We start from the raw sequence: 114872 nt of genomic DNA, 5'->3' as shown, positions 1-114872 counted from the left end.
ACGGCGTCGATATTCCGATGGAACTGAAACATGTGAAAGACCCTGTTTTTTCGAATCTGTATATTAACGGAAAACGCTATGATTCACACGAAGTCTAAACAGAGATCCTCTGCAGACATGCAGAGGATCTTTCTTTTAACGCGGCGGCGCATCAGCGGTTTCGTTTTTGACCGAGGAAATCAGCAGTTCAATAAACACCCGGCTTGCAGCGCACATATGCTTGTTTTTACGGTAAACGATGCTGATTTCCGTCGTCAAATCCGGCATTTGAATCGGAATCGTCTGAATGGATTTATTTCCAATATCATCGAGATAGCCTTTCGGCAAAATGGTGGCGCCAATGCCTTTACCAACCATGTTCATGATCGATTCCATCGTTGTCATTTCCATGACTGGCCGAGGTTCGAATCCAAACGTGCGGCACTTTTCGTTGATCAGCTGCCGCAAAAAATACGTCTCAGGCAGCAAAATGGATGGAATCTCCCTTAACACGTCAAGCGTGACAAACTGCCGTTTTGCAACCGGATTGTCAATAGGCACTGCGAGGGCGAGCTGCTGGGTAAGGAATGGAACGGTTTCCAGATCACTGTGTTCCACCCGCTGGGCTACAATGCCCAAGTCGAGCTCATTTTGCAGCAGCCGGTCGTAAATATCTCCGGTTCTCAGCCCTAAAACAGACAATTCAATATTGGGGTAGCTGCGGTGAAAGTCGATCACGGTCCGGGGAAGCAAATAATTAACCACGGTCAACAGCGCCCCGATTTTTAGCGTTCCCCTCTTTAAACCTTGGAGCTCGCTGATTGCGTCTTGCGCCTGTGACAGTTCATGAAAGATATTGTAACAGTGCTGAAGCAGAATCTTTCCCGCTTCCGTCATTACGGTGCGTTTGCCTGAACGGTTAAACAAAGGCGTTCCGATTTCATGTTCAAGCAAACGGATTTGCTGGCTCAGCGAGGGCTGAGCGATATTCAGTTTTTCGGCGGCACGGGTAAAATGAAGCTCCCGGCACAATGCCATGAAATATTCCAATTGCTTTAGCTCCAATGCTTTTTCCCCCTCTCCATTATAAAAAACAGACGAAACTCAACGATAGGTTTAACCTATTGTTTTTATAATAACGATTGAATGGTTTTATGATAAGAGGTCGATTATACTTAAATCTCAAAAGAGATGTGCAGCGTTGCTGTTCGGCCGCTGCCGTCTGCAGGACATTTGAATGTAAGAGGTGATATGAATGGAATATGCCGATATCCTTTCGATCAATGTAGGGAAGCCAGAGGCAATTCAGTTTCAAAATAAAGCTGTGTCTACCGGAATATACAAGAAGCCGGCAAGCGGCCCTATCTTCCTGTCATCTACTAATTTTGCGGGGGACGGGCAGGGGGATCTCGTTCATCATGGTGGCGCGGAAAAAGCAGTGTGTGTCTATCCGTATGAACATTATCTCTTTTGGGAAAAGGAACTGCAAAGAAAGCTGGAATACGGAGCATTTGGCGAAAATTTAACGATCAAGGGTCTGCTGGAGGATGACGTTCATATCGGCGATATCTTTCAGCTGGGTGAAGCTGTTGTACAGGTGAGCCAGCCAAGGCAGCCTTGCTATAAACTAACCGTAAGGTACGGTATGCCCGATATGATACTGAAGGTACAGAACACCGGATTTACGGGTTTTTACTTTCGCGTGCTGAAAGAAGGGTTCGTCTGTAAGGATCGTGGTCTGAAACGAATCTCACGCCACCCTAAAGGCATCACGATTTCTTACGCAAATCGCATCAAGCATCATGAAAAGAACAATATTGAGGGCATCAAAAAACTTCTCGAGGTGGAGGAACTGTCGGCAAATTGGCGGGCATCATGTTTAAAGCGGCTTAACGGTTTTGAGCCGGATGACCGCGAAAGGCTGACGGGAGGTCTGGAGAAGAGATCTTAACCCAAAAGGAAAAAATCCTCTGCCGATCGGCAGAGGATTTCTGTTAAATGGAGCGGATAATTCCGCCTTCCACTCTTTGAGCGGAACCGTTGATGGCCGCAGCTTTTTCGGAAGCGAGATAGACGATCGTACTCGCCACTTCTTCCGGTTTTGCATAGCGCTGAATCAAAGAAGTCGGCTCATTCACTTTGAAATAGTCTTTGACAAAAGTGTCTAAATCGGTTTTCTCCTGAGCTGCGGCACCCTCCATATAATTGGCGACGCCTTCCGTCCAGGTAGGTCCCGGAAGGACGGAGTTGACCGTCACATTTGTCCCTTTCGTCATTTCGGCCAAACCTCTTGATAAACTGATCAGAGCGGTTTTCGTCATTGAATAAGGGATCATCTGCGGAAGCGGTTTGATGCCGGCTTCGCTTGCCAAATTGAGAATCCTTCCCTTATTACGCTTCAGCATGGCCGGCAGAAACGCGCGGCAAAGCCTGACTGCGCTTAAAACGTTTACTTCAAAATATTTGAGCCACTCTTCGTCTGTCACCTCTGTGAAATCCTTCACTTCAAAGAAGCCCATATTATTGACGAGGACATCAAGCTCCCCGATTTTAGCGGTTTTTTCGACCAATGCCATGCTTTCTTCAGGAGCGGATAAATCAGCGGCAATGCCGTGAACGTTTCCGTGCCGGGAAAGTTCCTCAACGACTGACTGGACTTTTTCTTCTGTCCGTCCGTTCACGATGACTTCGGCCCCTTCCGCCAAAAAGGCTTCCGCCGTTGCTTTTCCAATACCTGCAGTAGAACCTGTCACGAGGACGAGTTTGTCTTTTAGCTGTAAATCCATATGCCATCAATCCTTGTTTTAAGAGTTAAGATGAAAAAACATCTAATGAACAGTATATCGCAGCTGGACACCTCGGTCGAAAATCGTGCTTGACGTTTTATTGTTCCTTGTTTTTTAAAATCTTATGAATATCTTCCATCGGACGGAGCCAATTCTTTTTCATCACTTCAGCCGCCAATTTCGGATCGTTTTTTTCAAAAGCGGCGATGATTTCCCAATGCTCGGCGGCGGACTGCAGTTTCGGAGCAGACGGCCGATTGAAAAACACATACTTCATCCGTCTGACATGAAGCTGCAGAACGGCGGAAAACTGAAGAACATACGGGTTTTTAGCCGCTTCTGTAATCAAATGGTGGAACTGTTCGTCCAGTTCAGCTGCATCGTGGTTCCGCTCCTCTTTAAAAGCGGCTTCGTATTGAGCCGCGAGTTTTTTGAGCTCGGCGATCTCTTCTTCAGTCAAAAGCGGCGTTGCCAGTTCTGCCGCCAGAGCCTGAAGATGTGCGAGCGGGGGATAGACGGCCAGCGCATCATCGGGATGAATAAGCGTGATCTTTGTTTCTTTTCCCGGCTTCATTTCCACAAAACCTTGAGATTCGAGGAGCTGAAGCGCTTCTCTGACCGGTGTGCGGCTGACGCCGAGCGCTTCGGCCAGATCGACGTCCGTGACTTTTTCGCCGGGTTCAAGGGTTCCGTCGACAATCCAGCGCTGCAATTGATGAAACGCTTTTTCCTTTGCTGAAAGTCTGACCTGCGGCGTATAGTTTTTCGGTATCGGCATAAAACCACCCTTTCTCTATATGCAATATATCGTAAATACTTTAGCAAAAACAACGTTTTTCAGTTGAAAATCTCCTTTTCAGAATCTCATATACAGACCTGTGTCGATTATAGTATAATAATTCCGAAATTAGGACACGAATGAGTCAGAAAGGCGCTGCCCAGAAGCGGCTAATAGGGGAGCCGGCGAGAGAGCCCCCCGCGAGCAGTTCGGCGGGCCGGGAGCGATCAACCGCAAGCCGGAATAACCGCCTGGATGATGACCGCGTTATCTGCGAAGACAGATGCGGTATAAGCGATGTGCTCTTTTTTTGTACGTTCCTGGTTTACTGCATCTTTACTGAGTAGAGATGTTTTTATTTTATCCCGAGGAGGAAGCAGAATGAAGAAGTTAGGGCTTTTATTGCTGTCACTGCTGTTGGCCGCCGGCGTTCTTAGCGGCTGCGGTCAAGCGCAAAAACCGGCAGAACAGCAAAAACAGGAGAAGGCGGCTGAAGCGTTTCCGGTCACCATAAAAGATGCTTCAGGACAAGAGGTCAAAATTGAAAAAGAACCGAAGAAAATCGTCTCTCTGATGCCGAGCAATACCGAAATTACATACGCCCTTGGCCTGGGGAAGAAAGTCGTCGGCGTGACGGATTTTGATACATATCCAAAAGAAGTGAAAAACGTTGAAAAAATCGGGGGCATGGAATTCAACACAGAAAAAATCATTTCGTTAAATCCCGACTTGGTCTTGGCCCACGCATCGAGCATGCAGAGTGCCAAAGAAGGACTAAAGCAGCTGGAGGATGCAGGAATTACGGTGGTGACCGTGAATGATGCGGCCTCTTTTAAAGAGGCGTACCAGTCCATCGAAATGATCGGAAAAGCTGCCGGTGCAGAGGATCAAGCGGCAAGCCTGATCAAGGGCATGAAATCTGACCTGGCTGACATAAAAGAAAAAGCTGCCGGCATATCTAAAGACGATCAAAAGAAAGTATTTGTCGAAGTGTCTCCGGCTCCGGACATTTATACGACCGGAAAAGGCACCTTTATGGATGAAATGCTTGAAGCGATCCATGCGGAAAATGCTGCTTCCGCGCAGAAAGGCTGGACCAAAATAACGGAAGAAGCGATCGTCAAGCTGAATCCCGATGCGATCGTGACGACAAACGGTAAATCCGCAGTCAGCGAAATTAAAAAACGAAGCGGCTGGAACGGTGTAAAAGCGGTCAAAAATAACGAAGTATACGACGTGGACCCTGACCTCGTGACCCGTCCGGGGCCGCGATTGATCAAAGGGGTCGAAGAGCTTGCTGAACATATTTACCCTGACGTTTTTAAAAAATAACCGCTTCGCGGCATATGCCTTCAGCCTGATGTTTCTGTCGGCATCTGTTCTTATGGGAATCTCTATCGGATCTTTGGAGATTCCCATTCCTTCTATTATCAAGGTTTTTTTGAACGAATGGTTTGGTATTCAAGGGTTAAATCCCGATCCGACAGAGGCGAACATCATCATGAAAATCAGACTGCCGAGGGTGGTGCTGGCCGCTCTTGTCGGCGCGGGGCTTGCTGCTGCGGGAGCCGGGTTTCAGGGGCTCTTGAAAAACCCGCTCGCAGATCCGTATACGCTCGGCATTTCGTCAGGCGCGGCCGTCGGTGCAGTGGTCACGCTGTTTTTTGGGATTCAGCTGCCGGTGATCGGAAGTTTTACACTGCCGTTTTTAAGCGTTGCCGCGGCCGTTGTCGTGATTTTTTTGGTTTTGTTCTTTGCGCGGCTCGTACACCCTTCATTGACCCTGTCTGCTTTGATTTTGACAGGAATCATCTTCAGTTCTTTTTTGGGTGCGCTTATTTCTCTCATGATCGCATTGACCGGCGATGATTTAAAACCGATCGTCCACTGGCTGCTCGGCAGTGTATCGATGAGAGGCTGGGGTTATATCGCGCTGTTTCTGCCCTTTTTTGCGGTTGGTGCTGCCGCGCTTTTGATCAGCGGGAGAGAACTGAATGTGATGACTTATGGCGAGGAAAAAGCGAGGCTCCTCGGTGTGAATGTGAAGCGAAGTAAGTATGTCGTTCTGTTGGCGGGAGCTATTTTAACTGGCAGTGCGGTTGCTGTGTCTGGAACCATTGGCTTTGTCGGTCTCGTCATTCCGCATTTTATCCGGCTTTTCTCTATTACGGATCACCGTCATCTTCTGCCGCTCTCGATGCTGAACGGTGCTTCGTTCCTTGTGCTGTCAGATCTTTTGTCGAGAACCATCATTGAGCCGTCCGAGCTGCCGATCGGTATTATTACCGCACTGATAGGAGCGCCTGTTTTCGGGTTTATTTTGATTCGGCGCTACCGGGGAGGGCGAATTCATGATTGATGTCATCCGTGTGTCCGGCGGCTACGGAAAAACGGATGTCTTACAGGACATCAGCTTTGCTGTAAAGCCGGGTGAATTTTTAGGAATTCTTGGTCCGAACGGCAGCGGAAAAACTACTTTGCTGAAAATGTTGTCGGGAACAATCGCGCCTCGAAGCGGCGAGGTGCTGCTTGAATGCCGTTCAGTCGGGGCGTACCAAACGAAAGAGCTCGCTCGCAAAATGGCGGTCCTTCCTCAAAAAACGGAGCAGGCCTTTTCCTTTACGGTGGAGGAAACGGTACAGTTTGGCCGCTACGCGTATCAATCAGGCCTTTTTCGGCAGCTGACAGCGGAAGACCATGATATCGTGAAGAGGGTGATGAAGCAGACAGACACGCTTCGTTTCGCTCAAAAATCCATTCATGAGCTGAGCGGCGGAGAGCAGCAGCGGGTGTATTTAGCACAGGCACTTGCCCAGGAACCCGAATATTTGCTGCTTGATGAACCGACGAGTTTTCTCGATTTGTCATTTCAAAAGAGTCTGCTTGATTTAATGAAACAAGAAACGGCTGCATCCAAACTCGCAGTGGTCGGGGTGTTTCATGATGTGAATATTGCGAGTTTATACTGTGACCGCCTGCTGTTGTTGAAAGATGGAAAGGCGGAAGTTCTTGACCGCCCGGAAGCCGCCCTTTCTGCCGAGGGTATCGGAAGAGTGTATGATACGGGCATCACAGCGCTGGACCATCCTCAGCGTGCAAATCCGCAGTTTACGATCAAGGCGAAAACCATCCCGGAGAAAACCGAGCCCCTCTTTTTAAAAGAGCGGATTGAACAATATTTGCCGCATGGCATCGCATTTTCGGCAGACCGCCCGCTGCGTCTTCTGTCCTCTGAAACAGGCTTTGCATGGAGACGAAAGCTTGTCTTCGCAAGCGGAAACAACTCTGGATTGCCGCATGACCTGTCAGCCTATGAACAGGAAACGCTGTTTATCCAACATGATGCTGAATTGGCTGACTGTCATATTGTGTCGGAAAAGGGTGATCTTTGCATCGTCGGTATGAAAGATACGGCGGGGCGTTTGATCATATGGGTGTTAGTTGACGGCTGTTTGCAAGATGGTCAATTTGTAACGGCGATAAGTGCTGCAGCAAATGCCGCAGCCGAGCACCATATTCCGTGCAGCGATGTGCTTGTAGCGGCCACTCAATCCGGCCGGTCAGCGTATCAAACTGCCTTTTTTACAGAAATTCAAAATAAAACAGCGGCTTGTGTGAAAGTTTTAAAAGGTTAAATTTGGGCCTGTCTTTGGACAGGTTTTTTTATTGTTTTAAAACGCATCAGCTGAAGGTGAGGTTTCATTCTTTTGTCCCGAATTCGAAAAAATGTGTTGTTAAATGAATCATAACACCTTTATAATAAAATTTGTGAAAGCGTTTTACTAATTAAATGTTTAAAAATGCAACAAAGGAGGCGAGATCACTTGAAAGTAGAGGGGATTATCCCTGCCATACTGACACCGCTTACAAAAGAACAGGCTTTTCATGCGGGCGCAGCCGAAAAGCTGGTGAATGATCTTATTGATTCAGGCGTCCATGGCATTTTTGCTTTAGGGACAAATGGCGAATTTCATTTATTCTCGCAAGAGGAAAAGCTTCAAATTGCTGAAACAGTTGTAAAAGCGGTTAATAAACGAGTGCCTGTTTTCATCGGGGCAGGAGAAAACAGTACTGAGGCGACCATTTCCTTATCCAATCAAATGGCGGATATCGGAGCGGATGTTCTTTCGATTATTACGCCATACTTTGTCGCACCTTCGCAGGAGGAATTGTATCAGCACTTCCGCACGGTTTCTGAAAATGTCACGCTTCCCGTCCTGCTCTACAACATTCCGTCGAGAACAGGCGTATCACTGGAGCCCGAAACGGTTGAAAGGCTGGCGGCATTGCCGAACATTATCGGCATTAAGGACAGCAGCGGCAGCTTCGCCAATATTAAGGCGTATCTTGAGCGTACAAAAGAACAGTCCTTTTCCGTCCTGGCAGGAACTGATTCATTGATTTTAGACACATTGAAGGCGGGTGGAACAGGTGCTGTAGCTGCCACAGCCAATGTGCTTCCCAAAACCGTTGTTTCAATCTATGAATCTTTTAAACAAGGAAACATTGAAGAGAGCGAGCGCTATCAACATCAGCTGCAACCGCTTCGTGATACGTTTTCACTCGGTTCACTGCCGGCACCGCTAAAAAAAGCAGCAGAGCTTGCCGGCATTGCCGTCGGGCCGCCTAAAAGTCCGATTGCAGAGCTGTCGGGAGAGCCGCTGCTAAAAGTGAAAAAGATGCTCGAAGGCTACGGAATTGAAGTAAAAATGGCAAAGGAGCAGTGAGGTTATGAAGACGCTTTATCATTTTCAAACGGCCGCCCGAATTGAGGCTGGTGCACATTCACTCAATTTGCTTGGCGATCACTTAGATCAGACCGGCTTGAATCAGATTCGTTCGGTGTTTATTTTAACTCAGCCGTCGATCGTTTCTCTCGGCTATGCAGACCAAATGAAAGAGGTGCTGGCCGAAAAAGGCATCTCAAGTGAAATTAACACCGATATACAGCCGGAGCCGACGGAACAAAATATCGAAGAGGTTTTTCAGCTTTTTTCTGAAGGAGGCCATGACGCGATTCTAGGAATTGGCGGAGGCAGTGTGCTAGATGCGGCTAAAATCCTCTCTGTTCTGAAAACAAATGAAAAACCGATTTCTGCTTTGATTGGCACGAATCTTGTTGAAAAGCCCGGCGTTCCGCTTGTGCTGATTCCGACAACATCCGGAACAGGGTCAGAGGTGACGCCGAATGCGATTGTGACGTTCCCGGAGAAAGAATTAAAGATTGGTATGGTCAGTCCCTATCTGCTGCCGTCGGTTGTGATTTTAGATCCGGTTTTGACGACCGGTCTTCCAAAAGCGATCACAGCTGCAACCGGAATGGATGCATTTACACACGCGCTCGAATCCTATATTTCCAACAAAGCAAACCCATTCAGCGACATGTTTGCGCTTGAATCTATGAGACTGATTTCCTCCAGTATTCAGGAGGCCTACCATCATGGAGATAATCTGGAAGCGAGAGAAAAAATGCTCATTGGCGCCATGTATGGCGGAATGGCCTTGACAAGCGCAGGAACAGCGGCGGTTCATGCGATGGCTTACCCGCTCGGGGGAAAATACAAAATTTCGCACGGGGTGGCCAATTCAATGCTGCTTCCGCATGTAACGGCATTCAATGCGGATCATGTGATTGACCGTCTTTCGGATGTGGCTGGCGTGATTGGAATTGAACCAAAGGGTTCGAAGGCAAGTCAAGCAGAGCGGGTCATACGGAAAATTGAAGAGTGGACCGCTGATTTGAACATTCCGCAAAATTTAAAGACATTCGGGGTATCAAAAGAGGATGTTCCATCGCTTGCAGAGGCGGCAGCCGACGTCAAACGGCTCATGGATAACAATCCAAAGCCGATGTCCATTGCGGAGATTGAAGCCGTCTATTTGAAATTGCTGGATATGTAGGTACCGGGATCTGTACATGGTTTTCACCATGAGCCTGTAAATGGCTCACAAACAAAGGGGGAGTTTGGGTGGATGTCTTAAGCGGTTCGATCATAACGTTTATTTTGGCAGTGATTGTGGTTTACATTCTTTTTACGACGTGGCTGACGATGCGGTTTCGCAGTAAATCAAGTTCGGAATTCAACAATGCTGCCAAAACGCTGCCGGCGATTGTTGTCGGCATTCTGCTGATGAGTGAATTCATCGGCACCAAATCGACAATTGGGACCGCTGAATCAGCTTATACACATGGTTTAGCGGCTTCATGGTCGATTGTAACGGTCTCGATTGCATTTTTTATTTTTTCCTACTTCTTAGCCGGGAAATTTTATAAAACAGGCCAATATACGATCTCCGGCATTATTAGTGAAAAGTTTGGCCGTTCGACCAAGCTAGTCGTTTCTATCATTATGATTGTAGCCCTTTTACTTGTGAATCTTGGAAACTATTTAAGCGGATCGGCGGCAATTTCGTCTATTTTAGGTTTGCCGCTGATGACGTGTGCGATCATTACAGCGATTGTCAGCACCTTTTATTTTACGTTTGGCGGAATGAAGGGCGTTGCCTGGGTGACGATTTTGCATTCTCTTGTTAAATATGCTGGGGTTCTGATCACTTTAGGGGTTGCCCTCTATTTGACAAAAGGCTGGGAGCCGATGACGCAGCAGTTGCCGGAGCATTTCTTCACTTGGGACGGCAGCATCGGATGGGGGACAATCGGCGCCTGGTTTATCGGCAACATGGGGGCGATTTTCGCGACTCAGTTTATTATACAGGCTATTACATCATCGAAAAGTGAGAAAGATGCAAAGAAGTCGACGCTGTATGCAGCGCTGCTTTGTCTGCCGCTTGCGATTGCCATTGGAGTCATCGGCGTTGCTGCACGGTATTTGTACCCGGATATTGATCCAATTTACGCATTCCCGGTGTTTATGCAGCACATGAATCCTGTGCTGAGCGCGGTTGTGGCGACATCCCTTGTGGCGTCTATTTTCGTCGGCGTTTCGACGGTTGCGCTGGCGACAACGACGCTGATCATTGATGATTTTTATGTGCCGAAAGCAAACCCGACACCGGAACAGCGCATGAAAATCACGAGATATGTTTCGATTATCATCGGTTTTATTCCGCTACTCGGCGTTGCGCTGGCGCCTGAATTGTTAACGCTTTCTTTCTTTACGAGGGCGCTTCGGACATCAATTGCCGTTGTGGCGGCGATGGGCTTTTATTTGCCATATTTCAATTCAAACCGCGGAGCAACAATTGGTCTGACGCTTTCAGGTATTACGACGACGGTATGGTATTTACTGGACAATCCGTTTGGCATCGATAACATGTACATCGCCATCATTGTCCCGTTTATTGTGCTCGTATTAGACCGTCTGATCAGCTCGCCTGCGAAAAAAGAGTCAAATGTGGAGGAGGAATTGTGATGAAACAAAGTGAAACTTCCCTGCCGATAGATGGGCGCATCAGAGAAAATAAAACTGACTCGGCCAGAAAGGATGCGTTTTTGCCGACAGACTGCCCGCAAAACCATGCAGCCAACCTGCTGGAGCTGGATAATGGTGATCTGTTGTGCGTCTGGTTTGGGGGAACGCAGGAAGGCATTCCTGATATATCGATTTACATGTCAAGGCTTGAAAGAGGAAGCGATGAGTGGACACAGGCAGAAAAGCTGTCAGATGATCCTTCCCGCTCCGAACAAAATCCTGTGCTTTTTCAAGAGCCTGACGGCCGGCTTTGGCTTATGTATACGGCACAGCTTTCCGGCAATCAGGATACAGCGATTGTCAGATACCGGACTTCAGACGATAGAGGCCGGACATGGAGTAAGATTGACACATTGTTTGCCGAAGCCGGGACTTTTATCCGCCAGCCGCTCATTGTTCTGGATAACGGCGATTGGCTGCTGCCTGTCTTTTACTGCATCACCTTGCCGGGCGTGAAATGGACTGGAAACCGTGACATCAGCGCGGTGAAAATTTCGTCTGATAAAGGCAAGACGTGGGAGGAAGTGAAGGTGCCGGGCAGTACCGGCTGTGTTCATATGAATATTGAAAAACTGCGCGACGGCACATTGCTTGCGCTGTTTAGAAGCCGTTTTGCAGACTCGATTTATTCGAGCCGCTCTATTGATAACGGCCGCACCTGGTCAGAGCCTGAGCCGATGGAGTTGCCGAACAACAACTCCTCCATTCAATTTACAGCCCTTCAAGATGGGACGCTTGCTCTCGTATACAATCATATGAATGCGAATGAAACGACCGAAAGAAGAGCATCTTTATACGATGAAATTGAGGAGGAGGATGATACAAAAACAGGTGTTGACACAGAAGCGCGGCCTGCCTTTTGGGGAGCTCCGAGGGCGCCGATGACATTGGCCCTTTCACAGGACGGCGGCATCACATGGCCTGTCAAAAGAAACATCGAAGTCGGCGATGGTTATGCGATGACGAACAACTCAAAAGACAAGCTCAACCGCGAATTTTCCTATCCGTCGATCAAGCAGGGGAAAGACGGTGATCTGCATATTGCCTTTACGTACTACCGTCAGGCGATTAAATATGTACGTGTTCCGCAAACATGGGCCTTTGCCGGTCAAGAATAAAGCCGTTTGAGCGCGCAGCACTTGATGGAATGAAGGGTATATCATTTATGATTTAAGTTCGAGAGGCTGTCCCAATCGTTTGAAGGGACTCCCTCGTGATGTGAAACGGGTGTACACGACAATTCAATTGGCGTATGACACGCTCATTCGCGCAGGCATTCCGCAGCCGAAAATCTCCGTATGCGGCATGACCCCCCATGGCAGTGAGAATGGTTTGTTTGAACATGGAGAAGGAGAAGAGAAAATTGTTCCTGGCGTTGACCGCAGGCATTCGGTCCGCTGTCCGCTGGCACGCTTTTCTTCAGAGCAGTGAGAGGCGACTTTGATATAGTGGTGGCGATGTATGACGATCCAGGACACGGTCCGCTTGGCCTTAAGGCCGGTGTGAGCATTACAGTCGGCCTGCCGATGATCCGTACGAGTGTTGACCATGGAACAGCCTTTGGATAATGAGGGAACCGGCAAAGCTGATCCTGCGAGTTTAGAAGAAGCAGTGAGACAGGCGATCGTGCTGTCCGTCCGGTCCGCTTGAGCGGCATATATATAAAAGAAGAGCCTTCCAGTTAAGGAGGCTCTTCTTTTTAGTTCATGTAGGTCCCGCCGTTAATATTAATGGTTTCGCCCGTTATAAAATCAGATTGATCAGAGGCTAGGAAGGCGACAACATTTGCGACATGCTCGGGTGAGCCGATCATTTTCAGCGGAATCCGCTCAATGACAGCTGCGCGATACTCCTCGCTCCACTGCTTGCTCATATCCGTTTCAATCGGTCCCGGGCAGACGGCGTTGACATAAATGCGGTGTGCAGCGAGCTCCTTTGCCAAATGCATCGTTAAATAGTTGATGCCTGCTTTCGATGCACCGTAAGCAGGAGAGGCATTGTGATGCGGTGTTTTGCTCGTCGTTGAGCTCATGTTTACAATTTTTCCGCCGCCCTGCATGATCATCTCCGGGATGACAGCCTGACACATGAGAAAGGTGCCGGTTAAATTTAAATCTATCACTCTTTTCCACTCTTCAAGCGATGTATCAATGGTTGTTTTCCGCAAATTAATGCCCGCATTGTTGACCAAAATATCGATCCGCCCAAACTGCTGTTTTGCTTCAGCTATGAGAAGCGAGGCTGTTTCTGGCAAACTGGCATCACCTGCAACATAAGAAGCGCGCTTTCTCTCAGTATTCAATTGTGTGCACAGGGACTTGAGCAATTCTTCGTTTGTCCCGTTGATGACGACATTTGCCCCTTTATCCGCAAGCGTCTCTGCAACAGCTTTGCCGATGCCGCGGCTTGCACCGGTAATAATCGCCGTTTGCTGATTCAATTCCATCCTCATCCCACCTGTCTTTGAATAAAACCGTTTTCATGTCTATTATAAAATTGAGTGTTTCTTTATTCAACAAAACTTTATTTTGATGATTGCTATTCGTTTTTTTGTTTCATAATGGAACAATTCCTGCAGCCGTTAGAAACAGGGTATACTATAGAAACAAGTAATAAAGAAGGGAGAATGAAATGAAACTATACACAAAAACAGGCGATAAGGGAAAAACGAGTTTAATTGGCGGAAAGGCGGATAAAGATCATCTTAGAGTGGAAGCGTACGGCACATTGGATGAAGCAAACAGTTTCATCGGGCTGGCTCAGTCTTATTTAAAAGCAGAAGAAGCGTTGTTTCAAGATGTTCTGTCAGAGTTGACCGCCATCCAGCATGAGCTGTTCGACTGCGGCACTGATTTGGCGTATGTCAATGTTCAGGAAGAAGGCAAGCTCAAGACTGAATCAATCACCATGCTTGAAGAACGAATTGATGCCTATGTCGAGGAAGCGCCGCGGCTGACCAAGTTTATTCTTCCGGGCGGAACAGAAGCGGCATCATTTTTGCATGCGGCGAGAACGGTCATCAGAAGAGCTGAACGAAAGATTGTCGCTTTGGCCAAAGAAGAAGACATTCCGCCGCTTGCGCTGCCATACGTCAACCGGCTGTCCGATTATTTATTTGCGGCGGCGCGCATTGTCAATCACCGGCTCGGGGAAGTGGATGTCGAATATGAACGAAGCGCTGATGTATTCCGGACAAAGAAAAACTCATGAATGAGAAATCCGCCAATCGTTATCGAACAGAAATGGGCCGATTGATCAAATCAAGCCGTTTTCCGGCAGGGGAAAACGGCTTTTTGTCGTAAACCTTTAAGTAAGCGTTTTCAAAGAGAGGGAGTGTTCAAGTGGTTAATCGGGAGGCAGCTGCTATACGGCTGACGGTTTCGAAGGATGGAGACGGCGAATTTCAAACCGTTCAAGAGGCGATCGATGCTTTGCCTGAGTACAGTCGGGAACAGAAAGTGATATTCATTAAAAAAGGAGTTTACAAAGAAGTCGTTCATATTCCGGCTACAAAGCCGTTTGTGAAGCTGATCGGCGAAGATCGTTACGAGACTGTGATTACGTATGACAACTATGCCGGAAAAGAAAAGGAAGGAGGAGGGAAATACGGCACGACCGGAAGTTCAAGCGTGTTTATTTATGCGGATCATGTTGAAGCTGAAAATCTGACGTTTGAAAACTCGTTCGACCGCACGAAAGTCGATACGACCGATACACAAGCGGTGGCGGTTTATGCGAAAGGAAACAGGATGACGTTCAAACATGTCAGGTTTATAGGCAGACAAGATACACTGTTTGTCAATGACGGTACACAATATTTTTATCAATGCTATATAGAAGGCGATGTCGATTTCATTTTCGGAGGAGCAAGAGCAGTGTTTGAAGAGTGCCAGATCCATAGCGCTGACCGCGGGTCCGCTACCAATAACGGTTATGTAACAGCTGCGAGCACGCATATCGCAAAGCCGTTCGGTTTATTGATGACAAACTGCAGACTGACAAGCGATGCCGCAGATGGAACGGTATACCTCGGGCGCCCTTGGCATCCGGGAGGAGACCCCGACGCCATCGCCAGTGTACTATATCACCGCTGCGATTTAGGCGCACACATCAAGCCTGAAGGATGGACGGATATGTCGGGCTTTTCGGCAGCCGATGCCAGATTGTATGAATACGAGAATACGGGTCCTGGTGCGATATCACATGAGGATCGAAAGCAGCTTGCCGATCATGAGGCTGAGAAATGGACAATTGAAAACGTATTGGACGGCTGGAATCCTAAAGTTGAATCATAGCAAGGCAACGTGCAGAAAGACCGCTCTCTGGCTGAGATGAGCGGTCTTTTTATGCGAGCGGGTCCGATTTGCAGTACGACTAGGGTCGTACTGCAAAATCAATCTGTGACTCGTTTTGTCGAAGCCTGAAATTGACTATAGTAAAGACATGAACGAGAAAGGAGGAGCAAATATGAATATAAATGGAAAGTCCATCATCGGCTTTTTTCTAATCCTTTTTGGCGTCTCCCTGTTTTTCGGCGGAGGCCATTTCGGCGGATTGGTTACAGGTGCTATTGGAGCATTGCTTCTATTCTATTCCGTGAAAAAATGGAAGGAAGGGCGCCAGTTTGCCGCGGTACTGGCCGCGATCTTCGGCATCATGTTTTTGGGAGGGTCATTGCCGTTTCTGATCGGCATCGCGGTTGCTGCAGCGATGGTTTATTTCGGATGGAAAATGATGAAGCAGGATGACAAACAGAATGACATCCTTTATTCAGAGAAAACGGAGCCTTCTGCAGCTTCATATGACACAGGCTTTGATGCAGAGTGGGAAGACTTTTTGAAAAAGAATAAATAATATTTTAGGAGGACGAGATCATGGCTTTAAAAAGAATCAGAGACATGTTTGTCGCATCAGTAAATGAAGGATTGGATAAACTTGAGAACCCCCGGGTGATGCTGAATCAATACGTACGCGACATGGAAAGTGATATCGCTAAGGCGAAGCATACCATTGTCAAGCAGCAGACAATTGAACATAGTTTTAAAGGAAAAGTGGAAGAAGCCGAAAAGCTTGCTGTCAAGCGAAGAAACCAGGCTCAGCTCGCTTTTGATGCGGGTGAAGAAGAACTTGCTAAAAAGGCGCTCTCAGAAATGAAGTATTTTGAAGAAAAAGCTGCCGAATATAAGGACGCTCACCAGCACGCGAAAAAGCAGCTTGCCGAATTAAAGGAACAGCTTGAGACACTCGAAATTAAACTGCGCGATGTCAAAGACCGCAAGCATGCGCTGATCGCCAGGGCAAACGCGGTAAAAGCGAAAGAACATATGAATGCATCATTTAATAAAATCGACAGCGAAAGCGCCTACCGGGAATTTATGAGAATGGAAAACCGCATTGAAGAGATGGAAACAAAGGCGAACAGCTATGCTGAATTATCCGCTTCATCAAGCAGCCCATTCGGCCGCCTTGAATATGCAAAAGAGGTAGAAGAAGAGCTGGAAAAAATGAGGGCTAAAAAGACAGGCTTGGAAAAGCAGACGCCTGCGGGAAATGCGTAAACGAATAGGGGCTCTCATAGGCCCCTTATGCAATTTTTGATTTCTTTCATAGATCATTTTCCTTATAATAAGGAGCATACACTTACTAGCCGAAAGGGTAATCCAAATGAAAAAAACGGTTGGAAAACTGCTGATTATCGCCGGCATTCTTATCCTTGTCGGGATGATGTTGAATGGGCGCGAAGGCTTTTCATTCTTCGGCTTCGATGACGAGTCAGCCCGCACATATCATGCACAGGGAAAAGACATCGATAAAATTGACATTGATGCAAAGAGCATAACAGTCAACATTCAAGCTGAAAACCGCGATGATATAAAAGCTGAGATTTCGGGAAAAAACGTCCGGCTTGATTCGTCTGAACAGGGGCGTACACTCCGGCTTTCCGCTGATTCGAAGGGCTTTTGGCCGTTTTTCTGGAGTAAAAAAGAGCTGATTGTCAAGATTCCTTCTGAATATAAAGAAGATCTGGCGATTTCTTCGGGAAGCGGAAATGTCAAACTGTCCGGCGGCGGTCTGCATTTGCGAAATGTAGCCTTGAAGTCGGGAAGCGGCAGCCTCAAGGCCGATGATCTTCAGGCGGTAGACCTTTCTGTAAAAGGGACCTCGGGGTCGGTCAGGCTGGAAAACGTTCAAACCACAGATGGCGACATCCGCTCCACATCCGGTCATACAAAACTTGAAAATGTCACCGGCAGACTGAGCATCAAACAGACTTCAGGCAATTTGCGCGCTTCTTTTACAGAGATCAATGATCCTCTGAGCATCAAACAAACATCCGGAAACACCAAGCTTAAACTTCCCGATGATGCCGACATCAGTCTTAAAGCCGAGTCGACAAGCGGAAACATCAGTCATTCCTATTCATTTGATCAAGTTGCCAATGAGAAGCGGACACTGACTGGAAAAAAAGGAAATGGAAAAAATAAAATCGACATCTCCATCACGAGCGGGAATGTCTCAATTGAGTAATCAACAAAAAGAAAGGGGGCTCGAGTCAGCATGCGTCTTACTAAAAACCAGCTGATCGGACTGATCATCGTACTCTTCGGAATCAGCATATTTTTGCAAAACAGCGGGCTTGGAGACGCGTTATTCTGGCCGCTCGCTTTTCTTTTTGCCGGTTATTTTCTCCATAAATATTCCCGCCGCTGGCTCGGGTCTGTCATGTATATCTTTGCGGGCTTTCTGCTGCTGAAGGACATCTTCAGCATTACATTCAGCCTGTTCGGCTTCTTCTTTGCCGCTTTCTTAATTTATGCGGGGTACCGGCTGGTGACAAATCAGCCGGTATTTGATCGCCATAAGCCGAAAGGCAGGGAGAAGGAAAAGACGGATTCCAAGCCGCTTCAGGAGAAGAACAGCCCGGGACAGCGCAGCTTTTTTTTCGGTGATGTAAAATTGATGAAAACACCTTTTGACTTAAATGACTTGAATATCTCCGGGTTTATCGGTGACGTGAAAATCGATTTGTCAAAAGCGATTATTTCAGAGGGTGAAAACACCATCGTCATCACGGGGTTGATCGGAGATGTCGATATTTACATCCCGTCCGACCTTGAAGTGTCCATCAGCTCCTCTGCGTTCATTGGAGACATTGACGTTATCGGCGGCCGAAAAAGCGGCATCGGCAATCAAATCTATACCGAGACAGAGAATTACGAGCAGTCGGCACGACGGGTCAAAATTTCGATTTCGCTGTTTATCGGCGATGTGGATGTGCGGTTCATATGAGAACGAACAGGCTTGCAAACATTCAATGGCGCGCCGTCCGCTTATCCCTAGGTGTCAGCTTTACGATTTTTCTTGCTGTATTGGGCTTTATGCTGTTTTACTACCAGCTGGATCCGAGGGTGCTTATCGTTTCCAGGTGGTTCGGAATTCCGTTTATCGCGCTTCTCGCATTGATCAGCGCAGCTGTCGGATTCGGCTCAGGTTATATGTTCGGCAATCAGCTGAAAAAACGGCTTGAAAAGCTGATCGAATCCATTCTAAAGTACGAAAACGGCAACTTTGCCTACCGGATTCCGTCGCTTGGAGACGATGAGATCGGACTGGCCGCCGACCAGCTCAATGAGATGGCCAAACGGATCGAAAGACAGGTCGCCTCTTTGCAAAAGCTGTCCAACGAGAGAGCGGAATGGCAGGATCAAATGAAAAAATCGGTGATCTCTGAAGAACGGCAGCGTCTTGCGCGCGAATTGCATGATGCGGTGAGCCAGCAGCTGTTTGCGATTTCCATGATGACTTCGGCGGTATTGGAGGGGATCGATGCTGCCGCTGACGAAAAGCTCGCTCAAAGGCTGAAAATGGTCGAAAAAATGGCGGCCGACGCCCAGAATGAAATGAGGGCGCTGCTTTTGCATTTACGACCTGTTACCCTTGAAGGGAAAGGTTTAAAAGAAGGGCTTGCAGATCTTTTGAAAGAATTTAAAGCGAAACAGTCGGTCGACATCGATTGGGAGATCGAGGATGCAGGCAAACTTCCGAAAGGTGTGGAAGACCACCTGTTCAGGATCGTTCAAGAAGCGCTCTCAAACGTGTTCCGGCATTCAAAAGCGACAAAAGTCACCGTCAGACTGCTGCTCAGGAACAAGCAGCTCCAGTTGAAAGTCATTGACAACGGTGAAGGATTTATGATGGACGCCGTCAAAACATCTTCATACGGGCTGAACTCGATCAAGGAAAGGGCCAGTGAAGTCGGAGGAGTGGCCGAAATCATTTCATTTACGGGAAAAGGAACACAGGTTGATGTAAAGGTTCCGATTTTTGAACAACAAAAAGGAGAGGCTTAAAAGGTGATTCGAGTATTGTTAATTGATGATCATGAAATGGTGAGAATGGGGCTGGCCGCTTTCCTGGAATCCCAGCCTGATATTGAAGTGATTGGAGAAGCATCAGACGGGAAGCGCGGCGTTGAATTGGCGCTTGAAACCAAACCCGACGTGATTTTGATGGATCTTGTGATGGAAGGGATGGACGGAATTGAGGCCACGAAAGAAATTTGCCGGCAGCTTGCCGATCCGAAAATTATCGTTCTGACGAGCTTCGTTGATGATGACAAGGTCTATCCGGTCATCGAAGCCGGAGCGCTCAGCTATTTGCTGAAAACGTCGAAAGCGAGTGAAATCGCCGATGCGATCAGGGCTGCGAGCGTTGGAGAACCAAAGCTTGAAGCCAAAGTCGCAGGAAAAGTGTTGTCCAAGCTGAGACATTCAGCCGGCGAACAGCCCCTTCATCAATCGCTGACAGCGAGAGAATTGGAAATTCTCAAGCTTGTAGCAGAAGGCAAAACGAACAAAGATATTGCCGAAGAATTATTTATCACCATTAAAACAGTTAAAACGCATGTGACAAACATCCTTTCCAAGCTTGAAGTCGACGACCGGACACAAGCCGCAGTCTACGCCCACCGAAACAAACTTGTCGACTGACAAAACAAAAAACAGCTTTCTCAAGAAAGCCGTTTTTCAGCCGTTCCAATATTTTCGGTCCTCATCTGCAGGAAGAGTGAATGAATCTGTTTCAACCGTGCGGGCGGTAAGTTGGGCGGTCTCGTTTTCCTCGCGTGCATGTTCGCCCGCTGTGCCGTTTTGGCAAATGATGTTGAGCCGCTCGGTTACTATGGCATTGTGCTTCTCCTGCAAGTCGATCAATTTGCCGATGCCTAGCAAAATGAATCCGCCGATGAAGCAAAAAAACGGAGTGGTGAGGTATGTGCCGATCGTAAAGAAAAGCATCGACTGCGAATCCTCCATAAACGGATCATAAGCGACATCGCTGATAATGAATCCGGACAAAATGACGGCCGCTGCAATCAAAAAAATGCCTGTCATGTGCAATATCCGCTTCAAGCTCATCACCCTTTCACACACATTTTATCAGAAAAACGGGCCGCTAGCTGCTTTTTGTCGCACCTTTTGTCCCAAAGTCCTGAATTGTCGCTTTAATGTGAAAGTCGATATCGGCTTCGCTAAAGTGTTTATCCCAATTGGATCTGTCTCTTTCCCATTCCTTCGGAAAAGTGATTCGGGCATTGTCGGAAAGATCGGTGACGTCCGTTTTGATTTCGTGCTGCAGGACATGGATCAGACGTTCAACCCGCTTTTCGATGTCTCTTTGAACCGATTTCTCAATATTTTTAATGTATTGATCATTAAAAGAATCCTCCCCAAGATACCAGTCTTCTGACAGCCTTCCTTTAATATTGGCATTGATGACAAATTTGTACTTTCCGTTCTGCCTCATCGCCCGAACGCGGTGTGTCATCGAAAACACTTCATACGAGAATAAATGGCCATCATGCTTTGAGTCGATCACCCCTCCGTTTACATGGCCCGTTAATAAATTCAGCGCTTCGATCTGAGGAGGCGAAAGGTTTGCATGATATTTGTTGTTTTTGATCACGGCGCCTCCTTCAAGCTGCAGCTGCCCCTTTTCGACGACAACCTTCGGCATGATAAAAGACAAATCGGACTGCAATTTGATTGAAATGTCGCCCAATGTAACAGGATCGAGCAGCTTGATCGTTGATGCTCTGTTTTCAGAGATGTTGTGGATCACGTCAGACGCGGGATCTCCGGCATCATCAATCTTCAAAATGCTGCCGGCCGCCCCGGGCGTCATATAGACCTCACTGCTCCTTCTGATGCTGTTGTCCCGGATAAACTGATTGATCAACGCTTCCAAAGAAATATCGGATACAAGATCCTCCGAGAAAATCAGGACTTGCAGATGCTGCGAGAATACCGGGAAATTTTTCAAAGCGGTGGAACGGATGGTTTGATGAACCGTATTTCCAGAAGTGGACACCACTTTGGTCGGATCCTGAGCGCTGCCGTCTTGTCCGATCTTTTTAGGAACGAGAAACTGATACGTCAATTTCACCTTTTTATCATCCTCACCTTTATCGAGGGCAAGGCCGATGGCGATGCTGAGTTTTTCAATCTGCCTGCTGTCCCAGCAGCCTGTTAAAAGGAGAAGCAGGGACAAGACTGCTAACATTCCCTTTTTTTTCACGAAGACGTAAACCTCCTTTTGACGGACACGAGCAAAAAGATCAGAAGCGGGAGCGCACAGAAGACAACGATAAAGATATACCCGAGGAAATCGCTGAAGGCGCTGACCTGGTTGGCGTCCCGCGGAACAAGAGATGCCAGATAAACAATGGCGCCGACAAAGAGGACGTTTTTTTTCACAGGCCATCCGAATACGTTTTCAAGTCCTGAGGCGGCAAAGTACGTATAGACGACAAATGTTGTGAAAAACTGGATCGTCCAAATGACGAGCAAAAAAGATTCGAACCTTTCGATGAAAATCCCTCTTATCTCAAAAGACTGAAATAACGAGATCGTCGGCCATGTCATTGTCATAACCTCAGTCGCTGTCAGCGCCCCGACAACGACCGTGAAGGTGAGAATATATAAGAAGAGCGGGATCCCAAATCCGATCGCGGATGCTTTAAAGAGCTTTTCTTTGTTTTTAATGTATTTCGGCAGAAACATCATCAGCTCCACCCCTAAAAATGAAATGGAAACCACCGTCAAAGCTCTGCTGACCGGCTCCAATCCAAGGCCGAGAACCGGACGCAAATGGTTCAGCTGAAACATATTCATGCTCAGTCCGTAAACGATGAGAAGAACGACGATCGTAATGGACAGAAAGAACGGAAATAGCTTGGACATATCGCTGATACCGCCGATGACCAAATAAATTGCACAAACGATAAAAGCAAAAATTGTCACGCCCATTGGTGTGAACTGAAGAAGGAAAAACTTTGCCATTTCAGCCATTGCCCTTGCTTCAAAGCTGGCCACGCCCATGAAGTATAAAACGATTAAAAGGTTGAGAATATTCCCGATCATAAAGCCGCAGCCTTCTCTTGTGTAATCAAAAAAAGACAGGACGTTGTGCTTTTTAACGATTTTGGCATTGATGTAGATAATGAGAAAAAAGACGAGCCCCTCTACGATCAATACGATCCATCCATCTGGCGACAGCGTCTTTTGCGTCAGCGCCCTCGGCAGCGTTAGCAGGCCTGCCCCGAGCATTGTGCTCGTAATGATCGAAGCGGCTTCATATGTGCTAATCCGATCGTGCTGATTTCTTGGAACCATTTTCAGGGTTCACCTCCCGGTCTTTTGTTGGCAGACGTATGATGGCTTCATCGGTATGTTTTAAGCTGAAAAAATGGTTCGGGTTAAAATACGGGATGCCGAAGCTCCTTTGCCTGACCAAATGAGTGAAGATGACGAGCATGCATAATATGATCCCGTAAAGTCCGAACACGGATGCAGCTATCATGGAAATAAACCGCAGCACGCGAAACGACAGGCCCATGCCGTACTGCGGCACAGTAAATGACGCAAGGGCGATAATGCTGACGATGATTACCATCACGGAGCTGACGATATTGGCTTCGACCGCCGCCTGGCCGATGACGACTCCTCCCACGAGGCCGATTGTCTGGCCGAGCGGATTGGGAAGCCGCAGTCCTGCTTCCCTTAAGAGTTCGATCGTTACTTCCATAATCATCGCTTCAAGGAGCGGCGGAAACGGCACATTTTCGCGCGTGCTTGCAATCGTAACAGCGAGTGCTGTCGGCAGCATCCCTTGATGAAAAGACACAAGCGAAATATAAAACGCCGACAGGAACAAGGTGATGAAAATCGAGCTGAACCGGAGAAATCTAATTAAGGTCGCGGCGATCCACCTTTCATAAAAATCGTCCGGGGACTGCATCACCATTCCGAAAGAAGCGGGAACGATCAGGGCAAATGGCGAGTAATCGACAAAGATGGCGATCCGTCCATTAAACAGCGCTGAAGAAACCTTGTCAGGCCTTTCGGTGTTCTGAATCTGCGGGAACGGCGAGTACTTATTATCCTCGATTAATTCTTCAAGAACCCCGGTATCCTGAATGTCATCCAGCCGAACCTTCTTGAGGCGTTTTTTTAGATCTTTAATGACCGAATCGTCCGCTTTGCCCTGGATATAGATAATGGTCGCGTCTTTAAACTTGTTCTTGCCGATCGGTATTTTTTCCACGGTCAGTTCTTGATCCGGGACACGCTGCCTGACCAGGGCCACATTTGTATCGACATCCTCGATAAAGCCGATTTTCGGGCCTCTGACGACGTTTTCCGTATCTACGACTCCAAGACTTCTTTTCTTTTTCTCAGATGTTGGCAGCGCAAAAATAACATTCATGCCATTGATCAAGAGCAGGCACTTTCCTTTGAATATCGCGTTGATGGCGTCTTTTTCTTTTGTAACGGGTTCCGCATTCAGCTTATTTAAACGGAGACGGACATCCTCCAGTGAATAAGAGCTGTCATCCGAGACCAGCAATTTCGCCGCTTTTTGGATTTTCTTATCATCATTCAAATCTTTAAAGTACAAAAAGTAAAAAATGATTCCGTTTTTCAGCATTTTTTTGTTTTGAATCAGATCATCGTTGTGCTCAAGATGGGGAAGAAGAATTGCGAGATTCTCATGGATGTGTTCCTTGAATTCCGACTGAGTCATGATCGTCACCTGCCTGGTGTTTCTGGAATTTGATATAGGTTATCTTTTCCTGTTAAAAAAACAATATACTGTGTTACAGTAGTGTTTGGTGAAATTTTCATTGAACAGAGACGGAGTGAGAAAAGTTGGCGCAGATCAGGCTTACGGGGAAACCGGAAGAGATTGAACGCATTATCCAATCTTTTTCTAAGCATTATGAGGTTTCATATGTATCGAAAGAATACGGCAAGACAAACCCGAAATATAAATATGCAAAAGATTCCCGAGTTTATATTGAGCTAAAATTAAAATAAAGATAAAATTTAAATGGAAGGGTTTTATCGATTTTTATCGAAATATAGATTATTGCAGATTGAGAGAAGGAAGGGATTCGAAAGTGGATTACAGAATTGAAAAAGATACGATGGGTGAAGTCAAGGTTCCCGCCGATAAGTTTTGGGGAGCTCAAACCCAAAGAAGCAAGGAGAACTTTAAAATCGGTTCTGAGAAAATGCCGCAGGAAATTGTGTATGCGTTTGCAATCCTAAAAAGAAGCGCCGCGATTGCCAATGAAAAGCTTGGCAATCTTGAAGCGGAAAAAAAGGAAGCGATTGTTTCCGTATGCGATGATATTTTAGAAGGAAAGTATGACAGCCATTTTCCGCTGGTCGTCTGGCAGACCGGGAGCGGAACACAGAGCAACATGAATATGAATGAAGTCGTGGCAAACAGGGGAACGGCTTATTTGCAGGAAAAAGGCTCAAGCCTGAAGATTCATCCGAATGATGATGTCAACCGCAGCCAAAGCTCTAACGATACATTCCCGACAGCGATGCACGTGGCTGCTGTCCTCGCGATTCACGATAAACTGATCCCGGCGATTGACCGCTTGAGAGGCACGCTGCATGAAAAAGCTGAAGCGTTCAAAGACATTGTCAAAATCGGCCGCACTCATTTGCAGGACGCGACACCGCTGACATTGGGACAGGAAATCAGCGGCTGGGTATACATGCTGGACCGTTCTAAAGAGATGATCCTTGAATCGGCTGACAAAATCCGCGATCTTGCCATCGGCGGAACTGCCGTGGGAACAGGCATTAATGCTCACCCTGAATTCGGAAGCACTGTTGCCGGAGAGATCAGCGCCTTGACCGGACAGACATTCAAAAGCTCGCCTAATAAGTTTCATGCGCTGACAAGCCATGATGAACTGACACACGTTCATGGCGCACTTAAAGCGCTTGCAGCAGATCTCATGAAAATCGCCAATGATGTCAGATGGCTTGCAAGCGGACCGCGCTGCGGAATCGGCGAATTGATTATTCCGGAAAATGAGCCGGGAAGCTCGATCATGCCTGGAAAAGTAAACCCTACGCAAAGCGAAGCGCTGACAATGGTCGCATCCCAAATCATGGGGAATGACGCAACGATCGGCTTTGCCGCGAGCCAGGGGAACTTTGAGCTGAACGTCTTTAAACCGGTGATTATATACAACTTCCTGCAATCCGTTCAGCTTCTTGCCGACGGCATGAATTCATTCCATGACAAGTGTGCCGTGGGAATCGAGCCTAATCGGGAAACAATTGAAAAGAACCTGACCAATTCTCTCATGCTGGTTACGGCTTTAAACCCGCATATCGGATACGAAAATGCGGCGAAAATCGCGAAGCTGGCCCATAAAGAAGGGCTGACGCTGAAAGAAGCGGCGCTCAAACTGAACCTTTTAACAGAGGAGCAGTTCGACGAAGTTGTAAAACCTGAAGAAATGGTGAAACCGAAAGCATAATCAACAAACCGGCTGCATGTATTGCAGCCGGTTTTGTTTTGCGAATCATCCGTGCGGATGGTGCATGTCTTTTTTGATCAATTCAGCGAGTTTGTCCGTTTCTTTTCGAATCGCATCATATTCCTTCAAGTTGGATATCATGCCTTTGATGATGGCGTTTTTGCGCTTTTCTTTTCTAAGCTCTTTTTCCAGAATATCCAGGCTTTCGGCAAGGTCGGCAGGAGGAGCACCGTTGTACTGCTTGTTCGCTTTGACACGCATTTCATTGAGGAGGGCGTCCTTCAGCGGATCAAATGTGTAAAAGGGGCCGAACCACTCGTCTGCTTTTTCGAATGAAATCAGCGGCTGATCATTGCGCTTGATCATCCCCTTTGCCAAATCGTCGAGGCGGTTCAGCATGTGGTCGGCGAGAGACTGCAGGTCGAACGAATGGTGCAGCAAAATCATCAGCTCAAGATAGACATCGCTCATTCCGTTGATCATAAAGCACAGTTCGGCGCTGTACGGTTCAATGTCTTTGCCGTAAATGTTCTGGATGTTTTCGATGTGCAGCCTGAGCGTGGTTCTCCGCATTTTTTTCGCGAACGCTTCAATTTCGTCATTGATCGGCATTGACCGCTCATTAAACTGCATCGTGATAAACTCTTTGTGCTCCAAAATGTTTTCGAAAAAAACGACGAGCTGCATCCGGTACACATCGCGCGGATGGTCATGCTCCGTTTTGATTTTCTGAATTCGGGTAAAGATTCTTTCATAGTAGTAGTGAAGGACTGAAAGGAGGAGCGCTTCCTTTGATTTGAAATAAATGTAGAAAGCGCCTTTTGACATTTGGCACTCTTTTGCAATCTCCTGAACTGAAGTAGAGCTGTATCCTTTTTTTGCGAAAAGTTTGATGGCTGTTTCAATAATGACTTTCTCTTTTTGTTTCATTGCTTTCACCTTCCTGAAAGATCGAACCCGAAAGCGGCTTTCGGCGGACCGTGGTGACTGGCGGGTCACTTTTTCTGCTCCGTTATATTTTTAACTAGATTGTAACTTGTTTTTTTGTTTGATATTATTTATATTATAAAGTAAGGTGACCGAGTGGTCAAAATTTGTGGAGAAAGGGTGAAGGTTGATGAAAGAAATCGATGATATGATCAGGCGTCTGCGCAGCAGGGGAATTAAGGTGGACAAAGTCAAATATCCAAAGCATGTCTTGTGCGAAAAGAAATGGATGAAAAAGCCGAAAAACACGATGAAGCCCAGCTATCGGGATTTCAACGGCTATTCGTTTATATGAAAAAAGACTGCAGCGTCTACAGTCTAATTTCGCGGAACGGATATTGAGTAGCACACACCGGTTTGATCATTCCGAATGGTCATGTCAGCATGGTGGAGCGTCAAGATTCGTTTAACGATGCTGAGTCCAATGCCGAATTCGCCTTTCTTCCCTTTATTAAAAGGCTCATACAGGCTGGAAAGCATCTCTTCTTCAATGTGTGGTCCGTCATTTTTAATGGTGATCAACGTATGTTTTTTCGTCGACCTGACGCTGATTTCAATGCATGTCTCCGCATAGCGGATCTGGTTTTCAAGAACGTTTTCCAACAGCTTGCTCCATTGTTCTTGATCGCCCGTCAACATTGTTTCCTCTTCAAGATCAATCTTCCAGTTCAATTCTTTTTTGGACCATTTCAAGCGTTCAACAACTTCTTTAATGACCTCTTGTATATCAAAAGTTCCGTACTGTCTTTCTTGTCTCAGCAAATAATCAAGCTTTGTCAGATAAAGAAGATCCTTGATTTTCTTTTCAAGTTTTTCAGCTTCGCCTTCAATGACTTCAATCGTGTTTTCCAAATCTCCTTTAGGGTAGATGCCGTCTTTGATCGACTGGGTATACCCGCGGATGACCATGACCGGCGTTTTCAGATCGTGGGAGATGTTTTGCAGGAGCGTGCGTTCTGTCTCATCTTTCTGGATGAGCTTTTGCCGCATGTCCTCAATGGTGTGCCCGAGCTTGCCGATTTCGTCTTCCCTGTCGACAATCACGGGATCATCCCAGTCCTGTTTAGAGATTTGTTTGACGTGTTTTTCAAGCGTGACGAGCGGTCTTGATAAATATTTCGCCAGCCAGATGGAAGGAATCCAGCTCAGCAAAATGACGACAATCAAAATAAACAGCAGCTGCTTAAACAGCGTATGGGACAAATCGTCCCTGTATGAATCAAGCGCATAGGACAATAGCAGAAACGTCTGGTCCTGGGTCTGGATTTTTTTGAGCACAAAGAAAATGTGCTCTCCGTTGACATTCTCCGAATACCTTTTTGAGGACTCGTCCTGTCTTTTGCCGAGCTTCTGAACCTTCTCGATAAATGAATCAGGGAGAATCTGCGGGCTTTGGTAGACGGTTCCTCTCTCAGGCAGCAGGACGTGCTGAACGTGGCGGTTTGTGCTTCGTGAGCCGCTGCTTCCGCCGAAGCCTCTTTCCGGTGAATCGGAAAATCCGTATTCTGTGAGAACATGCTGCTCATTTTCAATGTTCGTATAAATTTCGTCAGTAAAAAAGTTCTGCAGTGTTGTCGAGAATAAAAACGTCAGCAAAATCGAGACCGTTAACAGGATGCCGCAAATGACACTCCAAATTTGAAAGGCGAGCGACCTGTTCTTCATGATTTCAACATCCTGTAGCCGAACCCGTAGATGGTTTCCACTTTCAGTTCGGGCATTTTCTTGCGCAGCCTTCTGACAAGATCGTCAACGACGCGGTCGGTTCCGAAGTAATCGTCTCCCCAGACGCTGGTGAGGATATCCTCCCTTGAAAAGGCGCGGCCTTTGTTGTTTATAAATAGAAGCAGAAGATCAAATTCCTTTGACGTCAAATTGATCATGCTGCCATTTTCATAGACTTCTCTCAAGTCTTCATAGACTTCATAGCAGGAAACCGGCGTTCCTTTCTTCATTTCTCCCGGTTCTTCTTTATATATCAGCTTGAGCAGCTTTTGTACGCGGATGATCAGTTCCCTGGGGAGAAACGGCTTAGATATATAGTCACTGCTGCCCAGCTCAAGCCCCAGCACTCTGTCAATATCGGCATCGCGTGCAGAAATAAAAATGACGGGGACTTCCGGATCATGATTTTTTATTTCTTTTATTAGCGTATACCCGTCGATATCTGGTAACATGATATCGAGAATCCATAAATGAGGTGACTGGCCTATTTTTTGCCTGGCACTTTCACCGTTTAGAAAAGAAGTGACGTGCCAGCCTTCACTCTCTAAGTATTTTGTCAGCAATTCATTTAAATTCTCTTCATCTTCAACTAGATAAATGGAGTATGACAAGGGCGGTTCACATCCTTTCTACGTCATTATACTAGTTTTAACATAAGTCTGGTCAATTTTCATAATTTCACATATTCTTTTCATTTTTATCCCACAATGTTTTCGTAACATACTCATCAGGGAAGAAAGGGAATGAAAACAGAGTGAACGACGGCCGGGTCTCTTTTTTTGTGGATGTTAAAGCTTTTATGCCATTTGCGATAGTTGAAGACAAGAAAAATAAAGGAAGTGTACGCTTATGGATTTTAGACGCGATGACGAACAAAAACATGCAAATGAAGAGCAGCTTCGCGAAGAAGCGCAGACGCCGCAAACGGCAGGTTCTGAGGAGCAGCAGTCAGAACAGCCGGCAAAGGAGCCCGAGCTGATTTTAAAGAAGGATACAGACGATCAGTCAGATCTTACGAATAAAGAAACCGCTGCAGCCCTGGAAGATGCCAAGGAAACGAGAGCGGCAAAAGAAAAGCGGCGTAAGGCTTCGTGGCTGAGCCCGATTTTGGGCGGCATCATCGGGGGCGGCTTAGTGCTTGGAATCTCTCCGTATCTTCCGGGCGATCATCCGAGCGAAACCGCCGGAACCGGACAGACAGAGCCAAAGCAGTCGCAGAATTTCAACACAAAACCTGTTACAAACGCAGATAACGTGCCTGATATGGTGGAAGATTTGGAGCCTGCGATCGTCGGCGTTTCAAATATTCAAACGAGCTTCGGCTTCTCTGAGGACGACGTGGAGGAAAGCGGCACGGGATCAGGCGTCATCTTTAAGAAAGACGGCGGCAAGGCCTACATTATTACAAACAACCATGTCGTTGAAGGCGCTTCGAAGGTAACCATCTCCTTATACAACGGTAAGACAGCGGATGCCAAGATTATCGGCAGTGACGCTTTGACTGATCTGGCTGTTTTAGAGATCAGCAGCAAAGGCGTTGATAAGGTTGCAAGTTTCGGAGATTCCGCAAAACTTCGCGCCGGTGAAAAAGTAATCGCGATCGGGAACCCTCTCGGCCTTCAATTCTCAAGAACGGTTACAGAAGGTATCATCAGCGGTGTCAACCGGACAATTGAAGTCTCCACATCTGAAGGGAATTGGGATATGAACGTCCTTCAGACAGATGCGGCGATCAACCCTGGAAACAGCGGCGGCCCTCTGATTAACAGCAGCGGGCAGGTCATCGGCATCAACAGCCTGAAGATCAGCCAAAGCGGTGTTGAATCACTTGGTTTCGCGATTCCGAGCAATGATGTTCAGCCGATCGTTGACGAGCTTTTGCAAAAAGGAAAAGTGGAGCGGCCTTTCCTGGGTGTGCAAATGATCGATATGCAGCAGGTGCCGGAACAGTATCAGCAAAATACGCTTGGCCTTTTCGGAGACCAGCTCAATAAAGGCGTGTACGTCGATAAAGTATCGCCGAAATCGCCTGCGGCTGATGCGGGCATGAAAGCCGGCGACGTCATCACCAAAATGAACGGCAAAAACGTCGAAACCACTTCAGATCTCAGAAAAATTCTTTATACTGAAGCAAAAGCAGGAGATACCGTCACATTTGAGGTGCTGAGAAACGGAAAGCAAACAACAATGAAAGCAAAGCTTGCGAAAAGCAAATCGTAAATAAAAGCCATGGCGTCTGCCATGGCTTTCAGCGTGTCGCCAAACCCTCGCATTCGTTGTCAAGCCTGCGCGTCGGTGCTCACGAATAGAGGAAGGATCGGCGGCTAACCGCCCAGGCGTCCTGCCTAAACGCCGCCGTCATCACATCCTGTGAAAGTCAGCTTCCGATGCTCGGCTTTCCTAGACTGCAAGGGTTGAGGGTCACGCTGAAAGGATGACAAAATCCCAAAACTAAAAGCCGTTTTGGGATTTTGTCAACAATCTGAAGCCATGGCGTCTGCCATGGCTTTTTTTTATATTACTTGTCCAAAAATGAACTAAGCATCCAAATTTGCTTATCAATTTCCTCTGTCAGGGCGATATAAAGGTCAGCGGTAGAATGGTCTGATTTTTCTTCCGCCAGTTCTATGGTATGCTGAATTTCATCGCGGATTTGACGGTAATCGCTGACAAGTGCGGAAACCATTTCTTCGGCCGTTTTTTCGGATCCGTTTTCCTCGATTGTGCCGTGGTCAAGGTATTCTTTCATTGTGGCAAGCGGCTGTCCGCCGATGGCCAGCAAGCGTTCCGCGACCACATCTGCTGTTTCTGCGGCATGGTTGTAAAGCTCTTCGAATTTTTCATGAAGGGTAAAGAACTGCGGCCCTTTTACATACCAGTGAAAACGGTGAAGCTTCGTGTAGAGAATGAACCAGTTGGACAAATTCGTATTCATTGAGTTTTCAAGTACAGGATTTTGTTGTTTTAATTGTTGAGAGATCATGTGATATTTCCTCCTCGTGTTTTCATTTGTTAATTATATTATAACAAATATAAGATTAAAATCAATACTAAATTATAATTATTTTAAATAACCTTATTTAAACAAATTTTTAATGACCGCGCGTTCCCAAATCCTCCATGGCAGGGCGCTGTGGAGGAGGATCATGAGGCGGACGCCCCTGCCGATCGGATAGCGCAGCCTGTTCAGCCGCTTTTTTACAGCGAGGCGGCAAATCAGTTCAGCCACATCATCAGGGTTTCCGTAATGTTGGCGGTTCGCCGCAATGTAGGCGGAGATTCGCTCAAAATATGTACTGTACCGTGATTCGGCTTCAGGTGCAGTGACCTGGGCGGCAAATGATGTCTCCCAAATCGCCGTCTGATACGATCCCGGCTGGACGACGGCCACATCGATTCCGAATGGGCGGAGTTCGAGGCGGAGGCTTTCTGAAAAGCCTTCAACCGCATGCTTTGATGAAGCATATGCCGAGAAAGCGGGGAAAGCGATCTGTCCGCTGATACTGCTCAGATTAATGATTTTGGCGCCGCTGTGTTTCTTCATATAAGGAAGGACCGCTTTCGTTACCGCCATCAGGCCGAAAACATTTGTCTCATACTGTTTTCTGTAGTCGTCAAGAGAAAGCTCTTCAGCAAATCCGCCGTATGCCGTTCCTGCATTATTGACGAGAACGTCTATCTGTCCGTACGGTTTCAGCTCTTCGGTAAATGTTGAAATCGATTGTTCGTTTGTGACATCTAGTTCAGTGACGGCAATCGATGAATCGATCGAAAGCTCCGCTATGCGGTTCCGCAAAGCTTCCGCTTTTTCGCGATGGCGCGCCGTTGCGATGACGAAATGAGTGCCGGCGAGTTTTAAAGCGGTCAATAAACCAAATCCGCTCGTCGCGCCTGTTACGATGGCGATTTTATTATTCAATGAGTTTCCTCCATTCAAAAATTTTGGCTTGTTGACAAAAAAAGGCTTGTCAGCGGCAGTTTATCATTGATAAAATTTAAAAAGTGCTAAAAGACCTATTTTTTATAAAAAAACGCAAGAGAGAAAGAAGGCAGGGTGACACGATGAATGTTAAACGATCCCTCCTGTTCATTATTGTACTATGTCTGACGCTGTTTTTTCATAGCTCGGCTCAAGCAGGAGAAAAAAACAAACCGGAAATTAAAAGTGTTTCCGCCATATTGATCGATGGGAAATCGGGGCAGGTTCTCTATGAAAAAAACAGTCGCAAAAAAATGTACCCGGCCAGCATTACAAAAATTGCCACGGCGATTTATGCAATAGAAAACGGAAATCTAGAAGATCGTGTGAAAGTCAGCAAAAATGCTGCTCAAACGGAAGGATCAAGCGTATATCTGGAAGCGGGGGAGTCGGTTCCATTAAAACGGCTGCTCCAAGGGCTGCTGATGAATTCGGGAAATGACGCCGGAACGGCGATCGCCGAACATGTCAGCGGAAGCGTGAAACAGTTTGCGGATGATTTGAACGCGTTTATTGCTGAGCATGCCGGAGTGCATGACACTCATTTTGTGAATCCTCACGGACTGTTTGACAAAAATCATTATACGACGTCCGCCGACATGGCGAGAATTACCGAGTACGCAATGAAAAACAAAACGTTTCGAGCGCTTTTTTCGGAAAAGCAAACGTCATGGCACGGGCAGACGTGGGACACGACGCTGAAAAACCATCACCGAATGCTGACAGGTGAGATTCCTTACAAAGGAATAACCGGCGGCAAAACAGGATTTGTGGATGAATCAAAGCATACCCTTGTCACAACGGCAACACGGGGCAGCCTTAATTTAATCGCCGTCATCATGAAGGCCGATAGCAAGAAAATGATGTACAGCGATACAAAAACGCTTCTGGATGAAGGATTTCACAATTACGAGACACAAGAACTCAAAAAGGGAGAGGCGTTTACCGACCAGAACGGAACAAGCCATGAACTGAAAAACCCTTTATACGTGACGAAAAAGAAAGGCGAAGCCCTGAGTGAAAATGTAGACAGCGACGGAATTCTGAACATTAAAGGGGAGGACGGCAGGCTGCTTCAGGCCCTGCAAATCGCAGAACCATTCAGCGCGGAAATATCAAGCGGCACAGATGCTGTTCAAGGCCCGCCGCAAAGTAAAGGCGGATTGTATTTATTTGTGTTCGGCCTAATCGGTTTATTGACGGCCAGCTATGCGGTCAAACGGATGAGGCAGCTGTAATATGATCAGGGAAGAGGCGTGCCGGCTTACAAGCCGGCCGTTTTTTATTTGCCCTGAAAAGCCAAATTTATCTTATAATGGAAACAAGCCAATGAAAGGGGACGGGAACAATGACATTTCATCAACTTAAAGATACGTGGGATCTCGAGGTTTTCTTTAAAGGCGGGAGCGGCTCCGTCGAGTTCCGTCAATATTTAAATGAAATTAAAGCACTGCTTTCAACTTTTAAACGCTCTGCCGAGGCTCTTACCGTCTCAAAAAGCGGTCTTGATGAATTGAAGGAAACACTCGCGCTTTTTGAAACAATTGATGTTAAAATCCGCGAAGCAGACGCTTTTGTCGGATGTCTCCAAGCGCAGGACACTGCGGATTTAAAGGCGAATGCCCTTAATTTTGAGGTCACCCAGCTCGCTGCCGATGCTCAGAAGGCGCTGGTCGTGCTTGACAGCAAATTTGCCGTTGTCTCAAATGAAGAATGGGAAGCGATCCTTCAAGAAGAAGGCATTTCCAATATCGCTTATATTTTGAATGAGAGAAGGGAGCGGGTAACGGAAAAGCTTGGTTCCGAACAGGAAACATTGATTCAAGGTTTGTCTGTTGACGGATATCATGCTTGGGGTGATATGTACGACAGCATCGTCGACCAAATTCAAATCCCGTATGAAGAAGATGGCGAGACGAAAATTCTGTCTGTCGGACAGGCGCAGAACCTGACATCTAAACCTGACAGAAAGATCCGCCGCTCCGTATCGGAAAATTTGGACCACGGCTGGGAACAGCACGCTGATTTGCTCAGCAGCACGCTGAATCACCTCGCCGGTTTCAGACTGAACGTCTATGAGGCGAGAGGCTGGGACAATGTATTAAAAGAACCCCTGGACATCAATCGCATGAAGCAGGAAACCCTTGATGTCATGTGGCAGGTCATTATTGATCATAAAAAGCCGTTTGCAGACTATCTTTCCCGGAAGGCGTCTATGCTTGGGCTGGATAAACTGAGCTGGTATGACGTCGAAGCGCCGATCGGTTCAGCGGCAAAGGAATATTCGTATCAAGAGGCAGCCGCTTTTATTACCGGGCAGTTTAAAACGTTTGGAGAAAAGCTCTCCTCCTTTGCCGAAAAAGCGCTCAGAGACAGATGGGTTGAAGCTGAGGACAGGGGAGGCAAACGCCCGGGCGGCTTTTGCGCCAATTTTCCTGACAGCGGGGAATCGAGAATATTTATGACATTTGCAGGAAGCCAGTCAAACGTTTCCACGCTGGCGCATGAGCTTGGCCATGCCTTTCATCAGGAATCCATGCTGGACGTCAGACCGCTAAACAGGGCGTACGCGATGAACGTGGCGGAAACCGCGTCTACTTTTGCAGAAATGATCGTGGCTGATGCGGCATTAAAACAAGCCGGTTCAGACGAAGAAAAACTCGTCCTTCTGGAAGATAAAGTCCAGCGAAGCGTCGCCTTTTTTATGAACATTCACGCGAGGTTTCTATTTGAAACCCGCTTTTACGATGAACGAAAAAACGGCGTCGTATCCGCCGGAAGACTGAACGAGCTGATGGAAGAAGCTCAGAAAGAAGCGTTTTGCGGCGCGCTTGGCGAGTATCATCCGTATTTTTGGGCATCAAAGCTTCATTTTTATATTACGTCTGTCCCGTTCTACAATTTTCCTTATACGTTCGGCTACTTGTTTTCGCTTGGCATTTACGCGCAAGCGCTGAAAGAGGGGGCTGCGTTTGAAGAAAAATATATCGCGCTCTTAAAAGATACAGCCTCCATGTCTGTTGAGGAACTGGCGATGAAGCATCTCGGCGCCGATCTGACGAAGCGGGATTTCTGGGAAGCGGCCATTCAGCCGGCTGTCCGTGATGCAGAAGCATTGTTAGAGATGATATAAAGGCTTCCGCTGAGAGATTGAATGAGTTTCCGCAAAGTGGACATAGCTAAGGATAATGTGCATAGAGGAGATGAACGGTATGAACCTATTTCGGATGGCCGTTATCGCTCTCGTCATGATCCTGATGACCGGCTGCCGTTCAATAGCGGAAGAACATGCCGAAGGCAAGGAGGCCGTTCCCGATAACGCTCCTGTTTCAGATGTGGAAAGCGTGCCTTACGCTGCATTTGCATTGGAAGTGAACTATGGCCGTGGAAAGCACAATTCGTTTACAGCCGTATACGACAAACAGGAGCGAGAAGAAGCATCGATTAAAGACCACCTGAACGGAGCGGACCGCGAAGGGGAAGAAGCTTTAAACGAAATGAAAATGGTTTTAAGCGAGCTTTCGATCGCCAAATCCGATTCAAAGCAGGACGTGATCAGCAATGTGCTCGAGGCTTTCAATCTTGATGAGCGATATGACCTGTTTCATCTGCGGGTGAAATGGCCGGATGGTACGTCAAAATAAACAAAAGAGCATTTCCAACGGCGGAAATGCTCTTTTTTGCTTACGATTTTAAAAAGTATTTTTCGATGTCATCAAGGAACAGATACGCTGCTTTGACACCGCCGGCCGTCGTCCAGATCGCATCGTCGACTTCGTGGGCGTTTCCGGTTTTGACAGCGTTCAATTTTTTCCAAAGCGGATCGCTTGTCCAATCGTTTTGCCATGTTTCGGCCTCTGTTTTGCTTTCGGCAGGTTTATATGTGAAATAGAACAGGACATCCCCATCCATTTCAGGGATCGATTCTTTATTTTCCGTCATAAAAACAAATTTGTCGTCTTGTTTTTCAAACAGTTTTTCCTGTTTTTCCGGATACTTAAAACCGAGCTGATCCAAGATGATTCCCGGGAAAGAATCTTTATAGTAAATCCTTGATTGGCCGGCCATAAATCTGACAACCGACACCCGTTTCTTTTTCTGGTCACCGAGCTTGTCGCTTAATTCGCTGACTTTTTTATCGAAATCTTCTAAAACTTCTTTGCCCTTTTCCTCTTTGTTTACCGCTTTCGCGTAGAGGGAGAAGTTGTCTTTCCATTCGCCGCGCAGCGTTTCAGAGAAGACAGTCGGAGCAATTTTTTCAAGCTTGTCGTAGATTTTTTCATGTCTCATTTTATTCCCGATGATTAAATCAGGCTTTAGCTCGGCTATCGCTTCGATATTCGGTTCGCCTTCGAGCCCGACTTGCTTAACGCCTTTCATATCGGCTTGAATATGCTTATACCAAGGATCGCCTGTCCAGGATTTGACTGCACCCACAGGTTTGATTCCGAGTTCCAAAAGCGCTTCGGTTCCTTCATTTGTTAGGACGACGACTCTTTTTGGGTCTGCAGGCACTCGTTCTTCCGTACCCATTGCGTGTTTAACGGTGATCGTATCTTTATTCTCTCCGCCCTTTGCAGAGTCATCCTTGCCTCCGCCGCAGGCTGCAAGAATTGAAATCGCTAACAAAGCGATAAATCCAACAATTGACCATCTCTTCATGTGTGTCCTCCTTAGGTATGTAAGTCATTCATCCTGATCATAATTTTTGATCAGAATTTTGTCAATTGTTAATTGAAAATGATTTTCAAGATCAATGTTATCTGATACAATAACCAGTAGATGTTTCAGTCAAACTAGGAGAATTTTAATTTATGCTCTTAAGAACGAATAAATATAGAACAATCGCACTACTGTCTTTTATTTTGGTGCTGGTTGCCGCCGTTTGCGCTAGTATCGTATACGGTTATACGAATACGTCATGGTCGATGGCCTACAAGGCTTTTACCGGCTTCAGCGGCTCTAATGAACATCTTGTCATCAAAAACGTGCGTTTGCCGCGCGCGCTGATTGCTGCAACTGTCGGCGCTTCCCTCGGAGTTGCCGGCGCTTTAATGCAGGCGATGACCAAAAACCCGCTTGCTTCCCCGGGAATTTTCGGCGTGAACGCGGGTGCCGGTTTCTTTGTTGTTGGAGCGCTGTTTTTCTATCACGTCAGTTCGCTTCAGACGATTGCATGGATCTCGTTTTTTGGTGCAGCGTTTGCCGCGCTTGTCGTCTATTTTGTCGGCTCTCTCGGAAGGGAAGGGCTGACGCCGGTCAAGCTGACGCTTGCAGGGGCGGCGATGTCAGCGCTGTTCTCATCATTGACGCAAGGCATGCTTTCCGTTAATGAAGCAGCTCTTGAGCAGGCGCTGTTTTGGCTTGCGGGCTCTGTCCAGGGGCGCGACCTCAGCCTCTTGGTCTCCGTCCTTCCATATATCGTGCCGGCATTCATCATCAGCTTTTTACTCGGGTCGAAAATCAATGTCTTAACGATGGGGGAGGAAGTGGCAAAAAGCCTCGGCCAGAAAACGTGGCTGATCAAAGCGTTGATGGCGGTTTCGATTATCCTGCTTGCCGGGGGATCTGTCGCCGTCGCCGGGCCGATCGGTTTTATCGGTATTGTTATCCCGCATTTTGCAAAATTTATCGTTGGCCACGACCATCGCTGGGTTCTTCCGTACTGTGCCGTGCTGGGAGCCATCCTGCTTGTAACCGCAGACATTGGCGCAAGGTACCTGATTATGCCTGAAGAAGTGCCTGTCGGCGTCATGACAGCCATCATTGGGACACCCATTTTTGTCTATATCGCGAGAAGGGGGTTCCAAAAATGAAAAATTACCGCACGCTGAGAATCGGAAAAGGCGGCATTTCATTGTTGATCGGCAAAAAAGCGCTGTTTTCGTTCGTGATCCTATTGGTGTTGACGGCTTGTGCAGTCATCCTCAGCGCCGGCATCGGTGAACGTTTTATTTCTCCGGGCGCCGTCGCGAAAACGTTTTTGGGCATGGGGGATCCGGGCGATGACCTGATCATTATGTCCTTCAGGATGCCGCGGATTTTGGTCGCTCTGTTTGCCGGAATCTGTCTGGCGGCAGCCGGATCGATCCTTCAGGGTCTGATCCGCAATCCGCTCGCTTCGCCGGATATTATCGGTGTGACCGGCGGGGCTTCAGTCGCCGTTGTCTTGTTTTTAATGCTGTTTTCCAATAAAAACAATGCGCTTACGGTCAGCATCAGCTGGCTCCCGGTTGCCGCATTTATCGGCGCGGCTCTCGCCGGAATGCTCGTTTATTTTCTTTCATATAAAAACGGCTCTTCGACTTTCAGGCTCGTTTTGATCGGAATCGGATTTTCGATGCTTGCCCAGTCGCTGACGACATTGTTTATGATAAAAGGACCGATATACAGAATGTCTCAGGCGAACGTCTGGATTACCGGATCAGTATATGGATCGAACTGGCAGGATGTGAATATTTTAATGCCGGCTGCGCTTGTCCTTTTGCTGATATCCGCAGCCGCCGCCAGAAACGTCAACATTCAGACGCTTGGTGAAGAACTGGCGACAGGAGCGGGCAGCTCGGTTCAGCGGAACCGCTTTTTGCTCCTTCTGCTGAGCACGGCTTTTGCCGGAATTGCCGTTGCCTTTGCCGGAACCGTCGGATTTGTCGGTTTGATGGCCCCGCATATCGCAAGAAGGCTTGTCGGTTCATCATTCGGCGCCCTCTTGCCGGTTGCAGCGCTGATCGGAGGATTGCTTGTGCTGATTGCCGACATCATCGGACGCACGCTTTTTTCTCCCGTTGAAGTGCCTGCCGGTGTGTTTACTGCAGCGATCGGCGCCCCTTACTTTATCTACTTGCTGTATAAAAGCAGAAACCAATAAAAGGAGAGATTTCATTTATGAGTGCCATTTCAACAGAAACGTTAAGCTTAGGTTATGGAGAAACAATCATTATTGATGAGTTAAACTTAACGATCCCAAAAGGTGAAATCACCGTATTTATCGGCAGCAACGGCTGCGGTAAGTCGACTCTCCTTCGGTCTCTCGCACGTTTGATGAAGCCAAAGGGCGGTTCAGTGCTTCTCGAAGGCAGCTCCATCGCCAAACTTCCCACGAAAGAAGTGGCAAAGGAGCTGGCCATTCTGCCTCAAGGCCCTTCGGCTCCGGAAGGCCTGACCGTTCTCCAGCTCGTTAAGCAGGGGCGGTACCCTTACCAAAACTGGCTGAAGCAATGGTCGGCGGAAGATGAAGAGGCCGTGCAAAAGGCTTTGAAAGCGACAAGAATGGAAGAACTGGCTGAGCGCACAGTCGATTCCTTGTCAGGAGGCCAGCGGCAGCGCGCCTGGATCGCGATGACGCTCGCCCAGGAAACGGATATCATATTACTGGATGAACCAACGACATACTTGGATATGACGCATCAAATTGAAATTCTGGACCTTTTGTTTGAATTAAATGAACACGAAAAGCGCACGATCGTGATGGTGCTGCACGATTTGAACCTTGCCTGCCGCTACGCTCACCACCTCGTCGCGATTAAAGATAAAAAGATATATGCCGAAGGCCGGCCTGAATCCATTATCAACTGCAAGCTTGTGCAGGACGTTTTTGAAATGGACTGCGAAGTGACGAAAGATCCGCTTTTCGGCACGCCGCACTGCATTCCGTACGGAAGAGGAAGATGCATCGTCCAGCAGGTGGTTCAGTCCCATGCTTAATTTAACAAAAGAGGAGCTTGAGTCATTGCTTCGTTTTCGCCTTGGAACGAAGCAGACCGGCTCCTTATTCTCTGTTAAAGGAAACAAGCTCCTTGATGAGGATTTTTTAGAACGTTATGTAGAAGATATTAAAGACAGGCTGAACGCTCCGAATCAAAAAGTTGCGGCTTCAATGCTCGTCAAGCGCAGCGGGATGCTGGCTGCGCTGCATTTCTATCTGTTTACGGTTTGGGGAAAGCGCTTGCCAACCGCTCCTGCTTCCGTGTCATGGGAGATAGAAGCCGATGATCGAGGGTGGATGCCGTCGTTTTATTTTCACAAAGGTGCTGAGCTTATCGAAGCGGATCGCACCGAAGAACTGAAAAGATTGACTGAGGATATCTTCAGGTGCCACCTTGGCGGCCTGATCGCGGCCTGTCGGCGGGTATTTTCGATTTCAAAGCATATTCTTTGGGAAAATATTGCCGTTTATCTGTATTGGATGTATGACACGCTTCTGGAAGATCCGAAACTCAAGGCGCGGGCGGCGCAAGATTTTCATTTTCTTCTTTATGAAGCTGAGCCCGGTCTTTTTGAAGAAGGGGCGGACGAAAACCCTCTCAAAAGGTTTTATCCCGGACAGCATGCGGAGGACCGGACACGCACGACTTGCTGTCTGTATTATGCAACAGACAAAAACGGTGTCAAATGCAGGACATGCCCGAGAAATAAACGTAAAGAAAGGGTGTCGTGAGTGGAAAAACTAAAGGAGCAGCTGGATGGACTTGTTGAGAAATATACGGAGCTGCTTTTAGGCGAAACGGACGAAGAACTGAAAGAACAGGTGAAGATGTGGATCATCTACAGCCATATCGCCAAAAGCATGCCGCCCCTCGCCAAGCATTGGAACGGAGCTTATCCGGATGCGAAGCAGGAGATAAAAGAAGTAATCCGCCAAATTAAAGAACGAAATGAAGCGCACCGAGCGGCTAATCAAAAAAAATAAGCAGGGAGACTCCTCTGCTTATTTTTTGTTTATTGGTTTTGCTGATATGGCGACTGGTCTTGCAATGTAGAATGGAACTGCTGATAAGACTGCCGGATTTTCTGGGCATCTTCTGCCTCCACCTTGTACCATCCGTTTTGAAACATCACCTGGTACAATCTGCGCTGTACGTTTTGCGCCTCGTTAAACAGCGGCTGAACGGCTTGGTAAAGCGACTCATGGCTTAATTCATTAAGCGCTGTCGAGTATGCTGCCGTCATGTATTTTTCGGTTGTCAGCAGTTCGTTGACAAAATCCCTGTCATTCATCGCGCTCGTTTTCGGGACAGGAGTTTCCTGATTGCCGATTTTCTGTTGGTTTTGCTGATTCATCATTAACCTCCTATTGCATGTATGCTGACGGGTTTTGCGTTTGATTTTGTCGAAGCTGCTCCAATATCACATTGTAATGGTGATGGTGCATTTGTCCGACCCTGTCGAGTTCTGTTTTAAGAGACTGATCCTGGCACTGGTCCGCCATAAAATGCGCTTTTTTCATTGCGAGCAAGTTCCAGTTCAGCATATCCTGCAAATACAGATGATCCTTTGTTGAAATGACCGGCGGCGGTGTTGTCATTCCTTGCTGTTGCTGCATGAGTCTGCCTCCTTTTAGCGTTTATTTTTAGATTTCCTAACACAGCGGAAATTTATACCGGATGCTTAAAGGGGGCTTAGTGATCTTCAGGAACATCCATATTATGCTTTTTATATTGCTGGTTTTGGCTTGTCCGTTTTCCGCCCGCATCCGCCTTTTTATAATCCGGACCTGCATTGCCTTTTATGCTTGCGGCGCTGACTGCGGCTGAAGATGGATTTTTTCTTTCACGTACCAAGGCCTTCACCTCCCTCTCTATTGGTTTGTCCCAAAAGCGGGGAAACATGTAACCGCGGCAAAATAATACCCGCTGAAAAAATTTCAGAAATTTTGCACCAAGTTATTGAACTCGCTTCCAAAATCTTTTAAGATGAAAGAAGACAGGAGAGTTTATTTTTTTGGAGCAAAAATGAATGAGTATTCATTCAAAGTAGGGGAGGATCTTTCATGGTCAAGCATATTCGTAAGGCCGCCGTTATCGGTTCCGGTGTAATGGGTTCCGGAATCGCGGCTCACTTAGCCAATATCGGGATTCCTGTGTTACTGCTCGATATGGTGCCGCGTGAATTAACAGATGAGGAAAGAAAAAAAGGCCGCACCCTTGAAGACCCGGATGTGCGCAACCGGCTGGCACAGTCAGCCGTACAAAAGCTGCTAAAGCAAAAACCGGCTCCGCTGACATCGAAGAAGAATATCAGCCGTATCAGCACAGGGAACATGGAAGACGATTTTGAAAAAATTAAAGATGCCGACTGGATTATTGAAGTGGTTGTCGAAAACCTGGAGATCAAGAAGCAAGTGTTTTCAAAGGTCGATCAATACAGAAAACACGGAAGCATCGTCAGCAGCAATACATCAGGCATCTCCGTCAGGCAGATGGCGGAGGGAAGGTCCGCTGATTTTAAAAAGCACTTTTTAGGAACGCACTTTTTTAACCCGGCCCGCTATTTAAAGCTGCTTGAGGTGATTCCGATTGATGAAACGGATCCCGGGGTGCTGGACTTTATGAAGAAATTCGGCGAAGACGTCCTTGGCAAAGGGGTTGTTGAAGCGAAAGACACGCCAAACTTTATCGCCAACCGCATCGGAACCTACGGCTTGCTTGTCGCGGTTCAGGAAATGCTGAAAGGCGGCTACACGATAGGCGAAGTCGATTCGATTACAGGCCCGCTGATCGGACGCCCGAAAAGCGCAACTTTCAGAACGCTCGATGTCGTCGGGCTTGATACATTTTCGCACGTTGCCAAAAATGTCTATAACCAAGTCACTGGCGAAGAAAAAAACGTTTTCCGGCTGCCTGAATTTATTGAACAAATGCTCGAAAAAGGCTGGATCGGAAGCAAAGCGAAACAAGGTTTTTACAAAAAAGAAGGAAAAGACATCCTTGAGCTCGATCCGATGACGATGACCTACAGCAAACGCCAAACATTAAAAACATCGGGACTTGAAGCGGCCAAGCAAATGAAAGGCGCAGGAGCGAGATTGAAAGCGCTTGTTTATTCAGATGACAGAGCGGGAAGCCTTCTTTGGAACATGACAGCTCCGACGCTTGTCTATTCGGCTGAGCTGACAGGGGAAATTGCTGACAGCATAACGGCGATTGATCAGGCGATGAAATGGGGGTTCGGCTGGTCGGAAGGTCCGTTTGAAATGTGGGACAGCATCGGTGTGAAAAACGCGGTGCAAAAGCTTGAAGCAGAGGGCTGGAAAGTCGCGGACTGGGTGAAGGAAATGCTCGCAAAAGGACATGAGACCTTCTACCTTAGAGAAAACGGAAAGACGTTCTGCTACTGTTTTGAAAGCGGCGAATACAGGGCGCTTCAAGAAAACAAGAGAACGATCCATTTGTCGTCACTCAAAGAAACAAAAGGCGTCATCAAGAAAAACAGCGGGGCAAGTTTGATCGATTTAGGCGATGATGTCGCACTGCTCGAATTTCATTCGAAAAGCAATGCAATCGGCCTCGACATCATCCAAATGCTCAAATTCGCTCTTGAGGAAGTAGATGCCAATTATAAAGGACTTGTGATCGGCAACCAGGGCAAAAATTTCTGCGTCGGAGCCAATCTTGCGATGATGCTGATGGAAGCCCAAGACGACAACTATATGGAAATTGACATGATCATCCGTCAGTTCCAGGAGACGATGATGAAAGTGAAATACAGTACCAAGCCGGTCGTCGCTGCTCCGTTCGGGATGACGCTTGGCGGAGGGACTGAGCTTTGTCTGCCTGCAGCCCGTGTTCAAGCTTCAAGTGAATCATACATGGGCCTCGTTGAAACAGGCGTCGGCCTGATTCCGGGCGGCGGAGGCAATAAAGAGCTTTATTTAAACTACTTGAAAGGGCTGCCTGAAGGCGTTAAACCGGATATCCAGGAGGCCGCCATCAAAACGTTTGAGACAATTGCTCTTGCAAAAACGTCGACTTCGGCTCATGAAGCGAAAGAGCTGAACATCTTAACTGCAGAGGATCAAATCAGCATCAACCAGGATCACTTGTTATACGATGCTAAAAAACTCGTCCTGACACTTTCCGAAAGTGGCTACCGTCCGCCGGTGAAAAAGAAAGTTCCGGTGACAGGCGAAACCGGCTATGCGGCGCTCCTGCTCGGTGCGGAATCGTTAAAGCTGTCCGGCGCCATCTCTGAACACGACATGAAGATAGCGAAAAAGCTGGCGTTTGTCATTGCGGGCGGGAGGGTTCCGTTCGGCGCTGAAGTAACGGAAGAATACTTGCTCAATTTGGAAAGAGAAGCTTTCCTGAGCCTTGTGAGCGAACCGAAAACGCAGGCGAGAATGCAGCATATGCTTGTAAAAGGCAAACCTTTGCGTAATTAAGGAGGGAAAATAATGAAAGAGGCAGTTATTGTATCGGGAGCGAGAACCCCGATCGGAAAAGCAAAAAAAGGCTCATTGAGGACTGTCCGTCCCGATGATTTAGGCGCATATGCAGTGAGAGAGACGTTGAAAAGAGCTGGCGGTTATGAAGGGAATATCGATGATTTAATCATCGGCTGCGCTACGCCGGAAGCCGAACAAGGGTTGAATATGGCGCGCAATATCGGCGCGCTTGCCGGGCTGCCGCACACAGTTCCGGCCGTTACGATCAACAGATATTGTTCTTCAGGACTTCAATCGATCGCTTACGGGGCCGAAAAAATCATGCTTGGAGCTGCCGACACGGTCATTGCCGGCGGCGCTGAATCGATGAGCATCGTGCCGATGATGGGACATATCGTCAGACCGAACGCGGCGCTCGCGGAAACAGCTCCTGAATATTATATGGGAATGGGCCATACGGCTGAACAGGTTGCCGTTAAATACGGCGTTTCCAGGGATGATCAGGATGCATTTGCCGTCAGCAGCCATCAAAAAGCAGCCAAAGCGATCGCGGAAGGAAAGTTCGAAGATGAAATCGTCCCGGTGGACGTCACCGTCAGAGAAGTGGATGACCATCACAAGCTGAAGGAGCGGACGTTTACTTTCTCTGCCGATGAAGGTGTGCGCCCGGAGACAACGAAAGACGTTCTGTCAACGTTAAAACCGGCGTTTTCGGCGGACGGTTCTGTTACGGCAGGGAATTCATCGCAGACGAGCGACGGGGCGGCCGCAGTGATGATCATGGACAGAGAAAAAGCGGATGCGCTTGGGTTAAAGCCCCTCGCAAGGTTCCGTTCGTTCGCAGTCGGCGGCGTTCCGCCGGAGGTGATGGGCATCGGTCCTGTTGAAGCTGTTCCAAGGGCGCTGAAGATGGCGGGACTTGAGCTCTCTGATATCGGTTTATTCGAATTAAATGAAGCATTTGCATCACAAGCGATCCAGGTGATCAGGTCGCTTGGCATCGATGAAGAAAAAGTCAATGTCAACGGTGGAGCGATTGCGCTCGGACATCCGCTCGGCTGCACGGGCACAAAGCTCACGCTGACATTGATCCACGAAATGCGGCGGAGAAGCGAGCAATTCGGCGTTGTAACAATGTGTATCGGCGGAGGCATGGGAGCAGCAGGGGTATTCGAATTAGTTTAATCACAAGGGGGATGGAACAATGGAACAAACAAAAGACCATATGAAAAAAGGCGGAGCCTTTCTGATCGAAGAGGTGACGGCTGATCAGCTGTTTACACCGGAAGATTTCACAGATGAACATAAAATGATTGCCAAAACGACTGAAGATTATATTCTCGGAGATGTTTTGCCATACATCGACGAAATTGAAGAGCACAATTTCGATCACTCTGTCAGGCTCCTGAAAAAAGCTGGAGAACTCGGGCTTCTCGGTGCTGACGTTCCTGAAGAGTATGGCGGACTCGGGCTCGATAAAATCAGCTCGGCGCTGATTACCGAAAAATTCTCAAGAGCGGGAAGCTTTTCGTTATCGTACGGGGCGCACGTCGGGATCGGCACGCTTCCGATCGTATTTTTCGGAACCGAGGAGCAAAAGAAAAAGTATCTGCCGTCCCTTGCAACAGGGGAAAAATTTGCAGCCTATGCCTTAACAGAGCCTGGCTCCGGATCTGATGCATTAGGGGCAAAAACAACGGCCGTTTTGAATGAGGCGGGAACCCACTATATATTAAACGGTGAAAAGCAATGGATTACAAACTCAGCTTTTGCCGATGTTTTCATCGTCTACGCGAAAATAGACGGCGAACATTTTTCGGCCTTCATTGTGGAAAAAGATTACGAAGGTGTTTCCACAGGGCCTGAAGAGAAAAAAATGGGCATCAAAGGCTCTTCGACCCGTACGCTCATCTTAGACCAGGTTCAAGTTCCGAAAGAAAACCTTTTAGGCGAACCGGGAAAAGGGCATGTCATCGCCTTCAATATTTTAAATATCGGCCGCTATAAGCTTGCTGTCGGGACAATCGGCGCTTCCAAACGGGTCATCGAGCTGTCCGCTTCATACGCCAATCAGCGCCAGCAATTTAAGACGCCGATTTCAAAGTTCAGCTTAATCGGGGAAAAAATCGCCACTATGTCAGCCAGACTTTATGCGATGGAAAGCTCTGTTTATCGTACGGTCGGGCTGTTTGAAGACAAAATGGGCACCTTGAGCGAAGAAGAGCAAAAAGACGGGCGCCAGGTCGCGAAATCGATCGCTGAATATGCAATCGAATGCTCCCTTAACAAAGTATTTGGATCTGAAACGCTTGATTATATCGTTGATGAAGGCGTCCAAATCCACGGCGGTTACGGATTCATGCAGGAATACGAAGTGGAGCGGGCTTACCGCGATTCACGGATCAACCGGATTTTTGAAGGCACAAATGAAATCAACCGTCTCATCGTCCCGGGCACATACTTGAAAAAAGCGATGAAAGGCGAGCTTCCTCTGTTTGAGAAAGCGAAGGCGCTTCAGGAAGAACTGATGATGCTCATGCCTGAAGAACCAGGTGACGGCGTTTTGGAACAGGAAAAGTATCTGCTGAGAAACGCCAAAAAAATCGCGCTCATGATCGCGGGACTCGCCGCGCAAAAATATGGAAAAGCGCTCGACCAGGAGCAGGAAATCCTCGTGAATATCGCCGACATTGTCAGCCAGGTCTACGCCATGGAAGCAGCTATTTTGCGTACAGAAAAAGCCATCCAGGCAACCGGGGAAGACAAAAACGCCCAGAAAATTCTTTATACGCAGATTTTTGCACAAGTTGCCTTTCAGGAAATTGAAAGCCATGCCAAGGAATCGCTCATTGCGATGGAATCAGGTGATTCGCTGCGGATGATGCTGTCCGCGCTCCGCAAATTGACGCGCTTTACGCCTGTCAATGTCATTGAGAAAAAGCGCCAGGCAGCCAAGGGAGTCTTTGAAGCTGAGAAATATATCGTTTAAACGAAAAGCCCTGCTTAGGCGGGGTTTTTAGCTGTTATAGAATGGAGCACGGTTTTAGGTTTTTCATTCGATCTGTGTTAAAATTACCTCGATTAAATGAGAGGGGTGTGTATGTATGGCTTTGGATTTTTACTGGTATCCGAAATGCGGGACATGCCGCAAAGCGAAAAAATGGCTTGAAGACCATGGCAAAGAAATCAATGGGATACATATCGCAGAAGAGCCGCCAAGCAAGGAAAAACTGAAAGAGCTCTACGAGAAAAGCGGGCTTGAATTGAAGAAGTTTTTCAACACGAGCGGACAAAAATACCGTGAACTCGGCTTAAAAGACAAGCTGCAAAACATGTCTGAAGATGAGCAGCTGGAACTGCTGGCTTCGGACGGTATGCTGATCAAACGCCCGATTGCGACAGACGGCAGTAAAGTAACGGTCGGTTTTAAAGAAGATCAGTTTAAGACATACTGGTTATAACCCATCAAAATATGATATCTTCAATGTAGGATCGATTAAAACACTTTATGGAGGGGTTAGCATGAGCACACCGAAAGAGTTGCGTTATTCAGAAGAACACGAATGGGTGAAAACAGAAGGAGATAAAGTCAGAATCGGCATTACAGACTTCGCCCAATCCGAACTTGGAGACATCGTATTTGTCGAGCTTCCTGAAGTGGGAGACGAAATCAAAGCGGACGAGCCTTTTGGCAGCGTTGAATCCGTAAAGACCGTTTCTGAGCTGTATGCCCCGATCAACGGAAAAGTGGTCGAAGTGAACGAAGATCTGGAAGACAGCCCTGAATTCGTCAACGAGTCTCCGTATGAAAAGGCTTGGATGATTATCGTCGAGCCGTCCGATGCTTCTGAAATCGAAAATCTGATGACAGCCGAGCAATATGAGGACATGATAAAAGAAGACTAAGGATTATTCAGGATAGCCATGTGTCGTTTGGATACTCTATATCAAGAGGGGGTGTCCAAATTGACGCTGAAAAAAGAACGTATTGATATTACAGAACATGTGGAAAGCCGATTAAAAAACGGCGGAATGCAGCTGTACCATGAGAATGAGCTGATCGGCCGAATGACCGGAAAGGATCAATACGAGTTGAAATCTGGATATTCATTCCAAGATGAGAGATTTTACAAAACGGCGGATACCGTAAGCGGTCCGGATGCTAAATATGTAGACTGTGATGACCACCAAGGCTGGTGTTAATCAAGTCAGGCGGTGAACATTCACTGCCTTTTTTTACAAGTAAATCTTTAAAGGTGATCCATATGCCGGAAAATGAAAAAGTCATGATCGTCGAAGGGAAATCAGATAAGCAAAAAGTGAAGCATGTCATCGAAGAGCCCGTGGATATCATTTGCACAAACGGAACGATCAGCCAGGCAAAACTCGATGAATTCGCCGAAACGCTGTTTGATAAAGACGTTTATATCCTGGTGGATGCCGATGAATCAGGGGAAAAGCTCCGCCGGCAGCTGACGAGGGAGCTCCCCCAAGCTTCGCATCTATACATCGATAGGGTATACAAAGAAGTCGCTTCCGCCCCGAGTCAGCATGTTGCAGAAATATTAATTCGTTCAAACATCCGGGTACATACAAAATATTTATTATAAAACGTATTGAGGTGCGGTTCAACAGATGCAAGAACTCCAAGAAAAAGAGCTAAAACGGCTTGAACATGAGACCTGTCTTCTATATGTATACACGCCGTTCTGCGGAACGTGTCAGCTGGCCGGAAGAATGCTGGAAGTCGTTGATGAAATGATAAAGGACATTCCTTTTTATAAAAACAATCTCAATTATTCCCCGGCATTTGCCAAGCAGCAGGAAATAGAAAGCGTTCCATGCTTTATCCTTTACAAAAACGGGCAAGTCGTCAAAAAAGAATACGCTTTTCACTCCGTTTCCTACTTATACGATACGATTAAACAAAATGTTGTGGATTAAGGGCGGTTTTGACATATTTCTCGGGAAATAACCAGCAAAAACTTGTCGAGCAATTCCTAAAGGAACTCCTGCGGCAGACAGAGAATCTGTAAGTATGACCAATTTACAGGAGGTTATACAGTTGGAGAAAATGGGATTGATAGAAAGAGAGGACAAGGCTCTTTTTTTAAAACCTCTATTATCGACAACGGCTTTGCTGATTACGTTTCAAGGCGAGAAAGAAGCTTTTACGTTAGCGATCAACGAAAAAGGGGAAATGGAAAAATCTTCTCTTGCAGAGAAAGCTCATTTGACCTTTTTTGGAGAGCAAAGCGAGATTATTGACCTTCTTCACGGCGATATTTCATTGCAGCATCTCGTACAGCGCGGCACTGTTCAAGTAAAAGGCTCATTCAGAGCTTTATTGAAGCTTGAAGCGATTTTATGGCTGACGGACGGCTTTTTTAAAAACAGCGATCTTTATTCAGAGACATTTTAAAAATTTGAAAAATCGGCACATTCCGTGTATAAGTCGGACAGAGACGAGCGTTTACGTTCGTCTCTTTTCGCCGTAGGCCGATTGTCTTACGAAAAATAGTTGACAACTATTTTTTCGCATGATATCCTACTTTAAGAATTCCGATCATAATAATCAAAAAATAAATATATGATTCTCTTATCCAGAGAGGTGGAGGGAAGTGCCCTATGAAACCCGGCAACCATCAACACGTGTTGAAATGGTGCCAATTCACACGAAGCGTTATGCTTTGAAAGATGAGAGAAAGGCCCAGACTATTCAAAAGCCTTTCTGCTCATGTGTGCAGAAAGGCTTTTTTCATTGTTTGATCAGGAATTTAGACAACTATGAGAATTGAGCAAGAAAGCAGGTGATGGCTTTTGATAAATCTTCAAAATGTTTCAAAGATTTATCGGTCAAAGCATGGAGATGTCAATGCTGTCCAGGATGTCACCCTTACGATTAAAAAAGGTGAAATCTTCGGAATTATTGGATATAGCGGAGCTGGAAAAAGCTCCTTGATCCGTCTTTTGAACGGACTTGAACAGCCGACTTCAGGCACGGTTGAAGTAGCCGGCAGAACAATCAGTGAGATCAAAGGGAAGAAGCTGAGGAATGCAAGGCAGGAAATCAGCATGATTTTCCAGCACTTCAACCTATTGTGGTCAAGAACGGTCCGCGACAATATTGCGTTTCCGCTGGAGATCGCCGGTGTCAGCAAAGCAAAACGTCTGAAAAGAGTCGCTGAACTGATAAAGCTTGTCGGACTTGAAGGCAAGGAAAATGCCTACCCTTCACAGCTTAGCGGAGGCCAAAAGCAGCGCGTCGGCATCGCTCGGGCGCTCGCAAACAATCCGAAAGTTCTCTTATGCGATGAAGCGACATCAGCGCTTGATCCGCAGACGACTGACTCGATCCTGGGTCTTCTGTCCGATATCAATGAAAGGCTCGGACTGACCATTGTCCTGATTACTCATGAAATGCATGTCATCAGGAAAATCTGCCACAGAGTGGCCGTCATGGAAAACGGAAAGGTCGTGGAAGAAGGCGATGTGCTGAACGTATTCCTCAAGCCGCAGGAAGAAATGACAAAGCGCTTTGTTCAGCAGGTAACAGAACCGGTGGAAACACAGGAAACGCTGAAGCATTTCCTCGAAGAAACGACATCCGGGCGGACGATCAAGCTCACCTTCGTCGGTGAAGCGGCCGAATCGCCGCTGATCACACAGATCATTCGGAAGTTCGATGTTGAAGTCAACATCCTTCAAGGCAAAATCTCGCAAACTCAGGACGGCGCATACGGTTCATTGTTCATTCATGTCGACGGATATGAAAACGAGGTCAATGATGTGGTCGATTTCATCAAGAGCCGTCAAGTAGAAGCAGAGGTGATCACGAATGTTTGAAAAACTGTTTCCAAACGTAGATATGGAGCAGCTGTGGGAAGCTACGTATGAAACGATATATATGACAGGAATTTCCCTATTGTTTGCTTTTATCATCGGAGTGATTCTCGGTATGCTGCTGTATCTGACTTCTAAAGGAAACATTTGGCAGAATCGGGTCGTGAACGGTGTAATCTCGGCAATCGTCAATGTGTTCAGGTCTATTCCTTTTATTATATTGATTATTTTGCTGCTCGGTTTCACAAAGTTTTTAATGAACACGATCTTGGGGCCGAACGCCGCACTTCCGGCTTTGATTATCGCATCCGCTCCGTTCTATGCCCGCCTGGTTGAAATCGCTTTGCGCGAAGTTGATAAAGGCGTGATTGAAGCGGCAAAATCGATGGGAGCCAAAACATCGACGATCATATTTAAAGTGCTCCTGCCCGAATCGATGCCGGCCTTGATCTCTGGCATTACGGTTACGGCGATTGCACTGATCGGTTCGACGGCGATGGCCGGAGCAATCGGTTCAGGCGGACTCGGGAACCTTGCCTATGTAAACGGTTTTCAGATGAACAATCCCGATATTATACTCATCGCCACTATTTTCATCTTAGCTATTGTGTTTATCATCCAGTTTATCGGGGATTTTATAACAAATAAATTAGACAAACGTTAGGGAGGACATCAACATGAAAAAAGGTTTATTAACAGCTTTATTCATCATTTTTGCAGGCGTTTTAGCCGCTTGCGGATCTTCCAGCAGCGAAGGGGATAAAGACAGCAAAGTCATCACAGTCGGAGCGACGCCGACGCCTCACGCTGAAATCCTTGAAGAAGCAAAGCCGCTTTTGAAAGAAAAAGGCTATGAGCTTAAAATCAAAAATTTCACGGACTACAAACTGATCAACAAGGCGCTTGCAACGAAAGATCTCGATGCGAACTACTTCCAGCACGTCCCGTATCTTGAACAGGAAATGAAAGAAAATAAAGACTACGATCTTGTTAACGTCGGCGCGGTACACCTTGAGCCATTCGGCATTTACTCTAAAAAGTATAAATCTTTAAAAGACCTTCCTGACGGTGCAAAAATTATTATGAGCAACAACGCCGCTGAACAGGGCCGCATGCTTGCAATGCTTGAAAATGCCGGACTGATCAAGCTGAAATCAGGCATTGAAAAAGTGGATGCGACAGTAAAAGATATTACAGAAAACAAGAAAAACCTCAAAATCAAAAATGATGTGGCGCCTGAAATGACGGCAAAAGCATACGAAGCCAATGAAGCTGACGCAGTGTTCATCAATGTGAACTACGCGATCCAAAACAAGCTCAATCCGAAAACTGATTCAATCGAGCTTGAGTCTCCAAAAGACAATCCTTACGCTAACATCATCGCCGTCCGCAAAGGCGACGAAGATTCTGACAAGGTGAAAGCTCTGATGGACGTATTGCGCTCTGAGGACATTAAAAAGTTCATCGACAAAAAATATGAAGGCTCTGTCATTTCTGTTTCTGAGTAAATGAAAGAACACCCCGGTTTTGGAGAAAACCGGGGTTTTTTCGCGTATTTTTTGAAAAGAGGCTCATAATAAAAAAAGACTACCAACTGAAAATGGAGGAACAAAACGTGAATCAGCATGAATCAGAAAGCATTATCGAATCCGCACTGCATGAATATAAAGCAGGGATCGGCATCTTTTCCGAAAAAATGCCCGGAATTGCCGCCAAATACAACGAATTTACAGAGGAATGCTTTAAAAAAGGCGCGCTCAGCGAAAAGGATAAGCAGCTGATCGCACTGGGCATCAGTGTTAATACACAGGATGAATATTGCATTATTTATCATATCAAGGGCTGCCTGGATTGCGGAGCGTCGGAGGAAGAAATTCTTGAAGCGGTCGGCGTAACTGCGGCATTTGGCGGGGGCGCGGCCATGAGCCAAGCTGTCACGCTCGTTCTGCAGGCGATGGAAGAATTCCAGCAAATGAAGCATTGATTTTTCATCCGTGAAAGCATATTGAAAGCACACACATCTTTGAAGAGTTTGTATATAACTGGTACTATGAAAGAAAATCTCTGAAAGGATGATTCATTATTTGTTCAAGCCAAGATCAGCTTGACCTTGAATTCACGGCCGAAATGGAAAAAGCGATGCACAAGTCGCATGGAATGGGGTACGAGGAGTACAGCAGAAGCCATGTGAACCGGCTTGAAGTTGAGAAAAGGCGCGAAGAGCAGCATCAAAAAAGCAAGCAGATCGTATCAAATTTACCCATGATCGGATAAAATGAGGGGGGGCGGATGTCAATCCGTCCTTCTATATGTCTTTAGAATCCGCTTGACCTAAGTGAAGGAAAAGGTAAAATTTAAATATGAATATATGATCATATATTAAAAGGAGGATTTATGATGGCTCATTCTCACGATCACACAGGTCACAGCCACCATGGCAGCCGATCAGCCAATCAAAAAGCGCTCTACATCAGCTTCGGTTTAATTTTTACTTTTATGATCATTGAAGTGATAGGCGGGATATTGACGAACAGCCTCGCTTTGCTGTCGGATGCGGGACATATGCTCAGCGACGCTGCAGCACTTGGTTTCAGCCTCTTGGCGTTTAAAATTGGGGAAAAGGCCGCAACTGTGAGCAAAACATTCGGCTACAGGCGCTTTGAAATTTTGGCTGCGTTTATCAATGGCATCACCTTGCTTTTGATTTCACTTTATATCTTTTGGGAAGCGTACAACCGCTTTTTCAGCCCGCCGGAAGTCGCCGGCAGTGGCATGCTGGTGATTGCAACGGTTGGTTTCTTCGTCAACATTGCTGCAGCCTGGATATTAATGAAAGGCGACACAAGCGGGAATTTAAACATGCGGAGCGCATTTTTGCACGTCATCGGTGATATGCTGGGATCTTTCGGCGCGATTATCGCAGGCCTCCTCATGCTTTTCTTCAATTGGAATATCGCCGATCCAATCGCAAGCGCCGCCGTCGCGGCTTTGGTTCTTGTCAGCGGGTGGCGGGTGACGAAAGACTCGGTGCATATATTAATGGAAGGAAAACCGAAAGACATTGATGCGGAAGCGCTTAAAAACGGCCTGCTTTCCATTCCGTCAGTCAGAGAGGTTCACGATCTCCACATTTGGTCGATCTCATCTGACATGCCGTCATTAAGCTGCCATATCGTGGCAGACGAAAACAGTGACAGGGATAGAATCTTAAAACAAGTATCAAAATATCTAAGGAAAGAATGCAACGTGGAGCATGTGACGGTCCAAATAGAAGGGGAGCGCTGTTCCCGTCATGAATCGTGCAGCCTGGGATCAAACCGTTCCCGCTCGTAATTCCCGCTGTTTTTCTATAGCTTGTTGATTGTAAGGTACACATCTCCGTCCGGGAAGTTTTCTTGTCCCAATCTCTTTAAGAACAAAACGTTTTTTGTTAAACTTGAGAACATGTACACGAAAAGATAGGAAGACTATTGTTGTATTCACTTTTCATTTGTTATAAAATTAGAATGAGAATAAATTGAGAATGATGATTATATATATTGGAGGTATATTTCATGGCTGCTTCGACATTAACAATCAAAGATCTTCACGTTGAGATTGAAGGAAAAGAGATTTTAAAAGGTGTAAACCTTGAAATAAAAGGCGGGGAATTCCACGCTGTAATGGGACCGAACGGAACGGGTAAATCAACTTTATCCGCGGCGATTATGGGGCACCCTAAATACGAAGTAACAAAAGGAAGCATCACGCTTGACGGCAAGGACGTTCTGGATATGGAAGTGGACGAGCGCGCTCAGGCCGGCCTGTTTTTGGCTATGCAGTATCCGAGTGAAATCAGCGGTGTTACAAATGCCGATTTTCTCCGTTCAGCGATCAACGCGCGCAGAGAAGAAGGCGACGAGATTTCTTTAATGAAATTCATCCGCAAAATGGACGAAAACATGGAATTTCTTGAAATGGATCCTGATATGGCGCAGCGCTACTTGAACGAAGGTTTCTCAGGCGGTGAGAAAAAACGCAACGAAATTCTTCAGCTGATGATGATCGAACCGAAAATCGCGATTCTTGACGAAATCGATTCAGGTTTGGATATCGACGCCCTTAAAGTCGTTTCAAAAGGAATCAACAAAATGCGCGGCGAGGACTTCGGCTGCCTGATCATCACGCACTATCAGCGCCTCTTGAACTACATTACGCCTGACCATGTGCACGTCATGATGCAGGGCCGCGTTGTGAAATCCGGCGGACCTGAGCTGGCGCAGCGCCTTGAGGCTGAAGGATATGACTGGATTAAGCATGAGCTTGGAATCGAAGACGAAACTGTCGGTCAAGAAGCGTAAGCGTTAGGGGGATAAACATGACATTGGAAACAAAACTATCTGTAGATCGGGAATATGTCAAAAGCTTCTCTGAGAAGCACCAGGAACCTGCATGGCTGCAAGATCTACGCTTAGAAGCGCTTGAAAAAGCAGAAGATCTGCCGCTGCCGAAACCTGATAAAACGAAAATTACAAATTGGAATTTTACACGGTTTGATAAGCATACTGTAGAAAATAAACCGCTTGATTCTTTGGATGATCTTTCAGATGAGGTCAAATCGCTGATCGATCTTGGAAATGAAGACAAAACGCTTTATGTCCAAAGAGACCAGACGCCGGCTTACCTTTCTCTTTCAAAAGAGCTGCAGGATAAAGGCGTCATCTTTACAGATATTCATACTGCGTTCCGCGAACACGGCGAGCTGGTCAAAAAATACTTTATGAAAGACGGCGTAAAAGCCGATGAGCATAAATTAACGGCATTGCATGCAGCCCTCCTGAACGGCGGAGCCTTCCTTTACGTTCCGAAAAACGTCGAACTGGAAGCGCCGGTGCAAGCTGTTTATGTCCATGAAAGCAATGATACAACGCTTTTTAACCATGTACTTGTCGTTGCTGATGACAACAGTGCAGTCACATATGTAGAAAACTACATCAGCACTGTGAACCCTAAGGAAGCGGTCTTTAACATCGTGTCAGAAGTGATCACAGGCGCGAATGCCCGCGTGCAATACGGTGCGGTCGACAACCTTTCCGCTGGGGTGACGGCTTATGTCAGCCGCCGCGGAACTGCACTCGGACGCGACAGCAAAATTGAATGGGCGCTCGGTTTAATGAATGACGGAGACACCGTTTCTGAAAACACGACAAATCTGCATGGAGACGGCACATTCGGCGATACGAAAACGGTTGTCGTCGGCAGAGGAGAACAGACTCAAAACTTTACAACGCAAATCATTCATCACGGAAAGCATTCAGAAGGCTATATTTTAAAACACGGCGTTATGAAAGATTCCGCATCTTCGATCTTCAACGGCATCGGAAAAATCGAGCACGGCGCGTCAAAATCAAATGCAGAGCAGGAATCACGCGTTCTTATGCTGAGTGAAAAAGCGCGCGGCGACGCCAACCCGATCCTGTTAATCGATGAAGACGATGTAACGGCAGGGCACGCTGCATCCGTAGGCCGCGTCGATCCGGTTCAGCTTTACTATTTGATGAGCCGCGGAATTCCAAAAGAAGAAGCAGAGCGCCTCGTCATTTACGGCTTCCTCGCACCGGTTGTCAATGAACTTCCGATCGAAGGCGTGAAGAAGCAGCTGGTCTCTGTGATTGAAAGGAAAGTAAAATAATGAATGCCAAAGATATTCGCGAACAGTTTCCGATTCTCAGCCAACAGGTCAACGGACACGATCTCGTTTATTTGGACAGCGCGGCAACTTCGCAGAAGCCGCGCGTTGTCATCGAGACGCTTGATGAGTATTACAACTCTTACAATTCCAATGTCCATCGCGGCGTTCATACATTAGGAACGAAAGCAACGGATGGATATGAAGGAGCTCGTGAGAAGGTCAGGAAGTTTATAAACGCGAAGTCGATGCAGGAAATTATTTTTACAAGGGGTACGACAACGGCCCTGAATATGGTTGCGCTCAGCTATGCCCGCGCAAACCTCAAGCCTGGTGATGAAATCGTCATTACACCGATGGAGCACCATGCGAATATTATTCCGTGGCAGCAGGCTGTCAAAGCAAGCGGCGCCACGCTGAAGTACATTCCGCTTCAGGAAGACGGAACCATTTCCTTGGACGATGTCAGGGAAACGGTGACGGAAAATACAAAAATCGTCTCGGCTGCGCATGTTTCAAACGTTCTCGGTACGATCAACCCGATTAAGGAAATAGCCAAAATCGCGCATGACAACGGCGCGGTCATGGTCGTAGACGGTGCGCAAAGCACGCCTCACATGAAAATTGACGTCCAGGATTTGGACTGCGATTTCTACACGTTTTCAGCCCACAAAATGTGTGGTCCGACCGGGGTCGGGGTATTGTATGGAAAAAGAGCATTGCTTGAAAACATGGAACCCGCAGAATTCGGCGGAGAAATGATCGATTTTGTCGGTCTTTACGAATCGACTTGGAAGGAGCTGCCTTGGAAATTCGAAGCCGGCACACCGATCATTGCCGGTGCGATCGGATTGGGAGCGGCGATTGACTTCCTTGAAGACATCGGACTTGACGAAATATTGGCGCATGAACACCGTTTGGCGGCCTACGCCCTGGAGCGCTTTAAAGAGCTTGAAGGCGCGACTGTCTATGGTCCGGCCGAACGTGCAGGACTCGTGACATTCAACCTTGAAGACGTTCATCCGCACGATGTGGCAACCGTGCTTGATGCAGAAGGGGTCGCCGTCAGAGCCGGTCATCACTGCGCACAGCCTTTGATGAAATGGCTGAACGTTTCCGCCACTGCAAGAGCAAGCTTTTATCTGTATAATACGGAAGAAGACATCGACAAACTGATTGAAGCTCTTCAGAAGACAAAGGAGTATTTCACAAATGTCTTTTAATGTGAACTTGGATACACTGTATCGCCAGGTGATAATGGATCACTACAAAAACCCGAGAAACAAAGGGGTTTTAAATGACAGCATCGTTGTTGATATGAACAACCCGACATGCGGTGACCGAATCAGACTGACGATGAAGATAACAGACGGTAAAGTGGAAGATGCAAAATTTGAAGGCGAAGGATGCTCAATCTCAATGGCCTCTGCGTCCATGATGACACAGGCGATCAAAGGGAAAGACGTGGAGACAGCCCTTCAGATGTCACAGATCTTTTCAGATATGATGCAGGGCAAAGACTACGACGATTCGATCGATTTAGGCGATATTGAAGCCCTGCAAGGCGTTTCAAAATTTCCGGCCCGGATTAAATGTGCAACATTGTCATGGAAAGCCCTTGAAAAAGGCGTTTCCAAAGAAAACAGCGATAACGAATAAAGATTGGAGTGAAAATGGATGGCTAAGAAAATGCCGGATATCGGCGAATATAAATACGGTTTTGCCGACAAAGACGTTTCCATTTTCCGTTCAGAGCGGGGATTGACAAAAGAAATCGTTGAGGAAATTTCACGCATGAAAGAAGAGCCGGAGTGGATGCTCGACTTTCGCCTGAAATCTCTTGAACACTTCTACAATATGCCAATGCCGCAATGGGGCGGAGATTTAAACTCATTGAACTTTGATGAAATCACGTACTATGTAAAGCCTTCTGAGCGTTCAGAAAGATCATGGGACGAAGTTCCTGAGGAAATCAAACAAACATTTGACAAGCTTGGAATTCCTGAAGCTGAGCAAAAATATTTGGCCGGTGTATCTGCGCAGTATGAGTCAGAAGTCGTTTACCATAACATGAAAGAAGATCTTGAGTCTCAAGGGATCGTCTTTAAAGACACAGACAGCGCCCTCAAAGAAAATGAAGACATTTTCCGCGAGCATTGGGCAAAAGTCATTCCGCCGACTGACAACAAGTTTGCGGCCTTGAACTCTGCGGTATGGTCCGGCGGATCATTCATCTACGTGCCAAAAGGCGTAAAAGTTGATACTCCGCTGCAAGCATACTTCCGCATCAACTCAGAAAATATGGGACAGTTCGAACGGACGCTGATCATCGTCGACGAAGGCGCTCACGTTCACTATGTAGAGGGATGTACAGCACCTGTTTATACAACAAACTCCCTTCACAGCGCGGTTGTTGAGATCATCGTTAAAAAAGGCGGCTACTGCCGTTATACAACGATTCAAAACTGGGCGAACAACGTCTTCAACCTTGTGACAAAGCGTGCGGTCTGTGAAGAAAACGCGACAATGGAATGGATCGACGGAAACATCGGCTCCAAGCTGACAATGAAATATCCTGCCGTTATCCTGAAAGGCGAAGGCGCGCGGGGCATGACGCTTTCTATCGCTCTCGCAGGAAAAGGACAGCATCAGGATGCCGGTGCGAAAATGATTCACCTTGCACCAAATACGTCATCCACAATCGTTTCAAAATCGATCTCAAAACAAGGCGGAAAAGTCACATACCGCGGAATCGTCCACTTCGGACGCAAAGCCGAAGGCGCCCGCTCAAACATCGAATGCGACACGCTGATCATGGACAACAAATCAACTTCTGATACAATCCCATACAATGAAATTTTGAACGACAACATTTCATTGGAGCACGAAGCGAAAGTATCAAAAGTATCTGAAGAGCAGCTCTTCTACTTGATGAGCCGCGGCATTTCTGAAGAAGAAGCAACAGAAATGATCGTCATGGGCTTCATCGAGCCGTTCACGAAAGAACTGCCGATGGAATACGCGGTTGAGATGAACCGTTTGATCAAGTTTGAGATGGAAGGGTCTATTGGTTAATCAGATTTCAATTTGATTGCACCCGCATAATTTTATATGTTGTGTACCGCAGATATACCTCTATTGACTTTTTGGTCATGGAGGTATGTATCTGCGGTTATTTTATATTTGAAAAGAATAAATATTATTCTTTTCCTTGTTATCATTTTTATGTTCGACCGAACACTCTTGGATAGAAAATATTTCATCACATTTCCTCAGTTCTCTTTGGGAATATGATTGATTTATAATATAAAGAAAATCCATGTTAAAAAAAGTAATTTTAATATTTGTTGTAGAGAGTAGCTGCCTAAAAAAATATTGATGTCTAAATTACACTATAATTGTATAATTTTGTCGAATTTGTACACGTATATAAGCATATGTGGTAAAATATAAAAAATAACGAGGAGGAGTATATATGAAAAAAATCACGAATATTTTAGTTTTATCTTTTGCCGTAATAGTAAGTTTTATATTTATTAATCCTGCTAATGCAGAGGCTTCAACCACTTCGTGGAAAAAAGTAAGTGATTTAGGTTCATCATGCAAAGTTAGAATATGGACTGATGCCACAACTTATACCAAAAAGGCAAAAACAGTAGATTTTACTATAGAGCAAAACGGAAAATGCGGAAAATTACATTATGAGGCGAGTCTACGACCTCTTGGATTATATACTTGGGTAGCGCCTAGTGTTTCCGGATCTTTTAATTATAAAACCCCAATTAAAAAATTATCTGTTGATATTCCACTGTACAAAAAACAGGGCCGGGATAGTGTAGTAAGTGTACAATTATGGAATAAATCAAGATATATATCTCCAGAGGTATGGTCTAATGTAATACATATTCACAAACAATAACATTTAAAAATGTCCTTTCTTTTTATAAAGGGAGGACGTTTTTTATCATTTATGGTACTTTTATCAAACATAGCTAAAATTAATCTATAAGAAAAGTAATGGAGCAATATGATAACCTTTATTGACAAGGCTCTCTAGCAGCGTTAGAACATTAATTTCAAGAGAATAATATATAAGAAACAATGATTAATCTCTCAGCCAATTTTAATTGCCCAAACCATGTCATGGTTTATTGTTTATTTTATTTAAGAGAGTATACCGAATGAAAGCTGGCTAGGGAGAGTGTCTTAATAAAGCGAGAGATCCTCATCTAAGCTTCGTGGAACTAATTAAAAAGCAGGTGTCGGGGTTATAATATTCAATCTCGAAATATGTTCAGGCTCAAGTAAAAAAGGTTGTCAATAACTGATGAAGATAAAGATATGACTGACTTTTAAATATGTTTTACTATTGAAGAAAGTTTAATAAAATTTTCAGAAGGGGCCGCATTAAAGAAGTGTCCCTTGGAATAAAAAAGATTTTTAATATAAATGATTAAATGACCTCCTGTATTCTTTCACCCACTTATACGGTATTTGTCCATTAAAAGAAGAACAGGATCTTCTTGTAAAATATCTTTATTAGATCATATTGTCATGTATAATGAAGGGTATAGCATGTGACATTCATACTGTATAAGAAAGGATATGACCAGTGAAAATGTTGAAAAAGGCTGTGTTGACAGCCGCTGTTTTCTTGCTGGCCGCATTTGCCGGGAGTACAGAAGCCTTTGCTATGCCTTCCAAAGGCGCGGTGAAATTCAGGACGGATGCCAATACATATACGAAATCAGCCACTTCGATCGTTGTCACTGGAAAAAGTCCTGTTACGGGAACGATGATCGCTGTCCGGCTGATCAATAAAAAAGGAACTGTCCTGATCTATCGAGATGTTCATTTAACACGCGGAAAATCTCATTTTCGGGTGAGCTTCCCGACGAAAAAGCTGAAACCGGGCAAGTATGACGTCTGGGTGGATGCTGTTAAAGGAAAGAAATGGCATGGGGAATTGAAGCGCTACATTGTCATCAAACATTGAGCTCCATTATGATGAACGGAGGGCTGTGTAATGACTGCCGTGGGTTTTTGTGTATTATTATGTTCTGCATTTATCCATGCATCATGGAACTACCTTTCAAAAAAAGCCGATGGAGGCGTTCCATTTATCTGGCTGTTCACAGCGATTGCAGCCGTTGTCTACACGCCGTTGGCCATAGGTGTTGTCATATATGAAAAGCCTGAGATCGGCATCTGGCAGCTTGCCATTATCATGGCGAGCATCCTTGCACACTTGGGCTTTTTTCTTGTTCTTCAAAAAGGGTACAAAAAGGGCGACCTTTCCCTCGTCTACCCTATTGCGAGAGGAACTGGCCCGCTGCTCACCTGTGTGCTGGCGGTCGCCTTTTTTGGCGAGTCATTGACGCTACCCGCAATAACAGGGATTCTTTTGATTGTGATCAGCATTCTTTTTTTCACAGGGGGAGTCAAGCGGTTAAAAGAATCAGGCTCGCTCACACCGGTTCTTTACGGGCTGGCGGTCGGCGGTATTATTGCCGCATATACCCTCCTTGATAAAGCAGCGGTCAGCCGGTTTCTCATTCCGCCGTTGCTGCTTGATTATTGCAATACGCTCGGCCGTCTGATCATATTGACTCCTTTTGCCGCGAAAAGCTGGAGCGAAGTCCGCTTTGAGTGGAAGCATCACCGGATGGAAGCTGTCGGGGTGGGGGTTTTTAACTCTTTGGCTTATATTTTGGCGCTGAGTGTCATGGTATTTGCTCCGGTCAGCTATGTGGCACCGGTTCGGGAAATCAGCATTTTAATCGGAACGGTGATGGGGGCGGTTCTTTTATCTGAAGGTTTCGGACGGCTTAGAATTGTCGCGGCTGTCTTTATGGTGCTTGGCGTGATATCGGTAGCCGTTGGTTAGGTTGTGTTCCATCGATGTGATCCGTTATATTTGTAAATAAACAGAAATGAAAAAGGTGTTAATCATGAAATCTTTTATTGTAGTCGGAGCGGGCGTCCTCGGCGCTTCTGCCGCTTATCACCTTGCAAAAAAGGGCGCGGAAGTGACCTTGATTGACCGCGGAGAGCGGGGAAGGGCTACAGATGCCGCGGCGGGAATCGTCTGCCCCTGGCTTTCGCAGCGCAGAAACCAGGCATGGTACAAGCTTGCAAAAGGCGGAGCGGCGTACTACGCCGATTTAATCAAGCAGCTTGAAACTGACGGAGAATCGGAGACGGGGTATAAACGGACAGGCGCTATCAGCTTGCATACAGACGAGCGAAAGCTGGAGAAAATGGAAGAACGGGCGCATCTCAGGCGCAAGGATGCGCCTGAAATCGGCGAGATCACCCGTTTATCCCATGAGGAAACGAAGCGTTTATTTCCGCCTTTGGCAGAGGGGTACGGCTCGGTTCATATCAGCGGCGCCGCGCGCGTAAACGGAAAATTGCTCCGCCGCTCACTTGTGAATGCCGCACAGAAATACGGAGCTTCAGTTGTTGCCGGAAACGCTTCATTGCTCTATGAAGGAAACCGGGTAACAGGGATCTCCACAGCGGACAAAAAAATATACGCTGATCAGGTGCTGGTCACAGCGGGCGCTTGGGCGGACGAGCTTTTGAAGCCGCTCGGCGTGCGTTTTTCAGTCAGCCACCAAAAAGCGCAGATTGTTCATCTTCGTCTTCCGGAGGCGGATACCGGCAGCTGGCCTGTTGTGATGCCTCCGAATGACCAATACATATTGGCATTTGAAGACGGCCGGATCGTTGCCGGCGCTACTCACGAAAATGAAGCGGAGCTTGATGATCTTCGGGTAACGGCTGGCGGCCTTCACGAAATTTTCTCAAAGGCGCTTGCTGTTGCGCCGGGTTTGGAATTGAGTGAGCTGCTTGAGACGCGTGTAGGATTCAGGCCGTTTACACCAGGCTTTCTCCCCGTGATCGGCTCATTGCCGAACATTTGCGGGCTGCTTGTTGCCAACGGCCTTGGCGCTTCAGGGCTCACGTCAGGTCCTTACCTTGGCGCGGAATTGGCAAGGCTCGCCTTGGGAGAAGAGCCTGAGCTTGATATCGCTTTATATGATCCGGCCGGCGCGCTTGAAAGTTGAATCATGTTGCAAAAAAAAGTTCACTCGAAGCTAGAGTGAACTTTTTTCTTGTTTACAGTTTTAAAATAGAAAATTTTTCAATATAAATCCATGGAGGAAAATTTTGAGAAAACCATATGACTTTCTTCGTAGTGCATGCCGGTTTTTTTGAACGGCAGGTGTTCGGTTCAATCGGCCGCCTCTGATTCCCGAACAAATTTGGAAAGTAAAAGGAGGGTCGCCATGATCCAGTTTGACTTTGAGTATTACAGGCCCCAATCTGCGCAGGAAGCGGTAAAGCTCTTTCAAAGCTTGGAGCGCAAGGGGAAAAAGCCGGCTTATTTTTCCGGCGGAACAGAACATTTAATACCAGGACGGCTGAGGGTGATTCATCCAAATGCCGTTATCGATATTAAAGACATACCTGAGTGCAGAACTCTGCAATTTGAACGGCGCCACCTCGCTTTAGGCTCAGCATTAACATTGACAGAGATCACGGAAAACGGCGGCTTTCCATTGTTGAGCAAAGCGGTAAGGGAAGTGGCCGACCATACGGCGCGCAATAAGATTACGCTTGGCGGTAATATTTGCGGGCAGATCTTTTACCGCGAAGCAGTGCTGCCTTTTTTATTAACCGACAGCAAAGTGGTGACGATCGGAGACAAGGGGGAAAAGCGCTATTTGATTCACGACGTATTCGATCAGCAGCTGAAGCTGAACAAGGGAGAAATCCTTATTTTCCTTTTGATTGAAGAACGCTATCTTCATCAGCCTTTTGCAAGCATAAAAGTGAGGCAGCAATGGGATACGGGATATCCTTTGGCGACGATTTCAGCTCTTGAAATAGACGGACGCGTCCGCTGTGCATTTAGCGGTGTCTGCCCTTTTCCGTTTCGTTCATCAGAAGTGGAATCTGCGTTGAATGACGAATCGCTCCCTGTAGATCAAAGGGTGGAAAAGGCGATCAGCCGCTTTCCCGGCCCTGTTTTGGACGATGCGCAGGGTTCCGCTGAGTATCGCAAATTTGTCATCAAACATACGCTGTTTGACATTCTCGACATGCTGAAGAAGGAGACGTTTTGACAAGCGCTTGAATCCAATATTTGCAGGCTCGCGGGATACCATGAATTTGAACTGGCCCTAAAATCGGTGTGCTGAACAAAAAAAGAGAGGTTTAAAAAAAGAGCGCCGGGCAGGCGCTTTTTTTGTTCAATTCAAAACGCCTGAGCCCCAAATATCCTCCGCCCATTCAGGGTGATCAATGAATGGATTGCGGTTATGCTGGTATTGCTGATAGATGATGTCGTTCCGCTTTCTTTCAAGGGCATCGACAGGATCTTCATGGTGCCATTTCAATAAAACCGACATTTTTCCATGGTACGGTTTAGATCCGTTGTTCGTTGTGTCGTTCATTTCAAGATCCGGCTGGCCGTCGTCCCCTTCATAGCGGACCGCCATATAGAAAATCATTCTGGCGACATCGCCTTTAATGCTTTTGTCAGGTTCCCAGGAATCGCCGTCATAGCGGTTTCCGGGAGAACCGGGATAGGGGCTGCCGCCTTCGTCGAAATCAAGGTTTCCGCGGGCGGCGTTTACTTGCACATCGCTGGGCCTGAGATGATGCAAATCTGTTCCGGGTCCTTTGCTTGTTCCGAAATCACCGTGCGATTTTGCCCATACGTGCTCGCGGTTCCAATCGCCAGTTTGCCCCCCGTTCGCCTGTTTAGAGCGCGACTCTCTGGAATATAAGAGAATCACGTTATTTCGATTGGCCGGATCTTCGTCCGTTGCTTTCAGCGCTTCCCATACCTCGCTGTAAGAAAGCTCTCTATGATCGTCGATTGTGTCGTGAAGCGCTTGTTTTAAAGCTTCGCCTGTTTTGCCTTGCGCCTGTTCATAGTAATCCGCCGGAGCCGAGGACTGATGGGGCTGGACGTGTAAGGAAAACAACTGGAAGGCTTCTGCGTTTTGGGTGGGCGTGCACATCGCTGACAGCATCAAAATAAACGGTATGAGACACTTTCGGTTCATCTTTCGATTCCCTCCTTTTCATTTCTTCCATTATCCAATCTTTTCATGAAAAGGAAATATCATTTTGGTTACGGTTTTCTTACGGTCTTGTAAATGAAGCTTTCCACCTCTCGAGGGCTTCCAGGCCGGCTTTTTCTTTCAGCTGTTTTTCCGCCGTTCGGACGCCTTCTTCAATGGCCGCGCAGTGTCCGAACAAATAATAGCGCAATGCGGTATTCATGATGACTTGTTTTCTTTCGTATTCGGTATCGGCCGATTCATCTCCGGCGAGAACGGCCGTTATTTTTTCCGCCTGTTCCTCAGCAGACAGCGGTTTGTTGAGCTTTGCTTCATCTGCGTAAAGCCCGAATTTTTCCGGCTTTAATATAAAGGAATCGATCACGCCGTTTTTTATCGTAAACACAAAGCTGCCTCTGTGGACCGGTACGTCTTCCGAGCCTTCCGCCCCCTGGACAATGAACACTTCTTTGTACGTCAAGTGCTGAAAAACGGGATGCATTTTCTGAATGGCCGTCCGGTGAAACGCGCCCATCATGAGCTTGTCGGCATCAGAGAAGTTGACCAGTTTTTCAGCTGTATTCAGCACGGTGCGGACGCCGATCTCTTCGCGAATTTTCCTCATCCGAACAAACGGTTTGCAAAATGTTTCGGCGGCTGCGAATCCGATTGAGGCCTCTTCCAGTGAGTGTGCCGTTTGCGCAGGATCAGTCTCAGAGGGGATTCCGAGTTTGTCTAGGACATTTTTTACACTCGTTCCATATTTGGGCGGCAATGCATCACTGCCGTGGAGAAACACGGGGACTCCGTTTCCTGCGAGAAGGAGCGAGACAGGAATGGTTGCTAAAAAAGAATGTCTTCCTGTGTAAGGTCCCGCAAAATCGATGACCGCATCTTTTACAGCTTTGGAAAGGTTCAGTGTTTTCGAGCTGTTCCGCAATGCTTCGGTAAACGCGAGCAATTCCTCAGGGGACTCTGTTTTCATCCGCTCCGCTATTAAGAATGCGGCGGTCTGGACGGGGCTGGCATTTCCCGTAACGATCGCTTCTGCAGCCTGTTTGGCCTCTTCATAAGTTAAATCGCGGGCGCCCCTTTTTCCTCTTGCGACTTCTTTAATCCACTGTTGCAATGTGAACTCTCTCCTTTACATGCTGATCTTTCTTATGACTTTACATGAAAATGCAGAAAAGGAACAGTCGAGATTGTCGGCTTAATACTTGATAGAAAATATGACGATTTTCTGGATTGGCCGTGTAGATTTAGGTATTTTAACTGAAAACATGCTGAAATTTAGAGGATTTTTCAATGCGATTAATGCTGTAATCATTTAATATGTTAAAAAAGTTAACATGGAAAAGGGGATGATCGAAAATGGGAATGCCGGCTTACAAAACAGAAGACGTGAACAAGAAAGAAAAAAGCAAAAAGGAATTTCCGCATATTTATGTCATTCTGGCTGTCATGATTGGTCTAATGGCGCTTATGACATATGTGATTCCGGCGGGCGAATATGAACGGGTGGAAAGTCCGGACGGCAGGGAAATGATTGATCCGGCGTCCTACAAACGGATCGAACAGACGCCGGTTGATATCTTGGGGTTGCTTACGGCTGTTCCGAAAGGGATGACAGAAGCGGCCCCGATTATCGTGTTTACATTTGTGATTGGCGGCGCTTTTGCCGTTCTGCGGAAAGCGTCTGTCATTGAGCTCGGTGTCCGTCTGCTGGCGGGTCAGTTCAGGAACAAACCGGTTTTCGTTACACCTGTCTTAATATTCGTTTTTTCCGGCATTTCCTGTTTTATCGGGACGCCTGAGCTTTCCATCGTTTACGTCCCTGTTATTCTTCCTCTGCTGCTGTCTTTCGGATATGACCGGATGACAGCAGCAGCAATTGCGTTGTGCGGGACGATCGCCGGCTTTACGAGCGCTTTGACAAACCCTTTTACCGTAGGAACCTCACAAATGATTTCCGGTCTCCCGCTTTATTCAGGGATGGGGTACAGGGCGGTCATCTTTGTTGTCATTACGGCGATTGCCGCTGTATATGTGCTCAAATATGCGGAAAAGGTCAGGGCGCATCCTGAAAAAAGCCTGACGGGGAAAGAAGCAGTCGAAGCGGTGCCTGCTTTTAAAGCAGGGAGACGGGTGAAATGGGCCGGTATCGCGGCGCTTGGGTTGTTTGCCGGCTTGATTGGCTGTGTCATTTATTTCAGGTGGGATATGCTGACAATGGCGGGCTATTTCCTCGCGCTCGGCATCATTCCTGCTTACATTGCCGGCATGAGCTCGAGAGACATTGCCGAGTCCTTTAATGAGGGCTTTAAAGAAGTGCTCGTCGGGGCGATGATTTGCGGCATTGCAAGAGCTGCTGCGGTCGTTATGGCCGACGGGCAGATCATGGATACGATTGTTTACGGCTTGTCTCATGCGGTCTCACAGCTTCCTTCTTATTTAACGGTTACGGCGATGCTTTTCACACAGATGCTGTTTAACTTTTTTGTTCCAAGCGGAAGCGGACAGGCTTTAATAATGATGCCGATTATGGCGCCTTTGGCTGATATTGTCGGAATTACGCGGCAGACGGCAATTCTGGCTTTCCAATTCGGCGACGGTTTTTCAAACATCGTCTTTCCGACATCGGGTTACTTTATGGCGACGCTTGCGATCAGCCGGATTGCCTGGAACAAGTGGCTGCGATTCATCCTTCCGCTGTTTTGCCTCTGGATGGGAGCGGCCGTGCTTTTCCTGCTGTTTGCTAACGCTGTCGGCTGGTCGTAAATGGATAAAAAGGCGGGGGAATCCTCCGCTTTTTTATTTTCCCATCATTCCTTCAGAAGAAAAAATATGCAAAAATATGAAAAAACTAGACTTTGAACCTATCTGTGGATATACTAATTTAGTAATTGATCGAATTTAAGATTGTCCGGTATTATCGGGCTTTAAGGAAGGTATCCGCGGATGAAAAAAATGGCCAGATTGTATATTCTCATGCTGAACGTGTTCATCGTTATGCTTGGTATAGGCTTGATTATTCCACTCATGCCTACGTTTATAGAAGAATTCGGCGCGTCAGGCAGCACGCTCGGGTTGCTGATTGCGGCTTCGGGTATTACCCAGCTGCTGTTTTCGCCCGTTGCCGGGGAAATGACCGATAAATACGGAAGACGGAAAATGATCATTTTAGGCATCGGTGCGTTTGCGGTTTCCCAGTTGCTTTTCGCCTTGGCGAGCCAGATGTGGCTGCTGTTTGTTTCCCGCCTTCTCGGCGGAGCGGGAGCGGCGTTTTTGGTGCCGGCCATGTTTGCCTACATCGCCGACATCACATCGGAAAAGGATCGAAGCAAAGGGATGGGGCTGATCAGCGCCGCGATGTCTCTCGGCTTTGTCATCGGTCCGGGAGCCGGCGGATATTTGGCTGCGTACGGGCTCACTTTTCCGTTTTACGTGTCAGCCGGATTAGCCGGCTTGGCGACGGTTTTATCGCTTTTTGTCCTCCCGGAAACGCTCAGTCAAGAAAAGATGCTTGAAAAGCGCCGCTCCGCTCAAAAGCGCGAACCGCTTCCTAAGCAAATGGCGCGCGCGCTGCGATCGCCGTATGCTTTTCTGTTTGTCCTCGTGTTCATCCTGAACTTCGGGATCATGAATTTTGAGGCGGTATTCAGCCTTTATGTCGATCATAAGCACGGCTTTACACCGGGAGACATTGCCTTTGTCATTACAGCGGCAAGCTTGATCGGCGTGTTCGTCCAGGCGGTGGCCCTCGGGATGCTGACGAACCGCTTCGGCGAAAAAAAGCTGATGAACATGACGCTGATCGGTTCAGCCGCAGCGCTTGCCGTCTGCTCGATTGCCGGTTCGTACTGGCTCGTTTTCGGTGCAACAATTGTTTTCTTCATGCTGACGTCCATCCTTCGTCCGGCAATTAATACGCTGATTTCAAAAATGGCCGGTGATGAACAGGGCTTTGCCGCAGGCATGAACAATGCGTTTATGAGCCTTGCCAACATTGTCGGACCGACGGTGGCTGGTCTGTTATTCGATGTGAACGTGGAAATTCCATATATTTTTGGTGCGGTCGTTCTCGTGCTCAGCTTTTTGGCGGCAGTCAGCTGGGGGCGGAAGCAGCAGACGCGCGCAATTCCCGAAAAAGTATAAGGGAGCCGGCACATATGCCGGCTTTTTTCTATGATGAATGTCTAATCATCAGCAATGCCGGTATGGCTTAACTTTCCCCGGTTGCTGCTGTTGGAGTTTCTCACAATCCAAGCAGCATTTGAATTCTGAGCGCCAGTCTCAAGCGCAGGGTTGTGTCCGCATCTTTCAGGCTTTTCCCGAGCAATTCTTCGCATTTTTCAAGCCTGTAGATGACTGTGTTTCTGTGGACATACAGGCGCTTAGCTGTTTCAGAAATCTGACAGTGCGTTTCCAGATAGACGGACAATGTTTGCAGGAGCCCCTGGTCATCCTTCGGCAGGCTGGCAAGCTGATGCAGTGCATGCGTGTAAAATGTCTTCAAATCATCAGCCGGAATCATGCGCAAAAGCTCAGAGACGTCTTTCATATGGTACGTCTGGATGAACTCGGTGCTGCCGGACAAATGGCCGGAGTGGAGCGCGTCGACGGCTTCTTTGCAAATGTGCGGAACGTCGCTCAGCTGATGGCTGAGGTTGCTGATTCCGAAAGAGATTGTCCGCTGAAAGTGCTCCGCTGCATGACGCTGAAACGTCTTTAAAAATCCGCTGACGTCTGCATTCAGTTCAGCCCAGCTGTCCGTCGCTTCGGCCAGCAGGAAGCAGACATTTCCCTTTGTGAAAAGGTGCGGAGGGAACGGAAAGTCAACCAGCTCTTCTTCCAGGCGTTCGAACACGGAATCTGATTCAAGCTGATTTTCCGTGAAGCTGAGCGATTTTTCGCGGCGGTCCAATTTGCCCGCAATGCACACATATTTTTGATCCCACTTGAGCTGAAATTCTTTGGCCCGGTTTTTAATTTCTTCAGCAGAGGAAAAGGCGCCGTCCAAAAAATTGCTGAAAAACTCGTTCCGTGCTCTTCGCAAATATTGTTTGAGCGCATTTTCCTTCAGCAGCTCAAAGGCGATGACATTGGCGGCTTGTTCGAGGGTTAACAGCAAGCCTTTGTCTGAAGGGGAAATCATTCCGCAGACAACGAGGAAGCCGCATTTTTTTTCATGAGTATAGATCGGAAATACCGAATAGGTTTGTTGGTCGGGAAGTGTTGAAAAACAGGTGAGCCCTGTTCTGTTTCCTTTTTGAAATATTCCTTCATAATGCGACAGCGTCCCGGCGGCATCCGCTTTTGAGGAGGCGATCGGCTTGAGATGCTGATTGAAAAGAAGAACGGGAAGCTTCAAAACAGCAGAGACGTTATGCAAGAGCGATTGAATGCTTTTTCCGCTCATAATATGGGTTGTGAACTTTTTTTGGGCGGTGATGGCCTGTTCGAGTTCTGCCGTCCGTTTGTCCAAAATATGGCTCAGTGTATGATTGACAATATCACCGAGGCGGACATCTTTATTTAGCTCGATGATCGGAAATGACCGCTCGTCGGCAAGCTTGATCACCTCGTCGGGTATTTTCTGCAAAAAGCGCGTTTTGATGCCGAGTCCGGCGCAGCCCCGCCTGATCATCCTTTCAATCAATTCCTTCAATAAAAAAGGCCGGTCCTTTAAATGGTATGCGGTCGTGACGAGGAGCTCGCCGTGATGCAGATAATCGGCAATATCTGGCGCATCCATCATATTGATGTGTTCGATGTTCCGGGTCCCTCCCGTTTTTCCGGCGGCAAGCGTTGCGCCTTTAAACACGGGGAGTTTCATCATGTCATAGATATTCATTGATCTGTACAGACCTCCTTTGTCATTTTAGTCATTATCAACAAAAAATGAGCGGATTTGTGACATTTATGCCGATGTTTATTTTTCATGTTACCAGTAAACTTGTATTTATATAGAGAGTTGTAAAGAAATATAACAAGAAAAAAGAAAGGAAGTTTCTTCACATGACAATTGGCGAAATGAATATTCCGAAACGGACAATTATGACTCCCGGTCCTGTCGAGGTTCATCCGAGAGTGCTGAGGGCGCTTTCCTCACCTGTACTGGGACAATTCGATCCTGCATTTACAGACATGATGAATGACGTCATGGCGCTGCTCCGGCAGATTTTCCGAACGACAAATAAATGGGCATTTCCGATAGACGGGACATCGCGGGCCGGGCTTGAAGCCGTCCTTGCCAGTCTCATCAAACCGGGGGACCGGGTGCTCATTCCCATTTTCGGACGGTTCGGCTATCTGCTGGCCGAAATTTGCGAACGGTACCGGGCGGATGTTTATACAATGGAATGCCCGTGGGGAGACGTTTTTGAATCGAAAGATATCATCTCCGAAATCAAACGGACGAAACCGGAGATCGTCGCGGTTGTGCACGGCGAGACGTCAACGGGATGCATTCAGCCGCTTGAAGAAATCGGCCGGGCCTGCCGGGAGCTTGATGTGCTTTGTGTAGTCGATGCGGTGGCTACGATCGGCGGCACGGATGTCAATACGGATGAATGGTGCCTTGACGCGGTCGTCGGAGGTACGCAAAAGTGTTTATCCGTTCCTTCCGGGATGGCGCCGATCACATTTAACAGCCGGGTTGAAAAGCGCATCAATGAAAGGAAAAAGGTAGAACGTGGCATTGCCACAAGAGAAGATATCGAGCTTGAAACAGGACGCTTGCCGATTTCCAGCAATTATTTTGACCTCGGCATGCTGATGGATTATTGGAGCCCGAGGCGCCTCAATCATCATACAGAAGCGACTTCGATGCTGTACGGTTTGCGTGAAGGAGCGCGGGTCGTTCTTGAGGAGGGGCTCCGCGAGCGGTTCTCAAGACACCGGCTGCATGAAGCAGCGCTAATCAAGGGCATCAAAGCGATGGGTCTCGAATTGTTTACGGAAGGCCGGAAAAAGCTGCCGACCGTCACTTGTGTGAAAGTGCCTGATCGGGTTGACGCGGACCTTGTCAGGAAGATGATGCTTGACGACTTCGGCGTCGAAATCGCCAGCTCTTTCGGACCGCTGGCCGGAAAGATATGGAGAATCGGGACAATGGGGTACAGCTGCCGAAAAGAAAATGTTCTTTTTACATTGGCTGCTCTCGAAGCGGTTCTCATTCGCACAGGTGCTTCAGTATCGCCGGGAAATGCGCTTCAGGCGGCTCTGGATTTCTATCATGAGTAGGCTAATCTCATGAAAACGTTTGACTTGCTTTTGAAAGGCGCTTCCGTCGTGTGCCCGGAAGGCGTAAGGAAAACTGATATCGGCTCGGCGGGCTGATTGCTGAGCCGGGCGTGCTTGACGGCAGTGCGTCAATACATTTTTAAGGCAGACGAAAGAGAAGCAAAAGCGGTTCACTGAAGCGCAAAAAGCAGCCTGTGATCAGGCTCTTTTTTGTGGGATGACCAGAAAAAAACAATTTTGCGACATCCGTGAGAATCTAAAACAAGAGAATTAATCAAAAAAAGCAGGCTGAGAGGCCTGCTTTTCCGTGGTTTTGTGTAAGTCTCTTTTGGTGCAATCCGATCGATCTGTGTCTATTCCAACGATCTTAAATAACCGGCCAATACAGAATCGATCATTTCAGCCGTCAGCCTTTCAGGGGCCATGATCAAATGAAGCGCCAGCCCGTCGACAAGGGCGTACAGGTGCTCGGTTTCCTTTAGAACATCGATCCCCGGTTTGGCACCGGTATTCACCAGCATTTCAACAGCCGATTTACAGGCTGAATAAATGCCTTCATTCATCTCCTTTCTTAACGGTTTGAGCTCCGGATCGCTGAGCGATTTGGCCGTAAATGCATACCATGCCTCCATTTCCAGTTTTCGCTCCTCATCAAGAGGCATAAGCTGAAAAAGAAGCTGTTTGACGTTCTCAGCCGGTGTACCGTTAAATGTCATGCTCTCAATCCGCGTTTTGACCCGGTTTGCCACAAGCCTCATTGAATAAATGAAAAGCTCAGACTGTTGGGGAAAATAATGGCGCATCGATCCGGCCGAAAGCCCGGCTTCCTTAGCGACATTTCTGACGGTGCAATGTTCAAGTCCATCTCTGTGAATCACATTCCACACCGCTTCGGCAATTTTTTCTTTTTGTTTTTCGTGATCAACTATTTTTGGCATACACACATTATAACACGGGTGTATTATTTAATACATATGTGTTATAATTTTTTAGTACAAATGTGTTAAAAAGAGAGGCGGATAAAAGGTGATTGGTTTATTGATTATAGCTTGTGAGGTCGGTTTTTGGATTTTTATTCTGCTTGGCCTTATGTTTCGCTATATGGCAGGCTGGAAAAAGGCTGGTTTGATCATGTTTGCATGCACACCGGTTTTGGATTTGCTGCTTTTGGCTGCAACGGCGCTTGATCTGTACAATGGGGCGCAAGCGGATGTTTTGCACGCCCTCGCCGCCGTTTATATCGGCGTCAGCATCGCGTTCGGAAGCCGCATGATCAAATGGGCGGATGAAAGGTTCGCCTATCGCTTTGCCGGCGGTCCGAAGCCTGACAAAGGCCCGCAGTACGGCAAGGAACACGCCAAAAAAGAGCGCAAAGGCTGGTTGCGGCATTTTATCGCATGGCTGATCGGGGCGGCGCTGCTGGCCGGGATGCATCTGTTCATCGGCGACCCGGAAAGAACGGAACCGTTAATCCGCATCGCTTCTTTATGGTCGATCATCCTTGCCATCGATTTTCTGTACAGTTTCAGCTTTACCCTTTTTCCGAAGAAAGCCCGTTAAAAGAAGCCGGACATCCGGCTTCTTTTTCATGTTCAAGTATTCCGCCGCTGAAAAAGGAAATGCTACAAGCAGACCTGGATCAAGTTTTCGAAAAAAACCTGTGATAAACTAAAGGAAGAGGTGAACTGCATTGATTTATATTGGATTAACAGGATGGGGGGATCATGACAGCCTGTATCCGCCCAAGACAAGCAGTCAAAACAAGCTGATCCACTATTCGGCGCATTTTCCGATCGTCGAGCTTGATGCGAGCTTTTACGCGATTCAGCCCGAGCGGAACAATGAAAAATGGGTGAAGGAGACGCCGGAAACCTTTCAGTTTATCATTAAGGCATATCAGGGAATGACGGGGCATCAGCGCGGGGAAATCCCCTTTGAAACGAAAGACGACATGTTTGCTGCTTTTAAGCTTTCGTTAACGCCATACATAAAAGCGGGCAAGCTGGCGATGGTCCTCTTTCAGTTTCCGCCATGGTTTGATTGCAAAAAAGAAAACGTCAATTACTTAAGATGGGTAAAAGAGAAAATGGGAGATATACCGTGTGCGCTTGAATTCAGGCATCGGTCATGGTTTATGCCCCAGTTTTACGACAAAACGCTCGCTTTTATGGAGGAACAGCAATGGATTCACAGCATTTGCGATGAACCCCAGGCGGGCGAAGGCAGCATACCGACGGTTCTTCATGCGACTGACAGCAGGAAAACGCTCGTCCGTTTTCACGGCCGCAACAAGGAAGGCTGGTTAAGGCCGTCTTCCGGGCAAAATTGGCGTGAGGTCAGATATTTATATTTATATAATGAACAAGAATTAAAAGACTGGAAGAAAAACCTTGAGCTGCTTGAACAGCAGTCGAAAAACGTTTACGTGCTGTTTAATAACAATTCAGGCGGTGATGCGGCTCAAAACGGGAAGCAAATGAAGGAGCTGCTCGATATTGAATACAAAGGGCTTACGCCAAGGCAGCTCGATTTATTCAGCTAGAAAAGAGGACTTATTTTATGGAATATCTTATTTTGCTCATACTCGGATTTATCGCGGGAACCATCGGCAGTCTTGTCGGGCTCGGCGGAGGGATCGTCATCGTTCCCTCGCTCCTTTTTCTGGCGGGGCTGCCGACGCTCTTTGACCATGTGACACCGCAAATGGCGGTCGGCACATCGCTGGTTGTCATCATATTTACAGGGCTTTCTTCAACGATTGCGTATATGAAGTATAAAACCGTAGATTATAAAAGCGGTCTTATTTTTTTCATCGGCTCGGGGCCGGGCAGCATCGCAGGTGCCCATGTATCGACATATTTCAGCTCAGACTCGTTTTCTCTATGGTTCGGGATTTTTATGATTCTCATTTCCCTTTCCTTAATGATAAAGAAAAGGGTGAAACCTGCCGAGAAAAAGCATACGGGCGTTATCAGAACGTTCACAGGGGATGAAGGACAGGAATATACGTATTCATATCATCCTTTAGCCGGAATCGCGATCGCCTTTGTCGTCGGCTTCCTCGGCGGGCTTTTCGGCATCGGGGGCGGCTCGCTGATGGTGCCGGCGATGATTCTTCTGTTTTTATTTCCGACAAGGGTCGCCGTTGCGACATCGATGTTTATTATTTTCCTTTCATCTGTCGCCGGCTCTGCCGGCCATGTCATCGCGGGCCATGTCAACTGGCTTTATGCGCTCGCATTGATCCCGGGCGCCTGGTTTGGCGGACAGCTCGGCGCCTACATTAATAAAAAGATGCAAACAAAGACGATCGTATTGATCATGAGGTTCGTATTGATCATCATCGGAATCAGATTAATCTATCAAGGCGTGTTTAGTTAAACGTTAGGGAGAGATTTGCATGACGGAAAAGCTCCATATTTACCATACGAACGATTTGCACAGCCATTTTGAAAACTGGCCGAAAATCGTCGATTATATTCAGACACAAAGACAAAAACATGAAGAGCAGGGGGAAGAAGTGCTTTTGTTCGACCTCGGCGATCATGTCGACAGATTCCATCCGATATCTGAGGCCACCTTCGGAAAAGCGAATGTGGAGCTGTTGAACCGTCTGCAGTATGATGCTGCAACGATCGGAAATAATGAAGGAATTACACTGCCGCATCAGGAGCTGGATACACTTTATGACAACGCACAGTTTCCTGTCGTTGTTTCCAATTTGTTTGACGAAAAAGGGAAGAGGCCCGGCTGGGCAGCACCGTATGTGCTCAAAAAGGTGAAGAGCGGCGCAACTCTTGCCATTCTCGGTGTGACAGTCCCGTATTATCCGATCTACCGGCAGCTTGGCTGGACGGTTGCAGACGCATTTGAAAGCATCGGCGAGATGCTCAGTGAAATCAAAGAAAAAGCCGATACTGTCATTCTTCTTTCACACCTCGGCATTTTGGATGATCAGCGCGTCGCGGAGGCTTTTCCCGAAATCGACCTGATTCTCGGCTCCCACACCCATCACCTGCTTGAAGAAGGGATGATGAAAGACGGCGTTATGCTGGCCTGCGCTGAAAAATACGGGAACTATGTCGGTCATGTTGAACTGACGTATAACGGAACGCTTGAGAACATCACAGCAACCGTTATGAAGACGGCAGAATGGAACGAAGAATCAGAGGAGACGATTCGTTTTCTGAAGGAAAAAGAGAAAGAAGCCGGACATCTGCTTGAAGAAGAAATTGCGACATTGGACAACACCCTTGAAACCGCCTGGTTCCGCAGAAGCGCCCTTCCGCAAATGCTGGCAGACGCCTTAAAGGAATGGTGTGAGGCGGAAATCGGAATGGTCAACTCAGGCATTGTACTGGAGTCTCTATCACAAGGCCCGGTGACGAAAGCGGATGTTCACCGCATCTGTCCGCATCCGATTAATCCGGTCAAACTGAAGCTGACGGGACGTGAGCTGAAAGAGGTCATCTTCCATGCATCATCGGAAGAAACCGAGAAACTGCGAATTAAAGGGCTCGGTTTTCGCGGCGAAGTGATGGGGAAAATGCTGTATGCCGGCCTTGACCCGGAAAAGCTCTCTGTCAACGGAGCGGACATTGAAGATGATGCGTTCTACACGATCGCCACGATTGATATGTTTACACTCGGAACGCTGTTTCCGGCGATCCGCGATGCGGAAGATATCGAGTACTTTATGCCTGAATTCCTGCGCGATCTGCTCGCCTGGAAGCTTAAAAAAGCAAACCGGTTCTAATACAGATGCTTTAAGATTCGGGGTAAACCGGAACATGTCTCCCGCTTTATCATACATTAATGGTAAAGGAGGGATCGCGATGGTAAATTTAACTCCGATTATGATAGAAGATCAGCCGTTTACGGCTGTAACGGTCAAACTGCCGAAAACGAACTTTATGGCGGTAACCAATGACCATGGATATATTATGTGCGGAGCGCTTGACGTCGCCCTGCTGAATGATAAATTAAAAGAACGGAAAATCGTCGCCGCCAGAGCCGTCGGCGTGCGGACGATCGATCAGCTTCTCGAAGCGCCGCTCGAATCTGTAACCGATGCGGCCAGAGAGCTCGGCATCCATCCCGGAATGAGCGGAAAAGAAGCCCTTTTAAAAATGGTGAAATAAAGTTGTCTGATTGAATCGTATATCCCCTCTTACAAGCATACACTTGTGATGTAAGGGGGGATTTTGCTTGCGAAGATTTCGCGGCCCTCTGTCAAAAAGAGGACCTTTGCCTTTTCGATATGTCATGCTGCTTTCGTTTGTATTTTTTATTTTTTCAACGGCCATCAGCCTGTTGATCATCAACTCATCCATCAAACCGACGCTTCTGAACATCGCTGAAATGGAAACGAACCGGATTGCGACGCACGTCATCCAGGAAGCCGTCGAGGATTATATGAGCCAAGATGAAAATGTGCAAAATCTAGTAGAAATGAAGACGAATGAAAATGGAAAAGTAACAACAATTGATTTCAACTCTCATGGTCTTCGTGGTATGCATTCGAAAATTACGAAACAACTTCACGAAAAGCTGAAGGAAACAGAAACCGAAGAATTTAATTCTTCTGCGAAAACTCCCGAAGGTAAGAATGATGGTGTAATCTATAATATTCCTCTAGGTCAGGCAACGGGAAACACGCTTCTTGGAAACCTAGGGCCGAAAATACCTGTACGGCTTAATGTTGTGGGGGATGTCTTTACAGATTTTAAACATAGTGTCGAACCATATGGAATTAATAATGCTTTAATAAATGTCGGTGTTCTTGTCGAAGTCAAGGTCCGTGTCGTCATACCGTTTGCGACAAAAACGGCGGTTGTTAAAAATACGATTCCGGCAACGATTCAAGCCGTGCACGGCGAAGTACCCGACTTCTACAGCGGCAACGGCAGCCAGACGGCGCCATCGATTCAAATCCCTTCAAAGGATGAAAAAACAGAACAAAAAAAGGAACAAAATAAGCAATGATTTCCAGGCGTTCTGCACACATCAGGCAGAATGCTTTTTTTTTTGCGTCCTGGAAACAGAATGTGTCTATTTTCTTAAAAAAATACTTTGACTTAGGCAAAAAGACTGTATATACTATTCAATAATAATAATTGTTAGAAAATTCATTGTTTTCAGATGTTTCAATAAGGTAAAGGAGGAAGCTTATGGATAGTCGTCCGCAATGGGGAACAAGAGCGGGTTTTATTTTAGCAGCTGTCGGTTCTGCGATCGGTTTGGGGAATATATGGAGGTTCCCGGCTGTAGCTTATGAAAACGGAGGAGGCGCGTTCTTTCTGCCATATTTGTTCGCGCTTTTGACAGCAGGAATCCCTCTTCTCATCATGGAATTTACAATCGGCCATAAATACAGGGGCTCAGCCCCGCTATCCTATGCCCGGATGGGGAAAGGAAAGGAGTGGATCGGCTGGTGGCAGGTCGCCATCTCATTTGTCATCTCGACGTATTATGCCGTGATCGTGGCATGGGCCATTTCTTACACTGTCTTTTCTTTCAATTTAGGCTGGGGTAAAGATACAGAAAATTTTCTAATGACTGAATATTTAAACAGAGTTGATATTGGAGGAGGAGCCATCGGGCAATTCGGAGGCTTCGTGCCGGGCGTCCTGATTCCGCTCGCGATTGTCTGGATTGTTTCCTTAGGCATTTTATTTGCCGGAGTCAAAAAAGGAATCGAAATTGCGAACCGCATTTTCATTCCGCTGCTTGTGGTCTTATTTTTAATCATCGTCATTTATTCGATTACACTTGACGGGGCTGCTCAAGGGCTGAATGCGTTTTTCACGCCTGATTGGGGCCAGATAACAAACGGAAAAGTTTGGGTGGCGGCATACGGCCAAATTTTCTTCAGTCTGTCGATCGCGTTTGCCATCATGATTACGTATTCCAGCTATTTGCCGAAAAAATCCGATGTTACAAACAATGCGTTCATCACCGGCTTCGGGAATTCGTCGTTCGAGCTGCTGGCCGGGATCGGGGTATTCAGTGCGCTGGGCTTTATGGCCGCGCAGCAGGGCGTTCCAGTTAAAGAGGTCGTCTCTTCCGGAATCGGTTTGGCGTTCGTCGTCTTTCCGCAAATCATCAATGAGTTTCCGGCGTTTAATGTGCTTTTCGGATTTTTATTCTTTGGTTCGCTAGTTTTGGCAGGTCTGACGTCTCTCATTTCGATCTCTGAAACATATGTTGCCGCGATTCAGGATAAGTTCAACGTTCCGCGGCGGAAAGCCGTCCTGTTCGGTGGAGGGGCTGCTGCAATGTGTTCGCTCGTATTTGCGACAAAAGGCGGGTTGTTCTTTCTCGATGCAGCCGATTACTTTATCAACAATTTCGGAGTGGCGCTTGCCGGATTGATCGAAGTCGTTGTGATTGCATGGTTTGCGAAAGAGCTGAAAGCTTTGCAGGCTCACGCCAATTCGGTTTCCGACATTCAGCTCGGCGCCTGGTGGAGAATCTGCCTGAGCGTCGTCACGCCGATTGTTCTGGGGTATATGATGTTTGATAATATCAAGACGAATATCACAACGGCCTACGGTGATCTGCCGGTAGAGTTTCTCCTGAAATGGGGATGGTGCGTCGCTGTTGGAGCGATCGCAGCCGGATTTATCCTTTCACTTTCAAAATGGAAGAACGAATTGAAATATACGCCATTTCAACAGGACAAGGAGGTTTCCTCATGAACGGCGCATCTATAACAATGATGGTTATCGGCATCGTCATTATTTGGGGAGGCTTGGCCGCAAGCATCATCAATGCGGTTGTGAAAAGCAAGAAAAGCCAAGCCGGTTAATCTCTGAAAAGAAGACATCCCTATTCTTCTGAAATAGGGATGTCTTTTATTTTTTCTTTCGAAGCTCTTTCCGTTCCCATGCCCTTAAATGAGGATAAGGGTCAAAAGACCATTCGGTTCTTCCGTTGTCTTTATACATGCCGTAGTGAAGATGGGGCGGGAATTTTCCCGATGTCCCCGGCGGCCCGTATCCCGTTGCTCCGACCGAGCCGATCACTTGGCCGGGTTCGACGATTTCTCCCACTTTCAAGCCTTTTGTGAATCCGTTCAAATGAGCGAAATAATGGTACGTATTGTTGATATCTCTGATTCCGATCCGCCAACCGCCGAAACGGTTCCAGCCTTTCATTTCAACAATACCGTAGCATGTCGACCGGACGGGGAGGCCATAATGGGCGAACAAATCCGTCCCTTCGTGAATCCGCCTGCCCCCGAATCCGCGGGCATCTCCCCATGTGCTTCTATAGCTGTAATCTGATCTTACGGGAAGAGGAAAGGCGTGCTTGCTCAAATCAATGTGGCCGTATTTTTGAAAAAGCCTGATAAAGCCTGATATGATGCCGACCGTCTGATCCCTTTCGTAAAACTCCCACAGGCCGATGCGGATATTTTCTATGTCTCTTCCGTATGTCAACAAGTATTGTCCAAACGTATAAAGGACGTCTTCATCCTGATCCGGTTCCGCCAGTCCGTCTCCGTTTCCGTCCATTCCAATTCCGTCAAAAACCTTGATGCTGAGCGGCGATGTATCTTTCGGGTTGGGGTTTTCAGGTCCGCTCCACACGCTTTGCGGAATATATATCCCGGTGTGCCCTTTTTGCTTCGGCAAGTCCTTGCGGTTTTTGCGGATGTTGATTTCGTATTGGTCGACAGCCGCGAAAACATACCAAGGAATATGGGTTGCAGCTTCTGTTTTATGATAAAGGGCCATTCTCTTTTGCAGATCGGGCTCTTTTTTCTCCTTTGCAAGAGCGCACGGCTGCGATATGAGCAAAAGGAGGATGAGAACGGATAATACAGCTTTCACAGTGTCCTTAGCTCCTTTCAGTTTGAATACGGTTAGTTTGTGACATCTGCGGAAATCGATAATAAGAAAATGTTAGAAATTCCATCTTGACTAATCAAGCTCTTGTTCACAAATCTGTACTATGTTAAAGTGACTAAAGATGAAGATTTAGCAATTTTAATTTAAGCGGTTCCAAAGCAGAGGGACACATCCGGCGCTATGTCACAAATTTCGTATTGAACATGACTACAATCCACAATGGAGATGATGGAATTGGCAAAGAAAGACGAGCACCTAAGAAAGCCCGAATGGCTTAAGATCAAGCTGAACACAAATGAAAACTATACGGGCTTAAAAAAATTAATGCGGGAAAACAACCTCCATACGGTCTGTGAAGAGGCGAAATGCCCGAACATCCACGAATGCTGGGCCGTCAGACGTACCGCAACCTTTATGATTCTCGGATCTGTCTGTACGAGAGCCTGCCGCTTCTGTGCGGTGAAGACGGGGCTGCCGACAGAACTTGACTTGAATGAGCCGGAAAGAGTCGCGGATTCTGTGAGCATCATGAATCTGAAACACGCGGTCATTACAGCCGTTGCCCGTGACGATTTAAAAGACGGAGGAGCAGGGGTATTCGCTGAAACCGTACGCGCCGTCCGGAGAAAAAGCCCGTTTACAACAATCGAAGTTCTCCCGTCTGACATGGGCGGAGACTATCATAATTTGAAAACGCTGATGGATACGCGTCCGGATATTTTAAACCATAATATTGAGACGGTTCGCCGCCTGACGCCGAGAGTCCGTGCGAGAGCTACATACGAAAGGTCATTGGAATTTTTGCGCCGCGCCAAAGAGATGCAGCCGGACATCCCGACGAAATCCAGCATCATGATCGGCCTCGGCGAAACAAAAGAAGAAATCATCGAAACAATGGACGACCTTCTTGCGAACAACGTCGACATCATGGCAATCGGCCAGTATCTGCAGCCGTCCAAAAAACATATTAAAGTACAGAAATATTACCATCCTGACGAGTTTGCCGAACTGAAAGAAATCGCCATGGAAAAAGGCTTCAGCCACTGTGAAGCAGGGCCGCTCGTCCGCTCTTCATACCATGCCGATGAACAGGTGAATGAAGCGTCTAAAAAACGCCAGGCACAGGCATAACATTGGATGAAAAAACGCCAGCCGTTTGCGCTGGCGTTTTTCTTATTTATTTTCAGGTCAGGATTCGGTCGCTTTTCCTTTTCCGTCAAGGTCGTTTTCATCTGTACCTGTCGTTGTTTTGCCTTGCGGTGATTTTTGCATTTCCTTAATCGTATCGGCCATCAGCTGATCAACGTTTCTTGAATTGGCTCCAAGCCGGCTGAAGTTGGCGACGGATTGCATCATATCCGGATCATCGGAAATATAGATGTGGTAATACCTCGGAATGACGGATGCCGCCGTCTTTTTAACTTGGTCAGCCGTCTGTTCGCGCTGCCCAGAGTCCGTTTTGTACACGACAAGCGCTTCTTCGTCTGTCACAAGTGCTGAGGCATCTTGAATATTGGGAAGCTGAACCGTTAAACTAGATATAATATGCGCCATTTCTTCCCGATCAATTTGAGGCGCCTGCATTTCTTCCTTGTTTGCGACTGGAGTTGCCTGATGGCGCGCATAACCGAATCTGCCTTTCCGGTTGTCATTTCTGAACTTTTCATGATATTGAGGGTTCTTGTCTGCAACGTGAACGGTATTTCCGTCTTCGTCATATATATTGTGTTCGGTATCATTTAAGGCTGTCTGGCATCCTGCTAAAGGCACCGCCAGCAGCCCTGCTAAAAGAATTTTTTTATTCATTCTGCTTTTCCTCCTCATTTATAGCTTTTCCAACGGGGAGGATTTATTCTTAGCAATTGATGGCGGCACGGGTTTGAATTATCATATAAAAGAGGTGAAAAGAATGATTGTCGTTCAGAACGCTGCATTTGAAGTCGTCAAAGATGTGAAAAACGGTTTTAACGAAGAAGCGTTTAAAGCCAGATACTCCGACATTTTAAATAAATATGACTACATCGTCGGGGATTGGGGATACAGCCAGCTGAGGCTGAAAGGCTTTTTTGACGATCAAAATCAAAAGGCCACATTTGATACGAAGATCAGCACGCTTGATGAATATATTTACGAGTACTGTAATTTCGGATGTGCCTACTTTGTTTTAAAACGTCTGCGAAAATAAGCGATCATAAAAGGGGATGCTCTGATGATGTATTTTGTCGATCGACACAAAATCGAAAACACGCTGAACTTCCTGGAAGAGGAGCTGCGGCTTTATCAAACACAGGAGGAATGGACTTCCGACGTCGAAAAAAAAGCGCTCGAACGAATCGGCCACACGCTGATCGAATGTATATTGGATATAGGGAACGATATGATTGACGGCTTTATTATGAGAGATCCTGGAAGCTATGACGACATTATGGATATACTGACCGATGAAAAGGTTGTCAGCCAAGCGGAAGGCGACAGTCTGAAACATTTGATCGCCTATCGGAAGACATTGGTTCAAGACTACTTGAATGTCAACCATGAAGAATTGGACATGCTGCTCAGCAGGCATGCGGAAACGCTTGAGAAATTTCCGCTGCGGATCCGCGATTATTTAAACCATGAGCTCGGTCCGGTATCCGCATTCAAACCGCACTAAACAAAACTGGAGTGTACAACATGAAAACATACAAAGGATACTTAATTGATCTGGATGGAACAATGTACAAAGGGACGGAAAAAATCGAAGAAGCATGCGAATTCGTAAGGAAGCTGAAAGAACGGAGCATCCCGTATCTGTTCGTCACTAACAATTCGTCGCGCACGCCGAAGCAAGTGGCGGACAAGCTTGTTTCATTTGATATTCCGGCCGAAGAGAGCCAGGTATTCACAACCAGCATGGCGACCGCCAATTTTATCGCCGAACAAAAACCGGATGCTTCCGTATATGTGATCGGTGAGGAAGGCATCCGCCAGGCCATTGAGGAAAAAGGACTGGCATTCGGCGAAGAAGACGCCGACTTCGTCGTCGTCGGTATCGACCGCGGCATTACATACGAAAAGCTAGCCGTCGGTTGCCTTGCCATCCGCAACGGCGCTACATTCATCTCGACTAACGGCGATATCGCTATTCCTACAGAAAGAGGACTATTGCCGGGCAATGGTTCTCTCACATCAGTATTAACCGTTTCTACGCAGACAGAGCCTATTTTTATCGGCAAGCCGGAGCCGATCATCATGGAGCAGGCGATGAAGGTGCTCGGCACAAATATCAGTGAAACGCTGATGGTCGGTGACAATTATGATACGGATATTATGGCGGGAATGAATTCCGGGATGGACACGCTTCTCGTTCATACGGGCGTGACCAAAAAAGAACACCTTGAAGCCTATCAGGAAAAGCCGACATATGTCATTGATTCTTTAACAGACTGGATGGATCGCATCTAACCGCAAAAAAACACTTGTCTTTTAAGGACAAGTGTTTTTTAATGGCTTATTCCGCATCTTTTGCTCGATGCGCCAGTCTGCTGGATGCGGCTGCCGCAATCGCTCCGACGATATCATCCAAAAACGTGTGGCATTCGCCTGTTGATTTATCGTTTAAACGTGCGAGCACTCCCGGTTTGATTTTATCGATATATCCATAGTTTGTATAACCGATTGATCCATACAAATTCACAATGGAGAAGGATAAGATTTCATCGACGCCGTACAGGCTTTCATCTGTCTCGATTAAGGTTTGGAGCGGTTCCATGAGCTTTCTTTGCTCACCCAGCATATCCAATTGAATCCCTGTGATCACGGCGTTTTGAACTTCGCGTTTTTTCATGACCCGGTTGACATTCTCTTCACATTCTTCTTTTGTCAAGTTTGGATGATATTTCTTCTGTAGTACGTAGACAAGATCAGCAATATCCGAAATCTTGACGCCCCGTTTCTCAAGCCATTCTTTTGCTGCTGTTTCGATTTGATGCATGCTGTTGTTTTCCGGCATCATTTTCACCCAATCTTTTTTTACTTAGTGTATACAAACAACCTTAAAAATGTAACGATTTTAGAACTCTTTTTCCGAATCGATTCATAATCGAATCCCTTCATGATTACGATGTGTAGAAGGAGAAAAATTTATCAGGAAGTGATGTCCGTGAAGGAGCTGATCAAAGAAAAATTCGGAATCCATATTCGCGATCTTACTTCATACTTGTCTTATCAGGCTTTTCATACCCCGAATTCGATGTTTTTGATCGTCCCGGTATCCCACTTGAGTCAGGATGAGCTGGCGGAATTGTTTAGTATGAGTCAGTATTTGCAAGAACAGCGCGACCCATACGTTTCATCTTTTATATTGACAAAGGACGGGGAGATGACATTTGAGGACAATGGCGCCTCATATGTGCTGCTTCAAGCTGCTCCCCGCATGACAAACAGGTCCGTTTCATTTGGGGCGGAGCTGGCGGAATTTCATCAGAAGGGAAGAGGATACCCTTATGAGGTAAAAGAAACCTCGCGGATTGGGCAGTGGAAAGAACTTTGGGGGAAACGGCTCGACCAGCTGGAACAATTCTGGACCCAAAAAACGCAGGCAAGACAGCTGCAGCCTTTTGAAAAACATTTTATCGAATCGTTTCCTTATTATCTCGGTTTAACCGAAAATGCGATTCAATATTTGGCCGATACCGAATTGGATGATCAGCCGCAGGCCGCCGACTCCGGGACGATTTGCCAGCAGCGGCTCACCTGCGAGGCTTTAAGGCGCGAGCCGCTTATTAAAATCCCGATGGAATGGGTGTTTGATCATGCGGCCAGGGATCTTGCGGAATATGCCAGAAGCTTGTTTCACGAAAGGAAAAACTTCAATGACATCGCATTGTTTTTTCAGCAATACGAACAAGCCGCGCCGCTTTCCTCATTTTCTAAACGGCTGGTGTACAGCAGGCTTCTGTTTCCGCTTCACTATTTTGAGACGGTTGAAGGGTATTATATTTCTCCTGAATCAGAGCACCATTATTTTGAAAGCAGACTCGACCATTTATTGTCTCAAGCGCCGGCTTATGAGCAATTTCTGAACGGCTTTCAAGAAATGGCGAGCATGAGAGCCGCAGGATTTATGAGCATGCCGCCTATCAATTGGCTGAAAAGGACACCATAGACGCCGCGGTGTTCTTTTCTTCATGTTAACATTTCCGGATTTTTTCGATATGCTTGGTTGGAAGCTACTCTTAGAAAGGAACGAGGCAGCATGGACAAACCGTTTGTATATGTAACGAGAAAATTACCGGAAGAACAGCTTTCTGCGTTAAAAGAAGAAGCCCGTATTGAGATGTGGGAAAAGGAAGAAGAACCGTGCCCGCGCGCCGTTCTGGCGGAAAAAGCAAAAAAGGCGCACGGACTGTTGACGATGCTTTCCGACACAGTTGATGAGGAGCTTTTAAAAGGTGCGCCGCATTTAAAAGTGGTGGCCAATTTGGCGGTGGGCTATGACAACCTCGATGTGGAGGCTGCGAAAAAGCATGGCGTCATCTGCTGCAACACGCCCGGCGTGCTGACAGAGTCAACGGCAGATTTGACGTTTGCTCTGTTGATGGCATCCGCGCGCAGAATCGTCGAGGCAAGCGACTGGATTAGACAAGGCAACTGGACGGGCTGGGGGCCGCTGCTTTTGGCCGGAGCGGATATCCATCATAAAACGATTGGCATCGTCGGGATGGGGAGCATTGGACAAGCCGTCGCCCGGCGGGCGAAAGGCTTTGGCATGGAGATTTTATATCATAACCGCACCCGCAATCCCGAGGCGGAAGCCGAACTGGGGGCAACTTATCTATCCTTTGGCGAACTGCTCGAACAGGCGGATTTTGTGGTATGCCTGACGCCTCTGACTGAGGAAACGAAGCATCTGTTTAACCGCAGCGCATTCAAAAGGATGAAGCGCTCCGCTATTTTTATCAACGTCTCAAGAGGACAGGTTGTGAATGAAGACGATTTATATGAAGCCCTGATCGAAAAAGATATTGCCGGCGCAGGACTCGACGTCTTTGCGGAAGAACCCGTGCAGCAGGATCACCCGCTCGCCAATCTGCCGCAAGTGACCGCGCTGCCTCACATCGGCAGCGCCACTGTCGAAACGAGAGAAGCCATGATGAGGCTTTGTGCGGAAAATATTGCGCTTGTCCTGGGAGGGAAGCCGGCAAAGACCGAGATTTGATGTTTCTTCCGGCCGGCCTGAGCTGGTCGGAAGATTTTCTCACGAAAATATTTCTGAATATATAGAATCTTATTATATCAATGTATAAAGCGTTTTCATGATTTGTTTTTCAGCAAATGTCATCTTGTCAAAAAAAGAATCCCCCATTATAATGTTTGTAACTTAAATGTCTGCGTTGCGTTTACAAATGTCCTCAGAGAGAGGACGATAAGAGAGAGAAAGGTGGAATTTCATTGAAGGCGATACGAGTGGGGCTGCTAGGATTAGGAACAGTCGGGAGCGGTGTGGTGAAGATTATTCAGGATCACCAGGATAAGCTGACACACCAAGTCGGATGCCCTGTTACGATTCAAAAAGTTCTTGTAAAAGATAAAGATAAGAAGAGGGATGTCGACCTTTCCAAAGATGTTCTGACGACGGAAGCTTATGATGTCATTCAAGATCCGGAAGTGGATGTCATCATTGAGGTCATCGGGGGAATCGAGGAGACAAGACGCTATTTGCTTGACGCGCTTCAGGCGAAAAAACATGTCGTGACAGCGAATAAAGATTTGATCGCCCTCTATGGATCGGAACTGACGGCTGCCGCGAAAGAAAACGGCTGCGACCTTTATTTTGAAGCGAGCGTCGCCGGCGGAATTCCGATTTTGCGAAGCCTGGAAGACGGGCTGGCTTCAGACCGGATTACGAAAATGATGGGAATCGTCAATGGAACGACCAACTTCATTTTAACGAAGATGAATAAAGAAAACGCGCCTTATGCTGATGTGCTGAAAGAAGCGCAGGAGCTCGGCTTCGCCGAAGCGGACCCGACAGCTGATGTTGAAGGTCTTGATGCGGCGAGAAAGATGGCGATTTTGGCCAGGCTCGGTTTCTCAATGAATGTCGATCTTGACGATGTCAAAGTGAAGGGCATTTCCCAAGTGTCTGATGAAGACATCAATTTCAGCAAACGGCTCGGCTATACGATGAAGCTGATCGGCATCGCCCAGCGCGACGGACAAAAAGTCGAAGTGAGCGTCCAGCCGACATTGTTGCCGGAGCATCATCCGCTGTCTTCCGTCCATAATGAATTCAATGCGGTTTACGTGTATGGCGAGGCCGTCGGGGAAACGATGTTTTACGGGCCTGGCGCAGGAAGCATGCCGACTGCGACCGCCGTCGTATCAGATTTGGTTTCCGTCATGAAAAACATGCGTCTCGGCGTGAACGGCAGCAGCTTTGTCGATCCGCAATTTGAAAAGAAGATCAAGGCACCTTCTGAAATCTTCGCCCAGCAGTTTTTAAGAATTCATGTTAAAGATCAGGTCGGTTCGTTTTCAAAAATCACATCGATATTTTCAGAAAGAGGCGTCAGCTTTGAAAAAATCCTGCAGCTTCCGATTAAAGGCCATGATGACCTGGCTGAGATTGTCATTGTGACACATCATACGTCAGAAGAGGATTTTACGGATATCTTGCAAAAGCTGAATGATCTTGAGGTTGTTGATCAGGTGAAAAGCACTTATCGAGTAGAAGGGAACGGTTGGAGCTAATGTGGAAAGGACTCATCCATCAATATAAAGAATATTTGCCAGTAACGGACAAAACACCGGAATTGACGCTGAACGAAGGAAATACCCCGCTCATTTATCTGCAAAATCTTTCGAAAAAGCTCGGAATCGAGCTTTATGTCAAAACAGAGGGTGTCAATCCTACAGGCTCCTTTAAAGACCGCGGGATGGTCATGGCGGTCGCCAAGGCGAAAGAAGAAGGCAATGACACGATCATGTGCGCTTCGACCGGCAATACGTCAGCTGCTGCTGCGGCTTATGCGGCTCGCGCCAATATGAAGTGCATCGTCATTATTCCGGACGGCAAAATCGCCTTCGGAAAGTTGGCCCAAGCCGTCATGTACGGCGCTAAAATCATTGCGATCGACGGAAACTTCGACGATGCCCTGAAAATGGTGCGCAGCATTTGCGAGAAAGAGCCGATTGCACTCGTCAACTCTGTGAATCCTTACCGGATTGAAGGACAGAAAACCGCTTCCTTTGAAATTTGTGAACAGCTGGGCGAAGCGCCTGACATCCTTGCAATTCCTGTCGGGAATGCCGGAAATATTACGGCTTATTGGAAAGGCTTTAAAGAATATCATGAGAAAAACGGCACAGGCCTGCCGGTTATGAGAGGTTTTCAGGCGGAAGGCGCGGCCCCGATTGTCAAAAACAAAGTAATTGAAAAGCCGGAAACCGTTGCGACAGCGATCAGAATCGGAAATCCGGCAAGCTGGGACAAAGCGGTCAATGCTGCAAAAGAATCGAACGGAAAAATCGATGAAGTGTCAGACGAAGAGATCCTGCACGCTTATCAGCTCCTGGCAAGAGAAGAAGGCGTATTTGCAGAACCGGGATCGTGCGCATCTATTGCCGGCGTACTGAAACAGCTGGAAACGAAAGAGATTCAGCCGGGGGCGAAAGTTGTCGCTGTCTTAACCGGAAACGGCTTGAAAGATCCGAACACAGCCGTTGATGTGTCGCAGATCAAACCTGTCACACTGCCGACAGATGAAGAAGCCATTCTCGAACACTTAAAAGGAGCCGCTCGTGTATGACTGAGGCTGACATGCTGTTTTCCGTTACGGTTCCCGGAAGCACGGCCAATCTGGGCCCGGGCTTTGATTCAGTCGGCATGGCGCTGTCCCGTTATTTGAGACTGTCTGTTTTTCCTCATGATGAGTGGCGTTTTGAGGCTGAAACAGAAGTCGTAGCGGGAATTCCTGAAGGGACGGATAATTTAATTTACCAGGTGGCCAAACGGACCGCTGCACACTTCGGAAAAGACCTTCCGCCAAGCCTCGTCAAAGTGTGGAGCGATATTCCGCTGGCGCGCGGTCTCGGCAGCAGCGCAGCCGCAATTGCCGCTGCGATTGAGCTGGCGAACGAACTTGCCGATTTAAAACTCTCTGACCGCGAGAAACTCCATTTTGCAAGCCTTGAAGAAGGCCATCCTGACAATGCCGGAGCATCGCTTTTCGGCGGGCTTGTCATCGGACTTCATGAAGAAGATGAAACAGAGATGGTTTCGATGAAAGACATCGATTTGGATGTCGTTGTCGTCATTCCTTTTTATGAAGTGCTGACAAAAGATGCGCGGGATGTTCTTCCCGAAAGCCTCTCTTATCCGAAAGCGGTGGAAGCAAGCGCGGTCAGCAATATGCTCGTCGCCGGACTGATGGCGAAAGATTGGAAGCTTGTCGGCCGCATGATGCAAAAAGACCTCTTTCATCAGCCTTACCGAAGGGCGCTCGTCCCTGAGCTTTCTAAAGTGGAGCATGAAGCAGGCAAAAACGGCGCGTTTGGGACCGCTTTAAGCGGAGCAGGACCGACGATCCTTTCCTTTATTGAAAAAGGAAAGGGAGACGCGCTGAGAGATCAGCTTGCTTCTAAGTTTCCACATTGTGAAGTGGACTGCCTTCATGTCCCGGATACAGGCATTATCGTTGAAAGAAAATCAGTAAACAGTGTTTAACGATAAAAGAGCTTTTTCGGCTCTTTTTTTGTTTGCCTTCAAAACAAGGATTTTTATTTAGAAAGTCGAAATAGTATGACAAACATATAGAGGAGGAGAAACGAACATGAAGCAGCTGATAACCGAAAAAGACCTCATCAAGCTTGTATCCATTACCGACCCGCAGTACTCGCCTGACGGTGCAAAAATCGCCTACGTACAAACAAAAGTAAACGAAAAACAGGACTCTTATGATTCGCATATCATGGTCTACGACCGCAAACAACAAGCGTCAGTACAATGGACGTTTGGAAAAGGAAGAAACCAGCATCCGCGCTGGTCGCCCGACGGCAAATCCCTTGCATTTACGTCTAATCGCGAGGAAACCACACAACTTTACGTAATAAGCGCCGCCGGAGGAGAAGCGAGAAAAGTGACCGATATTCCCTATGATGTATCACAGCCTGAATGGTCGCCTGACGGCAAGTCATTGCTTTGTTCAGTGAGGCTGACGAAAGAGGAAAGCGTCGACGATGAGAAAAAGACGGAGATTGAAGATCACGAACCGCTGGAAGTCGATTCTTTGTCGTATAAATTAGACGGCCAAGGGTTTAAAAGGGGAAAGTATACGCAGCTTGTCCTCGTTCAAGTGGAAACCGGGGAGATAAAACAGCTGACCGATCTAGAACGCGACCATTTCAGCCACGCATTTTCACCGTGCGGAGGCAGGATTGCATTTTGTGCCAATCAGACGGATATGCGTGTGAACGATGTCTATTTGATGAACCTTTCGACAGGTGATTTGAAGCGCCTTACAGGTCAAAACGGCGTTTTTTCTTCACTATCGTTTTCTCCTGACGGCAAACACCTTGCATTCATCGGAAACGAAAAGGAATTTCAAAACGCCACGCTTGATAAAGCATGGCTGTATAATATCGAAACAGGAAAACTAACGTGTCTGACGGAAATGCTTGATGTCCATCTCAGCGATGCAGTAGCAGGGGACAGCCTTGTCGGAGGCGTTCTTCCGAAACCGGCCTGGACCAAAGACGGAAACGGCTTTTATGTCATTGGATCTGACAAAGGTTCGACAGGCATTTACTACATATCAATCGAAGGTCTTGCTTATCCGGTCCGGTTGGAAAAAGAGCATCTGAACGGATTCAGCCTGCATCCGGATGAAAAAAGTTTTGCGGCATCGATAGCCCTGCCTGTCCGGCCGAGCGAACTTTACCATCTCCCATTGGGGGAAGAAACAGCGGAGCGATTAACAGATGCCAACCAAGCGTTTACGGAAGAGCATATCATATCGGAACCGGAGGAGCTTCAATTTCAGACAGCGGACGGTTTGACAATTCACGGTTGGCTGATAAAGCCTGCTCAATATGAAAAAGGAAACACGTATCCGCTCATTCTGGAAGTGCACGGCGGTCCTCACGCCATGTATGCGAATGCTTATTTTCACGAATTTCAAGTGCTGGCCGCAAAGGGAAGCGCCGTTGTATATGTCAATCCGCGGGGAAGCCACGGCTACGGACAGGATTTTGTCAACCGGGTGAGAGGCGACTACGGCGGGGGAGATTTTAAAGATGTAATGGCAGCTGTTGACCACGCGCTGGGACAATATGATTTCATCGATCAAGAAAGGCTCGGAATCACAGGAGGAAGCTACGGCGGCTTTATGACAAACTGGGCTGTCGGCCACACGAATCGCTTTAAGGCCGCGGTGACGCAGAGGTCCATTTCCAATTGGATCAGTTTTTACGGGGTAAGCGACATCGGCTATTTTTTCACAGACTGGCAGATCGGAGCGGACCTTTTTGAAAATCCCGGCAAACTGTGGGAGCATTCGCCGCTCAAATATGCGGACAAGGTGGAGACTCCTCTTCTCATCCTCCATGGCGAACGGGACGACAGGTGCCCGATTGAACAGGCGGAGCAGCTGTTTACGGCATTGAAAAAAATGGGGAAAGAAGTAAAACTCGTCAGATTCCCGAATGCGTCGCACGATTTATCAAGAAGCGGGCATCCGAAGCAGCGGATCAGACGGCTTGAGTATATTGCCGGCTGGTTTGAAGATTATCTATAAAAAAAGAAAAGGCTGCCGTAATGAACGGCAGCCTCAGCGTGTCGACAAACCCTCGCATTCGTTGTCAGGCATGCGCGTCGGTGCTCACGAATAGAGGAAGGATCGGCGGCTAACCGCCCAGGCGTCCTGCCTGAACGCCGCCGTCATCACCTCCTGTGAAAGTCTGCTCCGATGCTCGGCCTTCCTAGACTGCAAGGGTTTTCAATCACGCTGAAAGGATGACAAAATCCCAAAACTAAAAGTCGTTTTGGGATTTTGTCAACAATCGGCGGCTGCCGTAATGAACGGCAGCCGCCTCAAATTAAAATACTTGTTCAACTTCAATGACGCCCGGAACTTCTTCTAAAAGGGCGCGCTCAATTCCAGCTTTAAGGGTGATCGTGGAACTTGGGCAGCTTCCGCATGCGCCGAGCAGGCGAAGCTTGACGATGCCATCTTCAACATCGACGAGTTCACAGTCACCGCCGTCGCGGAGTAGAAATGGACGAAGTTTGTCCAGCACTTCCTGTACTTGTTCTTTCATTTCGACCTCTGTCGTCATTCGTATCGCTCCTTTCAAATCATACAACCATTATATTCAGTCGAACAATAAAAAGCTATTGTTTGGTTTCAATCGTTTTCCCACATATTATATCATATTTGCCGGCAAAGACAAAAAGCGATTTTCATTTCAATATGGAGCGAAAGGACAAAATAGAATAAAATAAAAGACAAAGAGAAAGGAGCTGCCGCTGATGAAAAAACAAGCCGAGCTTTTTGTTTACGGTGCCGACGTTCTTTGTCCAAGCTGTGTCAACCTTCCGTCATCAAAAGAAACGTATGAGTGGCTCGAAGCCGCCCTGAAAAGAAAATATCCCGACCAGCCTTTCTCGATCACGTACATTGATATCCATCAGCCGCCGGAAAACGATCCTGAAAAACAGGAAATCTCCGAAAAAATCCTGAACGACGAATATTTTTATCCGCTCATCATGGTCGGTGATCAAGTAGTCGGCGAAGGAAATCCGAAGCTGAAAGACGTGTATAAAGAAATGGAAAAGCAAGGTTATAAGCCTGCATGATAAACAGCAAGGGACAGATCTGTCCCTTGCTGTTTTATTTTTTATGATTGTACTTTTCTTAAAGCGGACAGACTAACTACCAGCCGAATCGTCAATAAGGAGGGATAGCCAGCATGTCCAGCATTGAGGGTCAAATCATGTCAGGCGATTTTGATGACGAAATGAATGTTTTTTCGTTAAAGAAAATCAAGCAGTTTCAAACGCAGACCAGCTTGAAAGAAAACCAGCTCAGGGCTTTGCAGCAGTATTTAAGGCAGCATGAGCATGACGAGGGAGGACAGATCATCACCCTCTACGATCAAATGCTTGTCCCTTTATCGCAAGATGATATTCAAGCCTTGCTGCACGACTTAACAAAAGTCCAGTCATTATATCATTAATGAAAAGCCCTTTTCCCATTTATACTCGTTTTCCGGCTCTGATGTCATCCGTCATTCCGGGATAAGGGGCTTTTGAAATCAGATCTTCATTATCGATTCCGGCATTTTCAATGAATGTGATATCGGCGAATTCCGGTACGACATATTTTGGATACGTCTCATATTTTTCGCGCGATTCTTCCATTAAGTCGATGTGGTCATTTTGATAGCAGACTGTGATATCAGGGCGTTCATGAACCCATTTAGGGAAGAAGATGATGCCGTGCATCCGCTTTTCATTGGGCATGAAATTCAAGGAAACGTCAGTCCCTGTCGGTTCTGTCCATGATACTTTATAGACGCCTTCAGTCAGCTTGACGATATCGGCTTTTTGATCGCGAACCCAGCGTCCCCCGACCATTCCGCTGTGAATGCGGTAATCAATGGTACGGTCATTTTTAATGTAGATTTCATATTCCCATCCGTTTTCATACGTATAGATCATATGGCTTCCGACAAACTCTTTGACATCTTGATTCATATGAACCGCTCCTTATTTGTTTATTGTAAAATCGAACATGTTGATATTTACATATATAATTATAAAATGTCATCAAAAACAATGTCAAACGAAAATACTTTCTGAGAGATTTGCAACAATACAGAAAATGGTTACGATTGATGTCAGAATTTTGAGTTATTTTAGGAAATTAAGCCAATATTTAGAAAAGTGATTGTCAAAAAATAAGCGATTCTGTAAAATGAAAAACAACCCATAAAAAGGAAGAGACATGGGAGGAAAGGAAGGATAAACGATTGAAGACAAAAATTGCTTATGAGGAAGTCGCGGGAATGCTTAATCAATGGTATGTCATGATCAAGCGCCATGAAGTGGCACAAGCGGTCTCGATTAAATACGACATTGAGCACCGGCTGCCGAATATGGAAGAAAATCAAGATCTGCTTCTTTATTTTAATCTTTTAGACTATCGGCACAAACTGCTGACAGAAGAGTTTGCAGCTTCCACCAAATTGTTCGAAGATATTCAGGAGCAAAAAGCAGATATGCAAAGCACAGATGACATGATCGAATATTATTATTTCTTTTTCGCAGGCATGTACGAATTTCATAAAAAGGATTATACAAATGCCATCAATTATTATAAACTAGCCGAAGAAAAGCTCAGAACAATCCCCGATCAAATCGAAATCGCCGAATTCCATTACAAACTGGCTATCGCCTACTATCAAATCAAACAGAATTTCCTCTCCTTAAACCATGCAAAAACAGCTCTAAAAACCTTCAAAACACATGATGACTATATTCAAAAAGCGATCAGCAACGATATGCTGATCGGAGCAAATAAACTCGATTTATTTCGTTTTGATGAAGCCGAACAGCATTACAAGCAAGCCCTAAAAGACGCGGCACTGATCAAGCACCACGTTCTCCTCGGTATGGCTCACCACAACTTAGGATTGAGCTATGTCAATCGCAATCTCCTCACCTTGGCCGAACATCATTTCAAAGAAGCGCTGCTTATCAAAGAGCATGAAGAATCGGTTTACGGCATCCACTCCATGTTTGAACTGACACATGTGCTATACAAATCAAATGTTGTCAAAGAAGCCCGCAAATTGTATGAAAAAGGATTTTTCCGCGCGGAAAAAGCAGGAGAAAGGGAATATTTGTCGAAATTTAAACTTATTCATGCTCTGTATGATGAACAGGATCCACTTACGGTTGAACATGCTTTAGAATATCTTAAAACGATCAATCTCTGGACGGATGTAGCGGAATTAACATTTGATATCGCACTTTACTATAAAGAAAATGGAGATGCAGACAAAGCTGCCGAATATTTTGAAGAATCTCATCATGCAAGAGACCAAATTCTTAAAAGAACGGAGGAGCTAAAGTGAAAAAGATGATTGCCGTTGCGTTGACTGCCGTCTTTGCCAGCCTTGTCGTTTTAAGTTTTTCGTCTCAGCCGAAGGGAAATGCCGAGTTTGCCGGTCGCGCCATTTTTCTTGACGATAAGCCGGCCCAGCTGATGGCGGGCAGAGCGATTTTTCTCGACAGCTTTGATGGTAAAGCGCCTGCAGCTTTGCAAAAGACTGCATAACCTGATTTGTTGCCGTACAAGCTGTTAAACTGGCGCCGAAGGCGGCGCCCTTTTTTTATGCAGCAATGAGAGACAAGGAGTCAGAACATGATACATATTCAAAATAAATCCGATACAGCGGTTATCGTGCTGCACGAAATATACGGGATTAACCGGCACATGCACGATGTTTGCCAATTGATAGCTGAGCAGGGCTTTGATGTTATTTGCCCCAATTTGTTAAATCGGGATCAACCGTTTGAATACGCTGAAGAAAAAGCGGCTTATCTTTTTTTTATGGAAAACGTCGGTTTCCCCGGTGTTTTGCGCAAAATAAATACAATCATATCCAAGCTGGATCGTCAATATCGCAAGATCATCTTACTCGGGTTCAGCGTCGGAGCAACCGCTGCCTGGCTTTGCAGCGAAGATGAGCGTGTCAATGGGATCGCCGGATACTACGGCTCCCGGATAAGAGACTATCTGAACATATCGCCTTCATGTCCGGCACTGCTTTTTTTCCCGGAAAAAGAGCAGTCCTTTGACGTTGCCGCGTGTATATCCCAATTGGAATCAAAGAATGTCAAAACGGTGAAGCTGAAGGGTGAGCATGGATTTAGCGACCCGTATTCCGTAAAATACAACCGGCAGTCCTCGCAAATTGCTTATGAAACGATGATGGAGTTTTTAATAGCTTTATAAAAAGCGGACAGGCATGGAAACGCTATAATAGGTATGACGCTCAATTCAAGAAAGCTCGCCGATGACAAGGGGGCTTTTTTGAGTAGAATCTTATCTGTGGGAATTCGAATGAAGCTGTTCCAAGGATAGACTTATTACAAAGGGTTCATTTGCGAAACAAAGTTCTAGCATCATTTTAATTTTAGGAGGGAGCAACATGGAAGCTTTTGCAGAATATTTAGAAGGAATTGATCACCCGGAACATCGAGCCCGGATGGAGGAAGTGTTGAATTGGACAGCGGAGACATTTCCAAATTTAACGCCGAAAATCGCCTGGAATCAGCCTATGTTTACCGATCACGGCACTTTTATTATCGGTTTCAGCACAGCGAAACATCACCTGGCTGTTGCCCCTGAAAGCGCGGGAATTGATCGTTTTTCTGAAGAAATCGTGCAGGCCGGCTATGATCATACGAAGCAGCTTGTCCGTTTCCCGTGGGATCGTCCGGTTGATTTTTCATTACTTCAGAAAATGATTGAGTTTAATATTGCGGATAAGGCGGACTGTTCAACTTTTTGGCGGAAATAAAAAGCCAAAAATAAGGGGCATTCTCTCATGAAGGCGAGAGAGCGCCCCGTTAAGCGATCCCTTCACCGAATAATGGATTTCACCTCATATTTTATGAAAAGGGACCCTCAGCCGTGGAATCTCCATTTTTGAACCTCCTGATCAGCAGATTATCTCTATCAATGGAAAACTGAACAAGATAGAGGAAAACAAATGAAAAACTTAGAAAAAGGCACGGTCGTCCGGACGGTGCTTCTTTTTATTGGATTGATAAACCAAACTCTAATCATGTTTGGAAAGCGAGGACCAGGTCAATACGCTGGCTGTAAAAAGAGGCTCGATCAGCGTTGAAATTGCACATATAAACCTAATTTTAAGGATTTTCATCATTTTTTATATATGTTAAAAACATTCCATATAATAAAATTGAGTAAAAATAGGTTTAAGCTTTTGTCTTTTTTAATCATTGGAGCAATAAACAAAGTCTATTCATCGGGTATAAAAAGTGTCATAATTCTTATGTAGATGGTTAATCGTAAGGAGCATAAAAATGAAACGTGATATAAACAATAATCAAGATAAAAAAAATAAATTAGATGAATTTCAGGAGGTATTTGAAACCGTTTTTCGGAAATTGAAAAAACAGAATGAATTCTTTCCTAAGACCAAATACAAGCTTTCTGACGGTCATATATTGGTTCTGATGTATCTTTCTAAAAAAGAAACTTCTACGGTTTCCGATATTACTTCTTATTTAGGTATTACTTCAGGAGGCGGGACGGTTCTTACTGATGCCCTTTTAAAACATAATTTGATTACTCGTACTAGGTCAGAAACCGATAGACGAGTGATCAAATTATCTCTCACAAAAGAAGGAAAAAATATCGTTGACCAAATTATAAAACAGAGAACTAAAATGTTTGTTCAACTCTTTGATGGCATTGAACAGGAAGATATCCAAAAGATTATTAATATATTCTATAAATTAGATGATATAATAACGTAGTTTGATTGTACGCCTAATGATATGGAGGATTTGATAAAACCTTCGTTAATGAGAATTATTTTCATTGACGGAGGTTTTTATTTGTGATAAATTTCAAATAGTTAATATCTTATTTAATAAGATAATTATTCAGTAAGGTATTGACTTAGTATCTCATTTTATTCTCAAATTATCAGTCAAGCTTGTTTTGAAGGTGATAAAACAAATGAACATAAAATCATCGCAAAACTTCAGAAAACAATGAATGAAACAATCAACACACCAGGGTTAGTATCCGTTGATTGCTGGTTGAAAGAAAATAAGGATCGTGTTGAATATGTATTTGTTACAAAGTGGGAAAGTAAAGATCACTTTAAAACATGGGTAACAAGAGAAGACCATGTTGAAGAACATAAAGAAATGAATAAGCAAAAACAACAAGGACAACAAGAAGAAGTGAAAATTAAAAAGACTCTTCGCCAATATCAAGTAGTAGATGTGACTTCCTTATAATTTTCAAATTAACCATAAAAAAAGTGTGAATTTAACGTTGGAATCATAATAGTGTTTCTGCCATTTAGATTAGCCTCATTAAATTATGGATATGTGAATAGTTTTCTGCACATGCTCCGGCAGCATCATGGCTGACCATTTGATTGATCCACGAACTTTTAGGTTTTCGTCTCTCATGTTGTTCATCTCCTCTTGGAAGATTGCACAGGAACAAGAAACAAATCCAAATATTCATGAATTGTTACTCTGTTCTCAGGCTAGGGAAAAGCACATGCTGCAAAACGGTTAACATAAAAAAGCAGGCTTAATGCCTGCTTTTTTGAGAGTGAAAAAAACTAACAACTGCCTAACGGAAAAACGTTACTTTTCGAAATGATGCAGTTTTTTTAAAACTTAATATGGAAAAAAACTTATATCAGGATTTCATGAACATCCGCAAAACTCTACCCGTTATGATGCTTATACATCCAAAGCAGGCCGGATTTCAGCAGGCGAGGCACTCTGCCGATCAACGGCCGTTCGGCAACTAAACCGAAGCCGGCTTTTTTGCCGAGTGAACCGAGCACGCCTTTCAGCTTGAATTTCGGCATCGCTTCAGGAAGAGGTTCGCCTTTCCAGCGCAGTTCAAGCACTTGGACGATTTGTTCCGCCTGAGCTTCGGCCAGCTGTGCGCTCGGCGCGTGAGGCAGGCTTGCGCAGTCGCCGACAACATACACGTGTTCGTCTCCCGGCAGGTTATGGTGCGGCGTCAGGACGACGCGCCCTTGCGGATCTTTTTCCACATCGAGATCCCGAACGATTTGGTTCGGCTGTATCCCCGCTGTCCAGACGATGGCGTCAGCTTGTATCGGATCGTCATGATTGTAGACGATGCCTTCTTCCACCTTTGTGATGTTGGCGCAATTGATAATCTTGACGCCGTGCTCTTCAAACCAGCTTTGAACATATTTGCTCAAACGCTTCGGGAAGCTCGACAAAATTAATTCTCCACGGTCAAAAAGGACGATGTTCAAATCTTTTCGGCTTTCTCTCAGCTCGCTCGCAAGCTCAACGCCGCTCAGTCCTGCCCCGACGATCGCAACGGTGGCTTCCGCATTTAAGTTGTTGAGCGCCTGATAAGTGCTGCGTGATTGATCAATTGTCTGAATGCTGTAGGTATGTTCAGGCGCACCGGGAACGTTGTGATATTTATCTTCACAGCCGAGCCCGATGACGGCGTCATCATAAGATATCGGCTCCCTGTCATGAAACAAAACTTTTTTCCCTTCCAAATCAACAGACGAAATCGTCCCGTATTCAATCTTTAACTTCGGGTGATCCGGGAAGGACACTCTGATATGATGATCGGAAATCGTCCCCGCAGCCAGTGCGTAGTACTCCGTTTTCAAACAATGGTAAGGGTTTTTGTCGATTAAAGTGATCATCACATCATCTGGCAGCTGGTTAGGCAGCAAACGATGAATGATCCGCATATTTCCGTACCCGCCGCCGAGCAAGACTAAATTTCTCATTGGTAATTCCCCTTTTCCCCTCAGATTAAGAAACTAACCTTTTTCATTGCAAAATTAAAAAACTATGTAAATACCCTCTAGAATTATATCTAATTTGATGTAAAATCACAATATTTCTCGGGAAAATAACCTACATATCCGCCTTGAATCGATAATTAGTAAAACCCTTTAAGGTATTAATATGTTACAAAAGCTTTATTCCTCAGCCTTAAACTTTGACTATTGAAACGTAAATAGGGTACGATAAAAAAGCAATGTGAGGTGAAATAAAGTGTTTCCAATCGTTGAGTTTTGCGTCAGCAATCTTGCCCAAGGTTCTCAGGAAGCAAAAGAAATATTGGAGAAAGATCCGAATCTGGACGTCGTCGAATACGGCTGCCTGAGTTACTGCGGACAATGCATGCAGACCATGTATGCTCTTGTAAACGGAGAAATGGTGACAGCGAATAATCCGGCTGAATTGGTCGAAAATATATACAAGTTCATTGATGAAAATGAACTTATTTAAAAACGGGGTCATCTTGGTGATCTCGTTTTTTCATGCAAAGCCTTTGTTTGAAAGGGTTTACATAAAAAGAGAAAAAATTCTTAAAAATTTTTGTGGACAGGCCAATCATTAATTGTTATCTTAATAAAAGTTTAAAAAATAATAAGAGGTGTGGTCATGAACATTTTATGGGGACTTCTTGGTATTCTGGCGATTTTCGCGATTGCTTTTCTGCTTTCTGAGCACAAGAGTAAAATTAACATAAGAACGATTTTAATCGGTTTGGCGATGCAGCTCCTGTTCGGATTCATCGTTCTCAAATGGGAAATGGGGCGGGAAGTGTTTCTTTCGTTTACGAAAGCCGTTCAGCATCTCGTCAATTATGCGAATGAAGGAATCAGCTTTCTCTTCGGGCCTCTCTTGCAAGTAGGCGACAGCGCTGCCTTCGCTTTAAGCGTTCTTCCTGTTATCATCTTCTTTTCATCGCTGATTGCGGTTCTTTACCACTTACGGATCATGCAAGTCATCATCCGCTTTATCGGCGGCGGATTGGCAAAACTGCTCGGAACAAGCAAAACGGAATCTCTTTCTGCAGCTGCCAATATCTTTGTCGGACAAACTGAGGCGCCGCTTGTGATTAAGCCGTTTATTGCAAACTTAACAAAGTCGGAGCTGTTTGCCGTTATGACAGGCGGACTCGCATCAGTGGCCGGTTCTGTTTTGTTCGGTTACGCCCTTCTTGGGGTTCCTCTCGAATATTTGCTTGCAGCGAGCTTTATGGCTGCACCTGCGGGCTTGATTATGGCAAAAATGCTTATTCCCGAAACTGAAAAATCGAAAATTGAAGAAAAAGATATTCAAATGGCTGAAGATGAAGACGCAGCAAATGTCATCGATGCCGCTGCAAAAGGGGCATCAACAGGTCTTTCTCTTGCTTTGAATGTCGGCGCGATGCTGCTTGCATTTGTTGCTTTGATTGCCGTTTTAAACGGAATTCTTGGAGGAATCGGCGGATGGTTCGGTTTTAAAGACCTTTCGCTTGAATTCATTCTCGGCTATGTATTTGCACCTCTCGCCTTTGTCATCGGCGTCCCTTGGGATGAAGCAGTTCAGGCCGGAAGCTTTATCGGTCAAAAGCTCGTGCTGAATGAATTTGTCGCTTATTCCAATTTTGCTCCGATGTTTGATCAGCTTTCCGTCAAAACCGCTTCGATTATCAGCTTTGCGCTGTGCGGTTTCGCAAACCTGTCTTCTGTGGCGATTTTGCTCGGAGGATTGGGAGGAATGGCGCCGAACCGCCGTTCCGATATCGCCCGTCTCGGCTTGAAAGCCGTTGCTGCCGGAACATTGGCCAACCTTACAAGCGCGGCGATCGCCGGTATGTTTATCGGATAACATGATAAAAGCTCCCTGCAAATGAACGCAGGGAGCTTTTATGTATGAAAAACGGGGGATAGCCATATTGTATCCATCCCTTTCAGCTTTTATACTAGAAGAAAGTAAAAAAATGTGGAGGCGGCTATGAATTCTTTTCGTTTTACTAAAATGCACGGCTTAGGAAACAGCTATATATACGTCAATCAGTTTGAAGAACATCTCCCTGAGGAGCTGTTGCCAGATTTGGCCGTCAAAGTGTCTTCCGTTTACACCGGAATCGGTTCAGACGGAATGATACTCATCTGTCCTTCAGATCAAGCGCCGGTTAAAATGAGGATTTTCAACAGCGACGGATCTGAAGGCAAAAACTGCGGAAACGGTTTGCGCTGCGTTGCAAAATACGCGTATGAACATAAACTGGTGAAGGAAACATCCTTTTTAATTGAAACTCTTTCAGGCTTGGTAAAGGCTGAGATTGAAGTGAAGGAAGGAAAAGTTGTATCGGCTACAGTCGATATGGGTGAACCGCGCCTTCTCAAATCAGATATGCCAATGCTCGGTGAACAGGGGTCGGAGACGATCAATGAAAAGATGATATTCGGCGGCCGGGAAATGAAAGGTACCGCTGTATCCATGGGCAATCCCCACATCGTCTTTTATTTAGACGATATTGAAAAAGCGCCGCTTACGTCGATGGGACCGCTCATTGAAAAAGATGAAAGGTTTCCGGAAGGGGTTAACGTAGAATTTGTTGAAGTCGAAAACGACAAAGAACTCCATTTCCGTGTATGGGAAAGGGGTTCAGGAATTACCCAGGCATGCGGAACGGGCGCCTGCGCAGCCGCAGTGAGTTCGATACTCAACGGCTATTCCAAACGAGACACGGACATTACTGTCCATCTCGCCGGCGGCGATCTGATCATTAATTGGAAAAATGACGGACGCGTCATGATGACAGGACCCGCTGAAACGGTATGTGAAGGCGAGTTTTTTATATCATGAGTCGGTCCGTTTGAGAAATCGGGCGTGCGACTTTATAATAAAGTACACATGAGCTTTTAGGAGGTGTGATGTTATGAGCGAAAAAACAGTTACGGTCACGGAAGCGGCTGCTCTTCATATCAAGGATATGATGAAAGAGCATGAAGAGGAGAACGCATTCTTGAGAATCGGAGTAAAAGGCGGCGGATGCAGCGGTCTGTCATACGGCATGGGTTTTGAACACGAAAAAAACGAAGACGACAATGAATTCGTCCAGCATGGAATCACAGTGCTTGTAGATCAAGAAAGCCTGGATATTATGAACGGTACGGTCATTGATTTTAAACAATCGATGATGGGCGGAGGCTTCACCATCGATAATCCAAACGCCATCGCTTCATGCGGCTGCGGATCATCATTCAGAACCGCAGTGAATGCAGGGAAGCCTGAAGAATGCTGACATATTGGCATCAGGTCAACGATATGGAATGAGAAAAACGCCTTTCATTGCGATGCTTCATCGTGACGAAAAGGCGTTTTATTATGATCTGGGGGAAAGAAATGAAACTCGTATCAACACTCGGCTTGTCAAAAGCGGACGTTACCGCGTTTTTTCATAAGCATTGGGGAAGTCCGGACATGGTCAATTCACACGGAACATTCCGCTGCGATGAATTGGAAGGATTCGCTGTGACAGATGAAAAAGGCGATATAAAAGGCCTGATTACGTACTTCATCGCCGGAAACGAATGTGAAGTCGTCTCCTTGGACAGTATTGCCGAAAACAAAGGGATCGGCTCACTCCTTTTAAACGAAGTGGAACGTGCTGCAAAGCGAAAACAGTGTCAATCGATTAAACTGATCACGACGAACGATAATATGCGGGCGTTTATGTTTTATCAAAAGAGAGGCTATACAATGGCCGAGCTGTATGTAAACGCAGTTGAAGAAGCAAGAAAAGTAAAGCCTGAAATTCCCTTTGCCGCTGATAACGGCATTCCGATTCGGGATGAGATTCTTTTGGTAAAAGATTTAACATAATCTGTTTTCCGCTTCGCTCGGGAAATGCCGGAAGGAAGCAATGCAGCCACCCCGCTCAAGTGCTGAGCAAGGTTTTTGCAACGGGGCTTCCGGAACAATCGTGTTTATTTCTGGTTAAAGATTCGGTTGAGATTGCTCGTGTTGTTGGTGATTGAGGTGATATAGCGGCTTCCGCTTACCATTTCCTTGTTGCACAGAGGGCATAGAGGGCGATCGCTGCTCGTGAAATTTTTTCTCATCCATCCGTTGCAGTCCTCAGCGGTACATTCCCACGTACTGATATCTTCCTTTGGCAAAGGCTCTTGATTGCGATTGTTGTAGTAAGACATATCGTCACTTCCTAACAAGGGTTTTTTGGAGTTCATTTAAGAATATTTTGTGAATCTTAAGACATTCTATTCGTCAATTTGTTATTCTATACTGGACAGGTTTATTTAGAGTCCAAGCCCAGTAAAGAAAAGGGGTTCAACCATGGAAAAAATCAACTGCAGAAGCTGCGGCGGGCTTACGCCTTACGATTCAAAAGTCTGTGAAGCATGCGGCTGCGAAAAACCGCTTCCAAAAGCACAGAAAATTACGGACCGGATTGTCTTGACTGCGGCGGGAGTGGTCGGTATCTTAACGATTGTGCTGATTTTGGGAACGATCTTCTCATATTTGAATATCATATAATGAAAAGGAGCCGGTGTCAGGCTCCTTTTCATTTTTATTTGTTTTCAAACATGCTTGTAGAGTGCAGCGGCTGCACGCGCGCTTTAGGATCCATGTAAGCTTTTGCATTGTTGACAGCGGTCGGTGCTTCTCCAAATCCGCTGGCAATCAGCTTGACTTTTCCTTCGTATGTGCAGATGTCGCCGGCTGCATAGAATCCCTCGATGTTCGTTTCCATTGTGGACTTGACGACGATCGAATTTTTCTCGATTTCAAGCCCCCAGTTTTTGATTGGTCCGAGAGATGAAACAAAGCCGAAGTTGACGATCACATCGTCGACATCGATGATTTCTTTTCTCTCGCCTTTCACTTCCTCGATGACGATCTGTTCAATCCGCTCGGCGCCGATCAGTTCGGTCGGAACAAACGGTGTCAGCACATTGACTTTTGAATTGTGCAGGTTTTCGACGCTGTGTTCATGTGCGCGGAATTTATCGCGGCGATGAATAATTGACACCTCTTTAGCGATCGGTTCCAGCATGAGCGCCCAGTCGACGGCGGAGTCGCCGCCGCCCAACACCGCAACGCGTTTGCCCGCAAATTGATTCAGATCATCTATAAAGTAATGAAGGTTTGCATTCTCGTATTGAGCCGCAGATTCAAGCTCGAGCTTTCTCGGCTGGAATGCTCCGTTTCCGGCAGTAATAATCACCGTTTTAGAATAGTGGATTTCTTTGTTGGTGACGAGCTTGAAAATGCCGTCTGCTTGTTTTTCAACGCTTTCGACAGCTTGTTCCAGACAAACGGTCTGATCAAATTTCGCCATTTGCTCTTTTAAATTGTCGACCAGCTCCTGAGCGCGGATTTTAGGGAACCCGGCTACATCGTATATGTATTTTTCGGGATACAAAGCGGACAGCTGACCGCCTAGCTGCGGCAGGCTTTCGATAATTTTGACGCTCGCTTGCCGCATTCCGCCGTAAAATGCGGTAAACAAGCCGACAGGGCCGCCCCCGATAATTGTAATGTCATATACTTTTGAGTCTTCACGCATGAAAATAATGCCCCCTAAATGAAAATTGTTCTTAATTATATCATATCACATAAAATAAATACGAGCGCGTCTGTTTTTTTAAGATCGGAAAATATTACCGTCTGATCTAAAGTCTGCCGCCCGAGCATATTTAACCTTGAAAAAGCAAAAGCGAGCGGCTATGATGTAGTTGTGAACATTTTGTTAAAGATTCGTGAATATTTTTCGACGCACAGCCGAAAAACATTCCGTTGTTCGGCAAATTAAAGTGAAGGGTTTCACAAACTTTTTTTCATAAAAAGCCTGAAGCCGGCAGAAGATAACCCAAAGGCTATTTTTAATCCGGCTTAGCAGTAAAATACAGAAAAGGTGGATGTGATTCCGTTGAATAAGCCAAAAGTAGTAGTATTAGGTGCAGGTTATGGTGGATTAATGACCGTTACGAGACTTGTTAAAAAAATCGGCGTCAATGAAGCGGATGTTACGCTTGTCAACAAGCACAATTATCATTATGAGACAACCTGGATGCACGAAGCGAGCGCAGGTACACTTCATCATGACAGATGCCGCTATCAGATTAAAGACGTCATCAATACATCCCGTGTCAATTTCGTTCAGGATACGGTAAAGAAAATCGATAAAGAAGGAAAGAAAGTCGTCCTTGAAACCGGCGAGCTTAGTTACGACTATCTTGTCGTAGCGCTGGGGGCCGTCCCTGAAACTTTCGGAATTTCTGGATTGAAAGAGTATGCTTTCTCCATTTCAAACATCAACTCGTCCCGGCAGCTTCGCGAGCACATTGAATATCAGTTTGCGACGTATAACACAGAAGCCGAGAAGCGCCCGGAACGCCTGACGATCGTTGTCGGAGGAGCGGGTTTTACCGGCATTGAATTTTTGGGCGAATTGGGCAACCGCATTCCTGAGCTGTGCCGCGAATACGATATCGATCGCCAGCAGGTTCGTTTAATATGCGTGGAAGCCGCGCCGTCCGTTCTCCCGGGCTTTGATCCTGAGCTTGTCGATTATGCGGTCAACTACCTTGAAGGAAAAGGCGTTGAATTCAAAATCGGCACGGCTGTGAAAGAATGCACGCCTGACGGAATCATCTGTGGAAAAGACGATCAGACCGAAGAAATCAAAGCAGGCACTGTCGTATGGGCCGCAGGTGTCCGCGGCAACCCGATCATAGAAGAATCAGGCTTTGAAAACATGCGCGGCCGTGTGAAGGTAAAACCTGATCTGCGCGTTGAAGGCCATGATGATATATTTGTAATCGGAGACTGCTCGCTGATCATAAATGAAGAAACCGAAAGGCCTTATCCGCCGACTGCGCAGATTTCCATGCAGCAGGGCGAAACGTGCGCAAACAATTTGGCCGCACTGATTCACGGCAAAGAAACGGAAACGTTCTCATTCGATAATAAAGGCTCTGTCGCTTCTCTCGGCGAACATGATGCAATCGGCGTCGCATTCGGGAGAAAGATGACGGGAACGACGGCGTCCATGATGAAAAAAATTATCGACAACCGCTCGCTGTTCCTGATCGGCGGGCCGGGACTTGTTCTGAAAAAAGGAAAGTTTAAATTTTTCTAAGCGGAATCGAAGCCTGCAGCGGAAGCTGCGGGCTTTTTATTCGGGGTTAAAAACTTCAAAAACGAAAGAAAAAGGAAGAAAGCTTATCTTTTAAGCGCTTACATCAAATGATCTGTTATATTTTCTGACTTTATTATTGACAATGTTCATGATATATTATCAGAAAATTAAGAAAAAGGTGAGTAACTAATGAAGACGACATCAACCCATCGCCTTGAATCAACCTGTACATTTTGTTCGGGAAAAGGCTATTTTCAGCTTCTGCTCGGTGGTTCGGAAACGTGCAACAACTGCAAGGGAACGGGAAAAGACCGCTGATCGCCGCTTTCCAATGATTGACTCAAGTTCCTTCCCCAATGTACACTAAAAGAGGTGAATTGGGGGTGGAGGCTTTGATTAGTTTACCAGTTGTCATCATTTCAGTTGTCTTATTTTTCGTCCTGTTTTTCGGCATCGGTTTTCTGCTGAATATGCTGCTCAGGATGTCATGGATCATGGCTGTCATTTATCCAATTGTATGCCTTTTCATTGTGAATAAAGAAAAGCTGATTCGCTATGTAGAGGCGCCGGGAGAGGCATTTTCCGGCCTTTTTGACAGAGTGGCTTCATTGGCAGCTGCCGATATCATCATTTTAGCCAGCGGAATGGCCGGAGCCCTGTTGTCGGGTGTTACGATTAAAGCGTTGCGAAAAAGGGGATATCAAATGTTTTAAGCCTTCTTCTTCAAGGGAGAGGGTTTTTTGAATTTAATTTTTTCACTTTTCTTAAAATTTTTCCGCCATCTGAATATTTCTGTTTCCGCTTGGAAACAACTAGATGGTGAGAGGAGTGGAAGATTTGAGAAAAGTGATGACAATGTTCCGGCGTTTCTTGATGACAGTTTTGTTTGTCTTTGCTTTTATGACGACCTTCTTTGCCGTTTCAGGCGTGGAAGCACAGGACATATCCAGCTGGGCGAAAGAACGCGATCTGTCCTTGAAACAGCTGATGCTCACCTTTAAATCACTTCCGAAAGAAAAAGCGGAAAAAACGTCTCTGTCTGCCGCAGAACAAATTAAAAACAAACCGAAATCGCTTGAAGATGCCTTTGACTGGACCAAGTATCCGAAGCAAAAAGTCACCGCGACCGGATATACAGCAGGGGCGGAATCGACGGGAAAACAGCCTCATCATCCAGATTACGGGATTACATATTCGGGAGTCAAAGTTAAAAGAGATTTATATTCAACCGTTGCTGCCGACCCGTCGGTCTTTCCGATCGGCACGATATTGTTCATACCGGACTACGGCTATGGCGTTGTTGCGGACACCGGATCAGCCATCAAAGGGAACCGGCTTGATTTGTACTATGAGACGGTTGAAGATGTTTATAAAGAGTGGGGCAAAAAAACACTTGATGTGTATGTCATTAAAAAAGGAAACGGCACCATTACCGAAGAGGATCTCCTGAAACTGAATGAAAATAAATCGATGCAAGTATTCAGACAAAAATATAAAATGGCGAAAGAATAAGAAAAACGTTTAAGACCTGTGCGTCTTAAACGTTTTTTTGCTCTACATCAATAAGTAATCGAGAAGCAGCGTCAGGGCAATGCCGGTCAAACCGCCGAAAAAAACTTCAATCGGCTGATGGCCGAGCAGTTCCTTCAGCTTCTTCTGTTTTTCTTCCTGATGGCTTTTAGGGAAATCTTTCGCTTCGTTGACAAAGCGGTTAAAATCGCGGACAAGCCGGTTGATCACTGTTGCTTGTTCTCCGGCATGTCTTCTCACTCCGGTTGCGTCAAACATCGTAATAACGGCAAATATTGCGGAAACGGCGAACAAAGAAGAATCCATCCCGTGATCAAGAGCCACGCCGGTTGAAAGCGCCGTAACGGCTGCTGAGTGTGAGCTCGGCATTCCGCCAGTGCTTGTGACGAGCCGCCAATCCCATTTTTTCGAGACGACAAAGTAAATGGGCACCTTGATAAACTGAGCGAAAAAGATCGCGGCAAAGCTCGCCAGTAAAGGAAAGTTTGTGAGGATTTCCATTTTGCAGAACATCCTTTCTATAAAGAAAATAGAGATGAATTCAAAAAAGCACTCAGTTATTTGCTAAAATATATAATATGAAACCCCATCGGGAAAAAATGTTTTTCCTATTATAACATTGTTGTTTCAATTTTACTCACTTTGCTGATAAGGAGCTGTGAACGCATGTTTTATGCCTTTAAAGACTTCGAAAAAAAAGAAACGCTTTTAATCGGACTGTTTAAAAAAAGCCAGCTGTACGGGAAGGCGGAAGAAATCGACCGCCTTTTGGACGGCCAGCTTTCTCAGCTGCTGAAAGACGGGGATGTATCTTCCAAAAAAACGAAAGTGTCTAAAATATTTACCCCTTCCCTTCAGGGAGTCAAACGCATCTATATCGTCGGATTGGGCCGTGAAGCGGAATTTACCTTCGAGGATGCGAAACATTGCTTTGCCGAAGCTGTTCAGCAGATTCACAAAGATCGAAAGCAGGAGTTAACCGTCATGCTCGACAGCTTCGTATCTGAAGAGGTACCAGCCGCTGACGCCGCGCATGCATTGGCTGAATCGTGCATGCTGTCATGCTATGAAGTGCAGGATTACAAGCACAGAGCAAATGTACCTGATCAATGCCTGCAAAGCGTCTATGTTTTGACAGACCATGACCTGAAGGAAATTCAGGCGAGTCTGCATGTCGGGCAGGTGTACGGAAATGCGACGAATTCGGCGAGAACCCTCGTGAACATGCCGGGGAACATGCTGACAGCGGCGGATCTCGCGTCATACGCCGCTGAATTGGCAGCAAAATACGAATTTGAATGTGAAATTCTCGAAAAGGCTGAAATGGAAGAGCTCGGGATGGGCGGTCTCCTCGCGGTCAACCAAGGATCAGAAGAGCCGCCGAAAATGATCGTCTTAAAATATCAGGGAAAGGAAGCATGGGATGATGTCATCGGTTTAGTCGGTAAAGGGATCACGTTTGATACCGGCGGCTATTCGATTAAGACGAAGAGCGGCATTGTCGGAATGAAGTCAGATATGGGCGGAGCCGCCAGCGTTTTGGGAGCGATGGAAGCGATCGGTGAATTAAGGCCGGAACAAAACGTGCTTGCCGTGATCCCATCGACTGATAACATGATTTCGGGAAGCGCAATGAAGCCGGACGATGTTATCGTTTCCTTGAGCGGCAAGACGATTGAGATCTTGAATACGGACGCCGAAGGAAGGCTGGCGCTCGCTGACGGACTGACATATGCAAAGCACCACGGAGCCTCCGTGTTGATCGATGTCGCGACACTGACCGGAGGTGTCGTCGTAGCTTTGGGAACGGAAACGACAGGCGCGATGACAAATCATGATCCGCTTTATCAGCAGGTGAGACAGGCGGCTGAAGAAGCGGGAGAAGCGATTTGGCAGCTTCCGATTACAGAAAAAGACAAAAAAAGAGTAAAAAACAGCCAAATGGCCGACCTTAACAATTCACCGGGCAGGGAAGGCCATGCGATTATGGCCGGAACGTTCCTCGGTGAATTCGCCGAGCGGACGCCATGGGTTCACCTTGACATCGCCGGAACGGCAACGACATCTCAAAGTTCTTGCTTTGGACCGAAAGGCGGAACGGGCGTGATGGTAAGGACGCTTGTCACGTTTGTCGAGCGGTTTTCGGATCAATTGTAGGTTTTTATCCCCTTTGACAGAAGGGGATTTTTTTTATGAAAAATACAGAAGAGCCTCATTGACGCATTCATAAAACATGTGGTAATATACGTTCATTACTTTAATTATCTACTACATTAGCAAACTAAAGCGTTTGTTCGGAGGTTTCAAATATGAATGCAGTTGTGATTGCTGTTATTGTCATGCTTATATTAAGCCTGCTGCGAGTCAATGTTGTTCTTGCCTTGATTGTGGGCGCTCTTGCAGGAGGTCTGACGGGCGGTCTCGGTCTCGGCCAGACGGTCAGCGTATTCACGGAAGGACTCGGCGGGAACGCAACCGTCGCTGTCAGCTACGCGCTCCTCGGCGCATTTGCGGTCGCTTTGACGAAAACGGGTCTTCCGGATGCCATGGTTGAAGCTGCTGTCAAGCTGATCGGCAAAGAAGGCGATACAAGGCGCAAAACCCTTTCAAAAGCGCTGATCGTTTTCGTGATTTTAATCATTTCTTGTATGTCTCAAAATATCGTTCCGGTTCATATCGCATTTATCCCTGTTTTAATACCGCCGCTATTGAAAATTTTGAATGAGCTGCAAGTGGACCGCCGCCTGATTGCGTGTGCGATGACATTCGGATTGACAGCTCCGTATGTTTTGCTTCCCGTCGGCTTCGGTCAGATTTTCCAGGGGATTTTGAAAGACAATATGAAAGATGCCGGCCTTTCGGTCACATTGGCTGATATTCCGATCGCCATGATCATCCCGATCGCCGGGATGATTGCCGGTTTGGCTGCTGCTGCTTTTGTGTACCGCAAACCGCGCACGTACGAAATGAAGGAAATCGCCGGTCAAAAATCGGCGGCTTATACGAAAAAAAGCCTTTCGATTGCCGCTTTGGCCATCGCTGTATCACTAAGCGTACAGCTTTATTTGTCTCAAAGTTTAGACGTCGACGGAATGATCTTCGGCGCGCTCAGCGGTTTGGCGGTCTTGTTTTTAAGCGGAGCGATGAAGCGCGGCGAAGCGGACGAATTGATCACAAACGGCATGAACATGATGGCGTTTATCGGATTTGTGATGCTGGCCGCCGCCGGTTTTGCCAATGTGCTTGAGAAAACGGGCGATGTCAAAGCTCTTGTTGAAGCGTCAACAGGTTTCATCAACAATAATCAAGTGATCGGTGCATTGCTGATGCTGATTGTCGGTTTATTGATCACAATGGGGATCGGTTCATCATTTGCGACGATTCCGATTATCGCAACGATATTTGTGCCGCTTTGCATGCAGCTTGGCTTCAGTCCGATGGCGACCATCGCTATTATCGGGACGGCGGCGGCTCTCGGGGACGCCGGTTCACCTGCGAGCGACAGCACGCTTGGCCCGACATCAGGCTTAAATGCAGACGGACAGCACCACCACATTTGGGACACTTGTGTTCCGACATTCATCTTTTATAATATTCCGCTGATTTTGTTTGGCTGGATCGCGGCGATTGTTCTTTAAAAAAATTCCCCTCACTTTGAGGGGAATTTTTTTCTATGTTTGTTAAAATAAAAAGAGAACCGCACCGCCTGCTCTTAATCAATAGGTCGGGTTTCTTCTGAAGCCTGCGCCTTTTTGAACCGCCCGGAAAACCTTTGAGGCGAGCGCGGCGAGCAGAACGGAGAATGCCAAGTCTTTCACGAAGAACCAGGTCATCATCTTCCAAACGGCTGAATAAGACAACGGTGTATTGAGCCAAGTTGAAAACGCGAGATACGTATAATTGACGCCAATCAGATAAATGATTAGTGTACCGATCAATGAAGCTGTGAAAAAGTGGCCTGTTCTCGGTTCTGATACTTTGTCCGTGATCCAGCCCGCGGCATATGCGGCAGGAATGTAGGATAGAATAAATCCGGCGCTTCCTTTGAAAAGAACGGAAATACCGCCTGAAAAAGAAGCGAATACGGGAGCGCCTACAAAGCCGACTAACGCATAAACGATCATGGACAGCGCACCTAATTTGCGGCCGAGCAGAAGCCCGGCAAGCAGACAGAAGAAAGGCTGCATCGTAAGCGGAATACCGCCGATTTGCAGAAACGGGGCAAACGAAGTGATATTAGCGCCGAT

124 protein-coding genes, 3 pseudogenes and 1 riboswitch (2 of these 128 running past the window's edge) are annotated in these 114872 nt (G+C 46.6%); of the genes and pseudogenes, 96 read left to right on the top strand and 31 right to left on the bottom strand.

Annotation, left to right across the window (positions count from 1 at the left end):
* On the top strand, positions 1–98 hold the final stretch of the coding sequence (locus M1D59_RS18100) for a glycoside hydrolase family 28 protein (RefSeq protein WP_050820786.1). 1213 nt of this gene lie to the left of the window's left edge; 98 of the gene's 1311 nt are visible here — the last part of the coding sequence; the start codon falls outside the window, past its left edge; it ends in the stop codon at positions 96–98.
* A 37-nt stretch (positions 99–135) separates the two neighbouring features.
* On the opposite strand, the gene M1D59_RS18095 is transcribed toward M1D59_RS18100, so the two are convergent.
* Entirely contained in the window at positions 136–1044 is a 909-nt protein-coding gene (locus tag M1D59_RS18095; protein WP_458117564.1) for a LysR family transcriptional regulator, read from the bottom strand.
* Positions 1045–1234: 190 nt separating this feature from the next.
* Between M1D59_RS18095 and M1D59_RS18090 the strand changes: the two genes are divergently transcribed.
* On the top strand, positions 1235–1930 hold the full coding sequence (locus tag M1D59_RS18090) for an MOSC domain-containing protein (RefSeq protein ID WP_020452914.1): 696 nt from the start codon (positions 1235–1237) through the stop codon (positions 1928–1930).
* A 43-nt stretch (positions 1931–1973) separates the two neighbouring features.
* Here the strand turns inward: M1D59_RS18090 and M1D59_RS18085 are convergent, their stop codons facing one another.
* A complete protein-coding gene (locus tag M1D59_RS18085; RefSeq protein WP_020452913.1) occupies positions 1974–2765 on the bottom strand; it encodes an SDR family NAD(P)-dependent oxidoreductase in 792 nt (263 codons plus the stop codon).
* A 97-nt stretch (positions 2766–2862) separates the two neighbouring features.
* On the bottom strand, positions 2863–3543 hold the full coding sequence (locus M1D59_RS18080; protein WP_268510134.1) for a GntR family transcriptional regulator: 681 nt from the start codon (positions 3541–3543) through the stop codon (positions 2863–2865).
* A gap of 381 nt (positions 3544–3924) precedes the next feature.
* Here M1D59_RS18080 and M1D59_RS18075 point away from each other — a divergent pair, with 381 nt between their 5' ends.
* From M1D59_RS18075 to M1D59_RS18040, 8 genes and pseudogenes are all read left to right on the top strand, one after another.
* Positions 3925–4875 (top strand): ABC transporter substrate-binding protein, encoded by a 951-nt coding sequence (locus M1D59_RS18075; RefSeq protein ID WP_023856248.1) that lies wholly within the window; start codon positions 3925–3927, stop codon positions 4873–4875.
* A complete protein-coding gene (locus tag M1D59_RS18070) occupies positions 4838–5902 on the top strand; it encodes a FecCD family ABC transporter permease (protein WP_026580097.1) in 1065 nt (354 codons plus the stop codon). Before M1D59_RS18075 ends, M1D59_RS18070 begins: the two co-directional genes overlap by 38 nt.
* Positions 5895–7178, top strand: a complete 1284-nt coding sequence (locus tag M1D59_RS18065; protein ID WP_020452909.1) for an ABC transporter ATP-binding protein — start codon at positions 5895–5897, stop codon at positions 7176–7178. The genes M1D59_RS18070 and M1D59_RS18065 overlap by 8 nt, the downstream gene beginning before the upstream one ends.
* A 189-nt stretch (positions 7179–7367) precedes the next feature.
* On the top strand, positions 7368–8270 hold the full coding sequence (gene dapA / locus M1D59_RS18060) for a 4-hydroxy-tetrahydrodipicolinate synthase (protein ID WP_216919553.1): 903 nt from the start codon (positions 7368–7370) through the stop codon (positions 8268–8270).
* A 4-nt stretch (positions 8271–8274) separates the two neighbouring features.
* Complete coding sequence (locus tag M1D59_RS18055) at positions 8275–9444, top strand: iron-containing alcohol dehydrogenase (protein ID WP_023856244.1); 1170 nt, start codon at positions 8275–8277, stop codon at positions 9442–9444.
* A gap of 68 nt (positions 9445–9512) precedes the next feature.
* A complete protein-coding gene (locus M1D59_RS18050) occupies positions 9513–10916 on the top strand; it encodes a sodium:solute symporter family protein (RefSeq protein ID WP_025809865.1) in 1404 nt (467 codons plus the stop codon).
* Complete coding sequence (locus M1D59_RS18045; protein WP_128822988.1) at positions 10916–12094, top strand: sialidase family protein; 1179 nt, start codon at positions 10916–10918, stop codon at positions 12092–12094. The genes M1D59_RS18050 and M1D59_RS18045 overlap by 1 nt, the downstream gene beginning before the upstream one ends.
* Before the next feature lie 103 nt (positions 12095–12197).
* Positions 12198–12626 (top strand): annotated as a pseudogene (locus tag M1D59_RS18040) (4-hydroxythreonine-4-phosphate dehydrogenase PdxA); the annotation flags it as partial.
* Between the two features lie 49 nt (positions 12627–12675).
* On the opposite strand, the gene M1D59_RS18035 reads toward M1D59_RS18040, so the two are convergent.
* Positions 12676–13422 (bottom strand): SDR family NAD(P)-dependent oxidoreductase, encoded by a 747-nt coding sequence (locus tag M1D59_RS18035; protein ID WP_105981213.1) that lies wholly within the window; start codon positions 13420–13422, stop codon positions 12676–12678.
* A 185-nt stretch (positions 13423–13607) separates the two neighbouring features.
* Here M1D59_RS18035 and M1D59_RS18030 point away from each other — a divergent pair, with 185 nt between their 5' ends.
* From M1D59_RS18030 to M1D59_RS17995, 8 genes are all read left to right on the top strand, one after another.
* The gene (locus M1D59_RS18030; RefSeq protein ID WP_101561488.1) at positions 13608–14186 is read left to right on the top strand and encodes a cob(I)yrinic acid a,c-diamide adenosyltransferase; all 579 of its coding nucleotides are present in this window, start codon (positions 13608–13610) and stop codon (positions 14184–14186) included.
* Between the two features lie 131 nt (positions 14187–14317).
* Entirely contained in the window at positions 14318–15271 is a 954-nt protein-coding gene (locus tag M1D59_RS18025) for a pectinesterase family protein (RefSeq protein ID WP_411202685.1), read from the top strand.
* Between the two features lie 172 nt (positions 15272–15443).
* The gene (locus M1D59_RS18020) at positions 15444–15830 is read left to right on the top strand and encodes a protein liaI (protein ID WP_023856236.1); all 387 of its coding nucleotides are present in this window, start codon (positions 15444–15446) and stop codon (positions 15828–15830) included.
* A 20-nt stretch (positions 15831–15850) separates the two neighbouring features.
* Positions 15851–16534, top strand: a complete 684-nt coding sequence (liaH, locus tag M1D59_RS18015) for a stress responsive protein LiaH (protein ID WP_023856235.1) — start codon at positions 15851–15853, stop codon at positions 16532–16534.
* 106 nt (positions 16535–16640) lie between these two features.
* A complete protein-coding gene (gene liaG / locus M1D59_RS18010; protein WP_411202684.1) occupies positions 16641–17504 on the top strand; it encodes a LiaG family protein in 864 nt (287 codons plus the stop codon).
* Positions 17505–17534: 30 nt separating this feature from the next.
* Positions 17535–18266, top strand: coding sequence for a cell wall-active antibiotics response protein LiaF (gene liaF / locus M1D59_RS18005; RefSeq protein WP_130569246.1), 732 nt, complete (start codon positions 17535–17537; stop codon positions 18264–18266).
* Positions 18263–19327, top strand: a complete 1065-nt coding sequence (gene liaS, locus M1D59_RS18000) for a two-component system sensor histidine kinase LiaS (protein WP_023856232.1) — start codon at positions 18263–18265, stop codon at positions 19325–19327. The genes liaF and liaS overlap by 4 nt, the downstream gene beginning before the upstream one ends.
* Before the next feature lie 3 nt (positions 19328–19330).
* Positions 19331–19966, top strand: a complete 636-nt coding sequence (locus M1D59_RS17995; RefSeq protein WP_023856231.1) for a response regulator — start codon at positions 19331–19333, stop codon at positions 19964–19966.
* 36 nt (positions 19967–20002) lie between these two features.
* Here M1D59_RS17995 and M1D59_RS17990 read toward each other — a convergent pair whose 3' ends face one another.
* The 4 genes from M1D59_RS17990 to M1D59_RS17975 are packed head-to-tail and all read right to left on the bottom strand — an operon-like array spanning position 20003 to position 24059.
* A complete protein-coding gene (locus tag M1D59_RS17990) occupies positions 20003–20386 on the bottom strand; it encodes a hypothetical protein (RefSeq protein ID WP_095292305.1) in 384 nt (127 codons plus the stop codon).
* A 43-nt stretch (positions 20387–20429) separates the two neighbouring features.
* Positions 20430–21551 carry a Ger(x)C family spore germination protein gene (locus M1D59_RS17985; RefSeq protein ID WP_026580092.1) on the bottom strand — a complete coding sequence of 374 codons (1122 nt, stop codon included), beginning with the start codon at positions 21549–21551 and terminating at the stop codon, positions 20430–20432.
* Positions 21548–22648: an endospore germination permease gene (locus M1D59_RS17980; protein ID WP_144498898.1), complete on the bottom strand. Its 1101-nt coding sequence runs from the start codon at positions 22646–22648 to the stop codon at positions 21548–21550. Before M1D59_RS17980 ends, M1D59_RS17985 begins: the two co-directional genes overlap by 4 nt.
* The gene (locus M1D59_RS17975) at positions 22617–24059 is read right to left on the bottom strand and encodes a spore germination protein (protein ID WP_095292308.1); all 1443 of its coding nucleotides are present in this window, start codon (positions 24057–24059) and stop codon (positions 22617–22619) included. Before M1D59_RS17975 ends, M1D59_RS17980 begins: the two co-directional genes overlap by 32 nt.
* Positions 24060–24184: 125 nt before the next feature.
* On the opposite strand from M1D59_RS17975, the gene M1D59_RS17970 reads away from it, so the two are divergent.
* Positions 24185–24352 (top strand): YvzF family protein, encoded by a 168-nt coding sequence (locus tag M1D59_RS17970; RefSeq protein ID WP_020452898.1) that lies wholly within the window; start codon positions 24185–24187, stop codon positions 24350–24352.
* Positions 24353–24435: 83 nt separating this feature from the next.
* A complete protein-coding gene (gene fumC / locus M1D59_RS17965; protein ID WP_095292311.1) occupies positions 24436–25824 on the top strand; it encodes a class II fumarate hydratase in 1389 nt (462 codons plus the stop codon).
* 45 nt (positions 25825–25869) lie between these two features.
* On the opposite strand, the gene M1D59_RS17960 is transcribed toward fumC, so the two are convergent.
* Positions 25870–26754 carry a TetR/AcrR family transcriptional regulator gene (locus M1D59_RS17960; protein ID WP_023856229.1) on the bottom strand — a complete coding sequence of 295 codons (885 nt, stop codon included), beginning with the start codon at positions 26752–26754 and terminating at the stop codon, positions 25870–25872.
* A gap of 187 nt (positions 26755–26941) precedes the next feature.
* On the opposite strand from M1D59_RS17960, the gene spxO reads away from it, so the two are divergent.
* Complete coding sequence (gene spxO, locus M1D59_RS17955; protein WP_023856228.1) at positions 26942–27106, top strand: anti-adapter protein SpxO; 165 nt, start codon at positions 26942–26944, stop codon at positions 27104–27106.
* Between the two features lie 23 nt (positions 27107–27129).
* On the opposite strand, the gene M1D59_RS17950 is transcribed toward spxO, so the two are convergent.
* On the bottom strand, positions 27130–28476 hold the full coding sequence (locus M1D59_RS17950; protein WP_026580088.1) for a sensor histidine kinase: 1347 nt from the start codon (positions 28474–28476) through the stop codon (positions 27130–27132).
* Complete coding sequence (locus tag M1D59_RS17945) at positions 28473–29147, bottom strand: response regulator transcription factor (RefSeq protein WP_023856226.1); 675 nt, start codon at positions 29145–29147, stop codon at positions 28473–28475. Before M1D59_RS17945 ends, M1D59_RS17950 begins: the two co-directional genes overlap by 4 nt.
* A 238-nt stretch (positions 29148–29385) precedes the next feature.
* Between M1D59_RS17945 and M1D59_RS17940 the strand changes: the two genes are divergently transcribed.
* On the top strand, positions 29386–30756 hold the full coding sequence (locus M1D59_RS17940) for a S1C family serine protease (protein WP_105981212.1): 1371 nt from the start codon (positions 29386–29388) through the stop codon (positions 30754–30756).
* Positions 30757–31054: 298 nt separating this feature from the next.
* Here M1D59_RS17940 and M1D59_RS17935 read toward each other — a convergent pair whose 3' ends face one another.
* Together M1D59_RS17935 and M1D59_RS17930 are read right to left on the bottom strand one after the other, a co-directional pair.
* Entirely contained in the window at positions 31055–31519 is a 465-nt protein-coding gene (locus M1D59_RS17935; RefSeq protein ID WP_020452896.1) for a Dps family protein, read from the bottom strand.
* 93 nt (positions 31520–31612) lie between these two features.
* Entirely contained in the window at positions 31613–32455 is an 843-nt protein-coding gene (locus M1D59_RS17930; protein ID WP_229129288.1) for an oxidoreductase, read from the bottom strand.
* A gap of 143 nt (positions 32456–32598) precedes the next feature.
* Here M1D59_RS17930 and M1D59_RS17925 point away from each other — a divergent pair, with 143 nt between their 5' ends.
* The 3 genes from M1D59_RS17925 to M1D59_RS17915 all read left to right on the top strand — a co-directional run bounded on the left by M1D59_RS17925 (position 32599) and on the right by M1D59_RS17915 (position 36159).
* Positions 32599–33753 (top strand): D-alanyl-D-alanine carboxypeptidase family protein, encoded by a 1155-nt coding sequence (locus tag M1D59_RS17925; protein WP_026580086.1) that lies wholly within the window; start codon positions 32599–32601, stop codon positions 33751–33753.
* 110 nt (positions 33754–33863) lie between these two features.
* Positions 33864–35648: a M3 family oligoendopeptidase gene (locus M1D59_RS17920; protein WP_026580085.1), complete on the top strand. Its 1785-nt coding sequence runs from the start codon at positions 33864–33866 to the stop codon at positions 35646–35648.
* A gap of 79 nt (positions 35649–35727) precedes the next feature.
* Positions 35728–36159, top strand: a complete 432-nt coding sequence (locus tag M1D59_RS17915) for a YusW family protein (protein ID WP_458117563.1) — start codon at positions 35728–35730, stop codon at positions 36157–36159.
* A 40-nt stretch (positions 36160–36199) separates the two neighbouring features.
* On the opposite strand, the gene M1D59_RS17910 is transcribed toward M1D59_RS17915, so the two are convergent.
* Positions 36200–37177, bottom strand: a complete 978-nt coding sequence (locus M1D59_RS17910; RefSeq protein WP_020452891.1) for an ABC transporter substrate-binding protein — start codon at positions 37175–37177, stop codon at positions 36200–36202.
* Positions 37178–37329: 152 nt separating this feature from the next.
* Here M1D59_RS17910 and M1D59_RS17905 point away from each other — a divergent pair, with 152 nt between their 5' ends.
* From M1D59_RS17905 to M1D59_RS17885, 5 genes are read left to right on the top strand one after another with little or no spacing between them, the layout of a single operon-like run.
* A complete protein-coding gene (locus tag M1D59_RS17905; RefSeq protein ID WP_020452890.1) occupies positions 37330–38331 on the top strand; it encodes a FecCD family ABC transporter permease in 1002 nt (333 codons plus the stop codon).
* Positions 38328–39383, top strand: coding sequence for a FecCD family ABC transporter permease (locus tag M1D59_RS17900; RefSeq protein WP_035400297.1), 1056 nt, complete (start codon positions 38328–38330; stop codon positions 39381–39383). Before M1D59_RS17905 ends, M1D59_RS17900 begins: the two co-directional genes overlap by 4 nt.
* Positions 39384–39400: 17 nt before the next feature.
* On the top strand, positions 39401–40219 hold the full coding sequence (locus tag M1D59_RS17895; protein WP_020452888.1) for an ABC transporter ATP-binding protein: 819 nt from the start codon (positions 39401–39403) through the stop codon (positions 40217–40219).
* Complete coding sequence (locus M1D59_RS17890) at positions 40212–40952, top strand: IucA/IucC family C-terminal-domain containing protein (RefSeq protein ID WP_103750111.1); 741 nt, start codon at positions 40212–40214, stop codon at positions 40950–40952. Before M1D59_RS17895 ends, M1D59_RS17890 begins: the two co-directional genes overlap by 8 nt.
* On the top strand, positions 40953–41204 hold the full coding sequence (locus tag M1D59_RS17885; protein WP_020452886.1) for a YusU family protein: 252 nt from the start codon (positions 40953–40955) through the stop codon (positions 41202–41204).
* A 29-nt stretch (positions 41205–41233) separates the two neighbouring features.
* Here M1D59_RS17885 and M1D59_RS17880 read toward each other — a convergent pair whose 3' ends face one another.
* The 3 genes from M1D59_RS17880 to M1D59_RS17870 form a co-directional block, all read right to left on the bottom strand.
* Positions 41234–41575, bottom strand: coding sequence for a spore coat protein (locus M1D59_RS17880; protein ID WP_103750110.1), 342 nt, complete (start codon positions 41573–41575; stop codon positions 41234–41236).
* 10 nt (positions 41576–41585) lie between these two features.
* Entirely contained in the window at positions 41586–41837 is a 252-nt protein-coding gene (locus M1D59_RS17875; protein WP_023856221.1) for a hypothetical protein, read from the bottom strand.
* Positions 41838–41913: 76 nt separating this feature from the next.
* A complete protein-coding gene (locus M1D59_RS17870) occupies positions 41914–42075 on the bottom strand; it encodes a YuzL family protein (protein WP_020452884.1) in 162 nt (53 codons plus the stop codon).
* 209 nt (positions 42076–42284) lie between these two features.
* Here M1D59_RS17870 and M1D59_RS17865 point away from each other — a divergent pair, with 209 nt between their 5' ends.
* The 24 genes from M1D59_RS17865 to M1D59_RS17750 all read left to right on the top strand — a co-directional run bounded on the left by M1D59_RS17865 (position 42285) and on the right by M1D59_RS17750 (position 65324).
* Positions 42285–44675, top strand: a complete 2391-nt coding sequence (locus M1D59_RS17865; RefSeq protein ID WP_146874768.1) for a 3-hydroxyacyl-CoA dehydrogenase/enoyl-CoA hydratase family protein — start codon at positions 42285–42287, stop codon at positions 44673–44675.
* A 12-nt stretch (positions 44676–44687) separates the two neighbouring features.
* Positions 44688–45863 carry an acetyl-CoA C-acetyltransferase gene (locus tag M1D59_RS17860; protein ID WP_458117562.1) on the top strand — a complete coding sequence of 392 codons (1176 nt, stop codon included), beginning with the start codon at positions 44688–44690 and terminating at the stop codon, positions 45861–45863.
* A 19-nt stretch (positions 45864–45882) separates the two neighbouring features.
* The gene (locus tag M1D59_RS17855) at positions 45883–47667 is read left to right on the top strand and encodes an acyl-CoA dehydrogenase family protein (RefSeq protein ID WP_145654530.1); all 1785 of its coding nucleotides are present in this window, start codon (positions 45883–45885) and stop codon (positions 47665–47667) included.
* Positions 47668–47782: 115 nt separating this feature from the next.
* On the top strand, positions 47783–48139 hold the full coding sequence (locus M1D59_RS17850) for an arsenate reductase family protein (RefSeq protein WP_020452880.1): 357 nt from the start codon (positions 47783–47785) through the stop codon (positions 48137–48139).
* A gap of 61 nt (positions 48140–48200) precedes the next feature.
* The gene (gcvH, locus tag M1D59_RS17845; protein WP_020452879.1) at positions 48201–48584 is read left to right on the top strand and encodes a glycine cleavage system protein GcvH; all 384 of its coding nucleotides are present in this window, start codon (positions 48201–48203) and stop codon (positions 48582–48584) included.
* A gap of 60 nt (positions 48585–48644) precedes the next feature.
* A complete protein-coding gene (locus M1D59_RS17840) occupies positions 48645–48881 on the top strand; it encodes a YusG family protein (RefSeq protein WP_020452878.1) in 237 nt (78 codons plus the stop codon).
* A 62-nt stretch (positions 48882–48943) separates the two neighbouring features.
* A complete protein-coding gene (locus M1D59_RS17835; protein WP_075212653.1) occupies positions 48944–49288 on the top strand; it encodes a toprim domain-containing protein in 345 nt (114 codons plus the stop codon).
* Positions 49289–49313: 25 nt separating this feature from the next.
* A complete protein-coding gene (locus tag M1D59_RS17830) occupies positions 49314–49622 on the top strand; it encodes a thioredoxin family protein (RefSeq protein WP_026580080.1) in 309 nt (102 codons plus the stop codon).
* Between the two features lie 121 nt (positions 49623–49743).
* Positions 49744–50100, top strand: coding sequence for an SCP2 sterol-binding domain-containing protein (locus M1D59_RS17825; protein WP_020452875.1), 357 nt, complete (start codon positions 49744–49746; stop codon positions 50098–50100).
* 174 nt (positions 50101–50274) lie between these two features.
* A riboswitch (SAM riboswitch) is annotated at positions 50275–50382 on the top strand.
* 116 nt (positions 50383–50498) lie between these two features.
* Positions 50499–51524, top strand: coding sequence for a methionine ABC transporter ATP-binding protein MetN (gene metN / locus M1D59_RS17820; protein ID WP_023856214.1), 1026 nt, complete (start codon positions 50499–50501; stop codon positions 51522–51524).
* Positions 51517–52185 carry a methionine ABC transporter permease gene (locus M1D59_RS17815; RefSeq protein ID WP_003185053.1) on the top strand — a complete coding sequence of 223 codons (669 nt, stop codon included), beginning with the start codon at positions 51517–51519 and terminating at the stop codon, positions 52183–52185. The genes metN and M1D59_RS17815 overlap by 8 nt, the downstream gene beginning before the upstream one ends.
* Before the next feature lie 13 nt (positions 52186–52198).
* On the top strand, positions 52199–53029 hold the full coding sequence (metQ, locus tag M1D59_RS17810) for a methionine ABC transporter substrate-binding lipoprotein MetQ (protein ID WP_095292329.1): 831 nt from the start codon (positions 52199–52201) through the stop codon (positions 53027–53029).
* Positions 53030–53121: 92 nt separating this feature from the next.
* Entirely contained in the window at positions 53122–53505 is a 384-nt protein-coding gene (locus M1D59_RS17805; RefSeq protein WP_031305044.1) for a carboxymuconolactone decarboxylase family protein, read from the top strand.
* 413 nt (positions 53506–53918) lie between these two features.
* The gene (locus tag M1D59_RS17800) at positions 53919–54854 is read left to right on the top strand and encodes a cation diffusion facilitator family transporter (RefSeq protein ID WP_128823016.1); all 936 of its coding nucleotides are present in this window, start codon (positions 53919–53921) and stop codon (positions 54852–54854) included.
* A gap of 221 nt (positions 54855–55075) precedes the next feature.
* A complete protein-coding gene (gene sufC, locus M1D59_RS17795; protein ID WP_458117561.1) occupies positions 55076–55861 on the top strand; it encodes a Fe-S cluster assembly ATPase SufC in 786 nt (261 codons plus the stop codon).
* 17 nt (positions 55862–55878) lie between these two features.
* Positions 55879–57192, top strand: a complete 1314-nt coding sequence (sufD, locus tag M1D59_RS17790; protein WP_023856210.1) for a Fe-S cluster assembly protein SufD — start codon at positions 55879–55881, stop codon at positions 57190–57192.
* A complete protein-coding gene (gene sufS / locus M1D59_RS17785) occupies positions 57192–58412 on the top strand; it encodes a cysteine desulfurase SufS (protein WP_026580079.1) in 1221 nt (406 codons plus the stop codon). Before sufD ends, sufS begins: the two co-directional genes overlap by 1 nt.
* Positions 58402–58848: a Fe-S cluster assembly sulfur transfer protein SufU gene (sufU, locus tag M1D59_RS17780; protein ID WP_020452866.1), complete on the top strand. Its 447-nt coding sequence runs from the start codon at positions 58402–58404 to the stop codon at positions 58846–58848. Before sufS ends, sufU begins: the two co-directional genes overlap by 11 nt.
* A gap of 18 nt (positions 58849–58866) precedes the next feature.
* Complete coding sequence (gene sufB, locus M1D59_RS17775; protein WP_020452865.1) at positions 58867–60264, top strand: Fe-S cluster assembly protein SufB; 1398 nt, start codon at positions 58867–58869, stop codon at positions 60262–60264.
* A 400-nt stretch (positions 60265–60664) separates the two neighbouring features.
* The gene (locus M1D59_RS17770) at positions 60665–61108 is read left to right on the top strand and encodes a hypothetical protein (RefSeq protein WP_105979840.1); all 444 of its coding nucleotides are present in this window, start codon (positions 60665–60667) and stop codon (positions 61106–61108) included.
* A gap of 693 nt (positions 61109–61801) precedes the next feature.
* Positions 61802–62185 (top strand): hypothetical protein, encoded by a 384-nt coding sequence (locus M1D59_RS17765; protein ID WP_023856206.1) that lies wholly within the window; start codon positions 61802–61804, stop codon positions 62183–62185.
* A gap of 30 nt (positions 62186–62215) precedes the next feature.
* A complete protein-coding gene (locus M1D59_RS17760; RefSeq protein ID WP_020452862.1) occupies positions 62216–63076 on the top strand; it encodes a DMT family transporter in 861 nt (286 codons plus the stop codon).
* Positions 63077–63140: 64 nt separating this feature from the next.
* The gene (locus tag M1D59_RS17755; RefSeq protein WP_096748308.1) at positions 63141–64262 is read left to right on the top strand and encodes an NAD(P)/FAD-dependent oxidoreductase; all 1122 of its coding nucleotides are present in this window, start codon (positions 63141–63143) and stop codon (positions 64260–64262) included.
* Positions 64263–64484: 222 nt separating this feature from the next.
* On the top strand, positions 64485–65324 hold the full coding sequence (locus M1D59_RS17750) for an FAD binding domain-containing protein (protein WP_020452860.1): 840 nt from the start codon (positions 64485–64487) through the stop codon (positions 65322–65324).
* Between the two features lie 126 nt (positions 65325–65450).
* On the opposite strand, the gene M1D59_RS17745 is transcribed toward M1D59_RS17750, so the two are convergent.
* Positions 65451–66272 (bottom strand): endonuclease I family protein, encoded by an 822-nt coding sequence (locus tag M1D59_RS17745; protein ID WP_268462223.1) that lies wholly within the window; start codon positions 66270–66272, stop codon positions 65451–65453.
* A 79-nt stretch (positions 66273–66351) separates the two neighbouring features.
* On the bottom strand, positions 66352–67398 hold the full coding sequence (locus M1D59_RS17740) for an anthranilate phosphoribosyltransferase (RefSeq protein ID WP_231692430.1): 1047 nt from the start codon (positions 67396–67398) through the stop codon (positions 66352–66354).
* A 242-nt stretch (positions 67399–67640) separates the two neighbouring features.
* On the opposite strand from M1D59_RS17740, the gene M1D59_RS17735 reads away from it, so the two are divergent.
* Positions 67641–69047: a YfcC family protein gene (locus M1D59_RS17735; RefSeq protein WP_023856201.1), complete on the top strand. Its 1407-nt coding sequence runs from the start codon at positions 67641–67643 to the stop codon at positions 69045–69047.
* Between the two features lie 180 nt (positions 69048–69227).
* Complete coding sequence (locus M1D59_RS17730) at positions 69228–70424, top strand: MFS transporter (RefSeq protein ID WP_020452856.1); 1197 nt, start codon at positions 69228–69230, stop codon at positions 70422–70424.
* A gap of 100 nt (positions 70425–70524) precedes the next feature.
* Here the strand turns inward: M1D59_RS17730 and M1D59_RS17725 are convergent, their stop codons facing one another.
* Entirely contained in the window at positions 70525–72123 is a 1599-nt protein-coding gene (locus M1D59_RS17725) for a PucR family transcriptional regulator (RefSeq protein WP_023856199.1), read from the bottom strand.
* Positions 72124–72287: 164 nt separating this feature from the next.
* Here M1D59_RS17725 and M1D59_RS17720 point away from each other — a divergent pair, with 164 nt between their 5' ends.
* A complete protein-coding gene (locus tag M1D59_RS17720; RefSeq protein WP_149169286.1) occupies positions 72288–73514 on the top strand; it encodes a pyridoxal-phosphate-dependent aminotransferase family protein in 1227 nt (408 codons plus the stop codon).
* Positions 73515–73867: 353 nt separating this feature from the next.
* On the opposite strand, the gene M1D59_RS17715 is transcribed toward M1D59_RS17720, so the two are convergent.
* A complete protein-coding gene (locus M1D59_RS17715; protein ID WP_020452853.1) occupies positions 73868–74452 on the bottom strand; it encodes a TetR/AcrR family transcriptional regulator in 585 nt (194 codons plus the stop codon).
* An 88-nt stretch (positions 74453–74540) separates the two neighbouring features.
* On the opposite strand from M1D59_RS17715, the gene M1D59_RS17710 reads away from it, so the two are divergent.
* The 8 genes from M1D59_RS17710 (at position 74541) to M1D59_RS17675 (ending at position 81324) form a co-directional block, all read left to right on the top strand.
* Complete coding sequence (locus tag M1D59_RS17710) at positions 74541–75074, top strand: hypothetical protein (RefSeq protein WP_256163552.1); 534 nt, start codon at positions 74541–74543, stop codon at positions 75072–75074.
* 130 nt (positions 75075–75204) lie between these two features.
* Positions 75205–76056 (top strand): DUF72 domain-containing protein, encoded by an 852-nt coding sequence (locus M1D59_RS17705; protein ID WP_020452851.1) that lies wholly within the window; start codon positions 75205–75207, stop codon positions 76054–76056.
* A gap of 17 nt (positions 76057–76073) precedes the next feature.
* On the top strand, positions 76074–76895 hold the full coding sequence (locus M1D59_RS17700; protein WP_025809806.1) for a sulfite exporter TauE/SafE family protein: 822 nt from the start codon (positions 76074–76076) through the stop codon (positions 76893–76895).
* Positions 76896–76914: 19 nt separating this feature from the next.
* Positions 76915–78270 carry a bifunctional metallophosphatase/5'-nucleotidase gene (locus M1D59_RS17695; protein WP_025809804.1) on the top strand — a complete coding sequence of 452 codons (1356 nt, stop codon included), beginning with the start codon at positions 76915–76917 and terminating at the stop codon, positions 78268–78270.
* Between the two features lie 79 nt (positions 78271–78349).
* Positions 78350–78655, top strand: coding sequence for a YunC family protein (locus M1D59_RS17690; protein WP_023856194.1), 306 nt, complete (start codon positions 78350–78352; stop codon positions 78653–78655).
* 67 nt (positions 78656–78722) lie between these two features.
* A complete protein-coding gene (gene yunB, locus M1D59_RS17685; RefSeq protein WP_023856193.1) occupies positions 78723–79499 on the top strand; it encodes a sporulation protein YunB in 777 nt (258 codons plus the stop codon).
* Between the two features lie 185 nt (positions 79500–79684).
* A complete protein-coding gene (locus M1D59_RS17680) occupies positions 79685–81214 on the top strand; it encodes a sodium-dependent transporter (RefSeq protein WP_245117695.1) in 1530 nt (509 codons plus the stop codon).
* Positions 81211–81324 carry a methionine/alanine import family NSS transporter small subunit gene (locus tag M1D59_RS17675; protein ID WP_075213876.1) on the top strand — a complete coding sequence of 38 codons (114 nt, stop codon included), beginning with the start codon at positions 81211–81213 and terminating at the stop codon, positions 81322–81324. The genes M1D59_RS17680 and M1D59_RS17675 overlap by 4 nt, the downstream gene beginning before the upstream one ends.
* A gap of 46 nt (positions 81325–81370) precedes the next feature.
* On the opposite strand, the gene M1D59_RS17670 is transcribed toward M1D59_RS17675, so the two are convergent.
* Positions 81371–82351: a M23 family metallopeptidase gene (locus M1D59_RS17670; protein ID WP_023856191.1), complete on the bottom strand. Its 981-nt coding sequence runs from the start codon at positions 82349–82351 to the stop codon at positions 81371–81373.
* 237 nt (positions 82352–82588) lie between these two features.
* On the opposite strand from M1D59_RS17670, the gene lipA reads away from it, so the two are divergent.
* Positions 82589–83500 carry a lipoyl synthase gene (lipA, locus tag M1D59_RS17665; RefSeq protein WP_256163556.1) on the top strand — a complete coding sequence of 304 codons (912 nt, stop codon included), beginning with the start codon at positions 82589–82591 and terminating at the stop codon, positions 83498–83500.
* Positions 83501–83557: 57 nt separating this feature from the next.
* Here the strand turns inward: lipA and M1D59_RS17660 are convergent, their stop codons facing one another.
* Positions 83558–84175 carry a YhcN/YlaJ family sporulation lipoprotein gene (locus M1D59_RS17660; RefSeq protein ID WP_328066837.1) on the bottom strand — a complete coding sequence of 206 codons (618 nt, stop codon included), beginning with the start codon at positions 84173–84175 and terminating at the stop codon, positions 83558–83560.
* A gap of 103 nt (positions 84176–84278) precedes the next feature.
* Here M1D59_RS17660 and M1D59_RS17655 point away from each other — a divergent pair, with 103 nt between their 5' ends.
* Genes M1D59_RS17655 through M1D59_RS17645 form a run of 3 tightly spaced genes read left to right on the top strand, consistent with a single transcriptional unit; the run spans position 84279 to position 85813 of the window.
* Positions 84279–84554, top strand: coding sequence for a YutD family protein (locus M1D59_RS17655; protein WP_003184977.1), 276 nt, complete (start codon positions 84279–84281; stop codon positions 84552–84554).
* A 27-nt stretch (positions 84555–84581) separates the two neighbouring features.
* A complete protein-coding gene (locus M1D59_RS17650; RefSeq protein WP_268462257.1) occupies positions 84582–85022 on the top strand; it encodes a DUF86 domain-containing protein in 441 nt (146 codons plus the stop codon).
* 20 nt (positions 85023–85042) lie between these two features.
* Positions 85043–85813 carry a TIGR01457 family HAD-type hydrolase gene (locus tag M1D59_RS17645; RefSeq protein ID WP_020452843.1) on the top strand — a complete coding sequence of 257 codons (771 nt, stop codon included), beginning with the start codon at positions 85043–85045 and terminating at the stop codon, positions 85811–85813.
* Positions 85814–85859: 46 nt separating this feature from the next.
* On the opposite strand, the gene M1D59_RS17640 is transcribed toward M1D59_RS17645, so the two are convergent.
* Positions 85860–86360: a phosphatidylglycerophosphatase A family protein gene (locus M1D59_RS17640; protein ID WP_020452842.1), complete on the bottom strand. Its 501-nt coding sequence runs from the start codon at positions 86358–86360 to the stop codon at positions 85860–85862.
* Positions 86361–86504: 144 nt separating this feature from the next.
* Between M1D59_RS17640 and yutH the strand changes: the two genes are divergently transcribed.
* The 6 genes from yutH to M1D59_RS17610 all read left to right on the top strand — a co-directional run bounded on the left by yutH (position 86505) and on the right by M1D59_RS17610 (position 94146).
* On the top strand, positions 86505–87515 hold the full coding sequence (yutH, locus tag M1D59_RS17635) for a spore coat putative kinase YutH (protein ID WP_458118055.1): 1011 nt from the start codon (positions 86505–86507) through the stop codon (positions 87513–87515).
* Positions 87516–87605: 90 nt separating this feature from the next.
* Entirely contained in the window at positions 87606–88568 is a 963-nt protein-coding gene (locus M1D59_RS17630; RefSeq protein ID WP_020452840.1) for a 2-hydroxyacid dehydrogenase, read from the top strand.
* 233 nt (positions 88569–88801) lie between these two features.
* On the top strand, positions 88802–90103 hold the full coding sequence (locus tag M1D59_RS17625; protein WP_020452839.1) for a homoserine dehydrogenase: 1302 nt from the start codon (positions 88802–88804) through the stop codon (positions 90101–90103).
* Positions 90103–91161 carry a threonine synthase gene (gene thrC, locus M1D59_RS17620; RefSeq protein WP_023856186.1) on the top strand — a complete coding sequence of 353 codons (1059 nt, stop codon included), beginning with the start codon at positions 90103–90105 and terminating at the stop codon, positions 91159–91161. Before M1D59_RS17625 ends, thrC begins: the two co-directional genes overlap by 1 nt.
* A complete protein-coding gene (thrB, locus tag M1D59_RS17615; protein ID WP_020452837.1) occupies positions 91158–92078 on the top strand; it encodes a homoserine kinase in 921 nt (306 codons plus the stop codon). Before thrC ends, thrB begins: the two co-directional genes overlap by 4 nt.
* A 106-nt stretch (positions 92079–92184) precedes the next feature.
* Positions 92185–94146, top strand: a complete 1962-nt coding sequence (locus M1D59_RS17610; protein ID WP_101561504.1) for a S9 family peptidase — start codon at positions 92185–92187, stop codon at positions 94144–94146.
* Between the two features lie 301 nt (positions 94147–94447).
* On the opposite strand, the pseudogene M1D59_RS17605 reads toward M1D59_RS17610, so the two are convergent.
* A pseudogene (locus tag M1D59_RS17605) lies at positions 94448–94746 on the bottom strand (NifU family protein).
* 134 nt (positions 94747–94880) lie between these two features.
* On the opposite strand from M1D59_RS17605, the gene M1D59_RS17600 reads away from it, so the two are divergent.
* Together M1D59_RS17600 and M1D59_RS17595 are read left to right on the top strand one after the other, a co-directional pair.
* The gene (locus M1D59_RS17600; RefSeq protein ID WP_075213854.1) at positions 94881–95207 is read left to right on the top strand and encodes a YuzD family protein; all 327 of its coding nucleotides are present in this window, start codon (positions 94881–94883) and stop codon (positions 95205–95207) included.
* 113 nt (positions 95208–95320) lie between these two features.
* Complete coding sequence (locus M1D59_RS17595; protein WP_458117560.1) at positions 95321–95587, top strand: hypothetical protein; 267 nt, start codon at positions 95321–95323, stop codon at positions 95585–95587.
* A gap of 19 nt (positions 95588–95606) precedes the next feature.
* Here the strand turns inward: M1D59_RS17595 and M1D59_RS17590 are convergent, their stop codons facing one another.
* Entirely contained in the window at positions 95607–96107 is a 501-nt protein-coding gene (locus M1D59_RS17590; RefSeq protein WP_020452834.1) for a phenolic acid decarboxylase, read from the bottom strand.
* A 275-nt stretch (positions 96108–96382) separates the two neighbouring features.
* On the opposite strand from M1D59_RS17590, the gene M1D59_RS17585 reads away from it, so the two are divergent.
* The 7 genes and pseudogenes from M1D59_RS17585 (at position 96383) to M1D59_RS17555 (ending at position 100418) form a co-directional block, all read left to right on the top strand.
* Positions 96383–97489 (top strand): Rap family tetratricopeptide repeat protein, encoded by a 1107-nt coding sequence (locus M1D59_RS17585; RefSeq protein WP_020452833.1) that lies wholly within the window; start codon positions 96383–96385, stop codon positions 97487–97489.
* Between the two features lie 5 nt (positions 97490–97494).
* A complete protein-coding gene (locus tag M1D59_RS17580) occupies positions 97495–97692 on the top strand; it encodes a hypothetical protein (RefSeq protein WP_154495611.1) in 198 nt (65 codons plus the stop codon).
* A gap of 87 nt (positions 97693–97779) precedes the next feature.
* Positions 97780–98373, top strand: a complete 594-nt coding sequence (locus tag M1D59_RS17575) for a dienelactone hydrolase family protein (protein ID WP_020452832.1) — start codon at positions 97780–97782, stop codon at positions 98371–98373.
* A gap of 196 nt (positions 98374–98569) precedes the next feature.
* Entirely contained in the window at positions 98570–98941 is a 372-nt protein-coding gene (locus tag M1D59_RS17570; RefSeq protein ID WP_268489623.1) for an iron chaperone, read from the top strand.
* Positions 98942–99133: 192 nt separating this feature from the next.
* Positions 99134–99220: pseudogene (locus M1D59_RS17565) on the top strand (phage holin); the annotation flags it as partial.
* A gap of 250 nt (positions 99221–99470) precedes the next feature.
* Positions 99471–99926, top strand: coding sequence for a MarR family winged helix-turn-helix transcriptional regulator (locus tag M1D59_RS17560; RefSeq protein WP_145625283.1), 456 nt, complete (start codon positions 99471–99473; stop codon positions 99924–99926).
* A 150-nt stretch (positions 99927–100076) separates the two neighbouring features.
* Positions 100077–100418 (top strand): antibiotic biosynthesis monooxygenase, encoded by a 342-nt coding sequence (locus tag M1D59_RS17555; protein WP_458118054.1) that lies wholly within the window; start codon positions 100077–100079, stop codon positions 100416–100418.
* Between the two features lie 443 nt (positions 100419–100861).
* On the opposite strand, the gene M1D59_RS17550 is transcribed toward M1D59_RS17555, so the two are convergent.
* The gene (locus tag M1D59_RS17550; RefSeq protein ID WP_020452828.1) at positions 100862–101929 is read right to left on the bottom strand and encodes an NAD(P)/FAD-dependent oxidoreductase; all 1068 of its coding nucleotides are present in this window, start codon (positions 101927–101929) and stop codon (positions 100862–100864) included.
* Positions 101930–102200: 271 nt separating this feature from the next.
* Here M1D59_RS17550 and M1D59_RS17545 point away from each other — a divergent pair, with 271 nt between their 5' ends.
* The 5 genes from M1D59_RS17545 (at position 102201) to M1D59_RS17525 (ending at position 105815) form a co-directional block, all read left to right on the top strand.
* Positions 102201–102437, top strand: coding sequence for a YuzB family protein (locus tag M1D59_RS17545; protein WP_003184941.1), 237 nt, complete (start codon positions 102201–102203; stop codon positions 102435–102437).
* Between the two features lie 156 nt (positions 102438–102593).
* Positions 102594–103811 (top strand): NupC/NupG family nucleoside CNT transporter, encoded by a 1218-nt coding sequence (locus M1D59_RS17540; protein WP_020452827.1) that lies wholly within the window; start codon positions 102594–102596, stop codon positions 103809–103811.
* A 126-nt stretch (positions 103812–103937) separates the two neighbouring features.
* Complete coding sequence (gene dapF / locus M1D59_RS17535; protein WP_035337621.1) at positions 103938–104795, top strand: diaminopimelate epimerase; 858 nt, start codon at positions 103938–103940, stop codon at positions 104793–104795.
* Between the two features lie 73 nt (positions 104796–104868).
* Positions 104869–105234, top strand: coding sequence for a HesB/IscA family protein (locus M1D59_RS17530; protein WP_020452825.1), 366 nt, complete (start codon positions 104869–104871; stop codon positions 105232–105234).
* 101 nt (positions 105235–105335) lie between these two features.
* Entirely contained in the window at positions 105336–105815 is a 480-nt protein-coding gene (locus tag M1D59_RS17525; protein WP_020452824.1) for a GNAT family N-acetyltransferase, read from the top strand.
* Between the two features lie 104 nt (positions 105816–105919).
* On the opposite strand, the gene M1D59_RS17520 is transcribed toward M1D59_RS17525, so the two are convergent.
* Positions 105920–106144, bottom strand: coding sequence for a cold-shock protein (locus tag M1D59_RS17520; RefSeq protein ID WP_020452823.1), 225 nt, complete (start codon positions 106142–106144; stop codon positions 105920–105922).
* A gap of 142 nt (positions 106145–106286) precedes the next feature.
* Here M1D59_RS17520 and M1D59_RS17515 point away from each other — a divergent pair, with 142 nt between their 5' ends.
* On the top strand, positions 106287–106487 hold the full coding sequence (locus M1D59_RS17515; protein WP_020452822.1) for a hypothetical protein: 201 nt from the start codon (positions 106287–106289) through the stop codon (positions 106485–106487).
* A 34-nt stretch (positions 106488–106521) separates the two neighbouring features.
* Here M1D59_RS17515 and yumC read toward each other — a convergent pair whose 3' ends face one another.
* Positions 106522–107520 carry a ferredoxin--NADP reductase 2 gene (gene yumC, locus M1D59_RS17510; protein WP_023856177.1) on the bottom strand — a complete coding sequence of 333 codons (999 nt, stop codon included), beginning with the start codon at positions 107518–107520 and terminating at the stop codon, positions 106522–106524.
* Positions 107521–107877: 357 nt separating this feature from the next.
* On the opposite strand from yumC, the gene M1D59_RS17505 reads away from it, so the two are divergent.
* From M1D59_RS17505 to M1D59_RS17490, 4 genes are all read left to right on the top strand, one after another.
* The gene (locus M1D59_RS17505; RefSeq protein WP_026580067.1) at positions 107878–109095 is read left to right on the top strand and encodes an NAD(P)/FAD-dependent oxidoreductase; all 1218 of its coding nucleotides are present in this window, start codon (positions 107878–107880) and stop codon (positions 109093–109095) included.
* Between the two features lie 189 nt (positions 109096–109284).
* Entirely contained in the window at positions 109285–109413 is a 129-nt protein-coding gene (locus M1D59_RS17500; RefSeq protein WP_033155022.1) for a YuiA family protein, read from the top strand.
* Between the two features lie 74 nt (positions 109414–109487).
* Positions 109488–109808, top strand: a complete 321-nt coding sequence (locus M1D59_RS17495) for a YuiB family protein (protein ID WP_011198260.1) — start codon at positions 109488–109490, stop codon at positions 109806–109808.
* Positions 109809–109941: 133 nt separating this feature from the next.
* Positions 109942–110607: a 3D domain-containing protein gene (locus M1D59_RS17490; RefSeq protein WP_023856175.1), complete on the top strand. Its 666-nt coding sequence runs from the start codon at positions 109942–109944 to the stop codon at positions 110605–110607.
* Positions 110608–110649: 42 nt separating this feature from the next.
* On the opposite strand, the gene M1D59_RS17485 is transcribed toward M1D59_RS17490, so the two are convergent.
* Complete coding sequence (locus M1D59_RS17485) at positions 110650–111126, bottom strand: divergent PAP2 family protein (RefSeq protein WP_003184918.1); 477 nt, start codon at positions 111124–111126, stop codon at positions 110650–110652.
* A gap of 165 nt (positions 111127–111291) precedes the next feature.
* On the opposite strand from M1D59_RS17485, the gene M1D59_RS17480 reads away from it, so the two are divergent.
* Together M1D59_RS17480 and M1D59_RS17475 are read left to right on the top strand one after the other, a co-directional pair.
* Positions 111292–112782, top strand: coding sequence for a leucyl aminopeptidase (locus M1D59_RS17480; protein WP_023856174.1), 1491 nt, complete (start codon positions 111292–111294; stop codon positions 112780–112782).
* Between the two features lie 152 nt (positions 112783–112934).
* Positions 112935–114263, top strand: coding sequence for a Na+/H+ antiporter family protein (locus M1D59_RS17475; RefSeq protein ID WP_023856173.1), 1329 nt, complete (start codon positions 112935–112937; stop codon positions 114261–114263).
* A gap of 78 nt (positions 114264–114341) precedes the next feature.
* On the opposite strand, the gene M1D59_RS17470 is transcribed toward M1D59_RS17475, so the two are convergent.
* On the bottom strand, positions 114342–114872 hold the 3' portion of the coding sequence (locus M1D59_RS17470; protein ID WP_020452815.1) for a biotin transporter BioY. Its footprint extends 66 nt past the window's final position; the window shows 531 of its 597 coding nt (coding positions 67–597); its start codon lies beyond the right edge, outside the window; the stop codon is at positions 114342–114344.

Source organism: Bacillus sp. PK6-026 (genome assembly GCF_054161455.1).
This window is presented reverse-complemented; position numbering and strand designations above follow the sequence as displayed.

Coding starts and splice junctions, on each gene's coding strand:
- M1D59_RS18090 (WP_020452914.1), top strand. CDS start 1,235: ATGGAATATGCCGATATCCTTTCGATCAATGTAGGGAAGCCAGAGGCA.
- M1D59_RS18085 (WP_020452913.1), bottom strand. CDS start 2,765: ATGGATTTACAGCTAAAAGACAAACTCGTCCTCGTGACAGGTTCTACT.
- M1D59_RS18080 (WP_268510134.1), bottom strand. CDS start 3,543: ATGCCGATACCGAAAAACTATACGCCGCAGGTCAGACTTTCAGCAAAG.
- M1D59_RS18075 (WP_023856248.1), top strand. CDS start 3,925: ATGAAGAAGTTAGGGCTTTTATTGCTGTCACTGCTGTTGGCCGCCGGC.
- M1D59_RS18065 (WP_020452909.1), top strand. CDS start 5,895: ATGATTGATGTCATCCGTGTGTCCGGCGGCTACGGAAAAACGGATGTC.
- M1D59_RS18055 (WP_023856244.1), top strand. CDS start 8,275: ATGAAGACGCTTTATCATTTTCAAACGGCCGCCCGAATTGAGGCTGGT.
- M1D59_RS18045 (WP_128822988.1), top strand. CDS start 10,916: ATGAAACAAAGTGAAACTTCCCTGCCGATAGATGGGCGCATCAGAGAA.
- M1D59_RS18035 (WP_105981213.1), bottom strand. CDS start 13,422: ATGGAATTGAATCAGCAAACGGCGATTATTACCGGTGCAAGCCGCGGC.
- M1D59_RS18030 (WP_101561488.1), top strand. CDS start 13,608: ATGAAACTATACACAAAAACAGGCGATAAGGGAAAAACGAGTTTAATT.
- M1D59_RS18020 (WP_023856236.1), top strand. CDS start 15,444: ATGAATATAAATGGAAAGTCCATCATCGGCTTTTTTCTAATCCTTTTT.
- liaH (WP_023856235.1), top strand. CDS start 15,851: ATGGCTTTAAAAAGAATCAGAGACATGTTTGTCGCATCAGTAAATGAA.
- liaG (WP_411202684.1), top strand. CDS start 16,641: ATGAAAAAAACGGTTGGAAAACTGCTGATTATCGCCGGCATTCTTATC.
- liaF (WP_130569246.1), top strand. CDS start 17,535: ATGCGTCTTACTAAAAACCAGCTGATCGGACTGATCATCGTACTCTTC.
- liaS (WP_023856232.1), top strand. CDS start 18,263: ATGAGAACGAACAGGCTTGCAAACATTCAATGGCGCGCCGTCCGCTTA.
- M1D59_RS17980 (WP_144498898.1), bottom strand. CDS start 22,648: ATGGTTCCAAGAAATCAGCACGATCGGATTAGCACATATGAAGCCGCT.
- M1D59_RS17975 (WP_095292308.1), bottom strand. CDS start 24,059: ATGACTCAGTCGGAATTCAAGGAACACATCCATGAGAATCTCGCAATT.
- M1D59_RS17960 (WP_023856229.1), bottom strand. CDS start 26,754: ATGAAACAAAAAGAGAAAGTCATTATTGAAACAGCCATCAAACTTTTC.
- spxO (WP_023856228.1), top strand. CDS start 26,942: ATGAAAGAAATCGATGATATGATCAGGCGTCTGCGCAGCAGGGGAATT.
- M1D59_RS17950 (WP_026580088.1), bottom strand. CDS start 28,476: ATGAAGAACAGGTCGCTCGCCTTTCAAATTTGGAGTGTCATTTGCGGC.
- M1D59_RS17940 (WP_105981212.1), top strand. CDS start 29,386: ATGGATTTTAGACGCGATGACGAACAAAAACATGCAAATGAAGAGCAG.
- M1D59_RS17935 (WP_020452896.1), bottom strand. CDS start 31,519: ATGATCTCTCAACAATTAAAACAACAAAATCCTGTACTTGAAAACTCA.
- M1D59_RS17925 (WP_026580086.1), top strand. CDS start 32,599: ATGAATGTTAAACGATCCCTCCTGTTCATTATTGTACTATGTCTGACG.
- M1D59_RS17920 (WP_026580085.1), top strand. CDS start 33,864: ATGACATTTCATCAACTTAAAGATACGTGGGATCTCGAGGTTTTCTTT.
- M1D59_RS17915 (WP_458117563.1), top strand. CDS start 35,728: ATGAACCTATTTCGGATGGCCGTTATCGCTCTCGTCATGATCCTGATG.
- M1D59_RS17910 (WP_020452891.1), bottom strand. CDS start 37,177: ATGAAGAGATGGTCAATTGTTGGATTTATCGCTTTGTTAGCGATTTCA.
- M1D59_RS17905 (WP_020452890.1), top strand. CDS start 37,330: ATGCTCTTAAGAACGAATAAATATAGAACAATCGCACTACTGTCTTTT.
- M1D59_RS17900 (WP_035400297.1), top strand. CDS start 38,328: ATGAAAAATTACCGCACGCTGAGAATCGGAAAAGGCGGCATTTCATTG.
- M1D59_RS17895 (WP_020452888.1), top strand. CDS start 39,401: ATGAGTGCCATTTCAACAGAAACGTTAAGCTTAGGTTATGGAGAAACA.
- M1D59_RS17890 (WP_103750111.1), top strand. CDS start 40,212: ATGCTTAATTTAACAAAAGAGGAGCTTGAGTCATTGCTTCGTTTTCGC.
- M1D59_RS17880 (WP_103750110.1), bottom strand. CDS start 41,575: ATGAATCAGCAAAACCAACAGAAAATCGGCAATCAGGAAACTCCTGTC.
- M1D59_RS17875 (WP_023856221.1), bottom strand. CDS start 41,837: ATGCAGCAACAGCAAGGAATGACAACACCGCCGCCGGTCATTTCAACA.
- M1D59_RS17865 (WP_146874768.1), top strand. CDS start 42,285: ATGGTCAAGCATATTCGTAAGGCCGCCGTTATCGGTTCCGGTGTAATG.
- M1D59_RS17860 (WP_458117562.1), top strand. CDS start 44,688: ATGAAAGAGGCAGTTATTGTATCGGGAGCGAGAACCCCGATCGGAAAA.
- M1D59_RS17855 (WP_145654530.1), top strand. CDS start 45,883: ATGGAACAAACAAAAGACCATATGAAAAAAGGCGGAGCCTTTCTGATC.
- M1D59_RS17850 (WP_020452880.1), top strand. CDS start 47,783: ATGGCTTTGGATTTTTACTGGTATCCGAAATGCGGGACATGCCGCAAA.
- gcvH (WP_020452879.1), top strand. CDS start 48,201: ATGAGCACACCGAAAGAGTTGCGTTATTCAGAAGAACACGAATGGGTG.
- M1D59_RS17835 (WP_075212653.1), top strand. CDS start 48,944: ATGCCGGAAAATGAAAAAGTCATGATCGTCGAAGGGAAATCAGATAAG.
- M1D59_RS17830 (WP_026580080.1), top strand. CDS start 49,314: ATGCAAGAACTCCAAGAAAAAGAGCTAAAACGGCTTGAACATGAGACC.
- M1D59_RS17815 (WP_003185053.1), top strand. CDS start 51,517: ATGTTTGAAAAACTGTTTCCAAACGTAGATATGGAGCAGCTGTGGGAA.
- metQ (WP_095292329.1), top strand. CDS start 52,199: ATGAAAAAAGGTTTATTAACAGCTTTATTCATCATTTTTGCAGGCGTT.
- M1D59_RS17805 (WP_031305044.1), top strand. CDS start 53,122: ATGGAGGAACAAAACGTGAATCAGCATGAATCAGAAAGCATTATCGAA.
- M1D59_RS17800 (WP_128823016.1), top strand. CDS start 53,919: ATGGCTCATTCTCACGATCACACAGGTCACAGCCACCATGGCAGCCGA.
- sufC (WP_458117561.1), top strand. CDS start 55,076: ATGGCTGCTTCGACATTAACAATCAAAGATCTTCACGTTGAGATTGAA.
- sufD (WP_023856210.1), top strand. CDS start 55,879: ATGACATTGGAAACAAAACTATCTGTAGATCGGGAATATGTCAAAAGC.
- sufS (WP_026580079.1), top strand. CDS start 57,192: ATGAATGCCAAAGATATTCGCGAACAGTTTCCGATTCTCAGCCAACAG.
- sufU (WP_020452866.1), top strand. CDS start 58,402: ATGTCTTTTAATGTGAACTTGGATACACTGTATCGCCAGGTGATAATG.
- sufB (WP_020452865.1), top strand. CDS start 58,867: ATGGCTAAGAAAATGCCGGATATCGGCGAATATAAATACGGTTTTGCC.
- M1D59_RS17770 (WP_105979840.1), top strand. CDS start 60,665: ATGAAAAAAATCACGAATATTTTAGTTTTATCTTTTGCCGTAATAGTA.
- M1D59_RS17760 (WP_020452862.1), top strand. CDS start 62,216: ATGACTGCCGTGGGTTTTTGTGTATTATTATGTTCTGCATTTATCCAT.
- M1D59_RS17755 (WP_096748308.1), top strand. CDS start 63,141: ATGAAATCTTTTATTGTAGTCGGAGCGGGCGTCCTCGGCGCTTCTGCC.
- M1D59_RS17750 (WP_020452860.1), top strand. CDS start 64,485: ATGATCCAGTTTGACTTTGAGTATTACAGGCCCCAATCTGCGCAGGAA.
- M1D59_RS17745 (WP_268462223.1), bottom strand. CDS start 66,272: ATGAACCGAAAGTGTCTCATACCGTTTATTTTGATGCTGTCAGCGATG.
- M1D59_RS17735 (WP_023856201.1), top strand. CDS start 67,641: ATGGGAATGCCGGCTTACAAAACAGAAGACGTGAACAAGAAAGAAAAA.
- M1D59_RS17730 (WP_020452856.1), top strand. CDS start 69,228: ATGAAAAAAATGGCCAGATTGTATATTCTCATGCTGAACGTGTTCATC.
- M1D59_RS17725 (WP_023856199.1), bottom strand. CDS start 72,123: ATGAATATCTATGACATGATGAAACTCCCCGTGTTTAAAGGCGCAACG.
- M1D59_RS17720 (WP_149169286.1), top strand. CDS start 72,288: ATGACAATTGGCGAAATGAATATTCCGAAACGGACAATTATGACTCCC.
- M1D59_RS17715 (WP_020452853.1), bottom strand. CDS start 74,452: ATGCCAAAAATAGTTGATCACGAAAAACAAAAAGAAAAAATTGCCGAA.
- M1D59_RS17700 (WP_025809806.1), top strand. CDS start 76,074: ATGGAATATCTTATTTTGCTCATACTCGGATTTATCGCGGGAACCATC.
- M1D59_RS17695 (WP_025809804.1), top strand. CDS start 76,915: ATGACGGAAAAGCTCCATATTTACCATACGAACGATTTGCACAGCCAT.
- M1D59_RS17690 (WP_023856194.1), top strand. CDS start 78,350: ATGGTAAATTTAACTCCGATTATGATAGAAGATCAGCCGTTTACGGCT.
- M1D59_RS17680 (WP_245117695.1), top strand. CDS start 79,685: ATGGATAGTCGTCCGCAATGGGGAACAAGAGCGGGTTTTATTTTAGCA.
- M1D59_RS17675 (WP_075213876.1), top strand. CDS start 81,211: ATGAACGGCGCATCTATAACAATGATGGTTATCGGCATCGTCATTATT.
- lipA (WP_256163556.1), top strand. CDS start 82,589: ATGGAGATGATGGAATTGGCAAAGAAAGACGAGCACCTAAGAAAGCCC.
- M1D59_RS17660 (WP_328066837.1), bottom strand. CDS start 84,175: ATGAATAAAAAAATTCTTTTAGCAGGGCTGCTGGCGGTGCCTTTAGCA.
- M1D59_RS17655 (WP_003184977.1), top strand. CDS start 84,279: ATGATTGTCGTTCAGAACGCTGCATTTGAAGTCGTCAAAGATGTGAAA.
- M1D59_RS17650 (WP_268462257.1), top strand. CDS start 84,582: ATGTATTTTGTCGATCGACACAAAATCGAAAACACGCTGAACTTCCTG.
- M1D59_RS17645 (WP_020452843.1), top strand. CDS start 85,043: ATGAAAACATACAAAGGATACTTAATTGATCTGGATGGAACAATGTAC.
- M1D59_RS17640 (WP_020452842.1), bottom strand. CDS start 86,360: ATGCCGGAAAACAACAGCATGCATCAAATCGAAACAGCAGCAAAAGAA.
- yutH (WP_458118055.1), top strand. CDS start 86,505: ATGTCCGTGAAGGAGCTGATCAAAGAAAAATTCGGAATCCATATTCGC.
- M1D59_RS17630 (WP_020452840.1), top strand. CDS start 87,606: ATGGACAAACCGTTTGTATATGTAACGAGAAAATTACCGGAAGAACAG.
- thrC (WP_023856186.1), top strand. CDS start 90,103: ATGTGGAAAGGACTCATCCATCAATATAAAGAATATTTGCCAGTAACG.
- thrB (WP_020452837.1), top strand. CDS start 91,158: ATGACTGAGGCTGACATGCTGTTTTCCGTTACGGTTCCCGGAAGCACG.
- M1D59_RS17610 (WP_101561504.1), top strand. CDS start 92,185: ATGAAGCAGCTGATAACCGAAAAAGACCTCATCAAGCTTGTATCCATT.
- M1D59_RS17600 (WP_075213854.1), top strand. CDS start 94,881: ATGAAAAAACAAGCCGAGCTTTTTGTTTACGGTGCCGACGTTCTTTGT.
- M1D59_RS17595 (WP_458117560.1), top strand. CDS start 95,321: ATGTCCAGCATTGAGGGTCAAATCATGTCAGGCGATTTTGATGACGAA.
- M1D59_RS17590 (WP_020452834.1), bottom strand. CDS start 96,107: ATGAATCAAGATGTCAAAGAGTTTGTCGGAAGCCATATGATCTATACG.
- M1D59_RS17580 (WP_154495611.1), top strand. CDS start 97,495: ATGATTGCCGTTGCGTTGACTGCCGTCTTTGCCAGCCTTGTCGTTTTA.
- M1D59_RS17575 (WP_020452832.1), top strand. CDS start 97,780: ATGATACATATTCAAAATAAATCCGATACAGCGGTTATCGTGCTGCAC.
- M1D59_RS17570 (WP_268489623.1), top strand. CDS start 98,570: ATGGAAGCTTTTGCAGAATATTTAGAAGGAATTGATCACCCGGAACAT.
- M1D59_RS17560 (WP_145625283.1), top strand. CDS start 99,471: ATGAAACGTGATATAAACAATAATCAAGATAAAAAAAATAAATTAGAT.
- M1D59_RS17550 (WP_020452828.1), bottom strand. CDS start 101,929: ATGAGAAATTTAGTCTTGCTCGGCGGCGGGTACGGAAATATGCGGATC.
- M1D59_RS17540 (WP_020452827.1), top strand. CDS start 102,594: ATGAACATTTTATGGGGACTTCTTGGTATTCTGGCGATTTTCGCGATT.
- dapF (WP_035337621.1), top strand. CDS start 103,938: ATGAATTCTTTTCGTTTTACTAAAATGCACGGCTTAGGAAACAGCTAT.
- M1D59_RS17530 (WP_020452825.1), top strand. CDS start 104,869: ATGAGCGAAAAAACAGTTACGGTCACGGAAGCGGCTGCTCTTCATATC.
- M1D59_RS17525 (WP_020452824.1), top strand. CDS start 105,336: ATGAAACTCGTATCAACACTCGGCTTGTCAAAAGCGGACGTTACCGCG.
- M1D59_RS17520 (WP_020452823.1), bottom strand. CDS start 106,144: ATGTCTTACTACAACAATCGCAATCAAGAGCCTTTGCCAAAGGAAGAT.
- M1D59_RS17515 (WP_020452822.1), top strand. CDS start 106,287: ATGGAAAAAATCAACTGCAGAAGCTGCGGCGGGCTTACGCCTTACGAT.
- yumC (WP_023856177.1), bottom strand. CDS start 107,520: ATGCGTGAAGACTCAAAAGTATATGACATTACAATTATCGGGGGCGGC.
- M1D59_RS17500 (WP_033155022.1), top strand. CDS start 109,285: ATGAAGACGACATCAACCCATCGCCTTGAATCAACCTGTACATTTTGT.
- M1D59_RS17485 (WP_003184918.1), bottom strand. CDS start 111,126: ATGGAAATCCTCACAAACTTTCCTTTACTGGCGAGCTTTGCCGCGATC.
- M1D59_RS17480 (WP_023856174.1), top strand. CDS start 111,292: ATGTTTTATGCCTTTAAAGACTTCGAAAAAAAAGAAACGCTTTTAATC.
- M1D59_RS17475 (WP_023856173.1), top strand. CDS start 112,935: ATGAATGCAGTTGTGATTGCTGTTATTGTCATGCTTATATTAAGCCTG.